Annotated in this window: 89 protein-coding genes and 1 pseudogene (2 of these 90 only partly in view); 34 read left to right on the top strand and 56 right to left on the bottom strand. The window is 46.5% G+C overall.

Annotated features, from left to right (window positions below):
* Positions 1–304, bottom strand: partial view of a hypothetical protein gene (locus tag Q369_RS0105955; protein ID WP_031526898.1) — the start only. It extends 791 nt beyond the left edge of the window; 304 of the gene's 1,095 nt are visible here — the first part of the coding sequence; the start codon lies at positions 302–304; the stop codon falls past the left edge of the window.
* Positions 304–2,829 (bottom strand): SLBB domain-containing protein, encoded by a 2,526-nt coding sequence (locus tag Q369_RS0105950; protein ID WP_035333025.1) that lies wholly within the window; start codon positions 2,827–2,829, stop codon positions 304–306. The genes Q369_RS0105955 and Q369_RS0105950 overlap by 1 nt, the downstream gene beginning before the upstream one ends.
* 268 nt (positions 2,830–3,097) lie before the next feature.
* Between Q369_RS0105950 and Q369_RS0105945 the strand changes: the two genes are divergently transcribed.
* Positions 3,098–4,969: a DNA topoisomerase IV subunit B gene (locus Q369_RS0105945; RefSeq protein ID WP_031526896.1), complete on the top strand. Its 1,872-nt coding sequence runs from the start codon at positions 3,098–3,100 to the stop codon at positions 4,967–4,969.
* 35 nt (positions 4,970–5,004) lie between these two features.
* Positions 5,005–6,078 (top strand): prephenate dehydratase, encoded by a 1,074-nt coding sequence (pheA, locus tag Q369_RS0105940; protein WP_031526895.1) that lies wholly within the window; start codon positions 5,005–5,007, stop codon positions 6,076–6,078.
* Here the strand turns inward: pheA and Q369_RS0105935 are convergent, their stop codons facing one another.
* The 3 genes from Q369_RS0105935 to Q369_RS0105925 are packed head-to-tail and all read right to left on the bottom strand — an operon-like array spanning position 6,079 to position 9,528.
* Positions 6,079–8,220, bottom strand: a complete 2,142-nt coding sequence (locus Q369_RS0105935) for a hypothetical protein (protein ID WP_229206747.1) — start codon at positions 8,218–8,220, stop codon at positions 6,079–6,081.
* A 31-nt stretch (positions 8,221–8,251) separates the two neighbouring features.
* A complete protein-coding gene (locus Q369_RS0105930) occupies positions 8,252–8,911 on the bottom strand; it encodes a hypothetical protein (RefSeq protein ID WP_031526893.1) in 660 nt (219 codons plus the stop codon).
* Positions 8,912–8,913: 2 nt separating this feature from the next.
* Positions 8,914–9,528: a DUF4136 domain-containing protein gene (locus Q369_RS0105925; protein ID WP_031526892.1), complete on the bottom strand. Its 615-nt coding sequence runs from the start codon at positions 9,526–9,528 to the stop codon at positions 8,914–8,916.
* A gap of 335 nt (positions 9,529–9,863) precedes the next feature.
* Here Q369_RS0105925 and Q369_RS0105915 point away from each other — a divergent pair, with 335 nt between their 5' ends.
* The 3 genes from Q369_RS0105915 (at position 9,864) to Q369_RS0105905 (ending at position 12,677) form a co-directional block, all read left to right on the top strand.
* Complete coding sequence (locus Q369_RS0105915) at positions 9,864–10,424, top strand: DinB family protein (protein WP_031526890.1); 561 nt, start codon at positions 9,864–9,866, stop codon at positions 10,422–10,424.
* A gap of 208 nt (positions 10,425–10,632) precedes the next feature.
* Complete coding sequence (locus tag Q369_RS0105910; protein WP_031526889.1) at positions 10,633–11,310, top strand: response regulator; 678 nt, start codon at positions 10,633–10,635, stop codon at positions 11,308–11,310.
* Entirely contained in the window at positions 11,307–12,677 is a 1,371-nt protein-coding gene (locus Q369_RS0105905) for a HAMP domain-containing sensor histidine kinase (protein WP_031526888.1), read from the top strand. Before Q369_RS0105910 ends, Q369_RS0105905 begins: the two co-directional genes overlap by 4 nt.
* 189 nt (positions 12,678–12,866) lie before the next feature.
* On the opposite strand, the gene Q369_RS0105900 is transcribed toward Q369_RS0105905, so the two are convergent.
* The 4 genes from Q369_RS0105900 to Q369_RS0105885 form a co-directional block, all read right to left on the bottom strand.
* Positions 12,867–13,943, bottom strand: a complete 1,077-nt coding sequence (locus Q369_RS0105900) for a mechanosensitive ion channel family protein (protein ID WP_031526887.1) — start codon at positions 13,941–13,943, stop codon at positions 12,867–12,869.
* Positions 13,944–13,951: 8 nt separating this feature from the next.
* A complete protein-coding gene (locus tag Q369_RS0105895) occupies positions 13,952–14,680 on the bottom strand; it encodes an N-acetylmuramoyl-L-alanine amidase-like domain-containing protein (protein ID WP_229206746.1) in 729 nt (242 codons plus the stop codon).
* A gap of 166 nt (positions 14,681–14,846) precedes the next feature.
* Positions 14,847–16,844, bottom strand: a complete 1,998-nt coding sequence (locus Q369_RS0105890; RefSeq protein WP_031526885.1) for a site-specific recombinase — start codon at positions 16,842–16,844, stop codon at positions 14,847–14,849.
* A 58-nt stretch (positions 16,845–16,902) separates the two neighbouring features.
* Positions 16,903–18,654, bottom strand: a complete 1,752-nt coding sequence (locus Q369_RS0105885) for an alpha-amylase family protein (RefSeq protein WP_157488051.1) — start codon at positions 18,652–18,654, stop codon at positions 16,903–16,905.
* Positions 18,655–19,095: 441 nt separating this feature from the next.
* Here Q369_RS0105885 and Q369_RS0105880 point away from each other — a divergent pair, with 441 nt between their 5' ends.
* Positions 19,096–21,327, top strand: a complete 2,232-nt coding sequence (locus Q369_RS0105880; RefSeq protein WP_229206745.1) for a tetratricopeptide repeat protein — start codon at positions 19,096–19,098, stop codon at positions 21,325–21,327.
* Positions 21,328–21,444: 117 nt separating this feature from the next.
* On the opposite strand, the gene Q369_RS0105875 is transcribed toward Q369_RS0105880, so the two are convergent.
* Positions 21,445–21,813, bottom strand: a complete 369-nt coding sequence (locus tag Q369_RS0105875; RefSeq protein ID WP_031526882.1) for a response regulator — start codon at positions 21,811–21,813, stop codon at positions 21,445–21,447.
* Positions 21,814–22,167: 354 nt separating this feature from the next.
* On the opposite strand from Q369_RS0105875, the gene Q369_RS0105870 reads away from it, so the two are divergent.
* The 5 genes from Q369_RS0105870 to Q369_RS0105845 all read left to right on the top strand — a co-directional run bounded on the left by Q369_RS0105870 (position 22,168) and on the right by Q369_RS0105845 (position 27,774).
* Entirely contained in the window at positions 22,168–22,455 is a 288-nt protein-coding gene (locus Q369_RS0105870) for a YtxH domain-containing protein (protein WP_031526881.1), read from the top strand.
* A 50-nt stretch (positions 22,456–22,505) separates the two neighbouring features.
* Positions 22,506–22,817: a hypothetical protein gene (locus Q369_RS0105865; protein ID WP_031526880.1), complete on the top strand. Its 312-nt coding sequence runs from the start codon at positions 22,506–22,508 to the stop codon at positions 22,815–22,817.
* A gap of 546 nt (positions 22,818–23,363) precedes the next feature.
* On the top strand, positions 23,364–24,806 hold the full coding sequence (gene rpoN / locus Q369_RS0105855) for an RNA polymerase factor sigma-54 (RefSeq protein ID WP_031526878.1): 1,443 nt from the start codon (positions 23,364–23,366) through the stop codon (positions 24,804–24,806).
* Positions 24,807–24,837: 31 nt separating this feature from the next.
* Positions 24,838–26,298 carry a sigma-54-dependent transcriptional regulator gene (locus tag Q369_RS0105850; RefSeq protein WP_031526877.1) on the top strand — a complete coding sequence of 487 codons (1,461 nt, stop codon included), beginning with the start codon at positions 24,838–24,840 and terminating at the stop codon, positions 26,296–26,298.
* Between the two features lie 24 nt (positions 26,299–26,322).
* Positions 26,323–27,774, top strand: a complete 1,452-nt coding sequence (locus tag Q369_RS0105845; RefSeq protein ID WP_031526876.1) for a hybrid sensor histidine kinase/response regulator — start codon at positions 26,323–26,325, stop codon at positions 27,772–27,774.
* A gap of 72 nt (positions 27,775–27,846) precedes the next feature.
* Here Q369_RS0105845 and Q369_RS0105840 read toward each other — a convergent pair whose 3' ends face one another.
* The 6 genes from Q369_RS0105840 to Q369_RS0105815 form a co-directional block, all read right to left on the bottom strand.
* Positions 27,847–30,963 carry an efflux RND transporter permease subunit gene (locus Q369_RS0105840; protein ID WP_031526875.1) on the bottom strand — a complete coding sequence of 1,039 codons (3,117 nt, stop codon included), beginning with the start codon at positions 30,961–30,963 and terminating at the stop codon, positions 27,847–27,849.
* Between the two features lie 285 nt (positions 30,964–31,248).
* Positions 31,249–32,340, bottom strand: coding sequence for an efflux RND transporter periplasmic adaptor subunit (locus Q369_RS0105835; RefSeq protein ID WP_205624302.1), 1,092 nt, complete (start codon positions 32,338–32,340; stop codon positions 31,249–31,251).
* Positions 32,341–32,387: 47 nt separating this feature from the next.
* Positions 32,388–33,635: a TolC family protein gene (locus Q369_RS0105830; RefSeq protein ID WP_031526873.1), complete on the bottom strand. Its 1,248-nt coding sequence runs from the start codon at positions 33,633–33,635 to the stop codon at positions 32,388–32,390.
* A 106-nt stretch (positions 33,636–33,741) separates the two neighbouring features.
* A complete protein-coding gene (locus tag Q369_RS0105825) occupies positions 33,742–35,109 on the bottom strand; it encodes a sensor histidine kinase (protein ID WP_031526872.1) in 1,368 nt (455 codons plus the stop codon).
* 5 nt (positions 35,110–35,114) lie between these two features.
* Positions 35,115–35,801, bottom strand: a complete 687-nt coding sequence (locus Q369_RS0105820) for a response regulator transcription factor (RefSeq protein WP_031526871.1) — start codon at positions 35,799–35,801, stop codon at positions 35,115–35,117.
* Positions 35,802–35,878: 77 nt separating this feature from the next.
* Entirely contained in the window at positions 35,879–36,937 is a 1,059-nt protein-coding gene (locus tag Q369_RS0105815; protein WP_031526870.1) for an App1 family protein phosphatidate phosphatase, read from the bottom strand.
* 46 nt (positions 36,938–36,983) lie between these two features.
* Here Q369_RS0105815 and Q369_RS0105810 point away from each other — a divergent pair, with 46 nt between their 5' ends.
* The 3 genes from Q369_RS0105810 to Q369_RS0105800 all read left to right on the top strand — a co-directional run bounded on the left by Q369_RS0105810 (position 36,984) and on the right by Q369_RS0105800 (position 40,603).
* Positions 36,984–37,859 carry a diacylglycerol/lipid kinase family protein gene (locus Q369_RS0105810; RefSeq protein ID WP_031526869.1) on the top strand — a complete coding sequence of 292 codons (876 nt, stop codon included), beginning with the start codon at positions 36,984–36,986 and terminating at the stop codon, positions 37,857–37,859.
* Positions 37,860–38,106: 247 nt separating this feature from the next.
* The gene (locus Q369_RS0105805) at positions 38,107–39,258 is read left to right on the top strand and encodes an alpha/beta hydrolase family protein (RefSeq protein WP_031526868.1); all 1,152 of its coding nucleotides are present in this window, start codon (positions 38,107–38,109) and stop codon (positions 39,256–39,258) included.
* 10 nt (positions 39,259–39,268) lie between these two features.
* Entirely contained in the window at positions 39,269–40,603 is a 1,335-nt protein-coding gene (locus tag Q369_RS0105800; protein ID WP_031526867.1) for a GntP family permease, read from the top strand.
* 119 nt (positions 40,604–40,722) lie between these two features.
* On the opposite strand, the pseudogene Q369_RS29820 reads toward Q369_RS0105800, so the two are convergent.
* The 3 genes and pseudogenes from Q369_RS29820 to sucC all read right to left on the bottom strand — a co-directional run.
* A pseudogene (locus Q369_RS29820) lies at positions 40,723–40,923 on the bottom strand (nucleotidyltransferase domain-containing protein); the annotation flags it as partial.
* Positions 40,896–41,309 carry a HEPN domain-containing protein gene (locus tag Q369_RS0105795; protein ID WP_031526866.1) on the bottom strand — a complete coding sequence of 138 codons (414 nt, stop codon included), beginning with the start codon at positions 41,307–41,309 and terminating at the stop codon, positions 40,896–40,898. The pseudogene Q369_RS29820 and the gene Q369_RS0105795, both read right to left, overlap by 28 nt.
* A gap of 90 nt (positions 41,310–41,399) precedes the next feature.
* The gene (gene sucC, locus Q369_RS0105790) at positions 41,400–42,623 is read right to left on the bottom strand and encodes an ADP-forming succinate--CoA ligase subunit beta (RefSeq protein WP_031526865.1); all 1,224 of its coding nucleotides are present in this window, start codon (positions 42,621–42,623) and stop codon (positions 41,400–41,402) included.
* A gap of 90 nt (positions 42,624–42,713) precedes the next feature.
* Between sucC and Q369_RS0105785 the strand changes: the two genes are divergently transcribed.
* Complete coding sequence (locus Q369_RS0105785) at positions 42,714–43,376, top strand: ABC transporter ATP-binding protein (protein WP_031526864.1); 663 nt, start codon at positions 42,714–42,716, stop codon at positions 43,374–43,376.
* Positions 43,377–43,561: 185 nt separating this feature from the next.
* Here the strand turns inward: Q369_RS0105785 and groL are convergent, their stop codons facing one another.
* Together groL and Q369_RS0105775 are read right to left on the bottom strand one after the other, a co-directional pair.
* Positions 43,562–45,193, bottom strand: coding sequence for a chaperonin GroEL (gene groL / locus Q369_RS0105780; RefSeq protein WP_031526863.1), 1,632 nt, complete (start codon positions 45,191–45,193; stop codon positions 43,562–43,564).
* A 61-nt stretch (positions 45,194–45,254) separates the two neighbouring features.
* Positions 45,255–45,551, bottom strand: coding sequence for a co-chaperone GroES (locus Q369_RS0105775; protein ID WP_031526862.1), 297 nt, complete (start codon positions 45,549–45,551; stop codon positions 45,255–45,257).
* 233 nt (positions 45,552–45,784) lie between these two features.
* Between Q369_RS0105775 and Q369_RS0105770 the strand changes: the two genes are divergently transcribed.
* Positions 45,785–46,492 (top strand): hypothetical protein, encoded by a 708-nt coding sequence (locus Q369_RS0105770; RefSeq protein WP_031526861.1) that lies wholly within the window; start codon positions 45,785–45,787, stop codon positions 46,490–46,492.
* A gap of 68 nt (positions 46,493–46,560) precedes the next feature.
* Here Q369_RS0105770 and secG read toward each other — a convergent pair whose 3' ends face one another.
* From secG to tamL, 6 genes are all read right to left on the bottom strand, one after another.
* Positions 46,561–46,965, bottom strand: coding sequence for a preprotein translocase subunit SecG (gene secG / locus Q369_RS0105765; protein ID WP_031526860.1), 405 nt, complete (start codon positions 46,963–46,965; stop codon positions 46,561–46,563).
* Positions 46,966–47,127: 162 nt separating this feature from the next.
* Entirely contained in the window at positions 47,128–47,775 is a 648-nt protein-coding gene (locus Q369_RS0105760) for a DUF8458 domain-containing protein (protein WP_031526859.1), read from the bottom strand.
* Positions 47,776–47,831: 56 nt separating this feature from the next.
* Entirely contained in the window at positions 47,832–48,386 is a 555-nt protein-coding gene (gene lptE / locus Q369_RS0105755; protein WP_374754343.1) for an LPS assembly lipoprotein LptE, read from the bottom strand.
* The gene (locus Q369_RS0105750; RefSeq protein WP_031526857.1) at positions 48,370–49,665 is read right to left on the bottom strand and encodes a sigma-54 interaction domain-containing protein; all 1,296 of its coding nucleotides are present in this window, start codon (positions 49,663–49,665) and stop codon (positions 48,370–48,372) included. The genes lptE and Q369_RS0105750 overlap by 17 nt, the downstream gene beginning before the upstream one ends.
* Before the next feature lie 78 nt (positions 49,666–49,743).
* Positions 49,744–51,177 (bottom strand): tRNA (N6-isopentenyl adenosine(37)-C2)-methylthiotransferase MiaB, encoded by a 1,434-nt coding sequence (gene miaB, locus Q369_RS0105745; protein WP_031526856.1) that lies wholly within the window; start codon positions 51,175–51,177, stop codon positions 49,744–49,746.
* Positions 51,178–51,326: 149 nt separating this feature from the next.
* Complete coding sequence (gene tamL, locus Q369_RS0105740) at positions 51,327–53,789, bottom strand: translocation and assembly module lipoprotein TamL (RefSeq protein WP_229206743.1); 2,463 nt, start codon at positions 53,787–53,789, stop codon at positions 51,327–51,329.
* On the opposite strand from tamL, the gene Q369_RS0105735 reads away from it, so the two are divergent.
* Complete coding sequence (locus Q369_RS0105735) at positions 53,789–54,544, top strand: TrmH family RNA methyltransferase (protein ID WP_031526854.1); 756 nt, start codon at positions 53,789–53,791, stop codon at positions 54,542–54,544. The two genes, tamL and Q369_RS0105735, sit on opposite strands and share 1 nt — an antisense overlap.
* Here Q369_RS0105735 and Q369_RS0105730 read toward each other — a convergent pair.
* From Q369_RS0105730 to Q369_RS0105695, 8 genes are all read right to left on the bottom strand, one after another.
* Positions 54,541–55,332: a queuosine precursor transporter gene (locus Q369_RS0105730; RefSeq protein WP_031526853.1), complete on the bottom strand. Its 792-nt coding sequence runs from the start codon at positions 55,330–55,332 to the stop codon at positions 54,541–54,543. The genes Q369_RS0105735 and Q369_RS0105730 overlap by 4 nt on opposite strands.
* 4 nt (positions 55,333–55,336) lie before the next feature.
* Positions 55,337–56,581 (bottom strand): pyridoxal phosphate-dependent aminotransferase, encoded by a 1,245-nt coding sequence (locus tag Q369_RS0105725; RefSeq protein WP_031526852.1) that lies wholly within the window; start codon positions 56,579–56,581, stop codon positions 55,337–55,339.
* A 124-nt stretch (positions 56,582–56,705) separates the two neighbouring features.
* Positions 56,706–56,879, bottom strand: a complete 174-nt coding sequence (locus Q369_RS28985; RefSeq protein ID WP_157488050.1) for a hypothetical protein — start codon at positions 56,877–56,879, stop codon at positions 56,706–56,708.
* A gap of 157 nt (positions 56,880–57,036) precedes the next feature.
* Positions 57,037–58,005, bottom strand: coding sequence for a DUF1735 domain-containing protein (locus Q369_RS0105715; RefSeq protein ID WP_035333024.1), 969 nt, complete (start codon positions 58,003–58,005; stop codon positions 57,037–57,039).
* Positions 58,006–58,015: 10 nt separating this feature from the next.
* The gene (locus tag Q369_RS0105710; RefSeq protein WP_031526850.1) at positions 58,016–59,590 is read right to left on the bottom strand and encodes a SusD/RagB family nutrient-binding outer membrane lipoprotein; all 1,575 of its coding nucleotides are present in this window, start codon (positions 59,588–59,590) and stop codon (positions 58,016–58,018) included.
* A 10-nt stretch (positions 59,591–59,600) separates the two neighbouring features.
* Positions 59,601–62,756 (bottom strand): SusC/RagA family TonB-linked outer membrane protein, encoded by a 3,156-nt coding sequence (locus Q369_RS0105705; protein WP_031526849.1) that lies wholly within the window; start codon positions 62,754–62,756, stop codon positions 59,601–59,603.
* 270 nt (positions 62,757–63,026) lie between these two features.
* Positions 63,027–64,487 (bottom strand): SusD/RagB family nutrient-binding outer membrane lipoprotein, encoded by a 1,461-nt coding sequence (locus Q369_RS0105700; protein ID WP_031526848.1) that lies wholly within the window; start codon positions 64,485–64,487, stop codon positions 63,027–63,029.
* A 6-nt stretch (positions 64,488–64,493) separates the two neighbouring features.
* Positions 64,494–67,772 (bottom strand): SusC/RagA family TonB-linked outer membrane protein, encoded by a 3,279-nt coding sequence (locus Q369_RS0105695; RefSeq protein WP_229206742.1) that lies wholly within the window; start codon positions 67,770–67,772, stop codon positions 64,494–64,496.
* 426 nt (positions 67,773–68,198) lie between these two features.
* On the opposite strand from Q369_RS0105695, the gene Q369_RS0105690 reads away from it, so the two are divergent.
* On the top strand, positions 68,199–69,518 hold the full coding sequence (locus tag Q369_RS0105690) for an amidohydrolase (RefSeq protein WP_031526846.1): 1,320 nt from the start codon (positions 68,199–68,201) through the stop codon (positions 69,516–69,518).
* A 1-nt stretch (position 69,519) separates the two neighbouring features.
* On the opposite strand, the gene Q369_RS0105685 is transcribed toward Q369_RS0105690, so the two are convergent.
* The 9 genes from Q369_RS0105685 to Q369_RS0105645 form a co-directional block, all read right to left on the bottom strand.
* Positions 69,520–70,320, bottom strand: a complete 801-nt coding sequence (locus Q369_RS0105685; protein WP_031526845.1) for an SDR family oxidoreductase — start codon at positions 70,318–70,320, stop codon at positions 69,520–69,522.
* A 3-nt stretch (positions 70,321–70,323) separates the two neighbouring features.
* Positions 70,324–71,256 (bottom strand): S66 peptidase family protein, encoded by a 933-nt coding sequence (locus tag Q369_RS0105680; protein ID WP_031526844.1) that lies wholly within the window; start codon positions 71,254–71,256, stop codon positions 70,324–70,326.
* Positions 71,257–71,303: 47 nt separating this feature from the next.
* Positions 71,304–71,582, bottom strand: a complete 279-nt coding sequence (locus Q369_RS0105675) for a Txe/YoeB family addiction module toxin (protein ID WP_031526843.1) — start codon at positions 71,580–71,582, stop codon at positions 71,304–71,306.
* Complete coding sequence (locus Q369_RS0105670) at positions 71,573–71,773, bottom strand: DUF2683 family protein (protein ID WP_031526842.1); 201 nt, start codon at positions 71,771–71,773, stop codon at positions 71,573–71,575. The genes Q369_RS0105675 and Q369_RS0105670 overlap by 10 nt, the downstream gene beginning before the upstream one ends.
* A gap of 36 nt (positions 71,774–71,809) precedes the next feature.
* A complete protein-coding gene (locus Q369_RS0105665) occupies positions 71,810–72,136 on the bottom strand; it encodes a DciA family protein (RefSeq protein WP_031526841.1) in 327 nt (108 codons plus the stop codon).
* A 62-nt stretch (positions 72,137–72,198) separates the two neighbouring features.
* Positions 72,199–75,174: a serine hydrolase domain-containing protein gene (locus tag Q369_RS0105660; protein WP_031526840.1), complete on the bottom strand. Its 2,976-nt coding sequence runs from the start codon at positions 75,172–75,174 to the stop codon at positions 72,199–72,201.
* 161 nt (positions 75,175–75,335) lie between these two features.
* Entirely contained in the window at positions 75,336–75,761 is a 426-nt protein-coding gene (locus Q369_RS0105655) for a helix-turn-helix domain-containing protein (RefSeq protein WP_031526839.1), read from the bottom strand.
* Positions 75,762–75,813: 52 nt separating this feature from the next.
* Positions 75,814–76,956: a chromate efflux transporter gene (chrA, locus tag Q369_RS0105650; protein WP_051663927.1), complete on the bottom strand. Its 1,143-nt coding sequence runs from the start codon at positions 76,954–76,956 to the stop codon at positions 75,814–75,816.
* A gap of 59 nt (positions 76,957–77,015) precedes the next feature.
* Positions 77,016–77,972 carry an isopenicillin N synthase family dioxygenase gene (locus Q369_RS0105645; RefSeq protein WP_031526837.1) on the bottom strand — a complete coding sequence of 319 codons (957 nt, stop codon included), beginning with the start codon at positions 77,970–77,972 and terminating at the stop codon, positions 77,016–77,018.
* 153 nt (positions 77,973–78,125) lie between these two features.
* Here Q369_RS0105645 and Q369_RS0105640 point away from each other — a divergent pair, with 153 nt between their 5' ends.
* The 4 genes from Q369_RS0105640 to Q369_RS0105625 all read left to right on the top strand — a co-directional run bounded on the left by Q369_RS0105640 (position 78,126) and on the right by Q369_RS0105625 (position 85,520).
* On the top strand, positions 78,126–78,716 hold the full coding sequence (locus tag Q369_RS0105640; RefSeq protein ID WP_031526836.1) for an RNA polymerase sigma factor: 591 nt from the start codon (positions 78,126–78,128) through the stop codon (positions 78,714–78,716).
* Between the two features lie 88 nt (positions 78,717–78,804).
* A complete protein-coding gene (locus Q369_RS0105635; RefSeq protein ID WP_031526835.1) occupies positions 78,805–79,941 on the top strand; it encodes a FecR family protein in 1,137 nt (378 codons plus the stop codon).
* A 163-nt stretch (positions 79,942–80,104) separates the two neighbouring features.
* Positions 80,105–83,605, top strand: a complete 3,501-nt coding sequence (locus tag Q369_RS0105630) for a TonB-dependent receptor (protein WP_229206741.1) — start codon at positions 80,105–80,107, stop codon at positions 83,603–83,605.
* A gap of 16 nt (positions 83,606–83,621) precedes the next feature.
* Entirely contained in the window at positions 83,622–85,520 is a 1,899-nt protein-coding gene (locus tag Q369_RS0105625) for a RagB/SusD family nutrient uptake outer membrane protein (RefSeq protein ID WP_031526833.1), read from the top strand.
* 139 nt (positions 85,521–85,659) lie between these two features.
* Here Q369_RS0105625 and Q369_RS0105620 read toward each other — a convergent pair whose 3' ends face one another.
* On the bottom strand, positions 85,660–86,514 hold the full coding sequence (locus Q369_RS0105620) for a sugar phosphate isomerase/epimerase family protein (protein ID WP_031526832.1): 855 nt from the start codon (positions 86,512–86,514) through the stop codon (positions 85,660–85,662).
* A gap of 8 nt (positions 86,515–86,522) precedes the next feature.
* Here Q369_RS0105620 and Q369_RS0105615 point away from each other — a divergent pair, with 8 nt between their 5' ends.
* Positions 86,523–86,759 carry a hypothetical protein gene (locus Q369_RS0105615; protein ID WP_031526831.1) on the top strand — a complete coding sequence of 79 codons (237 nt, stop codon included), beginning with the start codon at positions 86,523–86,525 and terminating at the stop codon, positions 86,757–86,759.
* A 58-nt stretch (positions 86,760–86,817) separates the two neighbouring features.
* On the opposite strand, the gene Q369_RS0105610 is transcribed toward Q369_RS0105615, so the two are convergent.
* Positions 86,818–88,194 carry a M16 family metallopeptidase gene (locus Q369_RS0105610; RefSeq protein WP_031526830.1) on the bottom strand — a complete coding sequence of 459 codons (1,377 nt, stop codon included), beginning with the start codon at positions 88,192–88,194 and terminating at the stop codon, positions 86,818–86,820.
* 40 nt (positions 88,195–88,234) lie between these two features.
* Positions 88,235–89,557, bottom strand: a complete 1,323-nt coding sequence (locus Q369_RS0105605) for a M16 family metallopeptidase (protein WP_031526829.1) — start codon at positions 89,555–89,557, stop codon at positions 88,235–88,237.
* 112 nt (positions 89,558–89,669) lie between these two features.
* Here Q369_RS0105605 and Q369_RS0105600 point away from each other — a divergent pair, with 112 nt between their 5' ends.
* The gene (locus Q369_RS0105600) at positions 89,670–90,473 is read left to right on the top strand and encodes an endonuclease/exonuclease/phosphatase family protein (RefSeq protein ID WP_031526828.1); all 804 of its coding nucleotides are present in this window, start codon (positions 89,670–89,672) and stop codon (positions 90,471–90,473) included.
* A gap of 1 nt (position 90,474) precedes the next feature.
* Here the strand turns inward: Q369_RS0105600 and Q369_RS0105595 are convergent, their stop codons facing one another.
* Entirely contained in the window at positions 90,475–92,202 is a 1,728-nt protein-coding gene (locus Q369_RS0105595) for a VRR-NUC domain-containing protein (RefSeq protein ID WP_229206740.1), read from the bottom strand.
* Between the two features lie 224 nt (positions 92,203–92,426).
* On the opposite strand from Q369_RS0105595, the gene Q369_RS0105590 reads away from it, so the two are divergent.
* Positions 92,427–93,617 carry a phosphoglycerate kinase gene (locus tag Q369_RS0105590; RefSeq protein ID WP_031526826.1) on the top strand — a complete coding sequence of 397 codons (1,191 nt, stop codon included), beginning with the start codon at positions 92,427–92,429 and terminating at the stop codon, positions 93,615–93,617.
* A 115-nt stretch (positions 93,618–93,732) separates the two neighbouring features.
* On the opposite strand, the gene Q369_RS0105585 is transcribed toward Q369_RS0105590, so the two are convergent.
* Complete coding sequence (locus Q369_RS0105585) at positions 93,733–96,186, bottom strand: TonB-dependent receptor (RefSeq protein ID WP_031526825.1); 2,454 nt, start codon at positions 96,184–96,186, stop codon at positions 93,733–93,735.
* A gap of 287 nt (positions 96,187–96,473) precedes the next feature.
* On the opposite strand from Q369_RS0105585, the gene guaA reads away from it, so the two are divergent.
* Positions 96,474–98,003, top strand: coding sequence for a glutamine-hydrolyzing GMP synthase (gene guaA, locus Q369_RS0105580; RefSeq protein WP_031526824.1), 1,530 nt, complete (start codon positions 96,474–96,476; stop codon positions 98,001–98,003).
* Positions 98,004–98,060: 57 nt separating this feature from the next.
* Here the strand turns inward: guaA and Q369_RS28665 are convergent, their stop codons facing one another.
* A complete protein-coding gene (locus Q369_RS28665) occupies positions 98,061–98,225 on the bottom strand; it encodes a DUF1328 family protein (protein WP_031526823.1) in 165 nt (54 codons plus the stop codon).
* A gap of 307 nt (positions 98,226–98,532) precedes the next feature.
* On the opposite strand from Q369_RS28665, the gene Q369_RS0105570 reads away from it, so the two are divergent.
* A complete protein-coding gene (locus Q369_RS0105570; protein WP_031526822.1) occupies positions 98,533–100,395 on the top strand; it encodes a M1 family metallopeptidase in 1,863 nt (620 codons plus the stop codon).
* On the opposite strand, the gene Q369_RS0105565 is transcribed toward Q369_RS0105570, so the two are convergent.
* The 3 genes from Q369_RS0105565 to Q369_RS0105555 all read right to left on the bottom strand — a co-directional run bounded on the left by Q369_RS0105565 (position 100,396) and on the right by Q369_RS0105555 (position 104,477).
* Positions 100,396–102,963, bottom strand: coding sequence for a DUF5686 and carboxypeptidase regulatory-like domain-containing protein (locus Q369_RS0105565; RefSeq protein WP_031526821.1), 2,568 nt, complete (start codon positions 102,961–102,963; stop codon positions 100,396–100,398).
* Positions 102,964–103,130: 167 nt separating this feature from the next.
* Positions 103,131–103,835, bottom strand: coding sequence for a DsbA family oxidoreductase (locus Q369_RS0105560; protein ID WP_031526820.1), 705 nt, complete (start codon positions 103,833–103,835; stop codon positions 103,131–103,133).
* 12 nt (positions 103,836–103,847) lie between these two features.
* Entirely contained in the window at positions 103,848–104,477 is a 630-nt protein-coding gene (locus Q369_RS0105555) for an NAD(P)H-dependent oxidoreductase (RefSeq protein WP_031526819.1), read from the bottom strand.
* A gap of 93 nt (positions 104,478–104,570) precedes the next feature.
* Here Q369_RS0105555 and Q369_RS0105550 point away from each other — a divergent pair, with 93 nt between their 5' ends.
* Positions 104,571–104,939 carry a winged helix-turn-helix transcriptional regulator gene (locus tag Q369_RS0105550; RefSeq protein ID WP_031526818.1) on the top strand — a complete coding sequence of 123 codons (369 nt, stop codon included), beginning with the start codon at positions 104,571–104,573 and terminating at the stop codon, positions 104,937–104,939.
* A 59-nt stretch (positions 104,940–104,998) separates the two neighbouring features.
* Here the strand turns inward: Q369_RS0105550 and fbaA are convergent, their stop codons facing one another.
* A complete protein-coding gene (gene fbaA / locus Q369_RS0105545; protein WP_031526817.1) occupies positions 104,999–106,078 on the bottom strand; it encodes a class II fructose-bisphosphate aldolase in 1,080 nt (359 codons plus the stop codon).
* A gap of 230 nt (positions 106,079–106,308) precedes the next feature.
* Between fbaA and Q369_RS0105540 the strand changes: the two genes are divergently transcribed.
* The 6 genes from Q369_RS0105540 to Q369_RS0105515 all read left to right on the top strand — a co-directional run bounded on the left by Q369_RS0105540 (position 106,309) and on the right by Q369_RS0105515 (position 114,279).
* Entirely contained in the window at positions 106,309–106,545 is a 237-nt protein-coding gene (locus Q369_RS0105540; protein WP_031526816.1) for a hypothetical protein, read from the top strand.
* Positions 106,542–107,747, top strand: a complete 1,206-nt coding sequence (locus Q369_RS0105535; protein WP_031526815.1) for a hemolysin family protein — start codon at positions 106,542–106,544, stop codon at positions 107,745–107,747. The genes Q369_RS0105540 and Q369_RS0105535 overlap by 4 nt, the downstream gene beginning before the upstream one ends.
* Positions 107,748–107,807: 60 nt before the next feature.
* Positions 107,808–108,428, top strand: a complete 621-nt coding sequence (locus Q369_RS0105530; RefSeq protein WP_031526814.1) for an ABC transporter ATP-binding protein — start codon at positions 107,808–107,810, stop codon at positions 108,426–108,428.
* 18 nt (positions 108,429–108,446) lie between these two features.
* The gene (locus Q369_RS0105525) at positions 108,447–111,905 is read left to right on the top strand and encodes a T9SS type B sorting domain-containing protein (RefSeq protein ID WP_031526813.1); all 3,459 of its coding nucleotides are present in this window, start codon (positions 108,447–108,449) and stop codon (positions 111,903–111,905) included.
* 76 nt (positions 111,906–111,981) lie between these two features.
* Entirely contained in the window at positions 111,982–112,431 is a 450-nt protein-coding gene (locus Q369_RS0105520) for a DUF4920 domain-containing protein (RefSeq protein WP_031526812.1), read from the top strand.
* 69 nt (positions 112,432–112,500) lie between these two features.
* A complete protein-coding gene (locus tag Q369_RS0105515) occupies positions 112,501–114,279 on the top strand; it encodes an SGNH/GDSL hydrolase family protein (protein ID WP_031526811.1) in 1,779 nt (592 codons plus the stop codon).
* A 1-nt stretch (position 114,280) separates the two neighbouring features.
* Here the strand turns inward: Q369_RS0105515 and Q369_RS0105510 are convergent, their stop codons facing one another.
* Both Q369_RS0105510 and Q369_RS0105505 read right to left on the bottom strand, forming a co-directional pair.
* Positions 114,281–115,174, bottom strand: a complete 894-nt coding sequence (locus tag Q369_RS0105510) for a 1,4-dihydroxy-2-naphthoate polyprenyltransferase (RefSeq protein ID WP_031526810.1) — start codon at positions 115,172–115,174, stop codon at positions 114,281–114,283.
* A gap of 16 nt (positions 115,175–115,190) precedes the next feature.
* A protein-coding gene (locus Q369_RS0105505; protein WP_031526809.1) for a DUF5618 family protein crosses the window boundary here: on the bottom strand, positions 115,191–115,343 show its final stretch. It continues 222 nt past the right edge of the window; the window shows 153 of its 375 coding nt (coding positions 223–375); the start codon falls outside the window, past its right edge; the stop codon is at positions 115,191–115,193.

The following is a 115,343-nucleotide window of genomic DNA, read 5'->3' as shown; positions in this document are numbered from 1 at the left end:
CGGTAAAAATGTTTGCATCCGGAGTCGATCCAAGTCCGAGTAGTCCGGCCATATCACCTAAACCCGAAGCCTGGCTTCCTCCGCCCAGGTTGAAAACAACGTTTGCTTCGTACTTAGGCGCCTTTTTAATGTAGGTGTCCATGGCATACCCAATTCCGAAGCCGATGATGGGCAGGAGCAGGATCATCTGCCAGTTGCGAAGGATCGCATCTTTTACAACAATTACCTTTTCGACAACCTCCTTTGGAGAAAGTTCATCGTCAGGAATCTGTTGCCTTTGCGTGGGTGTGAGTGTTTCAGCCATTATCTAATTGAGCGAAAAGCCAATACTGTTACTATTAATCCCATCACAGAGCTTAGCAAGCCTGTGGCAGTTGAAATTGCCTGCTGCGTATTCAATTGAGGCGCTGCGCGAACTGGTACAAAAATCTCCGATCCTGGTTCAACTTTCGGATAAACGTTGAAGAACAGGAATCTTCTTGTACGGTCAATATTTCCATTCGGGTATTTAATGTACGAGCTTTTCCGCAACGATTGAACTGTGAAGCCTCCTGACTGCGAAATATAGTCCGTAAATGACATTCCTTTGCCATATTTAACGGTTGTAGGATAGAGTACCGATCCCGCAACTTGTACCGTTTCAAGGCGCTTAGGTATCCGGATAATATCGCCTTCCTGTACGATCAGATCTTCAAACGATCCCGGATTTTTGAGGATATTCTCTAAAACGATACCGATCTTTTCTTCTTTTACATTAGGCTGATCACCCAATATTGTCCCTTTTTTAATGCTCCTTTCGGTAATTGCCGCCTGATCAAAGTCGGTAGGCTCTTCAAGGTCACGGACAATCGTGCGACGAAGTAATGTAGCACCCTGGGGATAAGCAAGCTCGGTTAATCCGCCTGCTCTTTTGATAATGTCACTGATCTTGTCATTCTTATTGACAATCGTATAAGGACCTGTTACAAGTACTTCTCCTTCAACAAAAACAGTTTGCTGTTCTACATAATTCGGAGATTTACGTACGATTACCTGGTCAAATGGCAACAGGCGGAAATTCGTTGCTTTACTGTTGAGCGACAAATCGCGGTTCAGGTCAAACTTGAAAACTTCTGATATCTGCGCATTTGCTGTGCCGGCCACGCCGTTACGCTTACGTCTCACCACTTCCACCTCGGTCGTGTAAGCGGACTCTTTCAGGCCGCCTGCCTGTACCAATGCATCTTCCAGCGTCATCTCGGATGTAAAAGGAAATTTACCTTCATTCTCACCGAATTTAGTATTGTTCACTTCACCTTCTACACTCACATAAGCGGATTCCGCCATATCGAATTTCGAAGGTACAATCACCTGGTCAAGGCGTGTAAGGATAAGGTCCGGAACTACATTGTTGATCAGGTCGGTGTAGTTCATGGAAATATTTTGCAATGTAAGATCATCTCTTGTACGCAGAATGCTGATCCGGCCGATGAACGCATCTTCGCGCAAACCCTGTGCATTTTCAATCAATGCTTTTAAAGTCGGGCTACTATCAAGTGAAAAATTGCCAGGTCGCATTACCGCTCCTTCAATGGTGACGATATTATCAAACCGGTCGAGTACGGTTCCTACGTCGATAGAGTCACCTGTAACAACGTCGAAGTTTTCGTAATTGCCTTCGGCAACATCCAGTAGCTTTCTTTCCTTGGATGTAATGCGCTGGATTTTAAGTCTGGCCCGGTAGGCTTTATCCTGAAATCCGCCTGCATATCTAAGAACATCTCCCAGCTTTTCTTCCGGTTTAAGTTCATATATACCCGGACGTTTGATCATACCGGTGATTTCTGCTCTTTTCAGGTAGTAGCCGACTACAATGTTGTCGTTGTCCTGAACGCGGATATCGCCTTCAATTTTACCATTTACCAGGTAGTCGTAGATATCCATGTGAGACACTACTTTTCCCTGACGCACAACCCGTACATCGCGGAAAGATCCAATTTCATTAGGTCCGCCGGCCTGGTAAAGGGCATTGAATGCAGAAGAAAGAGAAGATACTTCGTAGGTGCCTGGGTTGATTACTTCACCCGTCACGAACACCTTCACTGAACGAATATTGCCAAGCGTTACCATCAGTTTGGTCCGCGCGGTTGCCCCGCCTGAGCCGAGTAGGCCGGGAACAAACTTGGCGAATTTGTCAATCAGAATTTTCCTGATTTCCTCGATCGTGCGTCCTGCCACCTGAACAGGTCCCACACGCGGGATCAGGATATTTCCATCTTTATTTACTAGGCCTTCGTAAGTGCTTTCTGCGTAGTTGTAAATGTAGATATTCAGTTCATCGCCAGGGCCGACTATGTAGTTTGTAGGTGTTGCGATCTGTAAATCAGGGATTGGGTCAAGGTTTTTATTAGCAAAAATGGAGTAGCCGTAAATTTTCTGACGAAATGCCTCTTTTTCCTGCTCTGCCGGCGTCAGCTGGGTCGTGGTTGAGGTGTTTACCTTGCTTTGATCATTGCCTTGATCGCTATTTTGTCCATTCTGGTTTTGCGCGTTCTTGCCATTATCATTGGACTGGTTGGCCGCGTTTTGCTGGTTTCCGGTTTGCTGACCGCCGTTCTGCGCATTACCCGATTGAGGATTGTTTGCATTGCCGGTTGTACCTGAAGGTGCATTTCCACTGGTTCCTCTCGGCCCACTTTGCTGCGCACCTCCCGGTGTGCCCTGGGAAGTGGGAGCGGTAGTAGTTGGAGCTGTGGGTGTTACCTGGGAAACTGCGGGCAGGGAGATCAAAAAACTCAGAAAATAAAGAAATAATGATTTATAACTTTTAGTAAATCTGAATCTGTTCATATGAAGAATTATTGTACTATTGAAATGCTGAAAATCCATGAAACCTATCTTTTAGACTACTATTTTTGAGTTTGGAATCCAGGCCAGCTTCGTTTTTCGATGTGTATGTGCTAGCAAAGTAAATTAGATTTTTCCTATTTTTAAAGAAATTCTATTAATCGGCCTCACCTAATCTGCGCAAAGTTATAACAGCGTAACGACAAAAAACTGAAATTATTAAAATACAATATTCAAAATCGGAAATAAGACTAAAAGAATAATTATAAAAATGGAAAGTGCAAACGTTCAATACGACGAGGATAGTATCAGGTCTCTGGACTGGAAGGAACACATACGACTTCGGCCGGGAATGTATATTGGAAAATTGGGTGATGGGTCGTCGGTGGATGATGGTATTTATGTGCTCGTGAAGGAAATCGTGGATAACTCGATTGACGAACACATGATGGGAAATGGCAAAACGATTGAGATCAAGATTTCGGAGCATAGGGTAGAGGTAAGGGATTACGGCAGGGGTATCCCGCTGGGTAAGGTTGTGGATTGTGTTTCGAAAATAAACACCGGTGGTAAGTATGACTCCGGTGCTTTTCAGAAATCTGTGGGTTTGAATGGAGTTGGTACAAAGGCGGTGAATGCGCTCTCGCAATATTTTAAGGTACAATCATTCCGCGACGGTAAAACGAAAATTGCCGAATTTGAACAGGGCGCCCTGCTGCGCGAGTCTGGCGAAGAGACTTCCAGCCAGCGGAATGGTACGCACACATTATTTGAGCCAGACGGGGCTATCTTTAAAAACTTCAAATATATCCCGCAATACCTCGATAGCATGATCTGGAATTATTGCTATCTCAATGCGGGCCTCACGATTAATTTCAACGGGCAGAAATACATCTCTCACAATGGATTGCTGGATTTGCTGCAAAGCAAAACAGATGCTGAATCGATCCGTTATCCCATCATTCATTTAAAAGGGGAGGATATTGAGTTTGCAATGACACACGGGAACCAGTACGGAGAAGAGTATTATTCTTTCGTGAACGGCCAGTACACAACGCAGGGTGGTACGCACCTCGTGGCTTTCCGTGAAGCTGTGGTGAAGGCAGTGCGTGAGCATTTCGGGAAAGACTATGCGCCGGAAGATATTCGCTCGTCCATCAGTGCGGCAGTAGCTATACGCGTGCAAGAGCCTGTGTTTGAATCGCAGACAAAAACTAAGCTCGGCTCTAACACCATTACGCCAGACCCGAACAGTACTACTGTGCGGACTTTTGTGAATGATTTTGTGAAAGAGCGACTGGATAATTACCTGCACATGAACCCTGAATCGCGGGACGCATTGAAAAAGCGCATTGAGCAATCGGAACGCGAGCGGAAGGAATTGGCGGGAATCAAGAAACTGGCAAATGACAGAGCCAAAAAAGCCAATTTGCACAATAAGAAACTCAGGGATTGTCGACTGCATTTGACCGACCTTAAAAACGAGCTCCGTTACGAAACTACATTGTTTATCACCGAGGGTGATTCGGCAAGCGGCTCCATTACCAAGTCGAGAAATATCCAGACTCAGGCTGTATTCAGTTTGAGGGGAAAACCACTGAACTGTTTTGGTTTAACCAAAAAGATCGTGTACGAAAACGAGGAATTTAACTTGCTTCAACACGCTCTCGACATTGAAAACGGCGTCGAAAATTTGCGTTTTAACCGCATTATCATCGCTACTGACGCGGACGTAGACGGAATGCATATCCGCTTGCTGCTGATGACATTCTTCCTGCAGTTCTTCCCTGATCTGGTACGTAATGGACACGTGTTCGTTTTGGAAACGCCGCTTTTCCGGGTCCGTAACAAGAAGGAAACCATTTACTGTTACAGCGACGAGGAAAAGCAGTACGCGATCCATAAGTTAGGCAGCAAGCCGGAAATTACGAGGTTCAAAGGTCTGGGCGAGATATCACCGGAAGAATTCGGAAAGTTTATCGGTGAGGATATGCGCATTGAACCCGTTATTCTGCAAAAAGAGACTTCGATTCAAAAGCTGCTGGGTTATTTTATGGGTAAAAACACGCCGGAGAGGCAGCGGTTTATCATCGACAACCTGAAAATCGAGAAGAATATAGAAGAGCTGGCGCTGGCCGGATAGCTGATATTATTACCAATCATTTTACAATATCATTTGTGGATTTACAGGATTTAAGAAACAGGATTGACTCACTTGACGATCAGCTATTGTCCATTTTGAACGAGCGAATGGAGCTTGTTCAAAAAGTAGGCGAGCTGAAACGGTCGTCACAATCGATCATTTATCGCCCCGAAAGAGAAAAACAGATCCTGGACAGGCTTGAAAAACGAAATAACGGACTGCTGACGCGCCAGGCTATCAACGCCATCTTCTTTGAGATTTTCGCGGTTTCCCGTAATCTCGAACTACCCGAAAGAGTGTCTTACCTGGGGCCAGAAGGCAGCTTTACCCATCAGGCGGCCGAGAGCCGGTTTGGTGGAATGAGCGAATACCTGGTTCTGCCGACAATCCATTCCGTTTTCGAAAGCGTGGAGACAGGCCGGGCGAAGTTCGGCGTGGTACCCATTGAAAATAACCAGGAAGGTATCGTTATCGAGACCGTAGATTTCCTGCGTGAAAAAAACCTGTCCATTGTAGCCGAGGTGCTCTTACAGGTGCATTTTACTTTTGCTTCTCAATCCGACAGCCTTAAAGATATCCGGCGCATTTATTCCAAGGATATCGCATTCAGGCAATGCGGTAAATTTATACAGGAATACCTTGCCGGAATGAATGTAGAACTGATCCCGGTAGAATCAACTTCAAAAGCTGCGAAAATGGCCGCGGAAGAGCCCGATGCTGCTGCAATCTGCTCTTCGATTTCGGCTCGGCTTTTCGGGGTACCCACGCTTTTTGATAATATTGAAGACAGTGACCAGAACAGGACGCGGTTCTTGATCCTAGCCAAAGACTTCGCAAATACGAAGAGCGACGACGACAAAACGACAGTTATTGCCAATCTGCCGAATACAAACCGCCCTGGTGTACTTTACGAGTTCCTGAAAGATTTCAACGATCGCGGTATCAACCTGACCAAGATTGAGAGCAGACCGCTAAGAGGCGAAGCTGCATTCAGGACCTGGTTCCTGGTAGAATTTCTGGGGCATATGCAGGACCCGCCGGTGCAGGAGATCATGCACAAATACGGTACGCATTTGAAATGGCTGGGCAGCTACATCAAAGTATCCTGATTATTTCAATGTCCCACGGTAAAGCGACGGCCAGTTACCATATAGCTCGATGGAAGTTTCAGTTCCATCGGGCAATCGTACCTGCATTACTTTATTTGCATTGGGTGATTGGAAGCAGTCAACTGCGAGTACGGCGATCTGCTTTCCTTTCACAACAGAGGTCACAAAAGGCTCCTTATTTTCGATAGCGAGCAGTGCCTGTTCTTTTTTAGGCTGTTTCCAATTCCCATTTGACTTGAATGCAAGATCTTTAACGGTACCACCCGTAATCACATCTTCCACCTGCTTGGCCATCCAGTTGCCCAGCATGTAATATTCAGTAGGGAAATCCCAAGACATGGGGGCGCCGCTGGTCCTGTTTTTACCCACTTCGCTTTCCGGTGTTTTTCCGTCTGCTGCGTACCATTCATATCCCCAGCCCCAGCTGTCTTTGGATAGCTGGTATGCATTCGGATCATTTCCGACCGGCGCACTGTCCTGCCACAGGTAATAACCGTCAAACAGCACTAGTGAAAAGAGCGATAAACTCAGCGCCTGGCTGGCTGGCATTAATTCAAGCTGGTTCATGATCAGCTCGCCTTTGGGATTGGTAAGCTGGTAATTCCACGGATTAATGGGGTCTTTGTACAAAGGCTGGTACTTGTTCCAGCCGTAAAATATAAACTTATTGTTTTTCTGATAAGGTATCTGCTGGTTAATCCGGTGCGAATGCGTGGCAGAGAGCAGCACGAAGTTATTTGGGGAATTACCCTTTTCGTCCATCGGGAACATTGATTTCGAGTAAACGTCAATGGGAACCGTGTTGAATACAGTTCGCAGACTTTCCCCGCTTGGCATGATGTCGAAGTTGGTATTGTTTGCTTTTGGCTCTTGATAATCTTTGTAAAAATCGGCTGGTTTCGCGCCTCCCACTGTATTAATATGTGGATTGGTGTAAGCGCCGCCGCCCCAATAATCCATCAGGTACATTTGCGGATGGTTTTTCCTGATCACACTTGCAAACCAGAACAGGCGCTGCTTCACCTCGGGAGAATACTTCTGGTTCCAGAACTCGAAATCAAATGCATAAACACCGAAGCCTGGCACTCCTGCCCGCGATTCAACTTCCTGCCTACTGAGCTGGGAAAACCATTTATCGTCCTGATCTGCGAAATAATTAGGTGTGGCTGTATAGTGTAGCTTGCTTGGGGGATACTCTTTTTCAGTATTAAAAAGATATCCGATCCCGCGCTTGTAGTAGTTTTCAGCCGGAACGTAATCGTTTACTCTGTATTGAGCTACAATCTTGTTTTTGACAGGTTCAAATTCCGGGAATTTGGTATCAAATGTTACATTCAAACCCCGTGGAGGAGCAAACCAGTCGGGAATGTTAATCCTGGTCAGCGTCGAGTTTGTCTGATCTGAAACTTTGCCTGAAATCCAGATATTTTGCTGACGTAGGGAGCGGTTTTTAAGTTCGTTCCACCAATCATTATAAGGTGCGTCGATCCACCGCGCAGTAATGGAGTAAAGATAGCCGGGTCTTACCTCAATGCCGTTTTCCAGTCCATTCACGCCGATACCATCGATCATCACCACCTTTGTCCGGCCGTCCTGGTAATTGGCAAAATCTTTGAGAAACAGCTTTCCGTCCTTCAACACGGGCCGCACGTCAAGCCAGTTGTCTTTACTTCCGTGCCGGATCCATTGCGAAACATCCGGTATTTCATTCTTGATCGAACCGTCGAAATTGAATGAAGCGGTAGTCTCACAACCAGGTTGTCCCAGGCTGACAACTTTAATATTTGCTTCGCCTGCACTCAGATCAACTCCGGGCAGTGTGAGCCAGGCTCCGTATCTGTGCGGGAGATCGGAAAACTTCTGAACCTTGCCCGATTGGGTCAGTTCTACATTGTAAGGAGCAAGCCCGCCGACATTTGCTGCAAGCTCAAATTGCATTTCGGAGCCGATCTGCCGGTACCTGCGTATCACCAGGTCGCAGGCATTTGAAGAGGAGTCAATCGTAGTTGCAACCGGGAAACCTTTGGTACTCTCCGGATAATGGCGGTCGCCGGAAGGGCCGAAGCGGTTCCAGGCCCATAGCCCAGAACCAGCCAGAAAAATGAATATTCCCGAGGCCCAAAGAAAAAATGATTTTGACAAAACTTTGTTTTTATGTACCACAATCTGATGATTACCACCAACGATAGAAAATGCCTACCGAACCGTTCAGCGACGACACTCCTTTCTCGATATAATCGTGTTTGTAAGCTGTGCCGTCATATTTCACACGCACATCCACACCCACTGATCCGTCTTTTTTGAAAAGGAATTTAGAGCCAAGCCCAATCCCGTATTTCGGTGCAACTTTCTGGTGCTGCGAAGACAAACTGCCGTAATAAAGCACATTGTCCAGAATGCTAACTCCACCGCTCACCTGAACGTAAGGCTGAATGCTCGATGTCCGTCCCAGGAAATGGTAGTTGCCAAAAAGCTCCACAGGATATTGCGACAAAGTGCGCGTTTGCACTGCTGATATCGTCTCACTGCCATTCTCATATATTGCACGAGGCAGCCGCTTTTGAAAGTAAGTCGAACCGATCTCACCGCCGATTGAAATGGGTGAATTTCTTAAAACCCACTCAATGGAAACCGAAGCATTCTGGAACGAGGCCTTGTCAATGTACTGATCTGAGAACGAACCTAAAGGTACTGCACCTGTAAACCGCAGGGTTGCCAGGTAGTGCGTATACCGTTCGAAAGGCGAAGGCAATGTATAAAGTTTAGGTGCATCCTGCGCAAATGCAGGTATGAAACCGGCCAGAAAAAAGGCTGCTACTATTAATTTTTTCATTTTCAGTTAATCTTTAAATATCCGGACTGGCCAAAAATCGAGTCCACCATCGTGTCAACATACTGCCTGTTGCCGATTCCCGAACCTCTGATCTGAGCATCCCAGATCACATTGAAAGTTTTGTTGGTAGTATTTGGATTCTTGAAATCCAGCATGGAAATCAACCAGTAGCTTTCGGCTGTTTCGTAGTAACTATAGTAGTTGGGGTATCCGTAGCCATAACCAAGGCCCCCGCCCCAGTACCCGCCGTAATAAGACGAAAGTGGCTGAGAAACTACATTCAGGTAAGTATTGGTAACCCAGGTTACATTGATACCCACATCGGGGTTGCTTTTTGGGCTCACGTATTTATAACCGAGGCCCTGCATTTTGGTTATAATCCGGTTTAAAACATCTCTGTCAAGGTCACTCAATGCTGTTCCTGAGCGATTGTTCTCAACTACCAGCACGGAATCAACGATGCTGAATGTTTTGTACTGTGTAAAATTGGCTGATTGATCGTGATTGGTTACATATACCAGAGACTCTTCGGTGGACAGGTCACTAATAGGGTCTTTTGAGCATGAAATCAATCCCAGGCCAGCTATCAGAAGGAATAACGAGGCTTTCTTTAACATTTTGGGTCTAAATTTTAATTTGATAATTAAACGAAAATTGAAATTGAACATTTTATTTCTGGTCCATTCCGTGTTCAATATTTTGGTTGGACGGGGCCTGTTTTCAAGCAAAGACGGGAATCTTTAGAAATTGGTTGTAAAGAAGTTTCTTTGCAGAACGAAAGCATTAGCAACTGCCGGGCACAGAAATATTGTTGTTCTGGGCGGATATTAAAATCGTGCGAAGCCAGTGAGTGTGCGTTCAACAAAAATGAATCCTGGTAAATAATGAGAAGGCATAATTTGCCATCTTTGGTTTCGAAAAATCCAGCAGCACCTTGCATTAATTGATAGATATGGAAACAAAAGAAGAGATTTTAAGGATCATAGATGTTCTTAATGATACCTATGAAAGTGAAGAGGCGTGGTACGGACCTTCCGTTGTAGAGGCTTTGCGGGATGTTACCCCGAAAATGGCAGAGGCCAGACTAAGTACCAACACGCATTCCATTGCGGAGATCGTGTACCACATGACTACCTGGCGGATTTTTACTGTTCGAAAGATACAGGGTGATGCCGAGTTTGACATTAAAACGCAGGATAAAGACTGGAAGAAATTCCCGGTTGTGGATGAATTTGAATGGGAAGCAATTCAAATGGAACTGAGCCTTTCGCAGGAAGAACTCATCTCCGAACTCGAAAAAATCGAAAGCGACAGCTTCCTCGAGGAATTCGTGCCCGGGCGTGATTATTCCTATTACACATTGATCCACGGGATCATACAGCACGATGTATATCACGCGGGACAGATCGGATTGATCAAGAAAGCATTGAAGGGGATGAGGCTGGAAGAGGACGATGATTTTGGTGCGTACAACGACCGTTCCGATTTTGATCAGGGTGCAGATTACTACTGATACTTGTAGGATATTTTGTTAAAAGTGCGACTTGCATAGTATTTATTGTTCAAATTTTTTAGTTTGCATTATAAAGGATCGTCTTAGCACATTGCTGCTGACTTTCCAATGGTGTGGATATAGACAAAAAGGCTGTCCGATATTTCGGTCAGCCTTTTTTTAAGTAGAAATGTGTGCGACATTGGGCTTATAAATATTTACCGCTGCTATGAAAATTCTAGTCGTTGAAGACGAGCCGAAGCTGGCCGGTTTCCTGAAAAGGGGACTGGAAGAGCAATCCTGGGAAGTTGAGCTGGCTTATGATGGTCAGGTTGGTAAGAAAATGGCTTCCAATTACCGGTTTGATATTATTATCCTTGATGTAAACCTCCCGCTTCTGAATGGATATGATCTCGCCAGACAACTGCGGAATGATGGGCTTTCGACTCCCATTCTTTTCCTCACTGCACTCGGCACAATCGACGATAAGCTCGACGGCTTCGAAGCAGGCGGCGACGATTATCTGGTTAAACCATTCGAATTCCGCGAACTGATCGCAAGGGTAAAGGTACTCGCGCATCGGAGTACCACGAGAGAGCAGTCCAGCCAGGTACTGACAATCGCCGATCTTGAACTGAACCTGGACGAAAAGGTAGCACGCAGGGCCGGCAACCGCATTGATCTCACGGCTAAGGAGTTTGCATTGCTGGAATACCTGATGCGCAACCGGGGCCGGGTAGTATCAAGGGTCGACATTGCTGAGCAGGTTTGGGATATCCGGTTTGACACAGGTACCAATGTGATCGATGTATACATCAACTTTTTGAGGAAAAAAGTAGATAAGGATTACCCCAACAAGCTGATCCACACAGTTGTGGGAATGGGATATATTTTCAAAGAGGAATGAACATCAAGGCCCGCCTGACGCTCATGTTTACCATGCTGGTGGGTTCCATCATGGCGCTTTTCTGTTTGGCGATCTACTTTTTTTATGATCAGTACAGGGAAAAGCAATTCTATTCATTTCTGAACGAGCGCGCACAGACGATCGCACAGCTGGTGGAGGCGAGTAACGGGATCAGCAAAGCAGATATTGAAAAAATAGAAAAGGAGAATAAAACCATTCTCCTGAACGAAGAAATTACCATTTACGACGGGTCCGACTCGGTTATCTACATGAGCGGAGCCGAAGATCTCAAAATATCCAAAGCTACCCTCGCCGATGCGCGTGCTGGAAAAGAGATCAAGACCAAGTACCAGAATAAAGAAGTATTTGTGATCCGGCACATTCTGCAGGATCATCGCAAGCCGTGGATCGTGGTGATCATTGCCGATGATACCTTGGGTATGAACCAGCTGAACAGGCTGCGTGAGATCCTTTTGATCGGCTGGCTGCTGTCGCTAATCCTGGTGGCCGTGGCGGGCTGGCAGTTTTCCAACGACGCGATCAAGCCTGTGGCCGACATTATCGCCCAGGTTAACAACATTTCAGCGGGTAACCTGCACGAAAAAGTGAGTGTAGGTCGTGAAAAGGATGAGTTGGCTTTGCTGGCGGAAACCTTTAATCAAATGCTTACAAGACTGGAAATTGCCTTTGTTGCACAAAAGAACTTCGTGTCCCACGCCTCGCATGAACTCCGCACACCCCTCGCACTGATCATGAGCGAAGCAGAGCTCGGACTGATGAAGGAACGTTCTCCGACCGAATACCAGGACGCATTAAAAGGGATCTGGGCCGAAGCAAAGGAAATGAATGGACTAGTGAGCAGGCTCCTGGAACTCGCCCAGACTGACGAGAATGCATTTAAGGTTTCATTTAAGAAAATCAGGATAGACGAGGTACTCTGGCAGGCGAAAACTTCGGTTGAACAAAAGAACCAGGGATATCTGGTGAAAGTAGCTTACGACAAAATTCCCGATGACGAAGAGCAACTGAAGAGGTTTGGTGACGAAAGTCTGCTGCGCACTGCATTCGTTAATCTGATGGACAACGCATGTAAATACTCGGAAGACAAAACGGTAAATGTGTCGCTTGAAATTGTTAATAATTACATCCGGATTTATTTCAAAGACCGTGGCGTGGGCATTGCAGCGGCTGAGTTACCTTACATTTTTGATACATTCTACCGAAGCGGTGCCACCAGCAGTAAGGCGGGCTACGGAATTGGTCTGGCCTTAACGAAGCGCATTATCAATATGCAGGGCGCAACGATTGACGTGGAGTCGGTACCAGGTTCCGGGACAACGTTCGCAGTCCGTTTTCCGCCATTTTAATTCACTTTTAATTCCATGTTAACGCCACTTTAACACTACTTCGATTCCTTTACAGTGTAAGCGATCTTCCTGCTTTTTCGAGTGTGGAACAACCGGGTTTACAGAATCAGAGAGAACTCCATTAGTTAAATTGAGTTAGGTGAGTAGTACACAATGACTGGCCTTCGGACATTCCGGAGGCCAATTTTTTTATAAGCCGGTATCATGAATGCGCATCGGCTTTTGCAGGTCTTCAATGCGGGTAGAAGGTAATGCCTCCGGGTATTCCTGCACAATGAATTCGATCATCTTCTCGCGCACCAGGCAACGCAGGTCAAACGTTTCGCCGGAGTTACGGGCGGACATCAATGCGCGGACAACCATCAGCTGCCCCTGCGTATCAGTTACCTGTAAAGCCCAGGATTTGCCATTCCAAAGCGGAGTCGCGTCAAGTATTTCTTTCAATTTTTCCCTGAGAATGGGAATGGGTGCGTGGTAATTCAGCTGAAAAAACGCGGTACCGATCAATGCACTTTCATTTCGGGTCCAGTTTTGAAAGGGTTTTTCAATGAAGTAGGTAATCGGCAAGACAATTCTTCGTAAGTCCCAGATATTCACCACTACATAAGTCAAATTAATCTCTTCGATTCGGCCCCATTCTCCTTCTACAATGACCACATCGTCAATCTTAATTGGCTGCGTAAATGCGATCTGAATGCCTGCCATCAGGTTAGCGAGCGACCGTTGAGCTGCAAAACCGATGATTACACTGACGATACCAGCAGAAGTGAGGATACCAATACCATATTGTCGCACACTCTCAAAGCTCAGCAGCAGAATGGAGACTCCGATCGTTACAACGAGGATGATCACCATTCGTTTTACAAACTTGATCTTGGTAAAAAGCCGGCGCGCGTGGTTGTTATCAGGTGAATTGAAATCGAGTTGATCGACCAGTATTTTTTCTACGATAATCACAATGCGGACCATCAGCCAGGTTGTAATTGCAATGAGCAATACTTTGCTGATCCCGAACAGCCAGCCATAGTCAGGATAAGGCAGCACGTAGGCGCGTGCGGCAATGGTGACCAGTACCATTGGCACAAAGAAAAACAGCACATTCGTGAGGTTTTCGTGAATCGCACGCACAGCCCGCCATTGTTCCCGGGAAGCGGCAATCTTGATCAGGTTAATCAGGAAGAGACTCAGGACAAGACCAATGAGCGCTGCTATCGTGAGAATCAGCCAGGGAGCATTTCTGTAGTTAAGTACTTCTAGAAAATCCATTCATTGTTTCAGATATCGTTGAGCCGCGCTACGATCATTCCCGTGTGCTTCGGGACGGAGGCAACGTATTCAGCCAGCGGCACGTTTGACATCACTACCTTTTTGCCGGTTGATGAAGCGTGGATCAGGTATGCGCGGCTGCCGATTTTGGTAATAATTCCCATGTGGTTAACATCCAATCCTTCAATGGAAGATGTGAATGCAACGATGTCGCCATTATGCAGCATAGGCTCGGCCTTCTGTATGCCGGCTTTAGGAATGTAGCTGTGCTCGCGTGTATTAATAACGTTTTCCTGCTCCCTGACTTTTTCCCAAACCGCACTCTCGGCCATTGCCGGATATAGATTGGCATGATTGGTCATGAAATTGATCTCTTTCCTGAAAGGTACCCCGCCCACTTTCTCAGTGATATTTACCAACCGGCCGCGTTTTTCATTTTCGTACATCCAATCGAGTATGTAATGCAGCCGCGAAGGGTAGCCGTCGATGTTGCCGTCGCGGTAGCGCAGCCTGGTGAGCTCGTTTTTGTATGCTTCAAAGCTTTCGTTCTCGGATTTGGCTATCGTCAGGGCTATCACGCTTTCAACCAATGTAGTGCAGTCCAGGCCATCAAATTTGCAAACCAGTTTTTCTGTTGGGTTACCTTCCAGAGTACCTGCCACGTAAGGTGTTCCGAGAAAGGATTCACTCATGCGAAGTACCTGGGTTCCGATGTCCCTGCTTTCAGGTAAATCCATTTTTTGTCCAAAAACTTTTTGCAGGTTCGTTTGCGAATAAGCCGCGCAGGAAACTGAAATTAGAATGGATAAAGCAACAATTCTAAACATGATGGATTTTCTGTTACGGGTAAGTTTATTTGCCGGCAATAACGTAAAAATAGTGATCAAAGGCCTATTTGCAATGCTAAGTCTGTCTGTGCGAGATTGCTTCCTGAATTTCTTCCCGCTCTTCAACTTTGTTATTGACGGGAAAAAAGAATGCAAGCCCATGGTGAAAAAACTGCCAGGCCAGGTTTGCAATGAGGTTTTTTACCTCCGCCATTTTTGCATTCCGCGATTTGAGTGCAAAAGCAATGGACAATCCGAAACTGACAATCACATTTACAACACCTATGCCTGCGATGCCGATAATGGAATTAAAAATGAGTTCAGTTGAAACGTGGTTTTCAAGTCCGGAAATGGCCAGTCCGAAATTACCGGCGGCGAAGGTAATGTGCCTTATATCCAGCGGGAGGCCGAACGTAAACCCGATCGCGGCTGTGGAGCCTAAACAAACACCCAGGAAAAAGTTACCCGCCAATCCGCCGAAGTTTCGCTCGAAATAGTGCGCCACACGGTCCAGCCGCTCCCTGCCGAGCAGCCTGTTCAGCCTGGGGTGCTTCTGGATGCGTAAAGTGTATTTGTTATAAATCCATTTGTTCTCGTAATAACCCGAAACCAGCCCCGAAAGCATCAGGTATACACCGGCCAGTGCCGCGTGCGGAAGAGCGAGACTTTCCCAGATATTCAGCTCGGCGATCAGCCTTATGGATTTGGCGGGATCGGCAATATGGTACTCCATTGCACGGTAGTATAGCTGGTCGATTCCGTACGCCACCGGAAAAGCGATCACCGCATTTCCAACCAAAGAAATGAACTGGCTACGTATCAGCCGGATCAGCAGCTGGGTCGTTGAATGCAGCCAGTTTACATTCTCTCCATTGTTGCTGAGATTGGCGGCAATGGTTGAGGCAGTCATAGCAGGCTGCTTGGTCGCAATGGTGAAGCCGAGAATGTGGATCAGCATGAACCCCAGCGAGTAGTTGAGGCTGTAAAAGAATGCCTCCCAAAAGATCGGCAGATGCTGGAAGTAGAGCCGCGTCTTGTTGGCGCAGAGGAATGCAACAATCACACCGCCGCCCAGAGCTCTTCCAAAAAGCTTCCAATACGCCGATCGGTCGGAAGCAATATAGTGCTCGCCCGTTTTGGAGGTATTTTCAATTACCTTGAAAGTAAGCAATTGCAGGTTGGTGGAGAAGTGCTTGCGGAGGCTATAGCGCGTATTTTCTGCATACACGAACTCTTTCAGCAAGCCGGCGATCAGTAACCAGCGCTGTTCGTTATCGGAGGTGTGTATGATTTCAAGCAGCTGCGTAAGCCTTTTTAGATATTGCTCTATCTGCCGCACGAGGTAAGTCAGCTGCAGGCTTATCCCAAAAAGGTCTTTGTGCTTGTAGATATAGCTGATCTGCTCTTTGCACTGACTGATCATGACCAGAATGTGCTTGTAGTCGTTTTCACGGAGTGCACCCCGGTACGTAGCCGAGTTGAGCGTATTTTCAACAAAAAGAATTACCTCCCGGTTGAGCCCCAGAAAAGGGGAGTCCAGATCGTCGACCCTCGGAATTTTGGAGACAACCTCCGGGTCTACGCCCAACGTAGCTGCACGTTGCGCAAGTATCAGCACTGAGTTGAGCACCTCTTTTTCAATATGTCCGCTGGACGTAAAGTCCTGATCGTTGAACACGACTTGCAGAAACCCGCTCCATTCCTGGTCGGGAATGGCCCGCACCCACTGATAGTCTTTTTTATAGCAGAAAAAATGATCGAAATGCGTCCTTAGTTCGTTCGGCTCTTCAACCGGCGGCAGAAATTTGAAACTTAGCCTGGCCGACGCATCCGAGAAAAATCCCTTGTTGGCCCCGATCTCAGATTCGGTGAGCAGGGAAACGAACTTCGTCGACAGGAGCACCGACAATATCTCTTCAGCAATCAGTGCCCTTTCATTTTCATTCGAAAAAAGGCTGGAAAGGCTTTCAAGGAATGAATAATTGCCCCGCCGGTTCGCCTTCCATCTTCTTCGTGCCTTATCAAGGAACTTACTGACGTATCCCGCCTCATTTTGTATTAAATCTATCCTCATGTTCAGAAATTTAGCGGCTTGAAACAAATTCCCAACGCACAGGCTGCACCGCCGTATTTCAGATAACCTGCTTTCTCACGATCTCATATACAAAAACCGATGCCGCAGGAAGCTCCACATGAACTCCCGTTGACGTGATATCAGCAGTTTGTAAATGTATCTGAGAGATAAATGCCGGAAAAACGGGCTTCAACTTGTACAGGCCGGTATTTTCCAGTTTCAATACCTGGCTCCACGCATCCTGCGGAATGCGGACGTTCGTTTCAATGGCTTTTTCGCGGTTGAAATTGCAGACAAATAGCAGCTGCTGATTTTCCGTATATCTCAAATAGCTGTAAACGAACCTCTTGTCATAATTAAAACTTTGCCCATCGATATTCACGTACTGCAGATCATAGAATGCACCTGCGAAAACAGCCTCGTTTTCGAGCACAAAATGATTTAAGCTTTCGTAAAATGCACGCAGCCGCTTTTGTTCATTGCTCAGCAGATCAGTATTAAATTTCCCGCTATTTACCCAAAGCTGGAATTCAGGTATACCCCAGTAATCGAAAATGGTAGTTCGCCCGTCTTCTCCCTGGAAACCTTCGCCCACAGTTGGGTTTACGCCGAGTTCCTGGCCAAAGTAGATCATCAGCGGGCCGGTGTGCAGCGTGGCACTGAGCACCATAGCCGGCACCGCCAGCCAGGGATTACCCGCAAAATAGCGAGAGGCAATGCGCTGCTCATCGTGGTTTTCGAGAAAACGGAGCATGTTAGACGCAATGTCGCCCGACTCCTGCTGCCAGATCCTGGTGATATCCTCCGCAGTGCCGTGGCCTTCGATCAGCCGGCGCAGGGAGTTGTAAAGTCCGACTTTATCGTACAGATAATCAAACTTTCCATTGTTAATATAGTTATGGTACTCGGCCGGATTATAGATTTCGGCTATGAAAATAATCTCAGGCTTCACCTTCTTGATTTCGGGGATTACCCACGACCAGAATGCAACAGGTACCATTTCGGCCATATCACACCTGAATCCATCAACGCCCTTTGAAGTCCAGTATTTCAGGATATCGTACATTTTGTGCCAGGTGGAAGGGATCGGGTCAAAGTGTGTGCGGTGCCCGTTCAGATAGTCGATGCCGTAATTGAGTTTGATCGTCTCGTACCAGTCGTACTGACTTGGCTGTGCAGCGAAAACGTCATTTCCGGTAGCTTTCGCTGGTCTCTCTGAGTAGGGAGCTTCGATCGGTACCGGAGGTTTGTGCCCTTCCGGAACAATAAAGTCCTGGTCCGGGATATAGTAAAAGTTGTTTGAAGGACTGAATGCAACGGTATCATCGTCACCCTCGCCAAAATCCTGCACGTTTTCGGGCCGTACATCTGAACAATACTGCCGCGCTACGTGATTTGGGACGAAATCAATGATCGCTTTCAGGTTATGGGCGTGGGTGCGGTTGATCAATGCTTCAAATTCCTGCATCCGGTTATTAACATCCACAGCAAGGTCAGGATCCACATCGTAGTAATCTTTCACTGCATAAGGCGAGCCGGCAATGCCTTTCACGACCAAAGGATGATCGGGCTTTATTCCAAACGCGGAGTAGTCGGTGAGCGTCGCATGTTCGAGCACACCTGTGTACCATACGTGCGTTGCACCGAAATCTTTCAATGCGAGGAGTGCCGGGTCAGAGATATCGTTGAATTTCCCTGAACCGTTTTCTGCCAGGGTCCCGTAAAATTTGTTTGTGGTGTTTTGGTTTCCGAAAAGGCGCGTGAAAATCTGGTATATAACTAGTTTATGCTTGTTTTCTGAGGATATCATTTGGCTCGACTTTAATGCTGATTGGGATTGAATGAACTGCCTAACTCTCTTAATTTCAGTAGCAATAACAGCCCTGCCCAAGAGCTGGCGCAGGAGAATGGGGATATTTACTGTCTTGCAAGATATTAATTTTGAATCTATACCCTCAAATCATGCCAGCCTTTTTGATAGGGTTGGATCATGCATTTGCAGTGTGACAAGGTGAGTGCAGAAAACGAAGACCGTTCGAAGTCTCGATTTGTAAAGTCTCCGGCTTCGGCTTCACAAAATCACATTTTGATTATTTTGTTAAAAAATAAAATTATAGCTTGTTTTTAGCGCCTGGTGCAGGTGATTAATTGTAATTCTCCGTGATTACTCGTAGGTTAGTGGCTTTTGAGCCATTTCAATTCGACTGTGGTACAGAAAATCTACTTACTCTTTTGCACTGGTATTTTGCTGATGCTGACTGTCTTAGGTCCTGGCAATGCTACTGCACAGGATTTTGGGGAGTGCCAGCGACTGGTCAAAGATCTCCTGCCTGTTTTTAACCGCTCATTTGAGGAAAACAACCCCGCATTGCTCCGCGAAAAATCCTACCAGCAGGGTATCAGGAATTTGCAGGCAGCCTACGCACTTTACCACAAAGAAGCATTTGAACCGTCCGATTCTGTACAGCGGATGAACAATGAGGCGGTCATTCTGGCACTGCTTGGCAATTATCAAAAGGCGCTGCACATAATGGAGGAGCTGGATCTCAGTACTCAGGAACCGCATTTACGTTACAACAGGGGCTTGTTTGCATTACTTTCGGGAAAATACGACGCGGCCAGAAACGATTTCGCGGAAGCGCCGGGCGGCGCGCAGGCAAACCTCAACACGGTTGTTTCATTTGGGAAGCAGAAGAAATACAATGAGGCAATCGATTTTGCAACCGGCAACTCTGCCCGGAACAGCGGCGGTAAATGGAATTACAATCTGGGAATGGCGTACAAATATACCGGCAGGACAGAAGAAGCCATTGAAGAGGTAACTACCGCGATCCGGCAAAAAGATGAAATGGCTTACCGGTTGCAGCGTGGGGACATGCTCATGCGCACCGGTAATGAAAAAAGGGCTGTCAAGGATTTTGAAAAAGTCGCAAGAAAGCACCCGAAAGCACAGATACGTTACGCGAATGCATTGTTGTCGCTTAACCAGTTTGGAGCGGCGAAGGCTGTTTTCTCAACTTACCTGGAAACCGACGACCGCACTTTCCGTGGTGATGCGTACCTCGGAATGGCGCATTCCAATTACGGTTTAAAGCTGATCAATGAAGCGCAGCGGTACTACAAGCTTGCTTCCACATTGAAAAGGGAAACGCCCGCACTGCAATCCGGTATCGCCAACACGCATCTTTCAAAACGCGAATACCAGACAGCATTCACCCTTTTTGACCGGGTTATCAAAAAAGATTCAACTTACATGCCGGCTTACCTCGGCCGCGCAGTGGCTCACTACGGTCAGAAAAGATATGATCTGGCCTTGCAGGATTTTAAAAAAGCAGAAAAGGCGATGGACGAAAACAACCGCTTTTTTGCGGATCTTTTTGTAACAAAAGCTTTCTCGGAATATTATCTTAAAAAGACCAGCGAGGCGCAGGAGGATTTTCAAAAAGCGATCAAGCTGGATCCAACCCGTTACGAGGCACTGGCGGGTATGAGCGGCATCATGATCGACCAGAAGCGCTATTCCGAGGCAGGTACCTTTCTCGCCAAGGCTTTACAGTATGAGCAAGGGTATGATTTGATGTGGAGCAACTATGGTAACCTGCTGCTGCACTTTGATATGTTCAAAAAAGGATATCAGGTTTTCAAAAAAGCGGTTTCGTTAAACCCTGCCAATGTGAATGCGCAAAACGGCTGGGGCGTGGTGCTGCTCGAAAATGATCAGCTGGATAAATCAATGGCGCTGTTTGATAGCTTGGTAAGAGAAAAGCCGGAACTGCCTTTTTTACACAATAATCATGGGATCGTTCAGGCGTATATAGGAAACAGGCACGATCAGAAACGTCAGGTAAATGAGGCGAACCTTCGTTACGATGGCGCCTACGAAGATTTCAAAAAAGCAATGGAAGCTGCTCCTTCCCGTAAGTTTTATAATGTAAATCAGGGCAACGTATACCGGTATATGGAAAAGTACGACCAGGCAAAGCTGAGCTACCAAACCTACCAGGACAAGAGCGCATTGAACAACACTGCGGTGATGTATGCAGGACAGGAAAGGATCAAGGATGCCAAGTATTACCTTGGAGTTGCATTACAGATTGATTCGCTACACCGGGTTTTCCAGTACAATATGACTGTATTAGCCAAAGGCAAACAGAAAGAAATGATGCGGCTGGTTGCCTCTGCGGACGAGAACAGCCCGTTTTCTGATATTGGGATCAAATACAGCCGCGATGGATTCGTAACGATCTACTTATACGACTATGAATACGATGTGCTAACATTTCCCGGTCGGCACTATATGCCGCTGCCGGTTGCAGAGTATAAGGAGGATTATTTCATTCCCGACTATGATTTCAAACTTGCTCCTTATGCGAAGAAGAAGAATGAGGGGCCGAAGAAAAAGCATGCGAAGTACCGTAGCCAGAAAGTGAAACTGCCAGGTCCCAGGAACAGATCAGGAACACGCTGTCCGATCCTGTTTTAGAAATAATAAGGCTATTTAAGCCATTTGAGCAACATTTTCTACGTATTCCCCTCAGTTTGTCCCCAAGTATTGTAAATTTTTCTACTGTTTATCGGCGCGGTTAGGGTGTCGCTGTTACTACCGGTGTTTCGAAAGGATGTTTTTGACTTCCACGAAGCTGATCGGCTTATCCAAAAAATAGTCTGCGCCGTTTCGGAAAGCCTCGTCGCGGAGGTTTGTCATCGCGCTCATAGTTACGATGAAGATCTTCTTATCTGTGTACATGCTTTTGATCCGCTGAATCTCTGCAATTCCCTTACCATCAGGTAAGTTGTTGTCAATGAAGATCCAATCGGGTTTCATGGCACTAATACAAGCCATTCCTTCCTGAATGGATGCAGCTACTTTAATAGCTTTCTCAGGTTCCTCGATATTAAGTTGTCTTACTAGAAAATTGCGCATCAACACTCCCAAGTCTGTTTCATCTTCAATAATTACAATCTTCATAGCGATGTGTTGAAAAATATATTAGTCTTCAATAGCGGAGGTGTTGGGCAGAGTCGACATGTGTTGTCGCAGTTTGAAGTTAGTATGGCAATAATCCTGCCATCTTGAAGAAGATAAAGAAGTTCCCGGACAAAGTTTACGGGGCGGATAGTATAGATTTCATGCGGCAGTCTGTCCTTCTTTTACGCTGATTAGGTATTTTTCTTTACATGTTTTACCAAAAGGTATTACCGGTAAATTGGTAAACTATTGACAGTAAGGTCTATAACGATAAATGGATATGCTTCCATTTGCTGGTACAGGATTTTTCGAAATTGTATTGAAATTGATTGTTAACATTAACGACTAAGAATTATGTCAGCTAATAGAGTTATTTTGGGAGTTGTTTCAGCTGCACTTGTGGGAGCTGTGATCGGATTGTTGCTCGCGCCGGAAGAAGGTGCTACAACCAGAAAGAAGATCAAGAAAAAAACCAATAGCCTGGCGAGCGACCTGATTGACGCACTGGAAAGAAGTAAGCACGACGCCAAGAAAGTGGCCGAGGACTTGAAAGAAGAAGGTCTGGCTTACAAGGACGAAGCAGTTAACAAAGCAGCCGAATACACTGACACTGCAAAAAAGGAAATCAACGATTTTAGATAAAATCACATTGGCCGGAATAATGCATTCCGGCCATTTTTGCTAAATGCTATATGGAAAATTCATCGACTACATCAACAAACAGGAAAAGCGGCAAGCCGGCTTCCGGTACATTCAGCTTTGTAGATAGCCTGGTTTCGTCAGGCAAGCAGGCGCTGGGCGGAAAAGGGCTTCAAATGGGTGTGCATACATTGATCGGACGTACTGCATTGAAGCGACTTCCGCCGCCACTTAACTTTGTGGTACCGATGGTCGTCGAGAGGGTTATACTCAAACACGGTGTCAATGAAGGCAGGGAAATGCTGCTGAAAGGATTGCGTTGGGTGAAGAAAGTGACCGACGAGCCTGCGACCAAACCGGTATAAGTATCTTCTGGATAAATCTTACACGAGACCCTCTCTGCTGAGGGTTTTGTTGTTTCAAAAGCTTAGCCGCGCATAGTGGACTTCCCCGGGTAGCGCTCGCACGGTCGGCAAGGCTTTTGTTTTAGTATGTAATGTCTCGTTATTTATTTTCTTAAAAAGGAAAACAACCGGGATCTATCAGCCATTGAAAAAGCGCCGGTGCGACTGCCGGAAGTTCTTTGCGAAGACAACTTTGTTTGTACTGATTTGGCCCCGATACTTTTGATACTCAGATAAATAAAAAGTATTGCATTTCTGGCCACGCTGGCTCGGAGGCGGGGCGTATACAAAAGATTGTGCCCACTTAGCTGCGTTTTGAAACCAGCACCAGGCTGATCCTGACATGATCAAAGGCGTAGAGAATTGCGACATTCTGAATTATAATACTCAGTCTGTGGAAATAACTACGCAATCTTTGCAATCGCGGTTGTGCCTTACAGGAAGATTGAATAAAGAGTCGTAAATTTAAAGCATAAAGAGAATTACCATTTTACCCTTACTTGCTCTATGCAAAGACAGACGCAGACGCAAAGGCAGACCTTAAAATACTCTCCATTGCAGATTCAAATGCTGAATTTATTGCATTTGACGACAATGGAGCTTGAACAAAGAATTAAAGAGGAATTAGAGGAAAACCCTATTCTGGAAGAAGGTAAAGAAGAGAATGCCGCAGAAGAAACGGCAGACGATTTCGACGAACCTTCGGACTCGGGCTCAGGGGATGATACTTCCGTACAGGATTATTACGATTGGGACGAGTTCAGGGACGATGATATTCCGGATTACAAAACGTATGCAAATAACCAGTCGGCCGATAATGAGCTATACACCAGGCCGATGGTGGAGTCGATCTCCTTTCGCGACGATTTAAAGCAGCAGGTGCATTTCCTGAGACTCGACGAAAGACAGCAGCTGATAGCAGATTTTATCCTCGACTCGCTGGACGAAGATGGATTTCTCAGACGTGAAAGCGAGGTAATAGCAGACGATATTTCATTTGCAAACAGCATGTTCATCGACACGGAAGAGGTGAACCTGATGCTGAAAGTGATCCAGCAGCTTGATCCCGCCGGGATCGCGGCTAGTGACCTCCGGGAATGTCTGCTGATTCAGCTCAACCGGATGGAGAATCAGAATGAAACATGGAAATGGGCATACCGCATTGTCAGCGACGCATTCGATGAGCTTGGGTCGCGCAATTATGACAAGATCATGCGCATTACCGGGCTGGACGAAGAATCCCTGAAAAAGGCAGTTCAGCTGATTACCACACTTAATCCCAAGCCCGCCTCCGGACTTCGCAACGATTCGATCGTCAACGAGAGCATTAAGCCTGACTTTATGCTCTGGTATACCGAAGACGGAGAAATTGAAGTACAGCTTACCTGGGGAAACAGCCCTGCATTGAAACTGAATAAGGTTTTTACGCAAATGGCTGAGCAGAAGAATGACAAGGCGACGAACCAGTTCCTGAAAAATAAAATGAACTCTGCGAAATGGTTTATCGATGCCATCAAGCAGCGTGAGAATACGATGCTCAGCACATTGAAAGCCATTGTAAGGCTGCAATATGACTATTTTCAATCGGGTGATGTGAAAAAGCTGCGGCCGATGATCCTGAAAGATGTAGCCGAGATCATTGACATGGATATTTCAACAGTATCACGTGTTACCACCAACAAATATGTGCAGACACCATTTGGGATTGTTTTGCTGAAAGATCTGTTTACAGAAGGAGTTACAAATGAAGACGGTACTGAGGTTTCAAACCGGGAAATCCAGGAAGCGATCCGCGAGATTGTGCTGGACGAAGACAAGCGGCACCCTTATAACGATCAGCAGATTACAGATATGCTTTCCGAAAAGGGCTACTCAGTCGCGAGAAGAACGGTTGCCAAATACCGTGAACAATTGAACATTCCGACTGCGAGATTAAGAGTTACCATATAAAACTGATTAAGTTAAGCCCTAGAAACCTGGCATGAAAAAAATAGTTGTTGTTGATGATGAGGCAGATATTTGTTTTCTGTTGAAGAGATTTTTGTCCAAGAATGATTTCATAGTTGAAACAGCACAGAACGGCAAAGATGGTCTTGCATTGATCGAGTCGATCTCGCCTGACCTGGTCATGACGGACTTCCGGCTCGGGGATATTACCGGAACGGAACTGCTGACGGCTATCAAATCCAAAAGGCCACATGTGCCGGTTTTGATCATAACGGGCTATTCAGATATCAAAGTGGCGGTCAGCGTGATGAAGGCCGGTGCTTATGATTATATCACCAAACCGCTTTTTCCGGATGAAATCCTGGTAACGGTTAAAAAAGCTTTGGCCGACGCCGAATCTTCACAGAATGACGAGCAGGAATATTCTTATTCCGGAACGCCCGGCTCACCTTCTGAAACAACGACCGCGAAGCCTACCAGAAAGATGCATTCCCGGACAAAGGCGGGCTACATCATGGGTAACAGCGACGTTTCGGACAATCTTTTCAAACAGGTCGACCTGGTTGCGCCTACAAATTTCAGCGTGATTATCTACGGTGAAAGCGGCTCGGGAAAAGAGGCGATCGCACAGGAAATTCACAACCGTTCACGCCGGAAAGATATGCCTTTTGTGGCAATGGACTGTGGTGCCATTTCAAAGGAACTGGCTGGTAGCGAATTATTTGGTCACGAAAAAGGATCATTTACAGGCGCATTGCAAACCAAAATCGGCCACTTTGAGCTGGCTAACGGAGGTACCCTGTTCCTTGACGAGGTTTCTAACTTGTCATACGAAATCCAGGTTGCATTACTCCGCGTGGTGCAGGAGCGAAAGATGAGAAGAATAGGCGGCTCGAAAGAAATAGAACTTGATGTACGTATAATCGTAGCGAGTAACGAGCGCCTTCTTGAATCTGCCAAGAATGGCAAGTTCCGGGAAGATTTGTATTACCGTTTCAACGAGTTCACGATCGAAGTACCTGCGCTCAGAAACAGGAAAGACGATCTGATGCTGTTTGCCAACTCGTTCCTGGATACAACCAATGCAGAGCTGAACAAGAATGTAGTTGGATTCTCGGAAGAAGTAAAAAGTGATTTCCTTCACTATTCTTGGCCGGGTAACCTGCGGGAATTAAAGAATGTGATCAAAAGAGCGACGCTGCTTTCCGACGGAGAATTGATTGAGGAAAAAGCACTTCCGTTTGAAATCGTAAACTACCGGAGACTGAAAGACCTGGACGAAGAACCGGCGGCCGTAACACCAGCCGCTACAATTGTGGACACACTGGAAGGCGAAGATTCAAAGCCGAGCTTGAAAACTGTTGCGAACGAGGCGGAGTACGATATGATCATGCAGGTTTTAAGGGACGTTAACTTCAATAAAAGTAAAGCAGCCCGTTTGCTGAACATTGACAGGAAGACGCTTTACAACAAAATGAAGCAATTTGATATTTAGTCAGATCCGGCGGGTTAATGCATAATGAATAACAAAACGATTAAGGTACTTCTTGTCGACGACGACGAAGACGATTATTTTCTTACCCGGGAGTATTTCAGCGACCTGGTAAACTGGAAGTTCGACATTACCTGGTGTTCTACATTCAGGGATGCGCAGAATGAGATCAAGACTAAAAAATACGATCTGTACCTGTTCGACTATCTGTTGGGAGAAAGTACAGGTATAGATCTGATCGACCTTGCGTGCCAGTTTGAATGCGAGGAGCCGATCATTCTGCTGACAGGAAAAGGAGATACCAAAATCGCGGTAGAAGCATTGCGCCTGGGTGCAGCAGATTACCTGATCAAAAGCGAGCTCGACGCCGAAAAGCTGGAAAGGAGCATTCGATATGCACTTGAAAGAACATCGGTGATGAAGGCTTTGAAGCACAGCGAAAGAAGGTATCGCCGTATTTTTGAAGAATCAAACGACTTCTTGTTTATCAGCGACCTCGCCGGTAATATCATCGACCTGAATGCATCCGCCGGCTCGCTGACGGGGTATTCGGAGGAAGACCTTAAATTCAAAAACATAGTTGACCTGATCGAAGAGCCGCACTTTCCGGCACTGTGGAAAAACATCAAAGAGCATACAATCCACGATCAGGAAGTAAAATTGCTTACGAAGGACGGCGATAAAAAGTATTGCCTCTTTTCTGCTTCTGTCGAAATAGACGAAGATCATCCGTACATACAGGGCCGTTTGCATGATATGACTGCCAGAAAGCAATCGGAAAGAGAGCGCCTGTTTTCAGAGAAAATGGCAGTTACAGGTCGGCTTGTGCGCATGCTGGCCCACGAAGTACGGAACCCCCTGACGAACGTTAACCTCTCGGCCGAGCAGCTGGAAATGGAGCTGACGGACGAAGACCAGAAATTCTATACACAAATCATCAAGCGTAACTGTACGCGGATCAATGATCTGATTTCGCAGCTATTGCAGCCTTCTACCTCGGCGGATATCGAGCTTGTTGACAACTCTGTGCATCTGGTTTTAAATCAGGCAATCGGTGCTGCACTTGACCGTGTGCAGCTGAAACGCATTCAGATCGTCAACCACTTTGCCGAAGAAGATCTTTCGATTCCGCTCGATCCTGTTTCCCTTCAAATGGCTTTTCTTAATCTGATTACCAATGCGATTGAGGCAATGGAAGAGGATAAAGGGATATTGCGCATTTACACTAAAAATCAGGGAGATAGCATTCAGGTGATCTTCATGGATAATGGATCGGGGATCAGCGAAGAGCACATGGACAAGATTTTTGAACCTTATTTTACTGGTAAAAACAATGGAATGGGGATAGGCTTGTCTACTACTATGAGCATTATTCACGCGCACCACGGTCGCATTGACGTGCAGTCGGAAGTGGGCGTGGGCACTACTTTTACGATCAGCTTCAAGCTCAACAGTTCAACCGCCGAAGCAACCGCCTGACCAGCTTGATGTGGCCCAGGCAGTCACTTTTGTTTTGGTGGGGTAATGCGCGTATAAGCCTTACCGCAACTTTCAGGATCTCGTATTTACGTACGCTCCCTTTTGTTTACGATTGAAAAAACCGTAAATGATCGGGAAAATTAATAAGGTCAGCACGGTCGCGGTGATCAATCCGCCTATCACTACAATGGCGAGCGGCTTTTGTGTTTCCGAACCGATTCCGGTTGAAGTAGCAGCCGGGAGCAAGCCGATCGCTGCCATCAATGCAGTCATAATCACCGGCCTGATCCGTGACTTAACTCCCTCCCGGATCGCGTCGTCCAGCGACATTCGGGAAGCCAGGTTTTTGTTGAATACCGAAATCAGGATAACACCATTCTGAACACAAAGGCCGAATAAGGCGATAAACCCTACGCCTGCGGAAATCCCGAAGTTCATGTGCGTGACGTGCAGAGCCAGGATACCTCCGATGAGCGCAAACGGTACGTTGACCAGCACCAGTCCCGCATCTTTCGCATTGCTGAACATGATGAAAAGAAGGATGAATATTCCGACCAGACTGATGGGTACCACCTGACCGAGCCGCGCAGTGGCACGCACCTGATTTTCAAACTCGCCTGACCAGTTAACAGAGTAACCTTTCGGCAGGTTTTTTAGCAGCGGTTTCACGCGGTTCTGAGCATCGGCGATCGTGCTTCCCAGGTCACGTTCACGAACGGAGAACTTGACACCGATAAATCTTTTGTTATTGTCGCGGTACACAAATGCGGGCCCGGTAACCGTGCGGATGGAGGAGATTTCTTTGAGCGGTATCTTACCACCTGTCAGCGTAGGTACCATGAGCTGTTGGATATCGTCGACCGTCCGTCGGTATTGCTCTTCGTAACGCAGGCGGATATCAAACTTGCGCTCGCCTTCGTAAAGAATCGATGCTGTTTTTCCGCCGATTGCCATTTCAATTACTGCCTGTGCATCAGAAATGCTCACCCCGTACTGTGCCATTTTGTGATCGTGCAAAATTACGCTGACTTCCGGCTGGCCGATATTTCTCAGAATACCGACATCTTTGATTCCCGGTACATCCTTGATTGCTTCCAGGACTTCGTTGGCTTTATTGTTCAGTTCTTCCAGATCATCACCATAGATCTTGACCGCATTACTCGCATTCATACCCGCTACTGCCTCGGCCACATTGTCGATAATGGGTTGCGAGTAGTTATAGTTAATGCCCTGGAATTGTTTGAGCTTTTTGTCCATTTCCTCAATAAGCTGATCCTGCGTGATCTTGCGTTTCCATTCTTCTTTCGGTTTCAAATTCACCTGCATTTGCACATAGTAGAAGCCGGATGGATCAGTGCCGTCATTGGAGCGTCCTGTTTGCGACAGCACGCCATTTACCTCAGGAAATTCATTCAATTTTCCTCTGAGAATGCTCACCATCTTGATCGTTTCATTCAGAGAGCTGCTCATCGGCATTTTTGCTTCCACCCAAAGCGCACCTTCATTCAGGGTCGGCAGGAATTCAGTACCGAGGAATTTGGCTGAAAATAGAGACACAGCCAGGAAAATCATCGCGAACAACACGCTGACCCTTTTTCTTGCATAACACCATTCGAAGCCCCGACTAACGGTATTGTCGAAAAAGCGAACGATCGGGTTACTTTTCTCGCGCACATTCTTTCGGAGCAGGATAGAGCAGAGGACCGGAACGAGCGTTAGCGTATACATTAAGGCGCCGAGGAGCGCGAAGCCAAGCGTGAAGGCAAGAGGTGTAAACATTTTGCCTTCCACTTTCTGGAAGCTGAAAATCGGGATCAATGCGGTGATAATAATCAGTTTGGAGAAAAAGATCGCCTTGCCAAGCTCGCCGCCTGTCCTCTTTATCAGTCCGAGTTTGGACAGCTTGTTGTACCGGTCCATTCCATTTTTATGCGCCAGATGATCCAGGGCAACGAATATACCTTCCACCATTACCACAGCTCCATCGATAATGATACCGAAATCAATAGCGCCCATGGAAAGCAGGTTGGCTGACATACCCATTAGTTTCAGGCACATAAATGCAAAGAGGAGTGCAAGGGGAATGATGATCGAGACAATAACCGTAGTGCGCCAGTCGGCCATGAAAATGAACACGATTACTGTTACGAGCACAATCCCTTCGAGCAGGTTGTGCTTCACTGTACGTGCACAGAATTCAATAAGATTGTCACGGTCGTAAAACGTTACCATTTTGACATCCGGGGGAAGGATTTTGGTATTCAGCTCATTCACCTTATCCTTTATACGCGCGAGTACCTCACTTGGGTTTTCTCCCTTACGCTGCACCACAATACCTTCAACAACATCGTCATTCTGATCCAGGCCCACCTGACCGACGCGTGGCATATCTGATTCGCGGACATCGGCCACATCCTTTACAAGCACGGGATTGTCCTTCACGAATTCGACAATAATATTCTGAATATCAGCAATGGAATTGAGCAGACCAATGCCCCTTACCACATATGCCTGCCCGTTTTTCTCAATCACATCACCGCCTACATTGATATTGCTCTTGGAAACTGCCTGATAAACTTCCAGCGGGGTTATGTTGTATTTGACGAGTTTGGTAGGGTTAACCTGCACTTCGTAAATCTTCTCACGGCCACCGAATGCAACCACGTCCGCCACGCCGGGAATACTGCGCAGCTGTCTGTCGATCACCCAGTTGTGTAGGGTCAAAAGCTCGCGGCTGTCGCGATCTTTGCTTTTTAATGTAAACCTGAAAATCTCGCCGGTAGGTCCGTAAGGCGGCTGCACGTCCGGTTCCACGCCTTCGGGAAGCGAAATGTTCCTGAGCTGATTATTGACCTGCTGCCTGGCAAAGAAATCCTCCACACCATCATCGAAAATGATCTTGATAATGCTCAGGCCAAACATGGTAGTACTGCGCACATTCGACTTCTGCTGGACCGAGTTCATCGCCACTTCGATCGGAACCGTCACAAAGCGTTCAATCTCTTCGGCGCTGCGTCCATTCCATTGTGTTACAATAATGATCTGAGTATTCGTCACATCCGGAAACGCTTCCAGCGGCGTTTCACGATAACTAACCACACCAGCCACAATCAGCAGCCCAGTCAGGAAAAATATGAAGAACTGGTTTTTCAAAGAAAAGCCAACAATTCCTCTGATGAATTTATTCATGGATCAATTTTGAATGAGTGAATGAGTGAATGAGTGAATGAGTGAATGAGTGAATGAGTGAATGAATTTTGAATGACCGAATGGATTGCGGAGGAATGGGAGCTAATTGTGGGTTATTGAATGGTGATTAACTGGTAAGATGTTGAGAATTAACAGTCGGCAAACAAGCCCATTCGCAACTAAAATCATTCAAGATTTAAAAACTCACTCATTCACTAATTCGCTCATTCACTAATTGAAACTATTCAATCATTCAATCACTCAATCATTCAACATTAACCTCTCCTAGTCATTCAACGCATCATACACCAGTAGCTGGTTCTTTGAAATGACGGTTTCTCCTGGTTTAAGGCCGGATTTGATGTAGGTGCGATTGGCTAGTGAACGGTACACTTCTACGGGGCGGGTTTCGATCTTGCTTCGGCCGTGGTAAACCATTACCCAGTTCTTACTTCTGTCAAATATGATTGCCTGAGAAGGAATTGCTTGCATTTCGCTGCCTTCCTCGAAGTTGAGGCTGACCGTCGCGTGCATTTCGGGTTTGAGCTTGAAGCCTACATTTTGGAGCTGAATGCGAATCTTCATCGCTTTGGTATCAGGATCAAGCACATTGTAGATTTTATCCACCTTACCTTTGAAAATTTCATCGGAGAAGCTGATCGTGCGCACTTCTGCGGGCATACCGAGCTTGATCCTTGGAATGTCGCTTTCATTCACATTGGCCATTACCCACACGTCAGCGATTTGTCCCACCGTGAAAAGGCTTTCGGAGTTGTCGGACCGCAGCTGCATGCCGCGATTTACATTCTTGTCGATTATGAAACCATCTATCGGAGATTTGACAGTATAGTTGGTGGATTTGCCCAAACCATAAATGGAAAAGATCTCCTTCACCCGGCCCAGCTCAGCCTGCGCTTTATCAACCATTTGACGCGCCGATATCACATCGCGCTCGGGGACAAGCTTGCTTTCGAACAGATCCTCGGTAGAAGAAAGATTCTTCTGTGCTACCAGCAGATCTGACTGGGCCTGGATCATTTGCCGCTCGAAATCAGCTACTTCACCGGAGCGTATCACTGCAAGCTTCTGGCCTTTGCGGACGTTATCCCCAAGCTCAACATCCACTTCTTCCACATTGCCGCCTACGAGCGGGTATACTTTAATGACGCGGTTTTCATCGGGTACCACCTTGCCAACCAGCGTCAGCTCATTGCGGACCGGCTCCGTGCGGACAGTATCCAGCTTAATGCGGCTCATCATGGTATCCGACAGCATAAATGCTTTCGACTCTTCGGCATCTGCCTGCTTTTTCTCGCAACCCGCAAAGCTTAGGCCCATCGTGGCAAGTACGGCGGAGTAAATTAGATTTCTGATCATTTTCTCAAAGTGGCCTGGCCATTAAATTGTTCGATTTTGTGTGATTATCAGTTGAATAGTTCTTCTCCGACCACGTAGTTCAGCTCTTCGTATACCTTAATGCGGTCGGCTTGCAGCCGGTTGTATTCCCGGATGCTTTCGTTGTAGGTTTCAATAAAATCGATGAATTCGAGGAGGGTTATGTTTCTTTTCTGGAAGTTGTCGTAAATGCCGCTGCTGAGTAGCTGGAACTGATCTGTAAATTGGTTCTCAACACTCTGGTAGGCTTTTTCGGCAATGTCGACTTTCTGGATTGCAGCGTCAACTTCGTTGCCTACGCTGTTCTGACGTGCATTTTCGGCAGTTTTGAAGTAACTGATGTTGCTTTTGGCAGCTCTGATGTTCCCTTGGTTTCGGTTGAAAAAGGGTAAAGTAATCGCCGCATTTATACCAAAATAATGATTGACATAATTACTCGCCTGGTCGTAAACTGCGCCAACTTCGATATCCGGCACAGCCAGTGCTTTTTGCAGCAGGTAATTGAGTTCCGCTTCTTTGGTCTGTGATTGCGCTACTTTCAGATCGGCGCGGCTTTGTAATGCTCTGTCCTTTAATGCGGCTGGGGTATACCTGTCAAGCTGGTACCTGCGAATGTCCGAGCTGTCGACTACAGACTTCACGGGGCGGTTGGTGTTGAGCAGCGTCCGGAGATTGCGCTGATTTTCCTGAAGTTCGAAGAGGATATCGGCCCGGTCGTTTGTGAGCTGAAACAGCAGCGCTTTCAGGCGTACCACTTCTTTCAGGGAAATGTTTTTTCGCTCATATTCCTTCTGAAAAGCACTGACTGTGGTTGTAAGTGTGTTGATCTGGGTATCATACAATGCGATCGTTTGTTCCAGATAATAAGTCTCAAAGAAGTTTTGACGAAGCTCAAATTTGAGGGTACGTATCAGGTCGTAAAACTGGTATTCGCTCTTGCGGGTACTTTCCACATCCAGGGCTACTTGTTTGTTGCGCTTGCCGGCGCGGGTGATCAGCTGTGAGATCGTAAGTGCTTTCTGCCCGTTTTTACCGACATCAAATGCGCCCCGCGACGGATTGTAAGCGCTGATCTCGACACCGAACGTAGGATTGTTCCAGAGCCTGTCCTGAATTTCAATCGACTTTGCAATTTCGATCTGGTATTTCTCGGCGAGTAATTCAAGGTTGTTTTGGAGGAAAAGACTGTCGGCCTGCCGGATAGAAAGCCTGAGGGTATCTTGTGCGCGTAAACTGCCTGATATTAAAATGAGCAGCCCGATTATGTAGGTTCGCATGTTTTCTGAGTTAGAACATGCGATATTCGGATGCCAGTATTACAGCAGCCTTAAAATAAGGTTAGAAAAAAATTAGAAAGAAAGAAAGGTGGGCTGAAACCGCGACCTACACATGACTGAGCTGAACCCGGAACTCACTGCCAACACCCATTTCGCTGGTAACTGAAATGGTACCCTGATGCAGTTCCACGATGCGCTGGCATATCGACAGTCCAATCCCGAAGCCCGGCAGCTCGGCAGCTTCGGATGAGCGGAAAAACGGGTCAAAAATCCGGGGTAAGTCTTCTTTACTGATGCCGATACCTTTGTCCCTCACTTTTACCGAGCAGGATTTCGAATCCGTTGAAATGATCATCTGCGCACGGTGATCGGAGGAATATTTGCACGCGTTATCAAGCAGATTTGAGAAAACCCGCTTTAACAATTCTTCATTCCCACGGATTACGGTTTCATTCTCATGTTGGGGAATGCGCTCGTAATCAATGTCAACGTGGTATTCAGGGTGGGAGGTGAGCAGTTCTTCCTTTGCCAGGAATGCAAGATCTTCGAGGTGAATGGCGGCCATTTTAAGGTTAGCCGTACTTTCATACGAACGCGCGAGGAATAATAAACTGTTGGTAATGTTGATCAACCTTTCCGTGTCAGAGAACAGGTTGGCAAATACTTCTTTCAGCTCTTCATTGTTCCTCGTAAAACGCTGACCGAGCTGGATCTCCGACTTCAATGCAGCCAGCGGAGTCCGCAACTCGTGAGACGCGTGGGATACGAAGCTTTTTTGTTGTTCAAAAGCCTTGTTAAGCCGGTCGAGAACGGTATTGAAGTTAATGGCGAGCTGGGCGATTTCATCTTTCCGGTTTCCTTCATCCAGCTGCTGCGAAAGGTTCTGTGCCGTAATGAGTGAAACCTGTCCGTTGATCCGGTTGATCGGACGCAATGCATTTCCGGCGAAATAAATGCCCAGTATCACCGTGATGGCAATACCCGCGAGCAAACCCCAACCCAATGTATTTTCAAGGTTATCAAGTTTGCTGTGGCCGAATGTGTCGTAAGCCGAAGCCAGCACCACAAGCGGGTCACTGTCGTCCTGGTAAAGCAGCCCGATCACCTCGTTTTCTCCCTGGTGAAATTCAATGTATTTATTCTCCCTCACCTCGTCCAGCAGCGATTTCTGGTAAGTCAGCAGCTTGTCGTCGACACTGGAATAGATCATCTCGTTCTCGCTGTCAAAGATTAAAACCTTTTCATCGAGCATCTCCGACAGCGTATTCTGGTCTATCGCTTTCAAAAGATCTTTGTCGATACCCTTCACTTTTACAAGCAGGCGGCAGGTAGTTTGAGCCCGGCTTTTCAGGCGATCGTAAAATTCTTCCTGGCGGTAATGCTCAGATACACTGTAAATGGCGAATGAAAACAAAAGAAGTATTGCCGCTACAAGTAGCGTGAACTGCAATGCGATCCGGTCTTTTATTTTCATAGCATTTACTCTTCTTTCATGACATAACCCATTCCCGGGCGCGTGTGGATCAGTTTTACGGGAAAATCCTTATCTACTTTCTTGCGTAAATAGTTGATATACACTTCTACTACATTGGTACCGGGATCGAAGTTAAGGTGCCAGACGTGCTCTGCCAGGTCCATTTTGGATACCACACGGCCGCGGTGCTGCAGGAAGTATTCGAGCAATGCAAATTCCTTTGCAGTCAGGTCGATCGCATTCCCGGCACGTTTGACCTGCTTGGTCCCGAGGTTCATTTCAAGATCTGCAATCCGCAATACTTTATCTGAGGTTTCGGGATTGTTGAGCACCGAAACGCGAAGCGCCGCATTGATGCGGGCAAGCAGTTCGCGAAAATCAAATGGTTTCACGATGTAATCGTCGGCCCCCCGGTTCAAGCCTTCGATCTTGTCTTCGACCTCACCGTAAGCTGTAAGCATGATAATGGGCAGCGCGGGCTTGTAGATTCTTATTTGCTGACAAACTTCATATCCTTTCATCCCGGGCAGGTTCACATCCAGTAACACCAGGTCAAATTTCTTGTCGAGCGCGAGCTGCTTTCCGGTAATCCCGTCGTACGCGATTTCCGCTTCGAAATGTTCTGCAGCAAGTCCGCGAAAGATATTCTGGGCAATTCTGCGGTCATCTTCGACAATCAGTATTTTTTTCATATTTCCCTCAGGTTAAAGCACGTGAGCGCCTGGTCGAATGTGTGATATTTCCATTGATAGAAATTGATCGTAACCTGTTAAGGTGTTTTTGGGGATTGATTTTCAATAATTTCTTTTGGAATGATTTCGGTAAGTGGCTCTTCGGGTGTCTGGAATACGATTCCCTGTTCAAGAGAATGGATGATCGCTTTGTTGCTGTGGGCGAAGTAGCAGGTGTCTATGCCTTGTTCCTGGATACTTTTTAGGAAAACGGTTGTGTCGGGCCTGCTCCGTTTCCTGGTTTGCCTGATGTAAACAGCGCGGATATTGGAAGGGAAAGTCCGGCAGATTTCGTCATAGATTTCCGGATCTTTCTGCGAATCGTCGCCCAGTAAAATAAATTGCAGCTCGGGGTAAAAATTTATGATATTATGAATTTTCCTCAGCTTATGTAAATGCGAACCCGCACCTGTCATCACAAAATCGTCGAGCCCGGACTTGATCTTTTTCAATTTCAAAATCGCTTTCGGAAGTCCATTCAGCTCCGCGAAACGGACGATCATATCATACAAATTCCATTCACTGCTCGACACATAGAAGAAGATATTGCTCTCTTTCTGCGGATGGGTGCGACTGGCAAATGAGAGGAGCTGGTAATGTTTTACCACATCATCAAATGGTTTTCTCGCCTGTACATTCCTGGCCAGTAACACGAAAAGTTTTCGAAAAGAGCGGCGGCTGTGCGAGATCAGAAATGTATCGTCGATATCTGAAATAAGTCCGTAAGAAGTTTTGTAAGGAAGGAAAAACTCCTCTGTGCTGCTTGCCTCGTACTTTATTCCATTTACCTCCTCATCAACAGTCACTTCATAGTTATGCCAGCCGCTGGGCATGGCCTCGGTAAATGGTACCTGGAACCTGAAATATCCGTCTTCCTCGGCAGTCGTTTCCGCAGTCAGATTGCCTACTTTCAGTACTACTTTCAGGAACGGAATGGTTTTAATGGAGAACAGCTCAATGATCGTTCTGGCGTAACGGAAACCGCTGCGCGTGTATTTACGATCTCCGGAAGGATACTTTCTAACAACATGTCCAAAAACCACCAGTTCCGTTTTATTCGCATAGCCGCGATACAGTTTTAAGTCACAACGTTTCATAACTATCTTTAACCCACTTAGACTTTAAGACCCTAATTTAGCCAATATGTTTTCAGAACGAAAAGTTTTGCTGGTTGTTAATCCGATCTCCGGCGATGTTAACAAGGATGTTATTTTCGAAAAATCCATTGAAAAAACACAGGCCGAGGGGTATGAGCTGCGCATGTATCCTACCACCGGGGAAGATGATATGGAGGTAATCCGGGCTATGGTCAGGGAGATAAAGCCGGAGCGGGTTCTGGTAGCCGGAGGGGACGGAACAATTTCGCTGGTAGCACAGGCAGTATATGGTTTAGATGTAATTATGGGTATTATTCCGGCCGGTTCTGCCAATGGGCTGTCGGTTGATTTTGGGCTCTCCGGCTCTATCGACCAGGCAATGGATGTTGCTTTCGGAAACAATATCATGCACATGGACGCAGTGTCGATCAATGGAGATATCAGCCTACATTTGAGCGATCTAGGATTAAATGCATTGTTGGTGAAAAATTATGAGAACAGCGAAACACGCGGTAAGCTGGGTTATGCGCGAGAAATGCTGAAAACACTCAGCGAGCATGAAAACTTTACAGCCAGGATCACCACACCAGACGAAGTAATAGAAACTGATGCATTGATCGTCATTATCGCGAATGCACAGAAATATGGTACCGGCGTAACCATCAATCCGATGGGAGATATGTCCGACGGGTTTTTTGAACTCGTGATCGCAAAAAAGCTTGACTTCATCGAAACCGCCAAGATCCTCGCAGGCAACACCGATTTCAATCCCGAAATCATGAAGGTCATATCGGTTAAACATGCCGTGATAGAATGCCTGGATAAAGAAGCCCATTTCCAAATTGACGGAGAATATAAAGGCACAGTAAGCCGCGCCGAGGCACATATTATTGAGAAGTATGTAAAGGTGGCGGTGTTGTGAGTCGGCTATCGGCGGTCGGCAGTCAGCTATCGGCTTTTAGCTGTTAGCTTTTTTGATCAGTGTTGTTATTGGCGATCTTGTCGCTAGTATTATCCCTGGTGAGGACTAAGGTTATTTAATAATTAAGGCAGGAACCGCCAGTAGCTGCTAACAGCTAATAGCAAATGGCTAACAGCTAACCGCCAGAACAGTATCCCTGCGAACAAATGCCCTTTTGAGCTAAAACCTTAACTCTTTTCGTCGTCATATGAAAGCTCTTGTTTTTGCATTAGCAGCTGTTTTTTTGTTTCAGCTTGAAAGTTTAGCGCAAGCGATTGAGCTATGCCAGGGCGCTTACTTTACTGAGGAGCAGGGGAGGGAATTTCTTGAAAAACATCAGGTAACTTCCAGGGTGGCGTGGGAAACGCGGGCGGCGCAAATCAGGAAGCAGATCCGCGAAGGGATGGACTTGCAAATTCTACCTCCTAAACCAACTTCGAAGCCGATTGTGCACAGCCGGAAAGAAATGGATGGATATTCCATTGAAAGCGTCGCATTTGAAAGTATGCCGGGCATTTATGTAACGGGAAATCTTTACCGGCCGCTCAAAAAACAACAATCTTACGCAGGTATCCTGGCACCGCACGGGCACGGTGAAAATCCGCACGGGCGTTTCCGGGAGCAAACGCAGAAACGTTGTGCGACACTGGCGAGAATGGGTGCGATCGTTTTTGTTTGGGATATGGTCGGGCAGGGAGATGCCAGGCAATGCGAGCACAAAATGCCAAAGGCGCTAAAACTGCAAACGATCAATAGCATCCGTTCACTCGATTATCTGCTCTCCATTCCAGGCGTTGATCCCGGGCGAATAGCTGTTACAGGCGAGTCGGGCGGGGGCACGCAAACTTTCCTGCTGGCTGCATTGGACGATCGCGTAAAGGTATCGGTTCCGGTTGTAATGGTTTCTGCTTACTTCTTTGGAGGCTGCGTCTGCGAAAGTGGGATGCCCATTCACAAAAAAGGCGATTATCAAACCAACAATGTAGAGATAGCTGCATTAGCAGCGCCACGCCCGATGATTCTGATCTCCGACGGCGGCGACTGGACCAAGAATACACCACAGGTAGAATATCCTTTTATCAAAAATATCTACGGTTTGTACGGGAAAACGGACCGGCTCGAAGCTGTCCACCTGGCAGATGAAAAACACGATTTTGGTCCTTCAAAGAGGAAAGCAATGTATGCATTCATGGCAAAGCATCTCCAGCTGGATCTAAAATCGGTGACGGATGCTCAGGGTAACATCGACGAAGCACCTGCCAGGGTACTGACCCAAAATGAACTCGAAGTTTTCAATGAAGCCCACCCGCGGCCGGCCAATGCGGTAATGGGTGACGAGGCTGTGATGAAACTCCTGTAACGCAGCTTTCATGATCATTTTCATCGTATTTGCCGCAATCGTTTTCATCGTGCTCAGTTCTACCGTGTTCAAGCTCCATCCGCTGGTGGGCCTGCTCCTGGCGGCAATAGGAGTAGGGATATTTGCAGGTCTTCCGATTGACAAACTTGCCGAGACCATTGGAAAAGGTTTTGGAGAACTAATGTCCAAAATCGGGTTAATGGTCATTCTGGGCTGTGTGATCGGTGCAATATTAGATAAGTCGGGCGCAGCTATTAAGGTGGCTGATGTGATTTTAAAGCTGTTTGGCGAGAAACATCCTGCATTTGCTATGTCCGTCATCGGTGGAATTGTGGGTATTCCTGTTTTTTGTGATTCCGGCTTTATCATTTTACATAAACTCAATCAGATTGTTGCCAAACGAACAGGCAAGCCGCTCACTGCGATCGCGTTGTCGCTTTCAGGCGGACTCTTTGCGACACATACATTGATACCGCCTACTCCCGGGCCACTTTCGGCGGCGGGTAACCTGGGCATAGCGAGCTCAGTCGGGCTGGTGATTCTGGTGGGGCTGGTTGTGTCAATACCCAGTCTCTTTCTCTCTACCTGGTTTGCTCAGAGGTACGCGCGAAACATTGCGATTACCACCGACGCAGCCGTAGAGGAGCCTGTGTTAATACCCGAAAGAAAGCTCCCACCAGCCTGGAAAGCATTTATGCCAATTGTGCTCCCCATTCTGCTGATCACACTTGCTTCTTTTGCCAGCATCCTCAACTTCCCGCAGCAATGGACTATTTGGCTGGAGTTCTTCGGAAGCCCGCTGGTTTCATTTCTGCTGGCAATCTTTTTCAGTTATTCGTTATTCCCTGAAAATGCCGCTGAGCGTATGATGTCCTGCTTTAAAAGCGGCATTGAGCATTGCGGTACTACGCTTGTGCTGGTAGGCGCTGGCGGCGCTTTCGGTGCGATCCTCAAAGAGACCGATTTGAAAGGAATGGTAAGCGAGTGGTTGTTGACAAATGAAATGTGCGGCGGCTATATGCTGCTGATCGCGTTTTTTATTGCTGCATTCTTCAAAACAGCGCAGGGATCCACTACTTCTTCGATGGTTTTAACAACCAGTATCCTGGCGCCTTTACTGGCTTCACTGGGCTTTGTTACTCCCATTCAGATTACGCTCGTGGTCATGGCAGTGGGCAGCGGTGCAATGGTGGTATCACATACGAATGATGCCTGGTTTTGGGTCGTGTCGCAGTTTACCGGAATTTCAGCCCGGGATACGTACCGCACGCATACGATTCTGACGGGTTTGCAGGGTGTGGCCAGCTTTGCTGCTACGATGGTGTTGTATTTAATATTGGGATGATTACTGCAACTTAAATTCAATTCCGGTCTTCTGATTTCAGCCGCAAAGGGATTGTTGGACGACATCAGGTCCTGTTTCGAAATAGGATGTGGCTCGATTCTTGAATCAAACTGGGTAGCCAGCAACATTAGCCGTACCTGGGTGTTAAACTTTTCACTGTCCGGAAGATGGTCGATAACCAGTGCAATGTCTATATCACTTTCTGCACGGAAGTTGTTTTTGGCATAGGAACCGAAGAGATAGGCACCGACCAATCCCGGTTGGGTTTTGGAGACACTGGAAACAAAGCGTTCTATGATCTTATCAATTCCTTGATCCATAATCTGTTTTCTTTTAGTCTTCCAATCCATGCACTTGTAAAGTCTTGCGTGCAGGTTTTCTGAAAGCTCATTTTATAATCATCGTACCGTCCATTGATATTGAAGGCGGTCACTGACACAAGAAACAGTTTCTTTTCCTCTGTGAGTTCGATGTCACTCTTTTCAGCTAATCTCAGCAAATTGTGTGTAAATGGCGGAAATTCATTGTTGACCTTCACGTAAAGCGCCTTAAGAAGTTTTTCGGCCATTACCATTAAGTGTCCAACAAATAAGCTCCATGCATAACGTTTGCTATCGGACAACGCGATCATAGTTTCAAAGTCATCATCCGAACTCTGAGTCCAGTAATCCATTACTTTGTTCTTGTCGAAAGCCGCTTCCTCCATTTACAAAAATATAGATTTATTTAAGTAATTGACGAAAACGAAAAAGGGTAGCCACGCAGGCCACCCTTTTTGTTGTAAGCTTTCATTTTTCTAAACTCCCAGTTCAGCCAGAACCTCTGAAACCTTCGCTGCAGCTTCTTTGAATTCAATCGCAGAATAAACTTTCAGTCCTGATTCATTGATAATTCTCGCGCCTTCTTCTGCATTCGTTCCTTGCAGACGAACGATGATCGGTACGGGGATCTCGCCAATTGCCTTGTAAGCTTCCACAACACCAGCAGCAACACGGTCGCAACGAACGATACCACCGAAGATGTTGATCAGGATTGCTTTTACATTTGGGTCTTTCAGGATAATGCGGAAACCTGCCTCTACGGTACGTGCATTTGCGCCACCTCCAACGTCCAGGAAGTTAGCAGGCTCGCCGCCAGACAGCTTGATCAGGTCCATTGTCGCCATTGCAAGTCCGGCGCCGTTTACCATACACCCTACGTTTCCGTCCAGTTTCACATAGTTCAGGTTATTTGCACCTGCTTCTACTTCCAGAGGATCTTCTTCGTTGGTGTCGCGCATTTCAGCCAGTTCCGGGTGACGGTACAATGCGTTGTCATCCAAGTCAACTTTTGCATCAACGGCAAGAATTTTATTGTCAGATGTTTTCAAAACCGGGTTGATTTCGAACATCGAAGAATCACTTTCTACGTAAGCTTTGTAAAGTGAAGTGATGAATTTCACCATTTCTTTGAAAGCATCGCCTTCCAATCCAAGCGCAAAAGCTACCTTACGAGCCTGGAAAGGTTGCAATCCAACTTTCGGATCGATCCATTCCTTCATAATTTTTTCAGGAGTATGCTCAGCAACTTCTTCGATGTCCATACCGCCTTCGGTGCTGGCCATGATCACATTGCAGTTTCTGCCGCGGTCCAGGAGGATAGACAGATAGTATTCTTTTGGCTCACTCACGCCTGGATAGTAAACGTCTTCCGCGATAAGTACTTTATTTACACGTTTTCCGTCCGGCCCGGTTTGGTGTGTCACCAATACTTTACCCAGAATATTGTTTGAAATTGTTCTGACATCTTCCACCGATTTCGCAAGTGCTACACCGCGCTGCTCGGTACCAACGATCCGGCCTTTACCACGGCCACCGGCATGAATTTGAGATTTAACTACATACCATTTGGTGCCTGTTTGCTGGCTCAACTCGCGTGCAACTTCCACCGCTTTATCGGGAGTGTCGGCTACGAGTCCTTCCTGAATACGCACACCGTATTTTTTAAGAACGCTTTTGCCTTGATATTCGTGAATATTCATGAGTATAAAAGTAAATTGGTATTTTCGAGGCAAATTAAGGAATTAATCAAAACGGGCGAAGGAATACGCTCAATTATCTTCAATCAGATCATGAATTTACTTCAGGCGAGCGGGATCCGTCGCACTTATGGTTCTTTACAGGTTTTGAAGGGAATTGATCTGGAAGTTAAGAAGGGTGAAGTAGTAGCGATCGTCGGTCCGTCGGGTGCGGGTAAAAGTACTTTCCTGCACATTCTCGGGACTTTGGACAGGCCCGAAGCGGGGGAAGTGATTATCGACGGGGTGAATGTATTTAATCAGAAAGACAAAGACCTGGCGCGGTTTCGGAATGAGAAAATCGGCTTTATTTTCCAGTTTCACAATTTGCTAGCCGAATTTACAGCACTCGAAAATGTGTGTATGCCGGGTTATATCAATGGAAATATCGGTGAAAAGCAGATCATCGACAGAGGCAAAGAGCTGCTTTCGTTGCTGGGTATAGCAAGTAGAATGGACCATTTACCTTCGCAGCTTTCAGGTGGGGAGCAGCAGCGTGTGGCAGTGGCCAGGGCACTTCTAAATAACCCCGCCATTGTACTGGCCGACGAGCCAAGCGGCAATCTTGATTCGCATAATGCATTGGAACTGCACCAGCTGTTCTTCAAGCTAAGGAGTGAATTCGGACAGGCATTCATCATTGTTACCCACAACGAAGATCTAGCTGAAATGGCCGACAGGCGGCTGGTAATGCAGGACGGACGTATGCTTTCGTGATCAAAAAAATTTAGCTCAAAATATGTGACCAAACTCCCCGACTTACGTCTAAATAGGAGTTTTTCATAACGTTGAGTAGCGCAGATAGCCGCCGGAAGTTTTCAAGCGGATATTTCAAAATTCATTGACAACAAAAAACCGTCAGGATATCCCGACGGTTTTTCTTTTATCAGATGAGAATGGAATTACATCATTCCACCCATTCCACCACCGTGGCTGTGGCCACCAGCAGCAGGAGCTTCTTCTGGCTCGTCAGCAATTACGCATTCTGTTGTTAACAACAAGCCCGCGATAGATGCTGCGTTTTCAAGAGCCAAACGCGATACTTTCTTAGGATCAATGATACCAGCTTCAAGAAGGTCTGTGTAAACATTGTCTTTAGCGTTGTAACCGTAAGCGCCGGTTCCTTCTTTCACTTTTTGTACAACAACCGAAGGTTCCTGACCTGAGTTAGAAACGATTGTTCTCAAAGGAGCTTCCAAAGCAACGCGGATGATATTGATACCGGTTTTCTCGTCTTCGTTAGAACCTTCAACGCCTTCCAGCGCAGCAGTAGCACGGATGTAAGCTACACCACCACCAGCAACGATTCCTTCTTCAACAGCAGCACGGGTAGCGTGCAATGCATCGTCAACGCGGTCTTTTTTCTCTTTCATCTCAACTTCAGTTGCAGCTCCGATGTAAAGGATAGCTACACCGCCTGAAAGTTTTGCAAGACGCTCCTGCAATTTCTCACGGTCGTAATCAGAAGTTGTGTTTTCAATTTGTGCTTTGATCTGGTTTACGCGGCCCTGAATGTCTTCAGAGTTGCCTGAACCGTTCACCAAAGTTGTATTGTCTTTGTCGATAATCGCTTTCTCGCAAGTACCCAGATATTCCAGAGATGCGTTTTCCAATTTGAAACCGCGCTCTTCTGAAATTACAGTACCGCCAGTGATGATCGCGATATCTTCCAGCATTGCTTTACGACGGTCACCAAAACCAGGAGCTTTAACAGCTGCTACTTTCAATGCACCACGAATTTTGTTTACTACTAATGTAGCAAGTGCTTCTCCGTCAACATCTTCTGCCAAAATAAGCAAAGGACGGCCGGTTTGAGCTACTGCTTCCAGAACAGGAAGCAATTCTTTCATTGAAGAAACTTTCTTCTCAGAGATCAGGATGTATGGACGCTCCAGCTCAGCTTCCATTTTCTCTGTGTTTGTTACAAAGTATGGAGACAGGTAACCACGGTCGAACTGCATACCTTCCACAGTTTTAACTTCTGTTTCAGTACCACGTGCTTCTTCCACAGTGATTACACCTTCTTTACCTACTTTCTCCATCGCCTCAGCGATCATGTTTCCGATTTCCTCGTCATGGTTTGCTGAAATAGTAGCAACCTGAGCGATTTCTTTGGAAGTAGAGATATTTTTTTTCTGTCCTTCAAGGTCTTTAACGATGATCGAAACAGCTTTGTCGATACCACGTTTCAGATCCATTGGGTTAGCACCCGCTGCTACGTTTTTCACACCGATCGAGTAGATAGCTTGTGCCAATACGGTTGCAGTAGTAGTACCGTCACCAGCAGAGTCAGCAGTTTTAGAAGCAACTTCTTTCACCAGCTGAGCTCCCATGTTTTCGATAGGATCTTTCAGGTCAATTTCTTTGGCAACAGTAACACCATCTTTGGTGATGCTTGGAGAACCGAATTTCTTATCGATTACCACGTTACGACCGCGAGGTCCCAATGTAACTTTAACGGCGTCAGCCAATGTGTCCACGCCTTTCTTAATCTTGTCGCGTGCTTCTGTGTCAAAAAATATTTTCTTAGACATAACAGTTAATAATTTTGAAAAAACTTTAAGAGAAACTTAATGAATAATAATGTCGGACAGATTATCCTATAATGGCGTAAATGTCCGATTCACGCATGATCAGGATATCTTTTCCTTCATATGCCAATTCAGTACCTGAGTATTTACCATACAATACAGTATCACCTACTTTCACTGTAAGTGGCTCATCCTTTTTACCCGGACCAACGGCAACTACGGTGCCACGTTGTGGCTTTTCTTTTGCAGTATCAGGGATAATGATACCAAATGCAGTTTTTTCTTCTGCTGGCGCTGGTTCTACAAGAACACGATCAGCCAAAGGTTGTACGTTCACTTGTATTTCTGCTAAAGTTGACATAAATATTAAACGTTTGTTTTTTGAGATTTGTCAGTAATAGATTTGACTGATTACCAGTAAGCACAATCTGTGCCAGGCGCACCAGCTCTGACATTTTTTCCGGCGAATGTGACAAATTTGTATTCATCAGCGGACACATATAATTATAATGCTATTAAGGTGTCAGTGAAAAGAATAATTGCTTTGTGTTCTGAAAATGCCTAAATTTTATCAGCACCAAATAAGAACGCGCTATGACAAACCTCCAAAAGAACTGGTTGACCGAAGGTGTTTTCGATTTTGAATACAAAAAGTACGTGCTGCTGGCTTATCTGCAGCACATTAACAAGGAGTTTGATCAGAACAGACTGCACCCGCATTTGCCCGAACTGAAATTCCATTTTGAAACTTGTGTCAGTATCAGGTCCACCAAGAGCTCCATTCAAACGGCGTTTCCCAAAAACCTGACGGGAATAGACCTGAAAACATGGCAGCTTCAATACGAGGAGACGCACCAGGACGACCTGTACATGGAAGACCTGAACTACATACTTGACTTTGCGATACCGCGCTTGTCGAAGAGTATCGATGACGGAATGGAGCGGTTTACGGAAGTGGCAGAAAATGTCAAAATTTCACCTGTGGGCATTGTGCCGCTGCGGTTGCAGGAGGGTTACCTGCTCTTTTTACATACGTTTCAGCCGGTGGTAAGTGTATTCCAATACCAGGTTGCATTGTATGATGAATTGAAGGAACGTGTGCTGAAAACGCGTTTTCTCGATACTGTCAGGATCGGAATCGGCTATACAGTACCTCAGATTAAAGTGGATCTGACAAAGAAGAACAAGTCGCTGCCGAATCCCGCTACTTATATCATCGAGTCCAACTACGATTATCCTCTGCATGAAACGCTTTTGCCGGTGGCGAAGAAGCTCGTCATGAAGGAGATCAACATCGCCTGATCTGGTTCATGCTAAAACAAAAAGCGGTCGTGATGTTGATCACGACCGCTTTAAATAATCACTGTTTTTTATTTTGTTGTATCAGTTGCTGCCGGAGTAGCAGCCGGAGGTGTCGCCTGCTCAGCGCCAGGAGCTGCGCCTTCCGGTGCGGCACCTTCCGGCGCGGGAGCGATTTTGCCGCCCGGTACAACTGCATTCTGTGCTCTTTCTACGTTCACACTATTGATACCGCCTGTATTTTGAGAGCCACCAATTACAATGTAAGATCCAAGTGAGATCAGAATAACTGCACTTGCAAGTCCCCAGGTAATTTGTTCCAGCAAATCAGTCGTCTTCTTTACGCCAAACATTTGTGTAGTACCGGCACCGCTAAACTCGCTCGATAGTCCGCCACCTTTTGAGTTTTGAACCAAAACTACCAGAATCAATAACACTGCGACAATCGCCACGAGGATAATCAGGCCTAAATACATGCTTTTGTAATATTAATTTTGAATGATTGAATGATTGAATGACTGAATGATTGAATTTGGGATGAGTGAATTTTGAATGAGTGAATGTTTAATTACTAGTGTCTCTCAACTTTAAACTCATAAACTTTAAACTCCCAACTCACGAACTTTTTAAACACCTTACTACTTGTCGTACAGTTCGCTTAATTTTTTCGCAAAGTAATTTCTTTTTTCCGGTTTTTTCAAGATCAATTTTTGGTATACATCAATTGCCTTCTCGATTTTGCCTTGCCGGATCAGGATTTTTGCAAATGCTTCGGTTTCAATGGTTCCTTCCCAAGACTCTGCGACTCTGCCGCTCAGATCAAGTACTACGGGTTCGAGATTGTTATCCTGCCTGTTAATACGCGGGTTTTTCTTCATAAAACCCTGAATAATCTGCTGCTGCCGCTTTTGCTCTTCTGATTTCAAGGCCTGGGCTGCCGTGGCCTGCTGCTCCACATCCGAGATCAGGATATCTTCTCCATTCTGCGGTTCAACAATTTCCGGTATTTCCGCTACCTCCTGTACTGCCGTAGCGGCATCGTACCGATCGGTATCGCTCTCGATCAGCTGCTGCAATGCAATGCGGCTCAGCGCGTACACCGCGGCACGTGGCCGGGTTTCGTCCAGCTTTTCAGAACCCACGGTAGCTTTTGCAAGAAGAGAATGGGCGATCTGAAAGTAAGGGAAAGCCTTGATCGTCGCTTCCAGCACGGGGATCATGTCACTGCCAGTTTGTGCAGGTTCTTTAACAAGCCGGTTGAATGTATCTTTATCAATAATGGCCATAACCGGCTACTCTGTTAGATTTGGAGGGTTGAAATTAAGTAAAAATCGACCTGCTCTTACCAGTCGGCAGCTGATTTATTGAAAATCTGCTGCACAAGGTTTTCACGGATTGTTGGCAATAGCCGTGCTTCATTCTGGTTTAATGTCTGATCCTGAGGGAAATCTGCATAGTAGGTAAAAGACTGATCGAAATTCTTCGTCTCGTCTTTTGCATTCGTGTAACGAACCTGAACCGTTACATTGAGCCTGTTCAAGCCAGCCTGGTCATTTGCAGTCGGAGCGGCCGGCAGCACGTCGTACCCGGTGATGGATCCTTCCAAGATGAGGTCGCCGCCGCCGGGCTGACTAGTAAGACTGGTATTTCTCTGGAAGTACTCCTTTAAATCTTCCGTTAACCTCTGCGGCAGATCCGACGGGCCGCCCGCTGTGCCCATTGTAAAGTTAAGCACGCTGAACGTTTTAATGTCTGGCGAAAGGTTGGTACCCGTAAACGAATACACGCCGCAGCCTGACAGGAAAAACGAACTGTGCAGCACCAACAAAACTGCCAGGACCTTCATGAAATGTATTCTGCCCACGCCGCTGCGCGAGGCTTTATTCTTCAATATCATACTGTTTGATTTTTCTGTATAACGTCCTTTCGGAAATGCCCAATGCATTGGCGGCATACTTTCGTTTGTTGTTGTTCTTTCGCAATGCTTTGATGATCATTTCCTTCTCTTTGTCTTCCAGCGACAAGGATTCCTCTTCTGCGGATACGTGTACTACGTCCTCAATCTCGCTGCGTTCGTCAGAGTAGCGATCAAGATCCACGGTGCGGGGCGGTGGGGGAGAGAGCAGTCGGGCAGGTTCAATGGTAGGAGTGTTGACTACGGGCTCAATATTATTGATCGAGCTGAACAACTCCTGGTGATCCTTCAATATCTCACCTCCATACTTTTCATTTTCCAGCACGTTTCTCACCAGCTTTTTTAATTCGGTTACATCCCGGCGCATATCGAACAGCACTTTATACAGCAATTCGCGCTCCGAAAATGAACCGGCCGCCTCCTCGCTGTTGCGCAATGTAACCAGTGCTTTGCGACTGGAAGGCTGGACCGGGTTCAGGTAATGGTTAAGTCTTTCCGTGCTGATCGGGAGATCTTTATCGGTTTCGAGAATGGTAATCTGTTCAGCGATATTTTTGAGCTGACGAATGTTTCCGGGAAATGCATATTGCAGCAATAAATCCCTCGCTTCTGCGTCGAGGCGGACAGGCTTGGTACGGTACCGTTCAGAAAAATCGTTGGTAAATTTTCTGAAAAGCAGCAGGATATCTTCACCCCTGTCACGCAGCGGCGGGACGTAAATGGGAACAGTATTTAAACGATAGTAAAGGTCTTCCCTGAACTTCCCATTATTAACGGCGTCGAGCAGATTTACATTCGTAGCTGCGACCACGCGTACATTGGTTTTCAAAACTTTGGAAGAACCTACGCGTATATACTCGCCGTTTTCAAGCACACGAAGCAACCTGGCTTGTGTACCCAGCGGCATTTCGCCGACTTCATCCAGAAAAATGGTACCCGTATTTGTTGTTTCAAAATAGCCTTTCCGGGCATCGAGCGCGCCTGTAAATGCGCCTTTTTCGTGCCCGAACAATTCAGAATCGATTGTTCCTTCCGGAATAGCCCCGCAGTTGATCGCAATAAACGGCCCATGTTTGCGAGAGCTGATGCTATGTATGATTTTAGAGAAAGATTCTTTCCCGCTTCCGCTTTCCCCGGTGATCAGTACGGTAAGATCAGTAGCTGCTACCTGAACTGCGACATTGATCGCGTGGTTAAGTCCAGGAGAAGTGCCGATGATCCCGAAGCGGTTCTTAATGGATTGTATTTCAGTAGGATTCATTCAAATAGCGGTTCGCAATAGCCACTGGCTTTCGGCTATCAGGTTAAAAAGCCAGGATCGTGCCTGGCTTTGCAATAATTATAAAACGGCCTCTACCTCGGCCACGATTTTTCCTCTCAGTGTGGCAGCCGTACATTCCGTGATCAGTACGTTGACATAATCACCTTTTTTGAAGTTTTCCCGCGGGAAAATAACTTTCTTACCCTGATCAATCCGGCCCGAAAAATCCTCTTCGGAACGTTTCGATGTTCCCTCAATGAGCACTTTCTGGACTGTGCCGATCAGTCTTTTGTTTCTTTCCAGCGAAATGCGTTGCTGTACATCAATCATTTCCGCCAGCCTTCTCTGTTTCACATCGGCCGGAATATCATCTGCAAATTTCTTGGCGGCAAGCGTTCCGGGACGCTCGGAGTATGAGAACATATAGCCGAAATCAAACCGGACATATTCCAGCAGGGAAATCGAATCCTGATGCTCTTCTTCGGTTTCCGAGCAAAATCCAGTGATCATATCATGCGAAATCCCGCAGTCTTCACCAAGTATCCTGCGAATGCTGTCGATTCTTTCCAGGTACCATTCGCGGTCATATGTCCGGTTCATCAAATCAAGAATCCGGCTATTTCCACTTTGTGCTGGTAAATGGATGTACTTACAGATGTTATCGTATTTTTTGATGGTATATAAAACCTCGTCCGTAATGTCTTTCGGATGGGAAGTGCTGAACCTGACGCGCAAGTCGGGGTGAACCTGTGCTACCATTTCGAGCAGCTTTGCAAAATTGACTTTGTTCTCCCATTTGTAGCTGTCGACATTCTGGCCAAGCAATGTTACCTCACGATAGCCGTCGCGGAACAGACCTGCGGCTTCTTTCACAATGGAATAAGGATCTCGGCTGCGTTCACGTCCTCTCGTAAAAGGTACCACGCAGAAACTGCACATATTGTCACACCCACGCATAATGGAAACCATCGCAGTTACCCCATTTGAGTTGAGGCGAATTGGCGCGATGTCGGCGTAAGTTTCTTCTCTTGATAAAAATACATTTACTCCTTTTTGTCCGCTGCCAGCCTCCATTACCAGTCGGGGCAGGTCGCGGTAAGCGTCGGGGCCGGTGACGATATCAACCATTTGCTCCTCTTCCAGCAACTGCGCTTTCAACCTTTCTGCCATACAACCTAGTACGCCGATCAGGGTTCCGGGCTTTCTTTTCTTGATAAAATTCAGGTGCATTAACCTGTTCCGCACTTTTTGCTCGGCGTTGTCGCGGATCGCACAGGTATTCAGGAATATCAAATCTGCGTCTTCCACATCGGAGGTAGTAGCAAAACCTGCCTCCCGCATTACCGACGCCACGATTTCGCTGTCGGAGAAATTCATCTGACAGCCATAACTTTCTATAAAAAGCCTCTTTTTGTTGGAAGCGGGCTCGTTTTCTGAAATACGGACAGTCTCACACGCTTCTTTATCCGCATCCGTTAAAATTTTCAGTGAATTGGCAACTCTTTGCTCCATTGGTAGGGTTCTTAAACACTTTTTAGATCTGCATGAAGCAGTAAACAAGATCTTTGACCGTACTAAACAGCAGGTGAAAGATTACAAATATAACAAGAAAACGAAGAAAACTGACAAACTGTCATGGAATGTAGCCTGTATGAAGGTGATCAGAACGGATAGCCAACACCCAGATTGATGTTCAGGAAATTAGGTTGTGTTTTCTTGAACAGTTTGTTGAATTGAAGTTCGTCCAGCACAAATTTCTGGACAGCCGGATCATAAACTTTGACCCCAAAGTCGAATCTCAGAATGAAAAAGGATAAATCGTACCGAATACCAAAACCTGTCCCTACCGCAATCTCCCGGGCAAAGCTTTGGGTATCAAACTTCTGAGGCTCGGCCGACGTGCTGTTTAAACTCCATACATTTCCGGCGTCGATAAAGAGCGCGTAATTAATGTCGCCAAAGAAATTGGCCAGGTAACCGCGCCATTCCAGATTGCCTTCCAGCAGAAACTCGCCCGGTGACTCGATTGAGAGATTATTGGCAGTCAATTGCGGCGGTGACGAACCTGGTCCGAGCCGCCTGGGCAGCCAGGCGCGCAAGCTGTTGGAACCGCCTGCAAAAAAGTACTTTTCATAAGGAGGTACCTTGCTATCTCCATAGCTATAAACCGCCCCGCTGTTAATCCGTGCCACGAACGAAGACCGTTTTCCAACCGGCCAGTAACGACGGTAGTCTGCATTCCAGCGAAGGTATTTATAGAACAGAAGATCGTTTCCGAAAACGTGCCTGATCAGCTGCTGCTGCTTGGGCAGGATATTGAGTGAAGTCCCGCCCGATTCCAGCGCGAGTCTGAAATAGGTAGCGCGCTTTGGTGGGCCGATCAATGCATTGGTATTGTAGACAAAACTTGCATTAATGTCCGAAACAAACGATTTCTGAAAGCTGTTTGCCAGATTATTGCCTTGCTTAAACAGGTCGTCGAGCAAACTCTGAAAATCAGCCCGTATATTTTGGGTGTTGAGAATATTAAGATCAACCAGCGACAAATTGAACAAGGTCTTGTTCGTTGGCTGCCACGAATAATTTATCGCCGCTTTCACGTTCGTACGTGTGTATTCAGGCCTGTTTACGTAATTGTAACCCAAACCAACCTGCGTGCGGGGATTGTAATTCGCCGTTTTGCGTTGCAGGAAAGTTCCTGGTGATAAAAGGCGGGGGAAAATCAGTGAGGTATTCAGCCCGACTTCTTCGCTTCGGTAAATAGCCTGGTCGCCGATGAAGCCTGGCACCAGCTCGATCCCTCCGCGCAAGTTGGCCTCGAAGTTTTCCAGTCCATTGAATACATTCCTGATTTTGTAAGACAAGTTGGCAAATGGGCCCGGCGCGCCTTGCAGCTGAATTACATTCAGACCTACGTCGGTGGAAATCTGGTACTTCTTCAATGGGACTACTTTGAAATAACTATTTATCCCGTAACCTGTTGAATCCAGGGTGTAGCTGTAATTGACAAAATCGAATTGGTCCGTGAGCGAAAGCTGCTGCTGCGTTCCCCTTTCTTTCGCCTGACTATAAAAATCGCCCGGCCGCATCTGGATCTTGCTGTCGAGTATTCTTTTGGAAAACCGCTTTTCACTGAACACATATTGAATGCCCTTGAAGCTGCTGGTATCTTTTCTGAACAGCGAATCCGGAGTACCCGCCGCGGGCAGTACTTCGAAATGCACGGAGTTGATTTTGTACCTGACCGGATTGTTGTTTTTGCCCGGCATCTCCACGCGTACATTCACGTCAACCGATTTGAAGCTGCTGTCTGTTTTGGGATTGGTAATGGTATCATTTACCAGATAAGATACATTCTGGCGGGAAAAACCCAGGTAACCTTCGTTGCGCATTAAGGTTTCAATCCGGATACGCTCTTCTTCAAAGCTGTCCCCGTCGTAGCGTTTCTTGCCAGCCAGCGCCGCGTTCTTGGAAGTTGCATTGATAATGCTGTCGGCGAGGGCGTTTTTGACCTGATAATATACATCCCTGATAATTGTCGGCTTATTTTCAGTAACCAGGTAATTGATCTTGACGCGGTTGAAAATTGTATCTGGTTTGTAGCTCACCTTAGCCTCAAAAAAGCCGTTGTTGTAAAGGTACCGCTGCATTTTATCAGCATTCTGAGCTACTTCCTCTATTCTGAAATACACAGGCGCTTCGCCCAATACGCGCATCCAGAAGTTACCCTGCTGCGCTCTGATCTGCGCCTTTTCGAGTTTCTTAGCGTAGCGGCGCTGTACCTTTTCGAGCTTTTTGGGAGAATTTTCGTGAATCCGGGATTCTTTCTGATAATTTTGCGTCACCTCGATTACCTTTCTTTGCTTTTCCTCTTTGTTGTAAAAGAGTTCACCAAAACGATACAGGCCGACATACGGGAAAATAGGTAGTCCGAGCAGCCGTCGGTTTGGTTTTTGAGGGATCAATGCATCGAGCTCGGCGTCACCGACAACGCGGTTGCCTCTGATGGATGAATTTCCGAGATAGTAGTTGTTGTTAGAGGAAGATCGGGGTGTGCAGGAAAACAATCCTGTGAGGGCCAGGAAAACGACGAAGCTGTATGTAATCCTACAATTGATATTCAATGCTGTCAAAAAATCGTATTAAGTATATTAACTCGCTAAAAATCAAGAAGTACAGGCAGCTGCATCAGGCTTTTATAGTCGAAGGTGCCAAAAGTGTCCTGGAATTGTTTGATTCCGATTTCGAAATCGAGTTTGTATTAGCCACAACGGAATTCCAGCAAAAATACTCAACTATTCTATCCCCGCATAGTGCATTCATAGAAACGGTTACGATACAGGAACTGGAAGGACTAGGTTCTTTCCAGACAAACGATTCTTGCCTCGCTGTTGCTAAAACGAAGCAAAATGCATTTTTGTCTCAGGAAGGAACTGAATTTGTATTGATTCTGGACGACATCCGCGACCCTGGGAACCTTGGCACGATCATCCGGGTTGCCGACTGGTACGGGATCCGCAAGATTATCTGCTCGGAAGGTACCACTGATTTTTACAACCCCAAAGTAATCGCCGCCGCAAAAGGTTCTTTCACGAGGATCAAAACCTTTTATACTGACCTTAATACTTACTTATCTGATAATGAACAGAATAAGCCCGTTGTAGGTGCATTTCTTGGCGGGGCTTCCCTTTATGAATTTGAGTTTTCGTCCAAAGGCGGATTCATCGTAATGGGCAACGAATCCAATGGGATCAGCGACGAAATCGGTGCATTTGTGAGCGACAGGGTTACGATACCGAGGGTAGGAGAAGCTGAGTCACTGAATGTGGGCATTGCGACTGCGATCATATTGGATAATATGCGCAGACAAATCCGTTAATTTTCGTGAGCCGCCTGGTGCGAAAGTTCTTCTGCGTATTCTTTCCCGAGGTAATTGTTGATCAAATAATGCGCAATGTAAATCACTGGCGTAAGCAGGATCGCGACTGCGCCTTTGTACAGGTAATTGATGGTACCCACCGAAAATATCTGTTTGAGGTCCCAGTTGCCAAAAACATAGAATGCTATGGTGATCACTACAAAGCTGTCGACGAGCTGTGAAAACATGGTAGAGCCGGTCGCACGCAGCCAGATGTACTTACTTCCCGTTTTCCTGCGAAGCCAGGAAAACACAAAAACGTCAAGCAGCTGGCCCAGGAGGAATGCAGTAATGGAGCCGATCATAATCCCCAATCCCTGGTTGAATATCTTTGAAAATGCATCATTGATGTTGAATACATTCCCATGAGAGTCCGTATTGTTCAGGTCCAGCCAGAATTGCGCAGGAGGTAATTTGGTGGCGAACAGAATCGTGATAAATGTATAAATAATCAGGGCGGAAGTAAGGTAAGAGATCCTTTTCACTCCTTTTCTCCCGAAATATTCATTGATAATATCAGAAGTAATAAATACAACCGGCCAGTTGACAACGCCGGCTGTCATATTAAAATCCAGCCGCTGGCCGCCGATCAGCAGGTTTGCCGGCGGAATACCCAGCAGGGTTTCGACGGAGAATATCTTTCCCCCGGTAATCTCTGCGATTAATGCATTGGTGATAAAAATAGCGCAGAGCACTAAAAAGAGCTTCTGCCGCTTTGCTTCCTGAATCTTGGTTTCCGGTGTGGACATTTGTTTAAACTATCAGGTCCTCAACGGTACGCGTAGAAAGTACCCGGCGATTTTCAAGAAAGAATTCCAGCTTGTCCATTGCCTGGTTAAGCTCGTCGATCGTGGGTAGAAAAACAATGCGGAAATGATTGTCGGAAACGTAGTTGAAACCTGTTCCCGCTACCACAAGTACTTTCTGGTCTGCGAGCAGGTTAAATACGAATTGATCATCGTTTTTGAGACCGAATTTTTTAAGGTCGAGTTTGGGAAAAACGTATAGTGAGCCTTTGGGTTTAACACAGGTAACGCCGGGAATGGATACGAGCCTGTCGTACACCAGGTTCATTTGCTTGTAAAGCCTGCCGGAAGGAGCAACCAGCTCCTTGATACTTTGATAGCCGCCCAATGCGGTCTGTATTGCGTATTGTGTTGGTACATTGGCGCAAAGCCGCATGCTTGCCAGCAGGAGCAAACCTTCTGAATAAGATTTTGCTTTTTGTTTGGCGCCGCTCAAAATCATCCAGCCGCCCCGGAAGCCAGCCGAGCGGTAGTTTTTGGAAAGTCCGCCGTAGGTAACGCAAAGCGTATCTGTCACCAGCGAGCCCATTGGATAATGTACTGCGCCATCGTATAAAATTTTGTCGTAAATCTCATCGGAAAAGATGATCAGTCCGTGTTCCTCGGCAATTTTCGCAATGCGCATCAGCACATCCTTCTCATAAACCGCGCCGGTAGGATTGTTAGGGTTGATAAGCACAATTCCTTTTGTGCGTGATGTTATTTTCTTTTCAAGATCGTCAAGATCAGGGTTCCAGTCGGATGCTTCATCACAAATGTAATGCACGGGAGTGCCGCCGCTAAGTGCAATGGAGGCAGTCCAGAGCGGGTAGTCTGGTGAAGGGACCAGTATCTCGTCGCCCGGATTGAGCAGCGCCTGCATAGAAAGTAAGATCAGCTCACTTACGCCGTTTCCAATAAAAATATCGTTGATCTCAACATCCTGAATGCCGATCGTCTGTGTATAATGCATGACGGCCTTGCGGGCTGCGAACAAACCTCTGGAATCTGAATAGCCTTGCGCATTACGCATGTTCATGATGATATCGTGAACAATTTCGTCGGGAGAATCGAAGCCGAACGGAGCAGGATTGCCGATGTTCAGGTTATGGATCTTATAACCCTGGCTTTCAAGTTCTAACGCTTTTTGATAAGTAGCACCGCGGATTTCGTATTTAAGATTATTGAGGCGCTGGCTTTTGAGAAATTCCATTGTTTCAGAGATTGAGCAATTTTCTCAAAAATAGTAAAATTAATGACCTGCGAATACGCGTTGCGCAAAACAGGAGCTATTTTGAACAATAGTCATTCTTCTCTTGGTACCGGTTTCCTGATTCTTACTTTTTCAATTTGACGAGATCATAAACTAGCAGCAGCGCCAATGCACCCAAGATTACATACAGGTAAGGGCTGATCTCCCAATGCTGAGTATAGAACAAGCCGATCACGAACAGCATTCCTGCAAGCAGAATGATGAGCATGATCCTGGATATAATCGTGTAAGTTTTCATAGCTGTAATATAGCAAAAGCCGGTCAAGTGACCGGCTTTTGCTATATAGAGGAATTTGATACTTTATTAAATTTGACTTCCGATATCGTCAACCGCTTTCTTAACTGGTATATTAAATGACAGGCACTTTATACCAGCATACCAACGATTGTCACAATTATCTCGGATGTAAAAATTCTAATTTATCCTCCCAGGTTGTTCTGATGTGAGGTGCCGCGGCAACCGCGCTAGGCTGAGTCATCCAGAAACTGATTTCCATGCTTTTTGTCGCAGGATCATATGCATTTTTGCCTGCGGGATTGAGTACAGCAGAGCGTGTATTAGTCGCAGGCTGACCATAATAGTTCGTTACTGAAACAATTTTGTTTGTAGCAGGATCGAATTTGATTACCGGCGAGAAGCTTCCATAGCCGCTGTTGCCTGTTCCGGTCCAAAAAGCAATAAATGGAGCATGCCAAACAATGTCATCGACTACCACGCACTCAGTAGCGGAAATCGTTTCGAGCGTATATTCCAGGCGCTTACCTGCTGCCGATAAGCTTATGAAAGCAGGGTTGGTAACATCAACCATTTTGCTGGTTACTTTATAAACACCGTCCCATTTGTTCTTGGCATTTAAGCTGAGCAGGATAGTTCCGAAGTTTCCACTAACTGTTCCCGAAGAAACAGATTGAATTTGAATTGGAAGTACATAGCTTTTTGCAAAGTCAAATTGCTGGCTTTTAACCTTTAAGGCTACTGTGGCAGTACGCTGCCCTTTCGGGATAACAACGCTTGTCGGAAATGAATACAGATCACTGTCGATCAGGTCATATTCAGTTTCCTGTTCCGCGTTATACTGGTTCAGAGCGGCTGTATCGAGTCCAAGATTAACCGTGATATCCTGCGGAGCAACATGTGCACCTGAGTAGCTGACGGTAATTGGATAATCGTTTTCAGGAGCCAGGTCGAAAGCTTGGGTGTACAGCGAGTAGGTACTGCCGCTTGGTGAAACAAAACTCGACGGATTCTTAAATTCAATCACATTGGTTGATGTGTCCGGATCCAGGTTCATGTCGTCTTTCAGACAGGAGGTTACGGCTATACCAAAAAGGAATAAGCCAGCTATTTTTATTGAATAGTTCATATCAGATTTTTCAGTTAGGATCCCAGAAGATCAAATCAGTAAACGGGTTAATCACTCTGTAATTTCCAGCATTATATGATTGCTCGGAAGTAGGGTAGAGGATTCTTGAAGGCAGCTTGTCGGCACGTGTGGAGGTCGACAGCATAGAGGCAATGTTACGATAACCATCACCATTTGGCTGGGTAACGGGATAGCCTGTTCTTCTGAATTCATTGTAACCCTCTTCTGAATTGATCATATTCACAGCAATCCATTTCTGTGTGATAATTGCTTCCAGGCGCTGAGCAGGTGTTGTAGCCAGCTTGATGTTCACCAGGTAACTTTCGTCGTTGTCTGCTTTGTAAGCTGCAACGTCTGCGGCAACGTTCTTTCCGGCGGCCACCACATTAGTTACGTCTTTGTACAGGTAAGTATAAGATGCGGTGATACCAGCATCGAAGCTTGCCGCGTAGTCGCCTGTGATCAAGCCTTTCAACCTGGCTTCTGCCTGCAAAAATTGGGCTTCGGCAAGAAGCATAAGCACTTGTCCCTGGCTTGGTCCTTTCAATACACCCAATGCATTGCTGATGCTGGAAGCGCTACTGTAAGTGCCTGTATACCATGTAGAGTAGTTGGTGATGATCGTTGGTGCATCTACTTCGTCGCCAAGCTGGTTTACCGGCGTGTTGGTTTCAAAGTTTTTGTATATAACTGAGCCTCTCCCATTGTCCGTCAGCTTTTGACCTTTGTAAAATCCGAAAGCGAATTCAGTTGGGATGCGAGAAGAGTTGGCAAGTGCACCAGTGCTTTGATAGCCCCAGGTGTTCCAAAGTGGATTTGGCTTGTCTTTTACATATCCCGGATTCACAATCGCGTCGTCAGTGATGAAGCCAAGTGTTTGGTCGAGCGCAGCAAATTTGGTTGTTACAAAAGATGAAAGTGCTGGAACACCAGAAACGCGGATTAAAATGCGCAGCTTGACAGTGTTGGCAAACTTCTTCCACTTCGTCATATCGCCACCAAACAATGGATCGGACGACGAGTTAAGTGCTGTCGGAAATTCTGCCGCGTCAATGCGTGCGATCGCTTCGTCGAGCTTTGTTACCAGATCCTGGTAAATAGTCGCTGCATCGTCATACTTGGGCGTCAGGTTTGCATTGTTTTTCAAAGCCTCTGAGTAGGGTATGTCGCCGAATGCATCCACAAGCTTCTGGAAGTTATAGGCAACCATGATTTGTGCAGCAGCATTTGCATAAGATTGCTTGTCATCGCCTTGCGTCTGATCGATCACATATTGGTAATCATTCAGGTTATCATAAGCATTTACCCATAGCCCGTTGTAATTGTCCGGGATTAGCTGATAGTTGAACAAGTTACCGAAGCCGGAGAAGCCTCCGGCGTTGGCCATGTAACCTCCAAAATGCGCCCCGTAATTATTGAACTGGCTCGATACTGAAGCAGTGCCGGTGATAGCAGCTGGCAACACCAGGAGCGGCTGTACGCTTGTAGCCTGGTTTGGGTTCGTATTGATATCGAGATAATCACTACAAGATGAAAGTACTGTGACTAACAGTGCCAGCATCCAACTGATGTTATATCTTTTCATTAGTATTTAATTAGAATGTTAGTGATAAAGTGCCGCCGAAATAACGTGCCGGTGGTGTTTGTCCAAGGGTGGTAAAACCTACCGCGTTATTGTCCGCACCATTGGAGCTATACTCAGGATCTGTGTATAGATTTGATTTTGGCGCCCATATGAAAAGGTTTCTTCCCTGCACACTAACGCTTGCACCTTTAATAAATTTAGTTTTATCAAGAAGTCCAGTAGGCAGATCATAACCAATAGATGCCTCACGCAGTTTCCAGAAGCCTGCGGAGTTTGTAAAATTTCGGCCTATGTCTCTATTTCTCGTTCCATCTGTCCAAAAATCAGCACCGCCACTTCTTACGGCAATGTTGGTATTCTCCACGTATTCGCCTTCTGCGTTCATGTAAGAAGAATTCGGAATCACAAAACGATCTCTGTTGTACCAGCCTGTGCGAACACCAGCACCAGAAAAGTCAAAGCCTCCGGAAACTGAATTGTAGATGTAATGTCCATTACGGTATTCAAACAACAGGTTCAGTCTTAGCTTCTTGAAGCTTATCCCTCCATTTACGCCAAGGATATGTGGCGGGTTGGTGATGCCGACATCGTGGTAAGTACCGTCGGTAGACGGATATCCGGTTTTCGAATCAACAATAATTCTTCCCTGATCATCTCGGTTGTAATCGGTTACCTGAAGAAGCGGGAAAGGAGAGCCTACTTTTGCAATCACCTTGGCTGGAGAACCAGAAGAACCAATACTTAGCTCATTAGATTGTGCTGACAGAGAAAGGACCTCATTCTTGTTATAGGTGTAATTAGCACCCAGTTCAACACGTAGTCCCGCCGCAGTTTTAACCGGAGTAATGCGCAATGTTGCTTCAATCCCTTTGTTTTCAACCTCTCCAATGTTTGTTCTCAAAGAACCAAAGCCAGTAGAGTTTGGGATTAATACAGTGATGGTCTGGTCAACAGTGTTGGTTTTGTAAAAAGTAATACCACCACCAATGCTCCAAGGACGGAATTCAAAGTCAATACCTCCTTCAATTCCGGTTGTAATCTCAGGTTTCAGATTAGAAGACACAAGTGTATTATCCAGTACAAAACCGGCTCCGCTTGTGTAAGGGTAGCCAAAACCCTGGAAGAAGGTGCTGTTCAACGCGTAAGCGCCCAGATTGCTCAAAGGAACTGGTCCGAAAGCGGCATTGTTGGCAAGGTTTACTTGCCCAACCTGCGAGTAACCTGCACGCAGTTTTAGACTTTCCAGGACGTTAGAATTAGTAAGTGCCGGGATAGCGTCGCTGGCGATGAAAGAGATGTCAGCAGAAGGATAGAAGAACGAACGGTTTTCTTTTGCCAGGATCGAGCGCCAGTCATTTCTTGCTGTAACGTGCAAGTAAAGCAGCTCTTTGAACCCTAAACGCGCTTCTCCGTAGACGCCAATCTGACGTGCTTTGTAATTTCCTTCATTTGCAAGCGGCGGGTTGAGGCTATTACCGATGTTGTAAAGTCCGTCAATAACGAGCCCGTTTGCTATAACCCCCATTGCCTTGGTTGCATTCTCGCGAACCGTAGTTCCCACGGCAACATTCAAATTGAATAAAGGGCTCAGGTTGGTTTTAAATTCAGCCAAAAAGTCATTTACCAATTGGGTTGTAAAACCTGAATAGTCAACAACCTGACCAGCGATGTCCGTTTTAGAACTTCCAGAGATGCTCTTGGTATAATCAGTATACGTGAATTTGCCTTGATGTACTTTACCAGACAAATTACGTCCGCTCAAACCCACTCGGTAAGTAAATGTCAATGGTTTCAGTGGATTCCATTTCAATTCCATATTACCCTGCAGATAATCATTACGCTGGTTCCAACGGTTATTAGACAGTGTAAAATATGGGTTCTGGTAGTATTCGTTGAAATATCCGTTCGGGTTAGCAAATGGATTGTTTTGCCAATCTTCATAATGTGTAACATTTACATGGCTGGGTGACATCAGAAGGTTTTCATATGCTGCACCTGTTGCGCTGCTTGTATTGGTACGACCTGCTATAAAGTTGGTGTTGAATGACGCCGTCAGGTTTTTGTATATGTGACGCACGATGTTGGCACGCACGCTGTAACGCTTATACCCGTCGTAAGGAACAGTCGATTTTTGGTCGAAATACTGTGCTGATAAGTAGAATGTACCTTTGTCATCGCCTGATGTAACACTTAAGTCGGTTTGATTCGCCACACCTGTGTTCCAGAAATCTTCACGGAAATTTTGCGCTGAGTAAGGCACAGTCTGAATAGAACCATCTTCCAGCGGCTTTCCGATGTTTACCATTGAACCATCGAATGCAGGTCCGTACTGCTGGTTTTCGTAAGGGGTATAAGATGGTACATCATCTGGTGTTGTTCCAGAACCAAAACCTTTTTGCAGCTGAGGAAGAAAGCTTACCTTTTCGAGAGTGGTTGTGTTGGAAACCCTGAACTGGGTTACTCCCGATTTTCCTTTTTTGGTAGTCACAATAAGTGCTCCGTTTGAAGCATCAGATCCGTACAAAGCAGCAGCCCCTGCGCCATTCAGCACCTGAATGTCTTCGATGTCTTCAGGGTTAAGGTTTCCGAGTATATCATTGGTAGAAATGATATTGTCAATTACCACCAGTGCCTGATTGTTGCCAGTCAAAGAGCGGTTACCGCGGAGTACCAAACGGTAATTAGGGTTCACCCCGGAGCTTACGCCCATTACCAGCAAACCCGGTACACGTCCCGCCAAACTGGCCGCCACACTGATCGGCTTGCCTTGTACAATGTCCTGCGCTTTCACGGTAGTGGATTGGTTACCTAGCTCACGGCGCTGTGCAGTCAAACCGCCCGCTGTGATCACGACCTCATTTAATGCAAGTTCGTCCAGTGTCAGCACGACATCCAGGTTGCCCGAAGCAGGCGTTTTCAACTCCTGATTAAGGAAGCCGACAAAAGAAAAGATAAGCGTTTGACCTGGGCGTGCATTAATGCTGTATTCGCCTTTGTCATTGGTAAGCGTTCCGGTGTTGGTGCCGGCAACCCTGATAGATACGCCGGGTAAAAAGGACCCGTCGTCTTTGGAAGTAACCGTCCCGGTTACCTCTCTGCTTTGGGCGTAGACCTGGCTGCAAAGCAGCAACAAGCCTCCCAAGAAGGGTAATAGAAATTTTTTCATTAAGTTAGGTTTGTTATAAAATAATTGTCTGTAAAAATAATATTTGTCCTGACAATTACAACGGGATTTTAACTAAACTCAAAATAAAATTTACTCCTAAAAGATTTATTAAGCCATAATTACATGTAAAAGCGTTTTTCTTCAAAATTATCTATACAATTTGCATGTGACTGTTCGGTTACAGTGAATGTAGCCGAAAATTGCATTTTACTGCTAAAGCAAAGAAAGGCGGACACTGTCCGCCTTTCTTTGCTTTGTATGACTTTCGGGTTAGAACTTGTCCCACCACAATTTCGTAGTGACAACGTCTCCTCCGATGGCAGTAGCTGCTGCTTCGCGGTTAGCTCCGTTCAGCGTTTGCTCGTTAATCGGGTATATCATTCGGGTTGGTATTGCCAGTCCGGCAGGTGCATTACCACCTGTTGGAGGTTGCAATCTTGGGAAGTCCAATCTTCTCCATTCAACCCATGCCTCCCAGCCCCTGTTGTAAAGAGCTAACCATTTCTGGAATCCGATTTTCTCTTTCCAGTTGGTAGAAGCTGTTGCGTAAGCAACTTTTGGTTGTGCCAGGTAAGCAGTTGTAGCAGCTGTAATTTCAGAAGCAGGCCTGTTGATATTGCTCATCCAGTATTCGATGGAAGCACCAACACCTTTGTTGTAATGCTGTGCAGCATTACCTGCGATAAAACCTCTTTCAACAGCTTCCGCAAGCAGGAACTCAACTTCCGCGTAATCGAGAAGAATGCCTTCCAGATCCGGCTCAATGATATTATCACCCACGTGAGAGAATGCCGAATATGTATTTGAAAAACCGTAGTTACCACCTACATATTTACCGTCAATATCAGTAAAGAATGCAGCACGTCTCGGGTCATTCAGTTCGTTCATCGGGTTAACGATCGTAGCCGAAGCTACAAAATCCTGGCGGCTGGTATACAGCGGGTTCAGGTTTTGCGCGATTACATTGTAGTTTGGCGGGGTATTGATGTAAGGAAATGCAGCATTGTCGTTATTCGAAGTGAAAACATTCGGTGCAGCTTGTGCCACTAATGTTTTAGCTTTTGCAGGATCGCTGTCAGCAATGATCATCGCCAGTTTCAGTTTCAAAGAATTTGAGAACTTAACCCACTGCGACAGATCGCCTTCGTAAAGCAAATCGCCGTTTTCAAATCCAACTCCATTTGTGCTGAACTTCGGGATTGCAACGTCCAGACGGGCAAGCAAATCGTTGTAAACAGTTTGTGCATCGTCGTATTTTGGCAGAACATTGTCCGGGTTCAAAGCTTCTGAGTAAGGAATATTCCCAAAAGTATTTACCAGAGCAGCCCAAGCCATTACTTCCACAACTTCAATTTGAGCAAGCTGCACATCTCTGTTGGCAGGAACGATGAATTCGTCTTCTTTCAACAGTCTGCGTGCTTCATTCAAATCAGAAATCACACCTTTGTAAATTCCCTGCCAAAAAGCCTGAGGAACCGTACGTGCTGTTACATTGTAGCGAGGCTCATCCAGGTAAGTGGTTGTTGCCCAGTGTTGTACGTATAAACGGTAGTTGTTCACGTTTACGTTGGGGCTGGTTAGTGTATCAGCAAGCCCTTTCAAAGCATTGGAGAACAACGTCACCGGAGGCACCTCCGACGGACGCTTTTGATCCACATTATAATCATCCAGGCTGTCGACACACGCGGTCATCAGCAGGATTGGAAGAAAGAAAATGATTAGTCTTTTCATATTTTTTTAAAAACGCAGTTTAACATTGAATCCATAACTTCTAACTGCCGGATAAGCTCCACTCTGATATCCACCTGCACCGTTCAGCTGTCCTGATCCCAAACCTTCTTCCGGATCCTGGAAATCCATGTTTTTGTGGATGATCCATAGGTTACGTCCGATTACCGAAACGTCGATTCCTTTGAATGCACGCAGTCTCGCAACAATATTCTGAGGTATTGAGTAAGTCAATGCAACCTCTCTCAATTTGATATAGCTTGCATCGTAGATGTACATTGCACGTGGCGGGTTAGCAGGGTATCCGTATGCCGTGTTTCCGTTACCGTCAGAGTTTTCTGCTCTCACGTCGTTTGGAGTACCATCTGCTTTCACACCAGGGAACAACACACCACCTGGTTTGTCTGTCAAGCCCAGTTTTTTACCCTCTGCATCGTAGTTGTAAGCAGGGTCTCTTTTTGGGTTGCCAAGCTCATTCAAACCAGCTGTGATCGGGTAAAGACCAGTTCCTTCACCATACCACTGATCCAGTGACCAAACATCTCCACCGTGACGAATGTCAAGAAGGAAGCTCAATGAAAGAGATTTGTATTTCAAATTGTTGCTAACACCACCGATCCAGTCCGGATTAGGGTTACCAATGATCTCAGCAGAACTTGCAGTTGCTGCATACATACCATTTGAGCGAACAACTTTCTGTCCATTTGTTTCGTGATAAACAAAGTTCGTGCCGCGGATCACACCAAAAGGCTGTCCAACAGCAGCATTCAGGGAAACACCACCTTGCAGAGAAGCAACAGGAACATTCTGAACACCTTCATACAGGCTGATAACTTTGTTTCTGTTACGTGCAAAGTTTGCATTGATTGTCCATGAGAAGTCAGCTGTTTTAACCGGAGTTACATAAGCAGAGATCTCGATACCTTTGTTTTGTACTTCCCCTGAGTTGATATATTTGAAAGCAAATCCGGTTGCAGCAGAAATCGAAACTGGCAGGATCTGATCAAGTGTTTGTGAGCGGTAGTAAGTGAAATTAAAACCGACACGGTCATTCAGGAAAGCAGTTTCCAATCCGAACTCATAGCTTTTTGTACGCTCTGATCTCAGGTTAGGATTGTTTTTCGTGTTACGCAAAGTGAAGTATGGAATGGATCCAATACCAGTAGGTTTGTCATAAACATCCAGGATACTTCCCCATGGTGCATCATTACCTACTTCTGCATAGTTGGCGCTCAGCTTACCCATTGTCAGCCAGTCCAGTCCAAGGCCCGGAAGGTTTGAGAAGTTGAAGTTGGCACCTACCGCTGGATAGAAGTAAGTGTTATTGTCTTTCGGAAGCGTAGAAGATTTGTCTTGTCTTGCGGTAAGGTCAAGATTAACAAGATCCTTGTAACCAAAAGAAGCCTGTGCATAAAGACCATCCACACCGATGCGCTGGTAAGTTTCAGAAGGAGCTTCGATCGGGTTGATAGAGTTCAGCAGGGAGTAAAGTCCCGGTACAACCATACCTCCGTTTGTTCTAGCTCTTACTGCATTCAGCTTGGATCTACGCATGCTTCCACCTGCCAAACCAGAGAAGTTAATGTCTTTGGTAATTGCTTTGCGGAAGTTGAAGATCACGTCAAGGTTGGTTTCATTGAAAGCGCGGTTGTAGCGGCTGTATTCAGCTGGATCTGCGCTACCGAATGCAATTCTTTCTTCCTGGAAATCCTGCGTTCCGTTATAAGCGAAGCGGCCTGTCACGTCAATCCATGGAGCGATTTTGTAAACAGCCTGTGCATAGCCGAAGAAGTTATCACGCGTATCGTTTGAATAGTTCTGATAACGTGAGTAGTATGGGTTCTCTGAGTAGATAGGTCCATTGTTCTCGAAACGTGCTGTCGGGCTACCCCAGTTCCAGGTTACATTCTGCTGGTTTCTGAAATAAGCATCCTTTTGTTCAAGAATATCCACATTGGTCTGGAACCACTGTCTGAACTGCTGGTTGGGGTTTTTACCGTCATAACCAGTTCCGTAGCGGCCAAGACCTTTGATTTGCGAGTAGTTTGCATTTGCCTGAACAGAAAGCTTTTTCGTAATGTCGAAAGTAGCTGAGAAGTTGAACAGGTTTTTGCCAAGTTTACTGTTTGGCAGCACACCTTTTTCGTCGTTACGTGTGTAACCAACTTTGAAAGTTGTGTTTTCGCCACCACCTGTGATGCTGATGCTCTGGTTTGAGTTTAGGCCCGTTTCATAAAAAGAAGCAGGGCCGTTTTTAGCTGCAACCCAGGGAGTCATTTTTTGATAATTAGGAGAGCTTGGATCCAATGCATCCCACTGATAAACCATCACAGAAGGATCAAATTTCGGTCCGAAAGAGGCATCTGCATCAAACAACGTGATGTTACCTTCTCCTGAGCCCAGGTTACCGCGGTAAAAACGGGTTTTTGCCCGGTCACCATCGTAACCTGCACCATATTCGTTCTGATATTTTACAAATGTCGACTTGTCGATTTTACCCCACGTAACACCGCTGTTGATCGTTACGTCAAAGCTGTTTTTACGTCCCTGTTTGGTAGTAATCAAAATAACACCGTTTGAGGCGCGTGATCCGTACAATGCAGTTGCGGCAGCACCTTTCAAAACGTTGACAGAAGCGATGTTGTCTGGGTTGATATCGGCTGCGGCATTACCGTAGTCAGTTCCCGCGCGGCCGGTTTGCTGGTCCGAGGTATTCGTGTTCGCATTGGAAACGGGTACACCGTCAATAACCCACAAAGCCTGGTTGTTACCTGTAATGGATTTGTAACCACGGATAACCGCACTGGTAGATCCGCCCATGTTGTTGTTCGTCTTGATATCCAAACCTGCTACTTTACCCGAAAGCGCATTCATTACACTTGGGTTGCGCGCCTGTGTGATCTGTTCAGCATTTACAGTCTGGGCAGCATAAACAAGCTCATTTCTTTTTCTTTCCTGACCCAAGGCAGTAACCACTACTTCCTGTAATTGACTAACGTCATTCTTGAGAGAGACGTTAATTGTAGTTTGGCTACCTAGTTCGATTTCCTGAGTCTGAAAACCGATAAAACTAAACACCAAAGTGGAGCCCTGTGCAGCTGAAATTGTATACTCACCTTGTGCATTTGTAGTTGTACCCCGAGTAGTACCTTTCAAAGAAATGTTGACACCCGGCAGTCCTGAGCCATCTTCAGCAGTGACCTTACCAGTCACAGCCCGATCCTGAGCGTACAATTGCGTGCACAAGAGCACCATGCAGCCCAGTAGGGATAATAGAAACTTCCTCATACCTGATTAAAGAATTAGTTGTAGTTATGTTAACACAATGTTGCAAAAATAATTATTGTTTTAACCATTACAACGTTTGTATTGCGAAATTTCAAAATATAGTTTGGTTTGACATGCGTTTTTGGAAAATATTATAATTCATATCGGGGTTTTTTAACGATTTTGTAAATGTCGTTATTTCTGTTAAAATCAGTCTGTTGTTATATAAATGTTAACATAACTATCTATTTGTTAACTTTTTTGTATAATTACCTTGAACATCTTTTAACTTTTATAATCGGCACGACCCTTCTATACGCAGCTGCTCAAAAGAATAGATCTAAATAGTAATTTCAAGTTTGGGCTGGATTGATCTTAGGCTCAGCAAGTTCCAATGCACCATTTCTGATTGTATTATTCTAATATTTACTACAAATTTAAACCCTTATGTCACCAAAGGTAATGTTAGTCGGCGGGACGCTACTGTTTGGGCACATTGCGCTTTCGCAGCCAATTGCTGCCGTTAAAATCGATCAGAAAGCACAGTCGCTGGAAAAGAAGCTTTCGGAATGGCGGCGGGATTTTCACCAGAACCCTGAACTGGGAAACCGGGAATTTAAAACAGCTGAAAAAGTAGCAAATCATCTCAAACAGCTGGGGATTGAAGTAAAAACTGGTGTGGCCCATACAGGCGTAGTCGGCATTCTCAAAGGAGGGAAGCCAGGCCCGGTAGTAGCTCTGCGGGCCGATATGGATGCACTGCCAGTTACCGAGCGGGTAGATGTACCTTTTAAATCAACGGTAACTGCGGAGTTCAATGGGCAGAAAACGGGCGTAATGCATGCCTGTGGACACGATACGCACGTCGCTATACTCATGGGCGTCGCCGAAGTGCTGGCATCGATGAAAAGTGATTTGCCGGGTACTGTCAAGTTTATCTTTCAACCAGCCGAAGAAGGAGCGCCCGAAGGGGAAGAGGGTGGCGCCGAGCTGATGATCAAGGAAGGTGTTCTCGAAAATCCCAAAGTCGACGCCATTTTCGGACTTCACATTGACTCTAAAATCGAAGTCGGTAAAATAGGATATAAGCCGGGGCCGACGATGGCAGCAGTTGATATATTGAATATTGATGTTACAGGAAAACAAACTCACGGCGCTTATCCCTGGTCGGGCGTGGATCCGATTGTTACCTCGGCCCAAATCATCAATGCTTTGCAAACCATTGTGAGCCGCAACCTCAACCTTACGCAGGCGCCGGCGGTAGTCACTATTGGAATGATCAATGGCGGGATCCGGCAGAATATTATTCCGGAATCTGTGAAAATGGTTGGAACAATCCGCACTTTCGATGAAAGTATGCATCAATACGTTCACAAGCGGATCAATGACATTGCTACCCATGTAGCAGAGAGCGCGGGCGCAAAGGCGGAGGTCAAGATCGATATTCTCTATCCCGTCACGGTCAACGATATTCCACTCACCGAGAAAATGATCGGAACTTTAGAAAATGTTGCCGGGAAAGAGAATGTAAGTCTTATTCCGGCAAAGACCGGCGCAGAAGACTTTTCATACTTCCAGCAAAAGGTACCTGGCCTGTTTTTCTTCCTTGGCGGAATGCCTAAAGGAAAGAATGTGGAGGAAGCCGCGCCGCACCATACGCCCGATTTCTACCTTGACGAAGGCAGCCTTGTACTCGGCGTGCGGTCTCTTACCCGGCTCACAACCGATTACATGCAGGCAAGCACCGCGAAGCAGTCCAAAAAATAGCTTATTCAGGAATATTCTTCCTCACCTGATCGAAAAGCAGGCTGGGGAAGAATCTTTTTAGGTAAATCGCCGCTACCTCTTTCAGTCCGCCGATATAAATTTCCTTTTTGTCTTTCCTGACCGCATTCAGGATCTTTCTCGCACATTCATCGGCAGGTATCCCATTCGCCTGATTGGAATCCATTTTACCAAATTTCCCGCCAGACTCATTCAATGCATTAAGCGAAATATTTGTACGGATATATCCGGGGCACACCGTAGTAACTTTAATGTTATCCTGATATCCCTCGGCACGAAGTGAGTCGTAAAAGCCATGCAATGCATGTTTTGCTGCATTATAGCCCGAACGCATTATTGTACCGATTTTCCCGGCCACACTGCTGATCACAATAAAGTGCCCGCTTTTCTGATTTGTCATAAACGGCAGCACAGCCTTCGTAAGCGCAACCGTGCTGAAAAAGTCGATCTCCATGATCTTTTTATACACATCCATGTCTGTGTCTTTGATATAAGATCGCTGGCTCACACCTGCATTGTGCACCATGATGTCAATGCGATGGAAATGATCGATTACTTGCCGGGCTGCCGCAGCAGCTTTGTCCAGCTCGGTAACGTCCATGGGTAACACCAGCACAGCATTATCGGGCAGGTCGGTAGCCTTTTTCACCCGCTCCAACTCTTCTCTTCTTCGCGAAGTCAGAACCAGGAGAGCACCCGCGCGGGCGAATTCCATGGCCAGCGCTTCTCCAATACCTGAGCTCGCGCCTGTGATCCAGACCACCTTATTTTTGAAAAAATCCATAATTTAAATTGAAGTTGGGACAGGCAGGAATTGCAAACGGGCTGTTTCGGAAGTTACATTCAATTGGGCAGGCATTCCCACGCCCATTGCCCGGTTGTCGCCCACGTGGCCAACAGGAAAATTGAAACATACCGGATAATTATACTCCGCGATATGCTCGTGAATGATCTCATTCGCATCTTTCCCGAATGTAGGCGCGCTATTGTCTTTCATATCTGTAAACTGTCCAACAACCAGCCCGGCCAGCCCTTCCAATTTTCCTGCTCTTTTCATCTGGATCACCATTCTGTCCAGGTTATAGAGGTACTCGTTAATGTCTTCTATAAAAAGGATTTTACCTGTAAAGTCGATTTCAGTTTTGGTGCCGATCAGGTGGTTAAGAATGCAGAGGTTTCCGCCTACCACCGGCGCAGTAACTTTCCCTGTTTTGTTGAGATGATATGCATCTACGGAGTATTCAGGAAGTTCTCCAAACAGAAATTGTCTCAGAGATTCTTCTGCCTTCTCGCTCCCGTAAGTAGTGATCGACTTCGCCATTGGCGCATGCAGACTGGCGTATCCTAATTGATATACCTGCGAAAGAAGTACGGTCAGGTCACTGAATCCGACGATCCATTTTGGATGTTGTAAAAATCGGTCGAAATTCAACCCGTCCACAATACGTGAACAGCCATACCCGCCACGCGCTGCGATAATTGCATTGATGCCTGGATCATCGAGCATTCTCTGCAAATCATTCCTGCGGATTTCATCACTGGCAGAAAACTGGTTGAATGCAGTCTTCAAAGTTTCGCCCTCTGTCACTTTCAGGCCCCATTTGTTTGTAAAAATGTCAATGCCGCCGAGGATATCATCATACCTGATCACACTGGCTGGGGCAACAATACCGATTCGGTCACCGGGTTGCAGGAATGGAGGGAGTTTAATTTGGTTCATTGAAATAGCCACATAAAAGGACAACTATCCTTCTAAATGTTAAAGCATTAGATTTTGTATTTGATTAGGAGTAGTGACCTCTGAGCGAAAGAATGTAAAACTGTGTCATCAATCACTTCGTAAACAATGCGATGCTCGTGCGTAATTCGTCTGGACCAGCATCCTGCCAAGTTATGCTTCAATGGTTCAGGTTTGCCTATTCCCTCAAAAGGTGACTCTTGAATAGATTCAATAAGAGCTCTCAGCTTTTTCAGAACAGGAATATTCTTCGTTTTTTGCCAATAGGCCAGATCATTTTGAGCGTCAATGGAATACTCTATTTCCATATATCGTCCAAAGCAATTTTTACTGTTTTGCCTTCTCTAACCTGCTGTCTGCTACTTTCAATCTTAGCAACAAATTCGGGATTATAGGGCTGTTCTTGCTCTTCTTTAAACGATACATGGAAGTCTTCCAACAGCGCTTTAACGGCTTTTACAACTTCTTGATTTTCCGTAGTAATTGTTAGTGTCGTCATTTTGCAGAATGCGTTATTAGATAATAACGAAGTTAACTAAATAAATATCACGTCATCAACCAAATCACTCTTCATCTCCCTGTTGATCAGCTCGATAATCTTGCTTTTGGCGCGGAGAAGTTCGTTCCGTAGCGGGGCGGATTCTATTTGCAGGAAAAGTGTCCGTTCGTGAATGTAGACTTTCTGAGTGCGTGTCGCAATTGCCGATCCCATAATTTTATCCCAATGCGCTACCACGTACGACTGGTCAAAACGGGTACGAATCCGGTATTTTTCAAGCATCTGATCGATAGCATCTTTCAGCGGCGTGACGCCCGGGCGCCGCGATGCTTTTTCTTTGTCAAACCGATAGTGTTGTGCCATGTTATGCAGAGGTGAGTAGTACAAATATAGGAATAGAAAAGCCCTGCTGCCAGCCCAGGTACCTACTTTCTTAGCAGCTCCTGGTACACCACATCCATGATCGCAGTCCGTATATTCAATGTCGATATTTTGCTGTTTTCCCTTGTGGGATAAACCCGGTTTGATAGAAAAACATAGTTCAGGTTCCAGGCAGGATCAGCCCACGTCATAATTCCGGTGTAGCCGGTATGTCCGAAGCTTGACGGACTTGCGTACTTCGGTGCATTGCCTGAGTACTTGAATGTAGGCTTATCAAAACCAATCCCGCGGCGGCTGCCTGTTTCCGGATACTGGTATCTCGTAAATTCAATCAGCGCGTCCTTGCTAAGCAGCTGCTGGCCGCCGTAGTAGCCTTGTTGCAGATACATTTGCCAAACCTTCATCACGTCATTCGCGTCCCCGAAAAGCCCCGCGTGGCCGCTCAATCCGCCGAGCATAGCTGCGGCTTCATCGTGAACCTGGCCATGCAGCTGTGTCATCCTGAAAAACGTATCCTTTTCGGTAGGCACAATATCTTCTAGTTTGTAATAGCGTTTCGGGTTGAAAGTCAATGTGTTTGCGCCCAGTTTGTGGTAGTAGTGATTTTTCAGGTAATCCTCAAAATTCTCACCTGATAGGGTTTTAACAATCTGCGGGTACAGTATGAAAGACAAATCACTGTACACATAACCTTCTTTCTCATTCAAAGGAGAGTCGCGGATCGATCTGAATATCGTTTTGTCATAATCTTTAAAAATAAAAAGACTGTCACCCACCACCGAAATCGGGTACCGCGCTGACTGCTTTGTGCTGAAAGTCTTCTTTTTCCAGCTTCCGTTCGCATTCTGAGCCTCTTTCCAAAGGACAATAAATGCTTTCAGACGCGCGCTGTGCGTTAGTACCTTTCTCCATTCCAGGTCTGCCTTGTTAGACTTTGCAAAATCAGGCAGATAATCTTTCATCGTAGCGTCCAGATCAAATTTCTTCTGGTCCCAAAGACTCATCAATGCGAGTGTTGAAGCGGTGATTTTGGTTACTGAAGCCAGGTCGTAGAGATCATTCAGCTTTACATTCGCATTGCCTTCGTAAGTATGCCTTCCGTAGGCTTTTCTGAAAAATACTTTTCCGTCCTTCGCCAGCTGTACCACGCAGCCCGGCGTCGCCTTCTCCGTGATCGCCAGGTTCGCAATGGAATCAATTTTATAGGTTATTATTTTCGAATCCATTCCCAGCTCTTCCGGGATTGTGTACTTCAATCTGCCAATTGCCGGCGTTTCGATACCTGCATTATATGGGAATTGTGTGTTCACAGTTACCGGCAATTTGCCGCTCGCCGGTATCGCACCAAAAATCAGCTGGGCCGAAATGTCCTGCGTATATGGGGTCAGCTGATAAGCCATTACCAATGCTTTTGCATTCGCTGCTTTTTCTATCTTATTCAAAGAGTACGGATTGCCGAAAACGGACACAACTGCCTTGTTAGTCGCGATCAGCTCCTGCAAAACCGCATTCATGGGTTCAGTCAGACCATAGTTGGTCTTCGGAGAGATGCTTCCCAAATGCACACCTACCAGCAGCAGGTTATAGTTTTTCAGATTAGCTTTCACAGCAGCAATCTGTGCGTCAGTTGCTTTGGCAGGAACAAAGAAATGGTCCACCGTCGTATAAAGCCCGAGCGTTTTCTGGAAAGTGGTGATGGTATCTGCACCGAGCGAAATGGAAGCGATTTTCAATGTATCCAGATCCCGCAGCGGCAGCAGGTTGTTGTCGTTTTTCAGAACTGTTAATGCTTTCTCGGTCAATAATCTGTTGATCAGCTCGGCAGACTTCGGGTTCAGATCTTCATATAGATTATTCATATCGACTGGCTTGTAGCGGTCGAGTCCGGCCCAGGCTTTTGCCATTAAAACCTTCTTGCACCGCGCATCGATTTCCTCCTGCGAGATCCGCCCTTCCGCAATGCTTTTCTTGATCTCGGCAATAGATTTATTCACATCTTCGGTAAATTCCAGAATATCCATTCCCGCTTCGAGCCCCATTGCATCGGCTTTTCCATCAGGGAAATACTTGGTAACTCCCTTCATATTCATCGCGTCGGAATAGATCAGCCCGTCGAAACCGAGCTGTTTTCTCAGGATATCTGTCACGATTGGCTTGGATAATGTCGAAGGCAGGTTTGGGGTTTTGTCCAAAGCAGGAATACTCAAATGCGCAATCATGATCCCGCTGATCCCATTGCTGATCAATGCTTTAAACGGGTACATTTCAAGTGAATCAATGCGGTTTACGTCATGTGCAATTAGAGGGAGGTCAAAATGGGAATCAACCCCTGTGTCCCCGTGGCCGGGAAAATGCTTTGCGCTGGTGAGCAACCCGTTGTCCTGCATTCCCTTCATATAAGCCACCGCCTTGTCTGCTACCTTGAATTTGTTTTCACCAAAGGAGCGAAAGCTGATCACCGGATTATCGGGGTTGTTGTTCACATCGGCTACGGGCGCGAAATTAATGTGCATACCCAGCCTTTTTGCCTGTCTGGCCAGCTGAGCGCCCATTTCGTAGATCAGGACGTTGTTGCCCTGGATTGCGCCGAGTGTCATTTGATAAGGGTAACGAACCGTGCTGTCAATGCGCATTGCCAGTCCGAACTCCGCATCCATTGCGACCAGCAGCGGCACTTTGGAAATAGATTGATAGTGGTTTGTCAGCCTGGCCTGCGGTACCGGCCCGCCCTGGAAGAACACGATCCCGCCCACTTTATTTTCACGGATCAGTTTTTCAACCATCTCCGGGCTACTCGCCTTCGGATCGATCAATGCTCTTTTCACATCCGATACCGCCGGGATCATGATCAGCTGAGCGATCCTTTCGTCAGGAGTCAGCGAAGCGAACACAGAGTCGACCCACTGCCGGGACTTGAGAGGAAGGTTTTTGTTTAAGAATGCCGGAGAGGTAGTTAACTGTGCATTCGCGAGAAAGCTGTTGAGAAGCAGGAAAAGAGAAAAGTGAGGCAGGAATTTCATTACAAGGATTTAATGTATGCTATGTTTAAATTCTGTTGAAGCTATTTTAATGCTACACATATGTTCTTACGCTTTGTCACCCTGAGCGCAGTCGAAGGGAAGAGCGATAACGCATGCTCTTCGACTGCGCTCAGGGTGACAAAAGTAGGTGAACAGTGCTTTTAGTTTTTCTCAATTAACTCTTTCAACATTGCCATCATCTCCTCTTTCTCTTTCAGCCTTCGCTCATACAAGGCGATCTTTTCCTCATGATATTGGATGATCTTATCAATAGGTTGATGAAATGTCGGATAAATATTCACCCCATTTGACTGGTCGTGATTGTTAAAGGTATTAGTGATAATATTGATAGCCTTTTCTTCTTCGAAATGTTGAATCGCCTCGGCTGGTATTTTGAGGACTGCGGCTACCTGATTTAAAATGTTTGCGTCAATCTTCTCTTTTTGTTCAAGAAGTGAAACTTTCTGCTGGTTCCAATCTTCGCCTAGCTGAAATGCAAAGGCATCTTGCTTGATACCCAACATTTCGCGGAAGCGTTTGAGGTTGCGTCCCTCGTGGATCTTCGAATTTGAAGTAGTATGTGTCATAAAGAAATGAAGTCTAGTGAATAGGCAATTTAGGGAAAAAAGGCTGCATTCCTTAAAACAACAAACCCAAAACCAATCCCCCCAGAATGATAAGGTAGGAAGGTACTCTGGCGAAGGTAAGTATCAGCAGGGTGGCGAGCACGGTAACGAGTGGCTGCCAGTCGTTCATCATCGGTTGGAAGAGCGAAATGGCGGCTGCGATCGTTAGCCCGCAGCTGGCCGAATGTATGCCTTCCAGCGAGGCGCGGATCCCCCGGTACTTTTTGAGCTGGTTCCAGAATGGATAGGCGAAGAAAATGAAAAATGTACCCGGCAAGAAAATACCCGCGGTAGCCACAAACCCGCCCACGATCTGCCCAAAAACTCCGTGCGATTGCAGCGACATACTTCCCACAAAAGTAGCGATCGAGAACACGGGCCCCGGTACCACCTGCGTCAGCGCCATTCCAGCCAGAAACTCCTGCTCGCTCAGGTAACTTTTGAATCCGACAAACTCATTATAAAGAATGGGGACAAGCACTTGGCCGCCGCCAAAAACAAGACTTCCGTTCCGGTAAAAGTTTTCGAAAAGCCGCACCGGCAGCGAATTTGTGATTTTACCTATCAGGGCCGCTGCGACCAGCACCGAGATCCAGAAAATGATCGGTCGCCATTTGATGCGGATAGGCGCTTTCTCCATTTTCTCGTGCTTCTTGAAGTTCAGCGAAGCGGCCACGCCGCCGAGCACGATCAGCAGGGGCGTCATGTAAGGAGACGGGTACAAGTAAGCCAGTATCGTGGAGATGATCAGAAAAGTCCAGCCCTGCCTGTTATGGACTACTTTTCGTGCGATCGCAGAAGCGCCGTACATCAGGAACGCGACTGCCATTGGCCCCACAAAGCGCGTGAAATTGAGCGAAATAGACTGCTTTTCAAGATAATGAATGCCGATTGCTGCCGCAGTCATGAACACCATTGCCGGTATCGACCACACAATCAGCGTCAGATAGGCGAGGGGTTGGCCGCCAATTTTCAGGCCAATAGCAGTAACCGTCTGCGTGGAGCTTGGTCCGGGTAGTACCTGGCAAAGTGCCTGTAATTCAAGCAGTTCTTCTTCTGTAATGTACCTTCTTTTGCGTACCAGCCGCTCGATCATCATCATCAGGTGCACCTGCGGCCCACCGAATGCAGTAAGCGAGAGCAAGAGGATATCCATCAGGTAAATGATGTATCTGAAACGGCGGATGGGTGGGGGAGCCAAGTTGGTTGCTGCAATTATTTTTTCAAACCCAGTTCCCTCAGGCGCTCATCCAAAAATTCGCCTGCCGTCATATTGGTGTACAATTTGGGGTTTTCCGTCGTGACACAGCTTTCCAGGCTCGTCAGGTCCATATCTGCTCTCGGGTGCATGAAAAAGGGTATAGAATACCTTGATGTGCCCATTTTCTCCCGCGGCGGATTGACTACCCGGTGAATAGTTGATTTCAGTTTATGGTTGGTCAGCCGGTCGAGCATATCGCCTACATTCACCACGATCTGGTCGGGTAGGGCAGTGATCGCGATCCATTCTCCGTCGCGGCGCAGCACTTCCAAACCTTCCGCGCTGGCGCCCATTAACAATGTAATCAGGTTAATATCCCCGTGTGCCGCGGCCCTTACTGCGCCTTCCGGTACCAGCTCGGGGTTGGGAATAGGGAAGTAATGCAATGCACGCAGGAGACTGTCGCCATTTTTAACTTTATCTTCAAAATAGTCTTCGTCCAAATTCAGGTAAATGGCAATCGCACGTAAAAGCGTTTTTCCCGTATTTTCAAAAGTCTTGTAGACTTCGAGCGTGTATTTTTCAAAATCAGGAAAACCCTCCGGAAACACATTGGAGGGCATATTCCCGATAGGCTCCGGCTGACCAACGTGATAAAACTCTTTCAGGTCGGCTACCTTAAAGCCTTTTGCTGTTTCTTTTCCTTTACTAATGTACCCGCGTTGACCGAAAAGGTTAGGGAATTCGTATTTTCTCTTAATCTCGTCTGGCTGTCTGAAAAACTCCTGCACTGCGGCATACAATTTTTCGCGCAGTTCGTCGCTCAGTCCGTGGTTTTTAATGGCGACAAAACCGATGTTCGTGAAAGCGGCGCCAAGGTCAGCGACAAACTGTGCTTTTTGCCCGGGATTTCCGGAAGTGAAATCGGCCAAATCCAGCGAAGGGACTTGATTTAACAATGCAGGTTCCATATTGTCCATTTTTGTGCAAAGTATAAAACTATCGCTGAACTTGGCAAGCTGATCATCCAACATATCGGTGCTTGCAGATCGGATATGTTGTACACAGGCTTGGTGTGTTTAATATAATTGTTATAATTTTAATTAAAATTTTGCTACTCAGCTATGACACATACACTACCGGAAACCGAACTATGGGAGCGTTTCGTTTCTGGCGACCAGCAGGCATTCAGTCAGCTGTATGACCGTTTTTCCGACAGTCTTTTTGCATTCGGAATGCGCTATACTGCTGACGATGATCTGGTAAAGGATTGTATCCACGACCTTTTCATTGACCTTCATAGTTACCGGAGTGGCTTGTCGCAGGAAGTGAATGTGAAATTTTACATGCTGAAATCCTTCCGGAGGAAGCTGTATGCGGCACATCGAAAAGCAACCCGGCTACGCCTGGACAGCTGGAATGCAGAGGATACTTTTGGGATGAATGCATTTTCGTTCAGTATAGAACAGGAAATAATTATGGATGAAGGACAGCGGGAGCTGATGCAGCAGCTCGCCTCTGAAATGAACCAACTTCCCGAGCGTCAGCGGGAGATACTTTACCTGCGGTACAACCAAAATCTCGATTACGATCAGATAGCGGCTGTGATGCAGATTTCGGTGCCAACATGCCGCACATTCATTTACCGCGCATTGAAGCAGCTCCGCGGAAAGCTGGAATTCGGCTCTATTCTCCTGATTTTCTGCTGGCAGTAACTTTCCTCCAACTTTTTATAAAAATAAATCATTTTCCAAGTCTATATCCTGTCGAAATCCTTCTCTTGTATGTCAAACAAGTTTGCGCATGAAGAGAAGACTACCCAGGAAAGCAAAATCGGAAAATCCTGAACTTCCGGAATTATCAGCGGAGGATCAGAAAACAGCAGAGTCAACGCGCCAGCTGATGCAGCATATCCGTCACGAAAGCCTCCAGCTTTCGGAGAAAACTTACTTGTGGACCCGGGTCGAGGAGAGCATCCAGCAGAAGAGGCATGTAAGAATAAACAGGTTGTGGTACTCAGTTGCTGCATCCGTTGCCGTTGCGCTTATTTCGACGCTCGGGTATTTCAGTCTGAACAGAGGCGCGGGCGCTGCAATGCAGAAAGTAGCCGCGGCAGCTGCCGTTGATTCGGAAGCGACGCGGCTCGTTCTGGCAGATCAGAGAATGATCAGTTTGGAAAAACAAAACTCCTCGCTGACTTACGGAAAAAATGGAAGCCTGATCCGCGTCGATTCTGTCACCGCGATTGACCAGCAGGTTTCGGGACAGGAATTCAATACTTTGATCGTGCCCTATGGAAAGCGTTCCGTGATTACATTAACGGACGGTACCAGGATCTGGGTCAACTCGGGATCGAAGCTCGTGTACCCCGCGCAGTTTACCGGCAAAGATCGCGAGGTATATCTCGAAGGCCAGGCTTACTTTTCGGTGACGCACGCGGAGGATAAGCCGTTTTTTGTACATACTAAAAACATGAAAGTCCAGGTTTTCGGGACAGAGTTCGATGTGAGCGCATACGGCGACGATCCGCAGGCGTCGACGGTACTCGTGAATGGCAGCATTGAACTTACTGCTAACCAGCAATCCATCTTCAAAGCCAAAAAACGCAGGCTGCAACCTGGAATGCGCGCAGTTTACGATCCTGGAAATACTTCCCTCAACGTGGAGCAGGTGAATGTAATGGAATATGTTTCATGGAAAGACGGCTACTTGCTCAACCGACGCGCTCCGCTGGGTGAAATCCTAAAAAAGCTGTCGCGCTATTATAAGGTGGATATTGAATTGGCCGAAACAGACAGCAGGCTGAAAACCTTTTCAGGATCGCTGGATTTGCAGGAAGATATTACCCACGTACTGGACATTGTGTCGGCCGCCACAGCACTCGAATATCATCAAACGGAAAGGAGGTTTGTACTAGGGAAAAGCACTATTACCCAATAAAAAACGGAAGACGCGGCAACGTCTTCCGATCGATTACACTTGCCGGCAAGCAAGTGATTTCTAACTCATGTATCACAAAAGTTGAATCAAATTTATGAAAAAATTTGACCTTTCAGGGCATTGCCCTTTGGGAGTGCTGTGCTCCCGGAAATTGCTGACTATTATGAAATTGACTATACTGCTGCTCTGGGTTGCAATGATGAGCGTGCACGCGACAGGTTATGCGCAAAAAAACAGAATGGATGTAAAAATCCGCAATGGAAGCCTGACCACCCTGTTCAATGAGATCCAGGATAAAACAGATTACCGGATCTTTTATAGCGACGATCTTTTCGCCGGAAAGAAGGAAGCTTCTTTGAATCTCGATGTAAAAAACGAGACAGTCCCTTCCATTCTGAACAAGGCGCTGAAAGGATCGGGGCTGGCTTACAAAATCATCGGGAAACAGATTGCGGTGTTCAAGAAGGAAGACCAACCCGGCCAGACGCTTATTCGAACAATGTCGGCGGAAGCCCCGGTAGCCGTCGCGACGATCAGAGAAATTACTGGTACCATTCAGGATACCAAGGGATTGGCGCTCGCCGGGGCGACTGTGATAGTAAAGGGTACTGATAAAGGTACCTCCACGGATGCGAACGGGAAATTCACGATTGAAGCCGAACAGGGTGATGTGCTCGTGATTTCCTTTATCGGATTCCTTGGAAAAGAACAGGTGATAGATGCACAAACTTCATTCAACATACAATTGCAGGAAGACCTGGGCGGGTTAGAGGAAGTGGTGATTGTGGGTTTCGGTTCGCAGCGGAAAGCGACCATTACCGGCTCCATTGCGACCATTACTACCGAAGATCTGAAACAAAGTCCCACAGCCAGCATTACCAATGCACTGGCTGGAAGACTTCCCGGTCTTTTTGCAAACCAATTCGGCGGCGGAGAGCCAGGGGTTGACCGAAGTGAGATTTTCATCCGTGGTACCGCCACTTACGGAAATCAATCGCCGATCGTGATCATCGATGGTCTGGAAAGAAGTATGGATTACCTGGCACCTTCTGAAATTGAGACATTTACGATCCTGAAAGATGCGAGCGCAACAGCTCCGTACGGGGTTAGGGGGGCGAACGGGGTAATCCTGATCACCACCCGGCGCGGGAAAGTGCAGGACAAGGCCACTGTCAATTTCAAAGCTTCGGTGGGTGTAAACCAACCCGTGAAATTCCCGACTTACCTGGGCTCGGCCGACTATGCAATGTTATATAATGAAGCCAGAAGAAATGATAATCCCGACGCGGATCCGTCTACATTAAACCTTTTCTCGGAAGCCTCCATTGCAAACTGGCGTAAGGCAAAAGGGGACAATTCAGACGGGCTCGGTTACAATTGGAATTATTTCGACTATGCATTCAAGCCTGGTGTGCAGCATGATTACAGTTTATCTATTAGCGGTGGATCTTTGAGGGCCAGATATTTTGTTCTGGCCAACTATTTTCAGCAGGATGGTAACTACAAGCACACCGATTTGAGCACCAACAGCACGCAGGCTGTTTTCAAGCGTTACAATTTCCGGTCAAATATCGACATTGATATCACAGATAACTTTTACGCCAAGCTCGATATCGGTGCCCGCATTACCGACCGCAACGCACCAGGTACCACTGCGGCGAGAATTGTGGAGCTCGCTAATACGCAGCCTTCCTATCTGCCGATTATCGTTGAGCCAAATGATGACCCCGCAAACCGTGTTTTCGCAGCCAATAATCCGCTGGGTATGCTCTACGGAGATCAGATTTACAGGTTCAACATTCTCGGAGAATTAAGCCGGACAGGTTTCTTGAATGAGAAAAACACTTATCTGAACGGTTCATTCTCGCTGGGCCACAAGCTTAATTTCATTACCGAAGGATTATCGATCGACGGAATGTTTTCCTACGACGCAAGTGACGGCGGCTGGATCAACCGGCGGGTGAATACCTACTCGGAAGGTTATCGTGAATACCCCGGTTATGCGACGTTTGTGCCTGCTGACGGGAGTGACGTATATCGTACACCGGGACGCTATACCGGTGCTTACAAATCGGGGAATAAATACGATATCGACCAGACGATCGGGAATGGATATGATAACAAAGACAATGAAAGCCGCACGTACATTCAGGCGAAAATCGATTACATGCGAAACTTTGGCTTGCACAATGTAACCGGGATGATTTTGGGCAACAGGTCGCGCCGGATTATCAACAACCAGGTTCCATTCAGCTACCAGGGAGTTACCGCCCGTGCCACTTACGGTTACGACGACCGCTATCTGCTGGAATTCAATGCGGCTTACAATGGATCGGAGAATTTTGCGAAAGGAAAGCGCTATGGGTTTTTTCCGTCAGTTTCGGCTGGTTGGGTTTTGTCAAAAGAGAAATTCCTGACCAGCTCTCAAAGCTGGCTGAACAACCTGAAAATACGTGGTTCTTACGGCTTGGTAGGAAGTGACCGGGTTCCTAATGACAAGCGCTTTATTTACCTGCAATACTTCGGTGGAAGGGGTGGAGATTACAATTTCGGAACTGATAATTTTGGCTCAGGAGCGGGCGGATTTTTGTCCGAAGGCGATCTCGCCAATCCTGATCTGACCTGGGAAAAAGCCAGAAAAGCCAACATCGGTATCGACGCTACTCTTCTGAAACATCTCACATTCACCCTCGACCTGTTCCACGAGCACCGGTACGACATTATCACGGATATGGGTGGAGGCAACAAGCTTGGTTTTCCGGATATTGTCGGAAAGAATGCGCCTTATCTGAACTCGGGAATAGTTAACAACAAAGGTTTCGATATGGAAATCGGCTGGACCGGTAGCATAGGTAAGAATGCGACTTATTTCATCAGGCCAAATCTTTCATTTGCCCGAAATAAGATCGTGTTCATGAACGAAATTCCCTATGCTAATGCAGGCCGGGCAAACACGGGAAAACGGATCAACGAACATTTCAACTATATCTTCGACCATTTTGTAGGTAATCAGGAGGAGGCGGATGCATTGAATGCAATGAACCAGGGGAGCGGCTACCAGTCCTGGGGTACGCTGCGGCCTGGCGATGTGGTTTACAAAGACCTGAATGGCGACGGGCGCATTGACGACCTGGGTGACAGGCAAGCTGCAGGAAATCCGCGCAACCCGGAAATTATGTTCGGTTTGCCAGTAGGAGGCAGGTACAAAAACTTCGATTTCAGTATGTTGTTCCAGGGCGCGACCCGGGCTTCGGTACAGCTTTCCGGCGCGGCGGTTTACGATTTTCCTTTGTTCAGCCAGGATAAGTACGGAAAAGTAAAACCAATGCACCTGAACCGCTGGACACCGGAAACAGCTTCAACTGCGACTTATCCTGCGCTGCATTTCGGAGATCACAGCAACAACAAGAATGCGAACAGTAGCTTGTTTTTGTATGATTCCAAATACGTGAGGCTGAAAACGATTGAATTGGGCTACAATCTGCCGAGGCCAACCATCAAGAAAATCGGTCTTGACCAGGTGCGTTTTTACGTGCAGGGAATGAACCTGCTAACGTGGGACGGGCTGGGTGATGTAGATATGGATCCTGAAACCCGTGAAGGTACCGGTGACTGGTACCCGATCCAGAAGGTAGTGAATTTTGGTGTTGACATTTCATTCTGATTATTCCTGAAAACTTATGAAAACCAGAAAAATATATACAATTGCTGCGTTAGTGATCGGCGGAATGCTGGCGTCGTGTGACCAGGATTTTTTAGATAGAAAACCCGACGACCAGGTAGATGCGGAGCAGGTTTTTACACGATATAATAAAACCAACCAGCTGATTACGGACCTGTACGACAATGCAAAAGGCTCCAACAGTCCGCTCGTGTTCTTCTCCCACTTCTCAACTGCCCCGGTAACGGACGAGGCGGAGGGGTCAACTGCGGAAGGTAGTCTTACAAACAAGTTTAATACCGGGGACTGGAATTCAAATTCGATGCCCGACCGGAGCAGTCGCGGACAGTACTGGTGGGATTTGTACGACCGGATCAGGAAAACGAATGTAATTCTCGAAGGTGTTCGGAAATACAATACGCCGGACAATCCATTGCAGGCGGGAGATTTGTCCAAAAGACTGGGAGAGACTTACTTTATGCGGGCCTATTTCCATTACCTGGCTGCACGCATGTATGGTGAAGTAGTGTACATGAACAGAACTGTTGCACCTACTGAGCAAATGGATTTTAAACAGGAATCCTTCCATTCCATTGCTGCCAAGATTTCGGCGGACTGCGACTCGGCGATAGCGCTGGTACCCGGGAGCTGGGGCGGTGCGGACTTCGGTCGGGTGGATAAAGGTGCTTGCCTGGGATTGAAGGCAATGGTAGCCTGGATGGCAGCCACGCCTATGTGGAATGGCGGTACTTTTCCGAATGATACCCGCCAGTTTGCATCCGAATATGCATTCAATGCAGGGCGGTGGATAGCAGCGAGGGATGCTGCAAAAGCTGTGATCGATTTCAAAGTAGATGGGCGATTGCGTTACAACTTGTACAAAGGCCACGATGCCAGTGATTTCAGGGATGATGCGGGCGTGAATAATAACAATTCGAAAGTGCCCGCGAGGCTTTGGGATTTGTACCACAACATGGAAGCATTTCAGAATGAGGCTGTTTTCTTCGTTACGAGAGACAAAGACCATAACTGGCAGGGTGATATTTACCCGCCAAGCTGGGGCGGCAGCTCGCGCCAGATGCCTGTGCAGGAGCAGGTTGATGAATACGAATATGTAGCTAAAAACGGATATGGATATCCAATTTACGGACCGAGAGCAAAAGCGGACGGGTATGATGATGCAAATCCGTACGAAGGGATCAAACGAGACCCACGCTTTCACCGCGACATTGTATACCACGGTTCTACATTCAAAGGAAGGGTGATCAATACGGCCGCAGGAGCGGATAAGATCGGTGCGACCAACTCGACTACCACAGGCTATTTTCTGCGCAAAATACTTCGTGAGTCCTGGAACCGCGACAAGAGCTTTTCGATCAGTGGCCCGCCGGTTTGGCGTTTGCCGGAGTTTATCTACATCTATGCAGAGGCTGTCAACGAATCTGCCGGTCCGAATGCAGAGATTTATGCGATGATCAATGAGGTGCGGGCCCGCTCATTTATGGCGCCAATGCCGCCGGAGGTACAAACCAACAAGGCTTTAATGGATGAATACATCAAGCGCGAGCGTCGGGTAGAGCTGTTTTATGAAAATAACAGGATCTGGTCTTCGCGGCTATACCTTGAACCAAGTTCTGCGAAAGAGCTTGCGAGAGAACAAGCCTGGCAAAGTTCGGGTGCTACCAACGAGCAGCGCGCGCAACTGGGTTGGCCATACCCCAAAACACAAAGGATGATCAATGGAATGAAGCCTGTTGAAGATCCGAATGGAAAGATCGAAGTAGAAGGTAAGAAGTACAAAATGCAACGCTACTTAGTAGAAAGCCGCGTTTTCGTAACTCCACGGCATTATTTATTCCCGATTATGCAGGATGAATTGCAAAGAACGCCGGGGTTGAAGCAGAATCCTGGGTGGTAGCCTTCGACTGCGCTCAGGCTGACAAGTAGGGCGCTCAGGCTGACAAGTAGGGCGCTCAAGCTGACAAAGGTAGCGGCGCTCAATTAAAATGCCTTGTCAGTCTGAGCGCAGCCGAAGACCCTTCCTCCCTTTTTCCTCCTTACTCCTTAATAGACTTGATATAAGCAATTGTCACCGGTATTTGCTTCAAGTAGCTTGGACTTTCGTCTTCTATGAAGTAGTGTTTGATCCCTACTTTTTTCGCTGCTTTCAATACTGCAGGAATGTCAATCTGGCCTGTGCCTAATGCTACGTCGTTGGTGGTGGGCGTGCCGCCGGAGAGGTTGCCTACTACTCCTTTTTTCAGGTCTTTCAGGTGCATTAGTTTCCAGCGGGTCGGATATTTCAGCAGCAGCTTCGCAGGATCTTGTCCGGGGAATGCAGTCCAGAGTACATCCATTTCAAAATTCACGTATTCCGGATTCGTGTTTTTGACGATGTAATCAAACAGGGTACCGTCTTCATAAGGCTCGAATTCGTACCCGTGATTGTGGTAAGTCAGCTCGATACCTGCTTCTTTCAATGCTTTTCCTGCTTTGTTGAAGTCGGCTACGGCTTTCTTTGCAGTTTCAAGATCGAATTTACCATTGTGAGGAATCCAGGCTACCATCACGTATTTAGCGCCCAGCGTTTTAGCATCTTTGATCGTTTGCTCCGCGCTTTCGGCCAGTTTTTTGTAATCGGCACCGATAGAAACCATTTTAATGCCGCGCTTGTCGAGTTGTTTGCGCAGCTCTTCGGTAGTCATTCCCGCTATCGGGCCGCCTTCCATTTCTGTTACGCCCAGGGATTTAATGGTATCGAGTGTAGCCTCAATTCCCTTCGGCCAGCTCCCGCGGAAAGTATACGCCTGCAAGCCAATCGGGTTGGTATAAACCTTACCCTGCGCCAAAACCGCCTCTTGCCCTACCAAAGTAGCAGCCGCAAACAGACACGTTTTTAATAGTTTGTTCATTTCAAAGTATGGTTAATGGTGATATAGTGCACCTTAGCTTCGACTCCGCTCAGCCTGACAAAGCTTGTTTCGCTCAGCCTGACAAAGCTTGTTTCGCTTCGCTTGACAAAGCTTTTTTCGCTTCGCTTGACAAAGCTTTTTTCGCTTCGCTTGACAATGCTTGTTCCGATTCGCTTGGCAATGCATTGCGCTGTCTCGCAGTGAGCTCTTCCATGCTTGATGAGCAAAATACTTTGTCAGGCTGAGCGCAGTCGAAGCGCCGTATGCACAATGCTCTTAAAAGAAAAGACTCTTCAACTTATACTAAAACCCGTCAGCCTTAATCTGCTTTTCAGTGATTTCACCGTACTTCTTTACCTGGTCGCGAATTTCGTCTGCTTTTCCGATCAGGATGAATTGGAGTTTGTCTTTGGGAAAGTGATTGGCAATGATATCCCTGGCATGCGCGGTGGTCATACCATCGACTTTCGACTGAAAAGTGTTGATAAAACTTTCATCAAAATTGTAAACATGCATGTCTGTAAGCAGCTGCGCCAGTTCACCTGCCGATTCATATGCAGGCGGAAAGCTGCCTTTCACGTATGCTTTCGCCGATTTGAGAATTTCCTCATTAATTCCCGTTTTATGCAGACTGTCCAACACTTGCAGCGCCATATCGATGGCAGGTACCGTGGTAGAGTTTTTAGTGAAAGTACTGATCGCGAATGTGCCGGCAAACTTATAGCGGGTGAAGCCGCTTCTGGCCCCGTAAGTAAGTCCTGAATTTACACGTAGCGCATCGTTGAGCCACGAGGTAAATCGCCCGCCGAGAATGGTATTCACCACGAGAACAGGTACGTAGTCCGCCGAATTGTAACCAATTCCTTTCCCGCTGATTGAAAAGGTAGTTTCCCTTGCATCTGGCTTGTCCACAAGCAGAACCCGACTTTTTTCAAATTCCAGATCAGGTGCAACCCGTTTTACCATGCGGTAAGGTGCCGTTTTCCAGCTTCCGAATAATGCCGTGATTTTCTTCTTCATATCTGCTGTTTTAAAATCACCAACAACAGCAATGGCGCCGCGACCGGAAGTATAGTTTCCTTCATAAAAGGCTTTCGCATCAGCGGCTGTCAGCTTTTCAACAGTCGACTGTGTGCCGCCGCCGGGTGTTGCGTAAGGGAAGTTGTTGAACATAAATGCATTCATGTAATTAGTAATCACCGCGCGCGGACTCTCCTTTTGGCGCACCAGCTGCTGAATTGTGCGCTGTTTATGTTTTTCAAATTCAGTTTTGTCAAATACAGGATGCATTAACACCTGCTGAATGATATCGAACAGCCTCTCCTGGTCTTTTACCGCGAAGGAAGAGGTGACACCCGCCATATCTTTTCCAGCATAGGTATTGATGGTGGCACCTACGAAATCAGTCATTTCCTCGATCTGCGGCTTGGTGTATTTCTCTGTGCCAAACATCAGTGCATCCGCGGTTATGCCGGCAAGTCCGTACTTGTCCCCATCGTTGATAGAACCCGCGTCAAAAACAGCTGATACATTGATCAGCGGAACTTCGTGCTGCTCCATTAAGTAGACGGTCAGCCCATTTTTCAGCTTGAATTTCTCGTACGCGGAAAGCTTAAAGTTGTTTTGTGCAGAGGCGGAAAGGGAAAGCAGCGCAGCCCACACAAATAGTATCTTTTTCATATTTCAAAAGTTATGAATGAATGTCAGTAATATGAATGGGCTATTTTGATTTCTCAGGAAGCAGGTATCCCACTGTTCGGTTGCGTGACGTGAAGTATTTGGCAGCAACCCGCTTTATATCTTCCACAGTCACTTTTTTGTACAGCTCCGGTGCTTCAAACATCTTTTTATAATCACCAAAAAACACATCATAACTACCCAGGCTGTTTGCTTTTCCATTGATGCTTTCCAGCGTACGATAAAATTCCATCAGCTTCTGATTTTTCACTTTTTGAAGTTCCTCTTCTTTCACCCCGTCTTTGATCACCATTTCGATCTGGTTATCGATCGCTTTTTCAAGATCCGGCGCGGAAACGTTGCTGCCCGCGATTGCATAGATCACGAAAAGGCTGGGATCGAAACTCTGGTCGGTAAAGCTGGACACATTTGTTGCCAGCGTGGAGTCCATTACCAGGGATTTGGTAAGTCGGGAAGAATTGCCGGAGGTCAAAAGACTGCTGAACAGTTCTAATGCGTAGTAATCTTCATGTTTTGTCTCGGGTACGTGGTACGCCATTAAAACATTCGGGGTTGCAATGTCTTTGTAGGCGGTCACTCTTCTTTCTCCGTTCTGTGGCGGCTCCACGGTCCTGATCTTAGGTGGTAAGCCCCTTGCCGGAATCGGCGCCATATATTGATCTGCCAGCTTTTTTACCTGTTCCAAAGTAATGTCGCCCACAATCACGACGGTCGCATTGTTGGGAGAATAGTATGTTTTGAAATAGTTTTCCAGATCTTCCTGCGTCCAGCTTTTGATATCAGACTCAAACCCGATCACAGGGAACATATATGGATGTTCCTGGAATGCAACGGATTGTACCAATTCGCCGATGAGGCGGTAGTTGCTGTTTTCCAGGCCGGTACTGCGCTCTGAAAGTACCACCCCGCGCTCGCTTTCGACCATTTTCGGGTCAATGGACAAATTGGCAATGCGGTCAGATTCGAGCTTGAAAATGGGTTCCAGTGCGTCTTTCTGAAACCAGTCTGTGTACACAGTCACGTTTTCAGTGGTATATGCATTGTTGGAGCCGCCATTTGCTTCCATAAAACGGTCGAATTCTTTGGGCCCGAAATTCTTGGAACCATTGAACATCATGTGTTCGAAGAAATGGGAGAGTCCGGTAATGCCGTGCACCTCGTTCCGCGAGCCGACTTTCCAGAAAATGTACATATTGGCATTTGGAATGGAATGGTCTTCCAGCACAAGGAACTTCATTCCGTTGGCCAATGCGAAGGTTTTCACATCTTCCGGTTTGGTTTGGCCAAATGCGCTGCTCAATCCTGCTGAAACGGCCACTAGCAGCAGTAAAAATTTTAGCCTCATAAAAGTCGCTGGTTAATGATTTCGTAATGATAATGAAAATTAAAAAGCTGGCGTGGAAAAAATCTAAACGCTTATTTTTGGCACCTGAATAATCCTAAACCATCCGATTTATATGAAAAACACGCTCCGGGTCCTGCTGATCCTGGTAGGATTCGCAACCCTCGCCGGCTTTTCCAAAGAGTATTCCGAAGTGCTGCGCAAAGACCAGCGCTTCAAAGTAATGACCTACAATATCCATCATGCCAATCCGCCTTCTGCCGGCGATAAAATTGACATTGAGGCCATTGCAAAGGTTATCAATGCAGAAAAGCCCCATTTCGTTGCATTACAGGAAGTAGATGTAAATACCGGAAGATCCGGAAAAGGTAAAAACCAGGCGCAGCAGCTCGCTGAACTGACGGGGATGAAATTCTATTTTTCCAAAGCAATTGACCACGGCGGAGGCGATTACGGCGTTGCTGTTTTGTCTAAATTCCCGATCGTTGATTCTGTACGCTACAAACTGCCCATTCATGCAGAGCTGAAAGAGGAAGACCGCACGGTGGCTGCAATTAGAGTTACATTGCCGAACAACAAAAAGCTGGTTTTTGCAAGTACGCATTTGGGTTTGAAAGAACCGAACCGCGTACTGCAAGCCGAAACGATCATCACGCATTTTGGAAAAACCGAGCTGCCCATGATTTTGGCCGGAGATTTCAACGCAGTGCCGGAAAGCAAAGTGATCACTTATCTCGATCAATACTTCAAGAGAACCTGCTCAGAATGCGGCTTCACGATCCCGGTTGAAAAGCCTAACAAAACGATCGATTTTATCATGTTCAAATCGGATAACCTGAAAGCTTCCAACACCCGCGTGATCGATGAAAAATATGCTTCTGATCACTTGCCTGTGGTAGCTGATTTTATATTGAAATAACTCAGTCCCGCAGCCAGTTCACGCGCACAATGCGGCTGGAAACCTCGTGCTCGGCAAAGAAATGCTGCCAATGCAGCTGGCGCGAAGAAAGGTGATCGGTAGGGGATTTGATTTCAATAAAAGCATACTCGTTTTCATTCCAGACCAGCAAATCCGGAAAGCCGCGGGTATTTTCGCGCAGGTTCAATGCAATTTCCAGCATCACCGCCCGGATTTTTTCGGGAGAGAGCAAAGATGTGAGCGTAAGTACCTTTTCAAGCGCGCCTTCGTACCAGGGTACCAGCACGTTGGTGATCCCGAATTTATCTTTGAAAGTCTGGCTGACAAGTTCGTCGATAATCTCGCGCGAACTTGCAGCTTCCAGTCTCTCCTTCAACTGCGCCGATCTTTTAAAATAGAAATCAGGTAAAAAGAAGTCAGACGGAATGCGTTGCAGGGGATTATGGATTGTCTGCACGTTGGTATCATAGATAATATCCCAGAAAAGCAGTCCGAACAAGGCGCGCCAAGGTTCGTTTTCGCTGAAAAACGCATTGTAACCCTGCGCCCGGTAGTATTCGATCGCCCCATATTCTACCTGGAAACGGAATGTGATCGGAACTTCAATAGCCGCCGCATCTTTGAGCGCCTGGGTAGTCCGCTTGACGAGCTTGCGCTTTTTGTTTTTAATTCTTTCCTGAAAATCCAGACTGAAATAGCGTTCATCCGCATTCTGCGGGTTTTCGGCAATTTCCTCACACAATGCGAGTGCTTCTTCGATTTCGCCCAGGTTGTACAGGAGCCGCACGCGCCGCTCGCGCGCGGGTGCATCGTTGGTCAGCTGGTAAATCACGAGTGCCTGCGAAAGCATTTTCTTACGTTCCAGCCAGGCTCCGATCCTTAATATCAGCAGGTTGAACGAAGGCAATGCTTTGGACGCAAGTCCGGGTCCGTTGCCTGCGTACCAGTTCATAAACCAGTCGTAAACCTCCTCTGGCGGCAGTGCATTCTTGATCACGTCAAAGGTTTCTTTCATCAGCGATACCGTCAAAGTATCGTCAACTTCCTTCCTCGTTTCAAACTGAATGGACAGAAACTGCTCGTCAAAAGATTGGAATCGCACGTGACCCAGGTCGCGGATTACGAATTCGGTCATATCTGCGTGCCGGTTCCCAAAGAAGAGGAACTTCATCAGCATCACTTCCGCCTCGTAGGTCACTTTTACAACCGGCTCGGTAGTTGTAATAATCTCGCACAGGGTTTTGAAATCGTAATCATGCATCAGCCAGCGGACAAGATCGGGCTTTTTAATGCTTTTGGCGGGCATTACATCGGGTTCGAGCAGCCTGGTGAAATGCAAATGTTCAGGTTTGGTAAACAGCTCCATGATTTCGCCGAACCGAGGTTCATGCGCATCGCAGATCGATTCGATGAAGCCGTTGTCGTGCAGCTCTTCCAGTACAGCCGGTAAATCTGTGATCTCGGAGTAGGAGAGACTGTTGACCCTGAAAAATGATTTGCTGCGGTTGCTGAACCGAATAAAAAGGCATTGTGCATCCTCCGAAAGCCTGTCATAGGTTTCAAGGAAGCCGAGCTCTTTTTCATTCAGTAAATGCGCGTAGCGCTTTCTGACAAATTCCAGCACGTAGCTGAAATAATCATGGTAGTATTTGGGTGGAAGGTCAATGGGGAACCCGGTCGGTAACTCGGCTGCAATCCCAGCATTCTCCACAATTTGATCCGAAGGCACGTCTTTCTTAGCTGGATTTTCTGATTCAATAGAAGTATAAAGTTACAGCAAGATTTTAAAAGATGAGAGGATATTAAAATTTTGTTAAGTATATAGTTTTTAGAAAAATTGAGAGGTAAAATTGCATTATACCTATTTCAAAACCTGTGAATTCTGACTTATATAGTATATTATAAAGAAATTGGATTACATTTGTTACCTATGGAAAACAATTTTACCTGCCCATGACAACATTAGATTCTTATGATTTCTCAGGCAAAAAAGCCTTGGTCCGCGTGGATTTTAACGTCCCGCTCAATGACAAATTTGAAATCACGGACGATACCCGTATCCGTGCAACAATTCCTACAATCAGTAAGATTCTCAACGACGGAGGTGCCGTTATTTTGATGTCGCACCTGGGCCGCCCGAAAGACGGACCAACGGAAAAGTATTCTCTTAAACATCTGGTGAACCCGCTGTCACTGATACTTGGCAAAACAGTGAAGTTTGCCGACGATTGTATCGGTGAAAGCGCAACCGAAATGGCTGCTGCATTGCAACCGGGAGAAGTGCTTTTGCTGGAAAACCTTCGTTTTTACAAAGAAGAAGAAAAAGGAAACGAAGAGTTTGCTGAAAAGCTGTCGAAACTGGGTGATGTTTGGGTAATGGACGCATTCGGAACTGCGCACCGGGCGCATGCTTCTACGGCCGTTATCGGTAAGTTTTTTACGGATAAAGTGTGCGGTTATGTGATGCAGGCTGAGCTGGACAATGCAGAAAGATTGCTTGAACATTCAGAAAGACCATTTACCGCAATCATGGGCGGCGCGAAAATTTCAGACAAAATCCTCATTATCGAGCGTCTGATCGACAAAGTGGATAACCTGATCATCGGCGGCGGAATGTCATATACATTCTCAAAAGCGCAGGGCGGAAAGATTGGTAAGTCGCTTCTGGAAGCAGATAAGCAGGATCTTACATTGGAACTGGTTCAGAAAGCAAAGGACAAAGGTGTTAACCTGATCCTTCCTGTGGATACCGTTATTGCAGACAAATTCGCCAACGATGCAGATCGTAAAGTAGTACCAGCCGGCGAAATTCCTGATGATTGGGAAGGATTGGACATCGGCCCTGAAACTGCTAAAATCTTCGCAGAGATTATCAAGAACTCCAAAACCGTACTTTGGAACGGACCAATGGGTGTTTTTGAATTCCCGAATTTCGCAACAGGTACCAATGCAATTGCGGAGGCAGTAGTAGCGGTGACTGAGGAAAACGACGCATTCTCACTGATTGGCGGCGGCGACTCTGCTTCTGCTATCAACAATGCAGGTTACGGCGACCGTGTGAGCTACGTTTCAACGGGCGGCGGTGCTTTGCTTGAATATATGGAAGGTAAAGTACTTCCCGGCGTGGCAGCTTTGGAAGCATAGTCTTCCGCGACATAGATTAGTTAAAAAAGAAATCCATCTCGCAAGCTGCGGGATGGATTTTCTGCATAACAAACCTAACTAATTTATGAATACTGGTCATGCGACCGGGATTCCTCTAACTTCCGCCATTTGCGCGCTTTTGCAGATCATCAGAACCTGTATTGCGCTGGCGTGCACCTTTTACATTTTGATTACCAAAATTGTAGGTGAATGTGAGCCTGAACTGGCGGCTCGGCCATTGTGATTTCACATGGAAATCAATATCCTTGTACACTGCTCTTCCGCGGAACCGGTTGGTCCAGAAAATGTCGTTGACATTCAGGCGGATTGATCCTTTTTTGTTCCAGATGTTTTTCTGTAAACCTGCATTCAGCATTCCCATCGGCTTGGCTTGATACAAACCGTAGAATGCGCGGCTATTGTACCAACCTGAAATCTCACCGGACCATGTTTTAGAAATAGTGAACTGGTTAGCTGCATACATGTTCCAGCTTGCCTGCTTAATTTCAAGTATCTCTCCCAGGTATACTGAATTATAGTGATTGTATACCCCCGTGAAATTGGTCTGTATATTCCACCATTTAGCGACTTTGATCGGGAATGAGACTGTCAGGCTGAGATTATCCTGATTGTCCAGGTTATCGGATGTTACAAAAGTCTTGTTTTCGGAAGCGATCTGCTGAGGCAGCTCGTCGGCGATCATATCTTTGATCCGGCTGTAAGCAAGCGTGGTGTTCAGGAAGCTCTTGTAAACGTGCACCAGCTGAAATGAGTTGGTATACTGTGGTTTCAGGTTGGGATTTCCGCGCTGGAAAGTATACGGGTCAAGATAGAATTCAAATGGGTTCAGTGACTGGTAATTTGGGCGGTCAATGCGGCGGCTGTAAGAAAGGTTCAGCACGTTATTCGTATCGAGCTGATTGGATAAAAACACGCTGGGGAAGAAGTTAATGTAATTCCGGTCACGTTTTTGGTTCAATGTCACCGAGTTGCCGATTGAATGCGTATGCTCGCCACGGATACCAAGCTGGTATTTCATCTTTTTGGTCAGGCTGCCGCTGTAATTCAGGTAAGCCGCATTGACATTCTCTGTGTACTTAAACCGGTTCGAGCGGGTAGGGTCTAGCACCCATTCATCTGCTTTGGTTTCAAAAACCATGTCGTTATCCGAAGCAACGTAGCTGGATTTCAAGCCCGTTTCAAACTTTCCTTTCCAGAGTGGCTGGGCGTAATCCAGTTTTGCGACACCGATGTTAATATCTGACGGCATATTATTCCGCACTGTCTCCGGAGCTCCCGTTTGCTGGCCGTCAGGCAAGTAGTATTTCGTGTCGAGGTTGCTGCTTTTTTTGCCGCCATATCTCACGTAATCGACATCGAAAGTCAGTTCTTTTCCTTTGTCGTTAAACTGGTGCTTGAAGTTGAGGTTGGTACTGATATTGTTCTGGGTGCCTCCATTGAATACATCGGTACGGAAAGTACGCTGCAAGGTCAGGTCTTCATTGAGAATGCGCGTATTGGTTTGTCCGAAAGGGTTGCTGAACTCGCTGTAAAAACCGGAAACCAACACACCAAACGTGCTTTTTTCAGTTGCGAAATAATCAACACCTGCGCGTACATTGTAGTATTCAGATTTATTAATCCGCTCTGTACGCTGATCAAAAATGGTCACTTTATCTTCAAACGGAATCGTGCGGTAAATGTCGTTATTGTTAAACCCTTTGTTGACAAACGCGCCGCCGCTGATGAAGGAGCTCATTTTACCCGCTCTGTGATTAATAGTGGCAGTAGCATTACCTCTGCCGTATTTCGCCCACGCACCACCCAGGTTGATGTTTCCGTTGGTACCGTAGTTTTTGTTGCGCTTCATCTTGATGTTGATGATCCCAGAGTTACCGGCTGCGTCGTATTTGGCAGATGGGTTGGTGATCAGCTCGATCTTTTCAATGTTATCGCTGGGCGTATTGCGGAGCAGGGTAATCAGTTCCTGTTGTGATAAAAAGGTCTGTTTCCCATCAATCTGGACAATTACACCTTCCTTGCCTCTTAGTTTGAGCTGGTCGTTTTGCTGGTCAACTGTTACGCCGGGCGCTCTTTCGAGTACTTCCAGTGCAGTGGCGCCAGCTGAAACAATGCTGTTTTCCACATTCACAACCGTGCGGTCGATCTCCTGTTCGATGAAAGGTTTTTTGGCAACAACCGTCACCTCATTCAACGCCTTTACGTCTGTTTTAAGATTGAATGGAGGAAGTGCGACTACATTATTGTCGACGGTAAATGTCGCGCTGTAATTTTTTTGGTAACCAACCATTGAAACCAGAGTTACGTAAGTACCGTTTGAGACCTGGTCAAATTGAAACTTGCCATTTTCGTCCGCTGCAAGTCCCTTTACGAGTGTTGAATCTTTGGCTTGGAGCAGCAGTACATTCACAAATGGAAATGCCTGGGATTTTTCGTCGAGAACGGATCCGGAAACTTTGCCGCTGCCCGGCACACCTGCCGAGGTTTGGGCGAACGCAGCATTTCCGATCAGTAGCAATGCTACAGTTAGGTTTAATAAGAATTTCATGGCTAATAAATTAAGGTCAATGTATCACGGGCGACTCGCCGAGTACATTGCAAATGTAAGTACTTGGTATAACATAGAACCTTAGATTACACAAGTGGTTTTTATGTTATATAAGCGGATGTGTGTGCATTGTCATCGCTTCATAGATACAAATGGAATAAAGAATGTTGCACTACGGGAGAAAAAAAGTTTGAATGGTAAAATAGCACCGGGAGTGACAGCATGAAGGATTGGTTTTTTGATTTCGGTCAATCTGCCTACCTTTACATTTTAGATAGCATATATATATGACTGAACAAATTCTGATCTTAGATTTTGGTTCACAGTATACTCAGTTAATCGCGCGACGTGTTCGTGAGCTAAATGTTTATTGTGAAATCCACCCATTCAACAATTACCCCGATCTAACTCCAAATATCAAAGGTGTCATTCTCTCAGGAAGCCCTTGCTCCGTTAGGGACGCTGATTCTCCAAGAATAGATCTTGACAAATTCCGTAAAGTAGTGCCTGTTCTGGGTGTTTGCTACGGAGCTCAATTGCTGGCTCAGGAACTGGGCGGCGACGTGAAGCCTTCGCAGCACCGCGAATATGGTCGCGCCAGGCTGGAAATAGATGATAATGATTCTTCTTTGCTGACCGGTTTGTCCGAATCTTCACAGGTTTGGATGTCACACGGTGATACGATCGTACGTGCTCCCGAGAATTTTCATGTGATTGCTTCTACCGAATCGGTGAAAGTGGCTGCATTCAAGGTCGAAGATGAGCTGACTTACGGTATTCAGTTTCACCCCGAAGTAACGCATACAACCGAAGGCAAAAAGCTGATGCACAACTTTGTAACCCATATATGTGGTTGCAAACAGGATTGGACTTCCGAGTCTTTCGTAGAGCATACTGTAGCACAGCTTCGCAAGAAACTGGGTAATGATAAGGTGGTAATGGCGCTTTCGGGCGGCGTGGATAGTACGGTTGCGGCGACATTGGTTCACCAGGCAATTGGAACAAACCTGTATTGTATTTTCGTGGATAACGGACTTTTAAGGAAAGACGAATTTGCGGAAGTACTTCATTCTTATCAGGATATGGGCTTGAATATCAAAGGTGTGGATTCAAAATCGCACTTTTATCAGCTGTTATCCGGACTAAGTGAGCCAGAGGCAAAGCGGAAAGCGATCGGAAAAGCATTCATTGATATTTTCGACCAGGAAGCACATCTGATCGAAGAAGTGAAATGGCTGGGGCAGGGTACTATTTACCCGGATGTGATCGAATCGGTTTCCATTAAGGGACCTTCGGCAACAATCAAATCCCACCATAACGTCGGCGGGCTGCCGGATTTCATGAAGCTGAAAGTGGTAGAGCCGCTGAATACTTTGTTTAAAGATGAAGTAAGAGCAGTGGGCCGCACTTTGGGTATTGATGATAAGATATTAAGCCGTCACCCATTCCCTGGTCCGGGACTTGCGATCCGCATTCTTGGAGAAATCACCCCTGAGAAAGTGGCGATACTACAGGAAGTTGATGCGATTTTTATCGGCGGACTGAGAAAATGGAATTTATATAAGGAAGTTTGGCAGGCGGGCGCAATGCTTTTACCGGTTCAGAGTGTGGGTGTAATGGGCGATGAGCGTACTTACGAGAGTGTGGTCGCGCTACGCGCAGTTACCTCCGTGGACGGAATGACAGCCGATTGGGCGCATTTGCCTTACGAGTTTTTGGCAGAGGTATCAAATGATATAATCAACCGCGTAAAAGGTGTAAACCGCGTGGTGTATGATATCTCATCCAAGCCGCCGGCAACTATCGAATGGGAATAAGCTAAAATGAAAAAAGCGGCCTGAGACCGCTTTTTTCATTTGTTATTTTCGAATGGCTCAGGATCGCCCGACGCCACGGCTTAGCAAGCTCAATACAAACAGTACAAGGAATACGAAGAAGAGAATCTTAGCGATTCCAGCTGCACCTGCTGCTATTCCACCGAATCCTAGTACACCGGCTATAATAGCTACAATCAGAAATATTACGGTCCATTTAAGCATAATTGACAAAGTGTTTAGTTTTCTAATATCTATGCATTGTTAATTACCAATTATGTGCCAAAAACCATTGAACCGGAAAAAAACGCTTCAAAACACCGAATCAAGCGTTCTGAGCTGCATTTATCACTTTCTGTTGTAGAGAATGATGCCCAGAATAAGGAGCATAGTTCGTTTTTTATACAGTTTCAGAGTGCTTGAAAACTAGCTGCATTGCCACGTAACAGGATCTGTTGCGAGAAATGAAAGTCGAATAAAAACGTTATTGCAAAAAGTAAGTAATTCACAACCTGCTAATTAAATCTGAATAATGAAATTGAAAGTATTGCTGCTGCTTGTCATCCCGATGATCACAAAAGTATCAGCACAAAGCGACCGCTGGCAGCAACGCGCAAAGTATCAGATGGAAATCGACTTTGACGCCACCAAACATCAATATAAGGGGACCCAGAAACTGGTTTACAGCAACAATTCACCGGATACCCTTCATAAGGTTTTTTATCATTTGTACCTGAATGCATTCCAGCCCGGAAGTCAGATGGATGTCCGGTCGAGGACAATCAGTGATCCGGACGCGCGCGTGAAAGACCGCATTTCCAAACTATCGCCTTCTGAGATCGGCTATGAAAAAGTGCTATCATTGAAGCACAATGGAAAAGCGGTGAAGTATGAAGTGGTCGGGACAATCCTCGAAGTTACATTGACGGAGAAGATCCTGCCGAAATCACAGCACACTTTTGATATGGAGTTTGAGGCGCAAGTCCCGATTCAAATCAGGAGAACTGGGCGCGACAATCGCGAGGGCATCGACTATTCCATGGCTCAATGGTATCCTAAAATGAGTGAGTACGATTACGAAGGCTGGCATTCCAATCCTTATATAGCACGCGAGTTTTACGGTATCTGGGGCGATTTTGACGTAAAAATCAAAATGGATGCAGCTTATACGATCGCTGCAACGGGTTACCTGCAAAATCCTGACAAAATCGGTCACGGGTACTCACAAAAAGAAGTAACCCACAAGCCAGGTGAAAAGCTGACCTGGCATTTCATTGCGCCCGAAGTACACGATTTCATGTGGGCAGCTGACCGGAATTACAGGCACGACGTAGTAAAGGTAGACGGCGACCTCGATATGCATTTCTTCTATCAGCCGGAAACAGATTCCATTACCAAAGCCTGGAAAGATATGCAGCCGCTGGCAGTACGCTGTTTCCGGATTATGAACGAGAAATTCGGCAGGTATCCTTACAAACAGTACTCCGTAATCCAGGGAGGTGACGGCGGAATGGAGTATCCGATGGGAACGTTGATCCTGGGAAGGCAGAAACTTCCGGGACTCGTGGGTGTAACCGTGCACGAATCAATACACAGCTGGTTTCAAATGATATTAGGAACCAACGAGTCGAAATACGCCTGGATGGACGAAGGTTTTACAACTTATGCCGAAAACCTGGTGATGGCTGAACTCTTTCCTTCCAGAAACGACCCGCATCGCGGCAGTACTGCGAGTTACAGAAGTCTGGCGAAATCCGGATTGGAAGAGCCGCTGACTACGCATTCCGACCATTACAATACCAACCGCGCTTATTCCATTGGTGCTTATTCAAAGGGTTCCGTGTTCCTGAACCAGCTGGGTTATATTATAGGAAAAGACAAGCTGGCGAGCGGAATGAAGCGGTATTTCAATGAATGGAAATTCAAGCACCCGAACCCGACAGATCTGAAAAGGATTATGGAAAAAGAATCCGGTCTGGAACTGGACTGGTACCTGGAAGATTTCGTGGGAACTACTAAAACCATTGATTACGGGATTAAGGAAGTAGTGTCCAATGCAGGGAAAACCGACATTGTGATCGAACGCATCGGACAGATGCCCATGCCGCTTGATGTGGTGGTAAGTTATAAAGACGGAACACAGGAGAATTTCTACATTCCATTGGAGATCATGCGCGGTGAAAAGGATGAAAAGTTATATTCCAAAACAACCCTGATGCCGGACTGGGGCTGGACTTATCCTGAATACAGTTTCTCCATTAACCGTAACTTCAACGACATTTCGCTGGTTGTTATAGATCCCAGCATGAGAATGGCGGATATTAACCCGGACAACAACATTTATCCTTCGTTACCAAAAGAAACGCCGCGGTTTAAGGCTCCTGCTGGTAAATAATCAGCGGCCAATGCGGATGGAAGTTCCGAAACGCCATCCCATTCCCTGAAAGCGAGTGCCGTGGAATTGGGCAACAGCTTCCAGTCGCAGCACCCGCAGGATATCATCAATTCCATACACGATTTCGGAATAGTTGCGGATCGTCGGTACACTCAGATAATGCAATTGCAAAGTTTCTGAGATGCCGGTGGTCCGCAACGCTTCTATACGGGTGATTACGAACCGTTGTGTACTGAATGTAGCATGCGCCTGGAAAAACCGGCTTGCAGTACTGTATTGATAGTAAGGCAGCATCCGGAACTGATCAGGGGGGTAGGCGTATTGAAAGAAAAATTCATTGCCCATGAAGTGGCGGAAATCGGGAAAGTACATTTGGTTCTTGCTCAAAAATCCCCCTCCATTCACAAAGTATTCCAGGTTGCTTCTTGGGCCGAGGCTGAGGTTCTGTCGGATTGTTCCCTGCAAAAGAGAATAGTCCACGTCTCCTGCAAACGCGAGCCCGCTTTTATAATTGACAATGAAAGAAGGACCTTTACTTCTCAGGTACCGCTTTTCTCCATTCCGGATCAGGTATCTTCGCCAGGGACGGATTGTGGCCGTCAGGTCCAGGATAGTTGCATTGTGGATCGGGAAGCCGGTATTTGCCAGTTCTTTGTTCTCGGGGCGGTTTGCTGTGTAGCTGTATTCGCTCCAAAAGAAAATCGGCCGGGCACTTTCCTGGTTGAAGAGCTCTTTCCGGTGCTCGAATTCCACGCCTGCATTCAGCGTGAAAATATCGGCGACATTCTTCAATGAAAATTCAACTTTGCCAAACTGCTTCTGGTAAAGCTTCATGAAGTTCCGGTCAAAGAAGCGGGCTGCCATGCTGTTGGGCAGCGGTGGGATGGGATTTTCGTTGTTGATCTGCGAAGCCATTTCTCCGCCTGTCAGAAACAGGTTCCATTTATTATTGCCGACGTTGGTTTCCAGGTTTCCATAAACCCGCTTTCTCCCGAAAGAATACCTGACCAGCGGCCGCACGCTCAGGTAAGAAGATTTACCCCATCGTTTCGTCCATTCCGTGATCAGGTTCACTGAATTTCCTTCTACCGTATTGTAGCTGATCGCCCAGATCGGACTTTTGAAATAGAATGTACTGCGGTTCCCCAATGCATAGGTATTGCCTGTCAGAATATGCATTGGTTTGAAGTAAAGAGAATCGGGTCGCTTTCTGACGCCGGACGAATCTTTAACTACCTTGATGCTGTCCTGCATCTGGTAACTTGAAATTTCCGATCTGGTCAGCGGAATGGGCCGCAGTGCCTGCCAGTAAGTAGTGTCGCGCTTGTTGGCCATTGAGTCAATTACAATGGAATCTGAGCGTACCAACCGCCCGTCGCTGAATGCCGCTTTCTTTTCTTTCTTCTGTTCTTTTTCGTATTGTTTTGTAAGCTTTCGGAAGTTTTTGGTTGAAAACTCTTTTTGCTCTTTGATCAGATTATCCAGATTTTTCTTGCTCCCGGCGGCTTCCTTTTCAGGCGAATTCTTATGATCGTTGATGACGATATCCTCTTTCAAGCCAGGGTCAACATCGAGCTTCTGGTAAGTCAACGAAACCAGGTACTTAAACTCGCCCGCGAAGCCGAGGTAACTTCCTGTCAATCGAAATTGCTGGTTAACCGGGATCCATACATTCTGAATGGGACTGAAAAGCTGCTTTGCGGAGATGTCAAGACCACTGGTTGTAGTCTGCAGATCGTAGCTGTGAATGGCCCAGCGATCTTCCAGGATAAAAAGGCTGCCTCTGAAAACACCTTCTCCGTAAGCTTTCGGAACTACTTTGATCTTGTTCACGATCTGTCCCTGCTCCTCGAAGTATCCTTCGTATTCAAACTTATAATATGAAAACGCTTTTGGCGAGAGCGGCGAAATGGTACCTGCTATTTCAGGACTATATAAACTCGCGAGAATGTAATCGTTAGGCGAGGGAATGCTGTTGTCAAGGCTATTTCGCGTAGAAACAATGCGCTGAATATAACTGTTAGGTCGGCGGTATTTTATTTCCGCAACACTCTCATTGATAAAAGCCTTGCCTTTCTGGATACCTTCTTTTTTTAATCTCTTTTCGAGCAGATATGGGATTTTGGTGGGCAAGGCGGTACTTCTTGCATAAACTTTGGCAGAATAACCACGTACCTGTAGCTGGTGAAAACGCGCTTTTGCGATGGCGCGGCGCATAATGCTGTACGCAGGGTCTTCTTTGGTTTTTCCAACCGTGGCCTCATTCAAGTTGAGGGCCTGTTCTTCCAGGGTAATATTCAGTTCAACGAAATCTTCGGCGACCGTTACTGTTTTGGTAAGAGATTTGAAACCCAGGAATTGGAAGTTGATCTGATAAGTCCCGGCGGGCAATGCGAATTCATAATCCCCTTCCGCATTGGCCATCGTTCCATTGCTGCTTCCCTTGACTGCGATGCCCGCGTAGGGCAGTGGCTCGCCTGATTTCGTGCTGATCTTTCCACGGATACCGCCCGCGAAAAGGGAGCCGCAGCAAGCAGCAAAAAGAAAACATAGCAATGCTAGGCGCATAAGTGTGCTGAAAAGTCCTGATAGAAACGGATTTGTACCTGTTATTGTCAACATTGTGCAATTAGCACAAAATCGGTTAATAACAGGCGCGTTTCAGACCTTTACAACATAACTGTACCAGAGGTTTTTCTTTTCGGTCTTGCTCAGCTTGAAACTGACTTACACGATCAGCATTCGCCGTCAGTAGAGCAGGTAGCCCCGTCACCAAATGCCACCAGCGGCTGCGGATTGGCTTTTTGCCATTCTGTAAACGACTGCTTTAATGCACCCAGGAAGGTCTCAGAAGGCTGAGCTCCCGAAACAGCGTACTTGCGGTCGAGGACAAAGAACGGAACACCGCGTGCGCCGACTTGTTGTGCTTCATATACATCACGCCGCACATCTTCGCTGAAACGGGTACCTTCGAGTACAGCTCTCAACTCAGTACTGTCCAGCCCGATTGCGGTACCCAGTTCCACAAGTGTATCGTGATCGGCCGTGTTTTTCCCATCCGTAAAATAGGCTTTGAACAGCTGCTCTTCTGCCGCATCACCAAGCCCTTTTGTTTTGGCAAACTGTAAAAAGCGGTGCGCGTCGAACGAATTCGCGAGCACAGCTTTGTCCATGTTGTATTCGAGTCCTACTTCTGCCGCCATATTGGTGACGTGATCGTTGACCTGGCTTGCATACTCGGGAGTCCAGCCTTTTGTTTCGGCCAAATATTCGTTGATGCTTTTTCCAGGCTCCGTCTTCATTTGCGGGTTCAGCTGAAAACTTTTCCATTCTACCACGATCTTGTCGCGGTCCGGGAACTCAGCCAATGCGTTTTCAAACTTTCTTTTCCCGATATAGCAGAACGGGCACATCACGTCACTCCATATTTCGACTTTCATAGCAAGTACTTTCTAAACAGTTATAAAGAAATCATCATGCGGTCTTCTGACCTTCTTGGCCCTGGACAACGGATCTTTTTCGCCATCCCGGTAGCCAAGAGTTACAATTACAACACTGCGGAGCCCTTTTTCATTCAGGCCGAGAATATCATCCATTGCTTTTGCATCAAAACCTTCCATTGGTGTCGCATCTACCTGTTCCACTGCCGCAGCCACGAGCGCGTGTCCCAGTCCGATATAAGCCTGGCGGGCCGCCCATTGAAAGTTAGCTTCTTCTGTTCTCGACAGAATGCCGCCATTGATGCTATTCTGAAAACCTGCAAGCGACTCCGTGCTAATTCCACGGGTGTCCGCGATAAGTTGGATGTACTTGGCAATATCCTGCGCGTTGATTTTTTCCCAGGCCGCAAAAACCAGAATATGCGAGGCTTCCAGTACCTGAGGCTGGGGAGCGGCAATGTGTATCTTTTCTTTTGTCACCTGATCCTGAATAACGATCACATTATAAGGCTGTAACCCCGCAGAAGAAGGAGCGAGCTTGATGGATTCCAGGATGTTGTTCAGCTTTTCGGCGGGGATTGTCTCGCCGGTCATGCGTTTGGCGGCATAGCGCCAGTTCAATTTTTCTATGAGTTCGCTCATTGTTCTTGGCTTTATAAAATTCTTTTGCAAACTTATAGCTATAAACTATACATTTGTAAGTACTATACAAAAGGATAGTTAAATTGATTTCTTATGGAGCAGGAACTGATTGCCGCACAGCTGACGAGAAAAGAAGAATGCTCTAAATGCATTCTGCCGGTGAGAGATGCGCTGGAAGTTTTGAATGGAAAATGGAAGCTGCCGATCATCATTTCGCTGATGTACGGGAACAAACGCTTCTCGCAGATCGCCAAGGAAATTCCGGGTATTACTGATAAGATGCTTTCCAAGGAGCTGCGCGATCTTGAATCGCACGAACTTGTAAAAAGGACAGTATTCGCCACCATCCCGGTTACAGTCGAATATTCCCTGACTGAGTATGGGCATTCACTTAAAGTAGTAATAGAAGTCCTGCGCGACTGGGGAGCTAGGCACAGGGAAAGGATGATGGTGGAAGCCTGATACGAAAAAAGAGCAGATCGTCAGACCTGCTCTTTTTTAAGCTAAACTTTAATTTGCTGTTATCCCAGCTGATTAATGCAGTTCAAATCTTCGAATGCAACTTTAAGGCGGGCGATCATGCTTTCTTCTCCTTTGCGAAGCCACACGCGTGGATCGTAGTATTTTTTGTTTGGAGAATCAGGACCATTCGGGTTACCCAATTGTGTTTGCAGGAAACCTTCGTTTTCTTTGTAATATTTCAAAACACCTTCCCAGGTTGACCATTGCATATCGGTATCGATATTCATTTTGATCGCGCCGTACTCGATCGCTTCGCGGATTTCTTCGCGTGACGAGCCTGATCCTCCGTGGAATACGAAGTTAACCGGCAGCTCGGCTGTACCGAATTTCTCCTGAATGTAGTTTTGTGAATTGCGAAGGATTTTCGGCTCCAACTTCACATTACCTGGCTTGTAAACACCGTGAACGTTTCCGAATGCAGCTGCAATCGTGAAGTTTGGTGAAATTTTAGAAAGCTCTTCGTAAGCGAAAGCAACTTCCTCAGGCTGCGTGTACAGTTTAGAGCTGTCCACATCGCTGTTATCCACACCATCTTCCTCGCCACCGGTTACACCAAGCTCGATTTCAAGTGTCATGCCTATTTTCGCCATACGCTCGAAATATTTCGCGCATGTTTCGATGTTCTCTTCAAGCGATTCTTCCGACAAATCCAGCATGTGGGAGCTGTAAAGTGGCTTTCCGTACTGGTCGAAATAACGTTCGCCGGCATCCAGCAATCCGTCAATCCAGGGAAGCAATTTCTTCGCGCAGTGATCGGTGTGCAGGATCACAGGAACGCCGTATAGCTCGGCCATCTGGTGAACGTGCATCGCACCTGAAACACCGCCGGCGATTGCAGCCTGCTGGTTGGTATTGGAAAGGCTCTTTCCTGCGTAGAATATTGCACCACCGTTTGAAAACTGAACAATTACCGGGCTGTTTACTGACTTCGCAGTTTCTAAAACAGCATTCACCGAGTTGGTACCTACTACGTTAACTGCAGGCAGGGCGTAATTGTTTTCATTGGCATGACGGAAGATTGCGCTAACTCCGTCTCCGGTAACTACACCGGGTGCAAAGCGTTTTGTGGTTTCGCTCATAGTAACTTTTGATATTTTTTCAAGAAATGATTAGGCTATCCAGATATTAAAAATGAACTGGGTGGCAAGGCTTGCAAGTTAGCCATTTTAGAGAAAATGGAGGAGAATCAAGAGGTTTATTCTGCCTTAAAACGAACATTTATCAACTTACAACCGTTTTGGCACAATCTGTGTATCTTTGAATCTGGTGATGGTAGCAGTTGCCTGATCCCTAATTTCTTCTTTTCTAAATGAATTCAAAACTTTCCAGAACCATACTTTTGGCACTCGCGCTCGGGTTTTTGGTCGTGTGGGTATTGGAATTTCGCCGGGCAGGATTATTTGATAGCTACTGGCTTTTACTCCTGAGCATTATCTGTTTCCTTGTTTTTCAGTTCAGCAGATTGAAGGCTGCTGCTGCCAGCAAGCCGGAAAAAATTGAAACTCCCGCCCCCAAGGCTAAACCGCGTACAACCGCAAAAAAATGAACACAGTTGCACTGGCATTTACGGTTATCTCTTTCATCCTGGCAGGTTACTTCGGTGCCGTAAGGTCGGTGTTGCTCGATATCTCCATTGACCGTTATTCTTTTCGTCACGAAAAAACCGAACAGGTAATACAGACACTTTACTGGCGGCGGATATTGCGTATGATCCGCCTGTTGACGGTTGCGCTGGGGTGTTTTGCAGCCGTAATTACCATTTATCCATACCTCGTATTGCACGCGGGCTGGCAGGAAGTCTTGCTTGTTGCCGGGCTCTTTGCAGCGCTGGTCTCTGTCTGGATGCTTTGCTATACTACCTGGGTCAAAGTAGGCAGAAGCTTTCCCAAGGTGCTTGACCTTTCTGCGTTTCCGGTTCGCTTCGGTGAGTGGCTGATGACGCCGTTATACTGGCTTGTTGAGCCATTTGTAAAAGAAAATATCCTGAATGCGTCCCTGCGCGACGATATCGTTTCAGCCGATGATCCTGATTTTGACGATCACAGCATTGAAGAAAGGATGTTTATCAATGCATTGGATTTCAAGGACCTGCGGATCAGGGACTGTATGATACCGCGGACGGAAATTTCCGCGGTGAACGTGAATGCAACCATTGAAGATCTCCGGACTGCATTCCTGACCAGCGGCCATTCCAAGATAATAGTCCATAAAGAATCAGTTGACGAAGTGCTGGGCTACTGCCACGCGCTGGCGCTTTTTAAAAAACCAAAGGAGATCAGCAACATCATTACGCCGATCATGATCGTGCCGGAAGCAATGCCCGCGCGCGACCTGATGCTCCGTTTTCTGGAAGAGAGAAGGAGCCTTGCGCTCGTGGTGGACGAGTTTGGCGGTACTTCCGGACTGATCAGCGTCGAGGATGTAGTCGAGCAGATATTTGGGGAAATACAGGATGAATATGATACGACGGAGGATTGGACTGAGCGACAGCTGGACGACGACAGCTACATTCTGAGCGCGCGCCACGAGCTCGATTACCTCAATGAGAAGTATGGTTGGGAGCTTCCGGAGGGCGATTATGATACTTTGGCCGGAATGGTAATCCACTACTACGGCGACTTGCCCGATGTAAATGAAACCGTAAGTATCCCTCCATATTCCTTTCAGGTCGTTTCAATGCAGGATACCCGCATTGAGCTGGTGAAGCTCACAATAGAGGAGAAACATAAAAAAGGAGACAAAGCCTGATTCAGCGCGGCAGCGCATTTTTCTTCAAAATAATTTCAAATAAAGCCGAATACTTCAATTGTGCGGATATCTGTTGAGAATCTGGGTAAAAAGTTTGTAAAGGAATGGATCATCCGAAAAGCTACATTTGAACTTTCGGATGGACAGATGTACACATTCGTTGGTCCGAACGGGAGTGGTAAATCTACGCTGCTTCAACTGCTGACAGGAATGGTGCCCGCATCGGAAGGTACTGTTACTTACACCGACAATGCAGGGAAACCAGTTGAAACCGACCTTTGGTATAAACACCTGGTACTCGCTGCACCTTACCTGGAACTGATCGAGGAATTCACGTTGCGGGAGCTTGTGCAGTTCCACATTAAGTTTAAGCCGCTGAAAAATGGGCTGTCCGTGCAGGATTTTGAAGAGATCATCCAGCTGTCGCACGCAAGCGGCAAAGTGCTCCGGCATTTTTCGTCGGGGATGAAACAGCGCGTTAAGCTTGGACTGGCATTTTTGTCCGACGTACCCATCATTTTCCTGGATGAACCTACCACGAATCTGGACGTGACGGGCATTCAATGGTACCTCGATCATGTTACCAAATATACTCAGAACCAGCTTGTTTTACTAGGTTCCAATGTGAAACAGGAATATGAATTTTGCGAAAATATCATCTCGGTTTCTGCGTTCAAATAGGACACGAGCACTTTTTCTATGCACAAAACTCTACGGCTGATCCTGGTACTGCTATCGATCCTTGTCCTTGTGGCTGGAAAATCGCTGGCAGGCGGAATGTACTTCATCGAAAACCGCGGTCAATGGGCGCCTGATATCCTCTTTCGGGCAGAGATCCCAGGCGGTTTCCTGTTTCTGAAAAGCCAATCAATGGTGTATGTGTTGTACGATGCTTCCAAAGTGGCCAACCAGCATGGTAAAGCGCATGTACATTCTCCTATAACGAAAGAAAATGCGCTCAATCCTGCTATGATACCGGCTCACGGGGTCGAAGTTTTGTTTGAGAATGCAAGCAATCAGGTAAAACACACCCCGAAAAGCGTGGTCAAAACGCAGTTCAGCTACTTTTTAGGGAAAGATGAAAGTAAATGGGCCGGTGGTGTCCGCGGGTTTGAAGAGGTTTTATATCAAGATATCTATCCGGGCATTGACCTGCGTGTATATCTCCACCGTTTGAAATTGAAATATGAGTTTGTTGTAAAACCCAATGCCGATCCGTCCCAGATCAGGCTGAAATATAATGGAGCACAGCAAGTTACACTTAATGATGATAAACAGATTCTGATCAAAACTTCCGTCGGGCAATTCAGGGAAGCAGCGCCTTATTCATTTCAGACAGTCGGTAACAAAGCCGTAGAAGTGCCTTCTGCATTCCGGCTTTCGGGAAGTACTGCGGAGTTTGTTCTTCCAAATGGTTTTGATAAAAAATCGCCGCTTACGATAGATCCGGAGCTTATTTTCTCAACCTTTTCCGGTTCTGTTTCTGACAATTGGGGCCACACTGCCACCTATGATGCAGAAGGGAACCTGTACTCGGGCGGCACAGCTTTCGGAGCGAACTTTCCGGCGACGGTTGGCGCATTCCAGACCAAGTTTGAAGGCATGGTCGATGTTTCCATCCTCAAATTCACGCCGGATGGAAGCAATCTTGTTTTTGCAACGTTCCTGGGTGGCGCTGCTACTGAGGTACCCAACAGTTTGATTGTTAATTCAAAAAAGGAACTGTTAATTCTAGGGACAACCTCTTCGAAGAACTTCCCGACGCGCAGTAATGCATTTCAGGGGACATTTGGCGGCGGTACACCGAGTATCCCGATATCCGGACTGGACATGGAGAATGGAACGGACATTTTCATTTCCAAACTCAGTTCAGACGGAAAACAGCTCGCCGCATCGACTTACCTGGGAGGCAGTGGCAATGATGGTGTGAGCAACAGCGCGGGATTTACGATCAGAAATTATGGTGACGCATTCCGCGGTGAAATCGTGGTTGACCAGAGTGACAATGTGCTGGTTGTTACATCAACCGGATCAGCCAATTTTCCATTGAAGAATCCAGTACAAAACCGCCTCAATGGAGCTCAGGATGGAATTGTGTCAAAATTGGATCCTGTACTCAGTACCCTTTTATGGAGTACTTACCTGGGTGGTGAAAAGGAAGATGCGGCGCATGCATTGAAGTCGCTCCCGAATGGAGATATTTATGTTACCGGCTTCACCAAAAGTACGCAGCTTACAACCAGCTCCATTTCTTTTCAAAAAGCGCTGAAAGGTACCGAAGATGGTTTTGTGGCGCGGTACAATGCAGATAAGCTGTTAAACATCACATACCTCGGTACCGACAAAGAAGATGGTGCTTACCTGCTTGATACAGATCCGGGCGGTAATGTTTTCGTTTACGGGCTTACAATGGGAGAATATCCGGTTAGTGCGGGTCTTTATAACAATGCGAAAAGCGGGCAGTTTATCCATTCGCTGGATGCAACACTCTCCAAAAGCAACTTTTCCACTGTGATCGGCTCGGGCAGAGGCGCACCTGATATTTCGCCAACTGCATTTCTGGTGAGTGAATGCGGCAATATTTACATTGCAGGTTGGGGCGGGAATGTAAATAGCGGCACTAACAACAATCCACTGAGCAGTACCGTGGGACTTCCGGTTACAGAAGATGCTATACAGCCTGGCACCAATGGACATAATTTCTACATTGCCATTCTGGAACAAGGCGCGAAGTCGCTGCTATATGCCACTTACTTCGGAAGCCAGAGCACAAATACGAACGCTCAGGGTGACCACGTCGACGGAGGTACCAGTCGATTTGACAAAAATGGCACCATCTATCACGCCACCTGCGCGTGTGGCGGCAGCAATTTTCCGGTCACACCGCAAGCCTGGTCTGAAACGAACAACAGCAACAATTGTAACAATGCCGCATTTAAAATTGATATAGACCGTTTAAAGGCTGACTTTGATGTGTATTCCGGCAGTTCCAAGAATGTACTGCGTGGATGCGCGCCACTTTCATTGTCTTTCATCAACACCAGTGAGGGCGGCATTGATTATATCTGGGAAGTGAGCGGGAGCACAATTTCGCGGGAGGATGATCAGGCTGAGTATGTTTTCACAAAACCAGGCGAATACAAAGTCACACTGAAAGCGTACAACCGGCTAAGCTGCAAGCGAATGGATGTGGCAGAGAAAACGATTATAGTCGAAACGCTCAATGCGAAAGTAACTGCGGATACTGCTGTTTGTGAAAACTCTTCGGTGCAATTACTTGCGCAGGGCGGCACGCAGTACAAATGGTCGCCAGCTGCCGGGCTGAGTAATGCCTCCATTGCAAATCCTACTGCAATCGTTAAAGAAACTACCGAGTATAATGTAGAGATCAGCAATGCAAGTGGTTGTAAGGTTAACGAGAAAGTAAAGGTTTCCGTGGAAAAGAAAAATGACTTTGTTGAAATGGCAGATACGGAAGCTTGCCAGGGCGCGAGCGTGGTACTTACTGTATCCGGTGAAGCAACTCAGTACCGCTGGTTACCTGTAAAGGGACTTCCCGAGACGATCGGAAAAACGGTTACCGTGAAGCCCGACGAAACGACAACTTACATTGTGGAAGGTATTTATTCCGACGGTTGCAGACCTGTTCGTGAAATCACCGTGAAAGTTGATAAAGCACATGCACCCGATTTTGAGATTATCACATCAGGCGGTGGTTGTAATGAACCTTTCAGCTATTCACTATCCAACAAAACCCGGAACGCAGCGCGTTACGAATGGAACCTGGGCTTTGGGAATACAGTCAATGAGGAGAATGTGGGAGAATACCAATATGAAACCCCGGGGGAATATACGGTTGTGTTAACCTCCTATAATGCAGCTGGCTGCCCGCTTTCGGTTTCCCGAACGGTGAAAGCTTCGCCTCCATTCACGTTAAGCAATGTAATTACTCCGAATGGGGACGGGAAAAATGATTCTTTCATTGTGCCAGTGTCACCGGCTTCACTGGAAGTTTTCAATCGGTGGGGTAAATCAGTGTTCAAAGCCGCGGACTATAAGAATGACTGGGGCAAGGGAATTGCCAATGGAACTTACTTTTATGTAGTCGATACGCCGCAGGGAAATCATTGTAAAGGTTGGGTGGAAGTCATAGAATAAACGGATTTGTACATTGAGAATAACTTACAGTACATTTGAAATCAGGTAATTATTTGATCCATTAATTTTTATCAAAATGAAAAAACTATTCATACTACTATGCATCACGGTGAGCAGCTATGTAGCAAACGCACAAACTGCGAGCACTTTTGGAAAAGAGATCAACGATAAAAAAGCAGTAGAAGCAACCGCGCTTCCGGCTAAAATGGGCGACAAGTCGGAGATGGAAGCTAAGGTAAGTGGCACCGTAGAATCGGTTTGTCAGGTGAAAGGTTGCTGGATGAAAGTGAAGCTTGACAATGGAGAGACAATGCGGGTGATGTTCAAGGATTATGCATTCTTTGTTCCTAAGGATATCGCGGGCAAAACAGTCGTTTTTGAAGGAGAAGCTCAGAAGAAAATGGTTCCTGTCGAGCATTTACAGCATTATGCGAAAGACGCGGGACAAAGCAAAGAGGAAATTGCCAAAATCACCGAACCAAAGGAGGAGCTTACATTTATTGCCGACGGTGTGCTTGTGAAATAGTTGCCGGATACATAAGAGAAAATGGACAATGGGTACTTTGTAGCAATACAAGTACCCATTTTTGCTTTTATGAAAATCAAATTCCTTATTCCTGCATTCGTTTGCTATTGCTTCGTCCTCCAAGCTCAAAATCTGAAAACCAGCTGGTGGAACCCGCAAAGTGCGCCTTTCCCGGTGATTGAAGGACAAGCCTGGCCAGCCAAAGAGCTGAAAAATCCTTATGACAGATTACCTGCGAAGGCTGAAAAGCAGGTGCGGGAAGCCGTTTGGGGACTGTCAAACCAATCCTCGGGGTTAATGCTCAGGTTCCGGTCAAATTCGTCTGAGATTACGGTGAGGTATACAGTGGGCGGAAAACACGCATTGCCTCACATGCCAGCCACCGGAGTGAGCGGCGTAGACCTTTATGCAGTAAGCAGCGACGGCGCTTCGCGATGGTGCGCCGGGAAATATGCATTCGGTGATACAATTACGTATACTTTCAAGGGACTGGAATCAAACGATAGCTACCACCAAAAAGGACGGGAGTACCGGCTGTTTTTGCCGCTTTATAATAATGTGAAGTGGCTGGAAATCGGTGTGCCGGACGGTGCGGCATTTGTTCCGCTGCCCGTGCGGCCTGACAAACCGATTGTTGTCTATGGTACTTCCATAGCGCAGGGTGCCTGCGCTTCACGACCTGGTATGGCGTGGACTGCTATTCTCGGCCGGAAAATGGACAGGCCGCTGATCAACCTGGCGTTTTCAGGTAATGGGCGGCTGGAAAAGGAAGTAGTGGATTTAGTGAACGAGATTGATGCGCACATTTTCATTTTAGATTGTTTACCCAACCTGACGATCCGGCCGGATTCTAAAATGCCGATCACGGCGGAGCAAATCCGAGAGAGGATATTGGCTACTGTTAGATCAATTCGTCAAAAACATCCGGGAACGCCCATTGCACTTGCCGAACATGCCGGATATACCGACGAGGCTATTAACCCCGAAAGCAAGCATTTTTATGAAGAGGTGAATGTGATTTTGAAAGCCGCTTTCGCCACGTTGAAGTCAGAAGGAATTACGGAGATCTTCCTGATTCCCAAAAAGGACTTCAATCAGGACATTGAAACAACAGTTGACGGCACGCACCAGACGGACTTAGGTATGATGCGGTATGCGGAGGGTTATGAGAAGCATTTGCGCAGCATTTTACATGAGTATACCGGCGAGGCTTTCACTACGAAACCAATTACGCAACTTCGCGAATTGAATAATTACGATTGGGAGGTTAGGCATCGTGAGATACTCGATCTAAACAAGAAATCGGCTCCGGAGACTATTGTGATTGGTAATTCGATTACACATTTCTGGGGCGGTTTGCCAAAAGGTCCGCGCGCGGTGGGCGACGAGTCCTGGAATGCCACTTTCGGCAAGAACTCACGTAATCTCGGCTACGGCTGGGACCGCATTGAGAATGTACTCTGGCGTATCTATCACGGTGAACTATCTGGGTTCGACGCGAAACGAATTTTTGTTAACATTGGGACCAATAATCTGCATTTGAACACCGATGAGGAAATCGTCGAAGGCTGGAAGCTGCTGATCAAAGCATTGAAATACCAGCAGCCCAATGCAAAAATTACCATGCTGGGCATTTACCCTCGAAGAGACCAGGAAATGCGCGTTGCCAGATTGAACGAACAACTTGCACAATTAACCGGAGCCGAAAATGTGGGCTATATGGATCCCGGAAAGGTGTTGTTAACAAGTAGCGCCAAAACGGATGAAACATTATTTACCGACGGCCTGCACCCAAATGCAAAAGGTTACACCCTGTTGGGAAATGCGATTAAGCAATTCACGAAGTAGCTTAAAGTACTACGCCAATTCCAAACAAGATTACGAAGAAGAGTGTGGAAAGCGCCATTTGTTTGAGGTAGGGATCAAGTTCCTGTGCTTTCTTCAATGTGGAAACAGCAAGTCCGTTCCTGATGAACAATGGAAAACTGAGCAGAAACAGCAGATTCTGAAAGCCGGAAAAATGAAGGTATGTGTAAACTGAAACGCAGAGCATGCCTGTGATCAAAATCAGCCAGTGGTAAGCAATTGCCTTTTCGCGCCCAAGCCGCACAGGAATCGAGTTTTTACCCGTAGCCCGGTCTGACTCGATGTCACGGATATTGTTGATATTCAGTACGCCCACGGCGAACAAACCGCAGCTGGTTGCAGGAAGTAAAAGCGACCAGTCCCACAAGTGTGTATGCAAATAGCTGCTTCCGAGTACGCCCACCCAACCAAAAAAGATCAGCACAGATAAATCACCTAACCCGACATAACCGTAAGGTCGCTTGCCGGCAGTATAGGTGATCGCGGCGATTATACACGCAACACCAATTCCGAAGAAAACATAGAAAGCACTCTTTGGCGCATCACTCAGTGCGATCACCAGCAGGGAAATTCCCGAGATCAAAGCCAATGCAGAAGACAAGATAATGGCTTTCAGCATCAAAGAAGCAGTGATGTGTCCCGAATGCACAGCCCGGCGCGGACCTTCCCGCAAGTCGGTGTCTTTTCCATTTACAGCGTCACCATAATCGTTGGCGAAATTGGAAAGTACCTGTAAAATAATGGTTGTAAGTACGCTCAATGCAGCAACAGACCAATGGAAATTTCCAGTGGAAGCTGCCAGGAAGCAGCCCATGATGATGCATGACAATGACAGAGGTAAAGTTCTAGGCCGGGCAGCCTCAATCCAGGGGTTCATTCTAATGTAATTGATGTCAAGCTTGGGCTCTCTGTTCGGCCCAATTAATGATTTGTTCAGCGAGGGCAAGTCCTTCTTTGGAGACGTTAGCACTTAGATTTCCGTCATAGCTCATTGACAAGTGAAGTGTGTCATAAGCGGCCATGAAAGCACTCAAAATTTTCTTGTC

Origin of the sequence: Dyadobacter crusticola DSM 16708, assembly GCF_000701505.1 — a bacterium.
In the GTDB taxonomy this organism is placed as follows: Bacteria; Bacteroidota; Bacteroidia; order Cytophagales; family Spirosomataceae; genus Dyadobacter; species Dyadobacter crusticola.
This window is presented reverse-complemented; position numbering and strand designations above follow the sequence as displayed.

What these genes read in the sequence shown, in the direction of transcription:
- Q369_RS0105875 (WP_031526882.1), bottom strand. Translation starts at nt 21,813, where the DNA reads ATGAAGATTGTAATTATTGAAGATGAAACAGACTTGGGAGTGTTGATG.
- Q369_RS0105610 (WP_031526830.1), bottom strand. Translation starts at nt 88,194, where the DNA reads ATGAAAAAGATACTATTTGTGTGGGCTGCGCTGCTTTCCCTTTCCGCC.
- Q369_RS0105710 (WP_031526850.1), bottom strand. Translation starts at nt 59,590, where the DNA reads ATGAAAAGATATAACATCAGTTGGATGCTGGCACTGTTAGTCACAGTA.
- Q369_RS0105880 (WP_229206745.1), top strand. Translation starts at nt 19,096, where the DNA reads ATGCTGACTGTCTTAGGTCCTGGCAATGCTACTGCACAGGATTTTGGG.
- lptE (WP_374754343.1), bottom strand. Translation starts at nt 48,386, where the DNA reads ATGATATTGAAGAATAAAGCCTCGCGCAGCGGCGTGGGCAGAATACAT.
- Q369_RS0105695 (WP_229206742.1), bottom strand. Translation starts at nt 67,772, where the DNA reads ATGAGGAAGTTTCTATTATCCCTACTGGGCTGCATGGTGCTCTTGTGC.
- Q369_RS0105655 (WP_031526839.1), bottom strand. Translation starts at nt 75,761, where the DNA reads ATGACACATACTACTTCAAATTCGAAGATCCACGAGGGACGCAACCTC.
- Q369_RS0105510 (WP_031526810.1), bottom strand. Translation starts at nt 115,174, where the DNA reads ATGAACCCCTGGATTGAGGCTGCCCGGCCTAGAACTTTACCTCTGTCA.
- Q369_RS0105680 (WP_031526844.1), bottom strand. Translation starts at nt 71,256, where the DNA reads ATGAACCAAATTAAACTCCCTCCATTCCTGCAACCCGGTGACCGAATC.
- Q369_RS0105905 (WP_031526888.1), top strand. Translation starts at nt 11,307, where the DNA reads ATGAACATCAAGGCCCGCCTGACGCTCATGTTTACCATGCTGGTGGGT.
- Q369_RS0105715 (WP_035333024.1), bottom strand. Translation starts at nt 58,005, where the DNA reads ATGAACTATTCAATAAAAATAGCTGGCTTATTCCTTTTTGGTATAGCC.
- Q369_RS0105785 (WP_031526864.1), top strand. Translation starts at nt 42,714, where the DNA reads ATGAATTTACTTCAGGCGAGCGGGATCCGTCGCACTTATGGTTCTTTA.
- groL (WP_031526863.1), bottom strand. Translation starts at nt 45,193, where the DNA reads ATGTCTAAGAAAATATTTTTTGACACAGAAGCACGCGACAAGATTAAG.
- Q369_RS0105805 (WP_031526868.1), top strand. Translation starts at nt 38,107, where the DNA reads ATGAAAGCTCTTGTTTTTGCATTAGCAGCTGTTTTTTTGTTTCAGCTT.
- Q369_RS0105820 (WP_031526871.1), bottom strand. Translation starts at nt 35,801, where the DNA reads ATGAAAAAAATACTGATTGTCGAAGATGACCGCAGAATTGCCCAGAAT.
- guaA (WP_031526824.1), top strand. Translation starts at nt 96,474, where the DNA reads ATGACTGAACAAATTCTGATCTTAGATTTTGGTTCACAGTATACTCAG.
- Q369_RS0105585 (WP_031526825.1), bottom strand. Translation starts at nt 96,186, where the DNA reads ATGAAATTCTTATTAAACCTAACTGTAGCATTGCTACTGATCGGAAAT.
- Q369_RS0105895 (WP_229206746.1), bottom strand. Translation starts at nt 14,680, where the DNA reads ATGGATTTACCTGAAAGCAGGGACATCGGAACCCAGGTACTTCGCATG.
- Q369_RS0105810 (WP_031526869.1), top strand. Translation starts at nt 36,984, where the DNA reads ATGTTTTCAGAACGAAAAGTTTTGCTGGTTGTTAATCCGATCTCCGGC.
- Q369_RS0105690 (WP_031526846.1), top strand. Translation starts at nt 68,199, where the DNA reads ATGTCACCAAAGGTAATGTTAGTCGGCGGGACGCTACTGTTTGGGCAC.
- Q369_RS0105660 (WP_031526840.1), bottom strand. Translation starts at nt 75,174, where the DNA reads ATGAAATTCCTGCCTCACTTTTCTCTTTTCCTGCTTCTCAACAGCTTT.
- Q369_RS0105590 (WP_031526826.1), top strand. Translation starts at nt 92,427, where the DNA reads ATGACAACATTAGATTCTTATGATTTCTCAGGCAAAAAAGCCTTGGTC.
- Q369_RS28985 (WP_157488050.1), bottom strand. Translation starts at nt 56,879, where the DNA reads ATGAAAACTTACACGATTATATCCAGGATCATGCTCATCATTCTGCTT.
- Q369_RS0105830 (WP_031526873.1), bottom strand. Translation starts at nt 33,635, where the DNA reads ATGCGAACCTACATAATCGGGCTGCTCATTTTAATATCAGGCAGTTTA.
- Q369_RS0105730 (WP_031526853.1), bottom strand. Translation starts at nt 55,332, where the DNA reads ATGTCCACACCGGAAACCAAGATTCAGGAAGCAAAGCGGCAGAAGCTC.
- Q369_RS0105565 (WP_031526821.1), bottom strand. Translation starts at nt 102,963, where the DNA reads ATGCGCCTAGCATTGCTATGTTTTCTTTTTGCTGCTTGCTGCGGCTCC.
- Q369_RS0105635 (WP_031526835.1), top strand. Translation starts at nt 78,805, where the DNA reads ATGAAGAGAAGACTACCCAGGAAAGCAAAATCGGAAAATCCTGAACTT.
- Q369_RS0105645 (WP_031526837.1), bottom strand. Translation starts at nt 77,972, where the DNA reads ATGGAACCTGCATTGTTAAATCAAGTCCCTTCGCTGGATTTGGCCGAT.
- Q369_RS0105890 (WP_031526885.1), bottom strand. Translation starts at nt 16,844, where the DNA reads ATGAGGATAGATTTAATACAAAATGAGGCGGGATACGTCAGTAAGTTC.
- Q369_RS0105570 (WP_031526822.1), top strand. Translation starts at nt 98,533, where the DNA reads ATGAAATTGAAAGTATTGCTGCTGCTTGTCATCCCGATGATCACAAAA.
- fbaA (WP_031526817.1), bottom strand. Translation starts at nt 106,078, where the DNA reads ATGAGCGAAACCACAAAACGCTTTGCACCCGGTGTAGTTACCGGAGAC.
- Q369_RS0105675 (WP_031526843.1), bottom strand. Translation starts at nt 71,582, where the DNA reads ATGGAAATAGAGTATTCCATTGACGCTCAAAATGATCTGGCCTATTGG.
- secG (WP_031526860.1), bottom strand. Translation starts at nt 46,965, where the DNA reads ATGTATTTAGGCCTGATTATCCTCGTGGCGATTGTCGCAGTGTTATTG.
- sucC (WP_031526865.1), bottom strand. Translation starts at nt 42,623, where the DNA reads ATGAATATTCACGAATATCAAGGCAAAAGCGTTCTTAAAAAATACGGT.
- Q369_RS0105845 (WP_031526876.1), top strand. Translation starts at nt 26,323, where the DNA reads ATGAATAACAAAACGATTAAGGTACTTCTTGTCGACGACGACGAAGAC.
- Q369_RS0105605 (WP_031526829.1), bottom strand. Translation starts at nt 89,557, where the DNA reads ATGAGGCTAAAATTTTTACTGCTGCTAGTGGCCGTTTCAGCAGGATTG.
- Q369_RS0105835 (WP_205624302.1), bottom strand. Translation starts at nt 32,340, where the DNA reads ATGATCAGAAATCTAATTTACTCCGCCGTACTTGCCACGATGGGCCTA.
- Q369_RS0105515 (WP_031526811.1), top strand. Translation starts at nt 112,501, where the DNA reads ATGAAAATCAAATTCCTTATTCCTGCATTCGTTTGCTATTGCTTCGTC.
- Q369_RS0105620 (WP_031526832.1), bottom strand. Translation starts at nt 86,514, where the DNA reads ATGAACAAACTATTAAAAACGTGTCTGTTTGCGGCTGCTACTTTGGTA.
- Q369_RS28665 (WP_031526823.1), bottom strand. Translation starts at nt 98,225, where the DNA reads ATGCTTAAATGGACCGTAATATTTCTGATTGTAGCTATTATAGCCGGT.
- Q369_RS0105725 (WP_031526852.1), bottom strand. Translation starts at nt 56,581, where the DNA reads ATGGAATTTCTCAAAAGCCAGCGCCTCAATAATCTTAAATACGAAATC.
- Q369_RS0105640 (WP_031526836.1), top strand. Translation starts at nt 78,126, where the DNA reads ATGACACATACACTACCGGAAACCGAACTATGGGAGCGTTTCGTTTCT.
- Q369_RS0105700 (WP_031526848.1), bottom strand. Translation starts at nt 64,487, where the DNA reads ATGAAAAGACTAATCATTTTCTTTCTTCCAATCCTGCTGATGACCGCG.
- Q369_RS0105870 (WP_031526881.1), top strand. Translation starts at nt 22,168, where the DNA reads ATGTCAGCTAATAGAGTTATTTTGGGAGTTGTTTCAGCTGCACTTGTG.
- Q369_RS0105850 (WP_031526877.1), top strand. Translation starts at nt 24,838, where the DNA reads ATGAAAAAAATAGTTGTTGTTGATGATGAGGCAGATATTTGTTTTCTG.
- Q369_RS0105615 (WP_031526831.1), top strand. Translation starts at nt 86,523, where the DNA reads ATGGTTAATGGTGATATAGTGCACCTTAGCTTCGACTCCGCTCAGCCT.
- Q369_RS0105760 (WP_031526859.1), bottom strand. Translation starts at nt 47,775, where the DNA reads ATGGCCATTATTGATAAAGATACATTCAACCGGCTTGTTAAAGAACCT.
- Q369_RS0105900 (WP_031526887.1), bottom strand. Translation starts at nt 13,943, where the DNA reads ATGGATTTTCTAGAAGTACTTAACTACAGAAATGCTCCCTGGCTGATT.
- Q369_RS0105685 (WP_031526845.1), bottom strand. Translation starts at nt 70,320, where the DNA reads ATGGATTTTTTCAAAAATAAGGTGGTCTGGATCACAGGCGCGAGCTCA.
- rpoN (WP_031526878.1), top strand. Translation starts at nt 23,364, where the DNA reads ATGCAAAGACAGACGCAGACGCAAAGGCAGACCTTAAAATACTCTCCA.
- Q369_RS0105625 (WP_031526833.1), top strand. Translation starts at nt 83,622, where the DNA reads ATGAAAACCAGAAAAATATATACAATTGCTGCGTTAGTGATCGGCGGA.
- Q369_RS0105555 (WP_031526819.1), bottom strand. Translation starts at nt 104,477, where the DNA reads ATGAGCGAACTCATAGAAAAATTGAACTGGCGCTATGCCGCCAAACGC.
- Q369_RS0105950 (WP_035333025.1), bottom strand. Translation starts at nt 2,829, where the DNA reads ATGAACAGATTCAGATTTACTAAAAGTTATAAATCATTATTTCTTTAT.
- Q369_RS0105865 (WP_031526880.1), top strand. Translation starts at nt 22,506, where the DNA reads ATGGAAAATTCATCGACTACATCAACAAACAGGAAAAGCGGCAAGCCG.
- Q369_RS0105945 (WP_031526896.1), top strand. Translation starts at nt 3,098, where the DNA reads ATGGAAAGTGCAAACGTTCAATACGACGAGGATAGTATCAGGTCTCTG.
- Q369_RS0105775 (WP_031526862.1), bottom strand. Translation starts at nt 45,551, where the DNA reads ATGTCAACTTTAGCAGAAATACAAGTGAACGTACAACCTTTGGCTGAT.
- miaB (WP_031526856.1), bottom strand. Translation starts at nt 51,177, where the DNA reads ATGGAGCAAAGAGTTGCCAATTCACTGAAAATTTTAACGGATGCGGAT.
- Q369_RS0105750 (WP_031526857.1), bottom strand. Translation starts at nt 49,665, where the DNA reads ATGAATCCTACTGAAATACAATCCATTAAGAACCGCTTCGGGATCATC.
- Q369_RS0105930 (WP_031526893.1), bottom strand. Translation starts at nt 8,911, where the DNA reads ATGAAAAAATTAATAGTAGCAGCCTTTTTTCTGGCCGGTTTCATACCT.
- Q369_RS0105735 (WP_031526854.1), top strand. Translation starts at nt 53,789, where the DNA reads ATGCTGTCAAAAAATCGTATTAAGTATATTAACTCGCTAAAAATCAAG.
- Q369_RS0105520 (WP_031526812.1), top strand. Translation starts at nt 111,982, where the DNA reads ATGAAAAAACTATTCATACTACTATGCATCACGGTGAGCAGCTATGTA.
- Q369_RS0105630 (WP_229206741.1), top strand. Translation starts at nt 80,105, where the DNA reads ATGAAATTGACTATACTGCTGCTCTGGGTTGCAATGATGAGCGTGCAC.
- chrA (WP_051663927.1), bottom strand. Translation starts at nt 76,956, where the DNA reads ATGGATATCCTCTTGCTCTCGCTTACTGCATTCGGTGGGCCGCAGGTG.
- Q369_RS0105770 (WP_031526861.1), top strand. Translation starts at nt 45,785, where the DNA reads ATGACAAACCTCCAAAAGAACTGGTTGACCGAAGGTGTTTTCGATTTT.
- Q369_RS0105600 (WP_031526828.1), top strand. Translation starts at nt 89,670, where the DNA reads ATGAAAAACACGCTCCGGGTCCTGCTGATCCTGGTAGGATTCGCAACC.
- Q369_RS0105550 (WP_031526818.1), top strand. Translation starts at nt 104,571, where the DNA reads ATGGAGCAGGAACTGATTGCCGCACAGCTGACGAGAAAAGAAGAATGC.
- Q369_RS0105670 (WP_031526842.1), bottom strand. Translation starts at nt 71,773, where the DNA reads ATGACGACACTAACAATTACTACGGAAAATCAAGAAGTTGTAAAAGCC.
- Q369_RS0105705 (WP_031526849.1), bottom strand. Translation starts at nt 62,756, where the DNA reads ATGAAAAAATTTCTATTACCCTTCTTGGGAGGCTTGTTGCTGCTTTGC.
- Q369_RS0105915 (WP_031526890.1), top strand. Translation starts at nt 9,864, where the DNA reads ATGGAAACAAAAGAAGAGATTTTAAGGATCATAGATGTTCTTAATGAT.
- Q369_RS0105665 (WP_031526841.1), bottom strand. Translation starts at nt 72,136, where the DNA reads ATGGCACAACACTATCGGTTTGACAAAGAAAAAGCATCGCGGCGCCCG.
- Q369_RS0105825 (WP_031526872.1), bottom strand. Translation starts at nt 35,109, where the DNA reads ATGAAAATAAAAGACCGGATCGCATTGCAGTTCACGCTACTTGTAGCG.
- Q369_RS0105910 (WP_031526889.1), top strand. Translation starts at nt 10,633, where the DNA reads ATGAAAATTCTAGTCGTTGAAGACGAGCCGAAGCTGGCCGGTTTCCTG.
- Q369_RS0105885 (WP_157488051.1), bottom strand. Translation starts at nt 18,654, where the DNA reads ATGATATCCTCAGAAAACAAGCATAAACTAGTTATATACCAGATTTTC.
- Q369_RS0105815 (WP_031526870.1), bottom strand. Translation starts at nt 36,937, where the DNA reads ATGAAACGTTGTGACTTAAAACTGTATCGCGGCTATGCGAATAAAACG.
- Q369_RS0105525 (WP_031526813.1), top strand. Translation starts at nt 108,447, where the DNA reads ATGCACAAAACTCTACGGCTGATCCTGGTACTGCTATCGATCCTTGTC.
- Q369_RS0105535 (WP_031526815.1), top strand. Translation starts at nt 106,542, where the DNA reads ATGAACACAGTTGCACTGGCATTTACGGTTATCTCTTTCATCCTGGCA.
- Q369_RS0105925 (WP_031526892.1), bottom strand. Translation starts at nt 9,528, where the DNA reads ATGTTAAAGAAAGCCTCGTTATTCCTTCTGATAGCTGGCCTGGGATTG.
- Q369_RS0105560 (WP_031526820.1), bottom strand. Translation starts at nt 103,835, where the DNA reads ATGAAAGTCGAAATATGGAGTGACGTGATGTGCCCGTTCTGCTATATC.
- Q369_RS0105800 (WP_031526867.1), top strand. Translation starts at nt 39,269, where the DNA reads ATGATCATTTTCATCGTATTTGCCGCAATCGTTTTCATCGTGCTCAGT.
- Q369_RS0105795 (WP_031526866.1), bottom strand. Translation starts at nt 41,309, where the DNA reads ATGGAGGAAGCGGCTTTCGACAAGAACAAAGTAATGGATTACTGGACT.
- Q369_RS0105540 (WP_031526816.1), top strand. Translation starts at nt 106,309, where the DNA reads ATGAATTCAAAACTTTCCAGAACCATACTTTTGGCACTCGCGCTCGGG.
- Q369_RS0105840 (WP_031526875.1), bottom strand. Translation starts at nt 30,963, where the DNA reads ATGAATAAATTCATCAGAGGAATTGTTGGCTTTTCTTTGAAAAACCAG.